118 protein-coding genes and 1 riboswitch (2 of these 119 running past the window's edge) are annotated in these 114,079 nt (G+C 54.1%); of the genes, 22 read left to right on the top strand and 96 right to left on the bottom strand.

The genetic code is table 11. From position 1 onward, the window contains the following. Positions 1-305 carry the 5' portion of a stage V sporulation protein AB gene (locus NSU18_RS31160; protein WP_339249408.1) on the bottom strand. It extends 121 nt beyond the left edge of the window, so 305 of the gene's 426 nt are visible here — the first part of the coding sequence; it begins with the start codon at positions 303-305; its stop codon lies beyond the left edge, outside the window. Beyond that, on the bottom strand, positions 302-967 hold the full coding sequence (locus NSU18_RS31155; RefSeq protein ID WP_341150903.1) for a stage V sporulation protein AA: 666 nt from the start codon (positions 965-967) through the stop codon (positions 302-304). Before NSU18_RS31155 ends, NSU18_RS31160 begins: the two co-directional genes overlap by 4 nt. Before the next feature lie 189 nt (positions 968-1,156). Here NSU18_RS31155 and NSU18_RS31150 point away from each other — a divergent pair, with 189 nt between their 5' ends. Beyond that, complete coding sequence (locus NSU18_RS31150) at positions 1,157-2,314, top strand: hypothetical protein (protein WP_341150902.1); 1,158 nt, start codon at positions 1,157-1,159, stop codon at positions 2,312-2,314. A 148-nt stretch (positions 2,315-2,462) separates the two neighbouring features. On the opposite strand, the gene NSU18_RS31145 is transcribed toward NSU18_RS31150, so the two are convergent. Beyond that, positions 2,463-3,425, bottom strand: a complete 963-nt coding sequence (locus NSU18_RS31145) for a DMT family transporter (protein ID WP_341018243.1) — start codon at positions 3,423-3,425, stop codon at positions 2,463-2,465. Between the two features lie 126 nt (positions 3,426-3,551). Then, a riboswitch (FMN riboswitch) is annotated at positions 3,552-3,699 on the bottom strand. Positions 3,700-3,932: 233 nt separating this feature from the next. Here NSU18_RS31145 and NSU18_RS31140 point away from each other — a divergent pair. Beyond that, complete coding sequence (locus NSU18_RS31140) at positions 3,933-5,111, top strand: substrate-binding domain-containing protein (RefSeq protein WP_341150901.1); 1,179 nt, start codon at positions 3,933-3,935, stop codon at positions 5,109-5,111. Between the two features lie 645 nt (positions 5,112-5,756). Here the strand turns inward: NSU18_RS31140 and NSU18_RS31135 are convergent. From NSU18_RS31135 to NSU18_RS31115, 5 genes are all read right to left on the bottom strand, one after another. Then, positions 5,757-7,238: a carboxylesterase/lipase family protein gene (locus NSU18_RS31135; RefSeq protein WP_341150900.1), complete on the bottom strand. Its 1,482-nt coding sequence runs from the start codon at positions 7,236-7,238 to the stop codon at positions 5,757-5,759. 20 nt (positions 7,239-7,258) lie between these two features. Beyond that, positions 7,259-8,416 carry an AI-2E family transporter gene (locus NSU18_RS31130; RefSeq protein WP_341018240.1) on the bottom strand — a complete coding sequence of 386 codons (1,158 nt, stop codon included), beginning with the start codon at positions 8,414-8,416 and terminating at the stop codon, positions 7,259-7,261. Between the two features lie 101 nt (positions 8,417-8,517). Then, positions 8,518-9,249, bottom strand: coding sequence for an SDR family NAD(P)-dependent oxidoreductase (locus NSU18_RS31125; protein WP_341150899.1), 732 nt, complete (start codon positions 9,247-9,249; stop codon positions 8,518-8,520). Between the two features lie 42 nt (positions 9,250-9,291). Continuing rightward, entirely contained in the window at positions 9,292-10,101 is an 810-nt protein-coding gene (locus tag NSU18_RS31120; protein WP_341150898.1) for a GNAT family N-acetyltransferase, read from the bottom strand. Between the two features lie 111 nt (positions 10,102-10,212). Then, positions 10,213-10,572 (bottom strand): (2Fe-2S) ferredoxin domain-containing protein, encoded by a 360-nt coding sequence (locus NSU18_RS31115; protein ID WP_341150897.1) that lies wholly within the window; start codon positions 10,570-10,572, stop codon positions 10,213-10,215. Positions 10,573-10,720: 148 nt separating this feature from the next. On the opposite strand from NSU18_RS31115, the gene NSU18_RS31110 reads away from it, so the two are divergent. The 3 genes from NSU18_RS31110 to NSU18_RS31100 all read left to right on the top strand — a co-directional run bounded on the left by NSU18_RS31110 (position 10,721) and on the right by NSU18_RS31100 (position 13,816). Beyond that, a complete protein-coding gene (locus tag NSU18_RS31110) occupies positions 10,721-12,310 on the top strand; it encodes an AraC family transcriptional regulator (protein WP_341150896.1) in 1,590 nt (529 codons plus the stop codon). A 109-nt stretch (positions 12,311-12,419) separates the two neighbouring features. After that, the gene (locus tag NSU18_RS31105) at positions 12,420-13,439 is read left to right on the top strand and encodes an ABC transporter substrate-binding protein (RefSeq protein ID WP_445321881.1); all 1,020 of its coding nucleotides are present in this window, start codon (positions 12,420-12,422) and stop codon (positions 13,437-13,439) included. Positions 13,440-13,582: 143 nt separating this feature from the next. Next, the gene (locus NSU18_RS31100) at positions 13,583-13,816 is read left to right on the top strand and encodes a hypothetical protein (RefSeq protein WP_341018233.1); all 234 of its coding nucleotides are present in this window, start codon (positions 13,583-13,585) and stop codon (positions 13,814-13,816) included. Here NSU18_RS31100 and NSU18_RS31095 read toward each other — a convergent pair. From NSU18_RS31095 to NSU18_RS31000, 20 genes are all read right to left on the bottom strand, one after another. Continuing rightward, entirely contained in the window at positions 13,813-14,919 is a 1,107-nt protein-coding gene (locus tag NSU18_RS31095) for a GerAB/ArcD/ProY family transporter (RefSeq protein WP_341150895.1), read from the bottom strand. The two genes, NSU18_RS31100 and NSU18_RS31095, sit on opposite strands and share 4 nt — an antisense overlap. A gap of 34 nt (positions 14,920-14,953) precedes the next feature. Then, the gene (locus tag NSU18_RS31090; protein WP_341018230.1) at positions 14,954-16,159 is read right to left on the bottom strand and encodes a Ger(x)C family spore germination protein; all 1,206 of its coding nucleotides are present in this window, start codon (positions 16,157-16,159) and stop codon (positions 14,954-14,956) included. Continuing rightward, positions 16,149-17,681: a spore germination protein gene (locus NSU18_RS31085; RefSeq protein ID WP_341018229.1), complete on the bottom strand. Its 1,533-nt coding sequence runs from the start codon at positions 17,679-17,681 to the stop codon at positions 16,149-16,151. Before NSU18_RS31085 ends, NSU18_RS31090 begins: the two co-directional genes overlap by 11 nt. A 180-nt stretch (positions 17,682-17,861) precedes the next feature. Next, the gene (locus NSU18_RS31080; RefSeq protein WP_341018228.1) at positions 17,862-18,902 is read right to left on the bottom strand and encodes an NAD(P)/FAD-dependent oxidoreductase; all 1,041 of its coding nucleotides are present in this window, start codon (positions 18,900-18,902) and stop codon (positions 17,862-17,864) included. Between the two features lie 27 nt (positions 18,903-18,929). Next, entirely contained in the window at positions 18,930-19,946 is a 1,017-nt protein-coding gene (locus tag NSU18_RS31075; protein ID WP_445321836.1) for a FecCD family ABC transporter permease, read from the bottom strand. A gap of 20 nt (positions 19,947-19,966) precedes the next feature. Beyond that, positions 19,967-21,025, bottom strand: a complete 1,059-nt coding sequence (locus NSU18_RS31070; RefSeq protein WP_341150893.1) for a FecCD family ABC transporter permease — start codon at positions 21,023-21,025, stop codon at positions 19,967-19,969. Positions 21,026-21,199: 174 nt separating this feature from the next. Further along, the gene (locus NSU18_RS31065) at positions 21,200-21,511 is read right to left on the bottom strand and encodes a hypothetical protein (RefSeq protein ID WP_341150892.1); all 312 of its coding nucleotides are present in this window, start codon (positions 21,509-21,511) and stop codon (positions 21,200-21,202) included. Between the two features lie 95 nt (positions 21,512-21,606). Beyond that, entirely contained in the window at positions 21,607-21,828 is a 222-nt protein-coding gene (locus NSU18_RS31060; protein ID WP_341018221.1) for a hypothetical protein, read from the bottom strand. Positions 21,829-21,900: 72 nt separating this feature from the next. Then, entirely contained in the window at positions 21,901-23,595 is a 1,695-nt protein-coding gene (locus NSU18_RS31055) for an oleate hydratase (protein WP_341018219.1), read from the bottom strand. Positions 23,596-23,728: 133 nt separating this feature from the next. Next, positions 23,729-24,334 carry a TetR/AcrR family transcriptional regulator C-terminal domain-containing protein gene (locus tag NSU18_RS31050; protein ID WP_341150891.1) on the bottom strand — a complete coding sequence of 202 codons (606 nt, stop codon included), beginning with the start codon at positions 24,332-24,334 and terminating at the stop codon, positions 23,729-23,731. 85 nt (positions 24,335-24,419) lie between these two features. Further along, on the bottom strand, positions 24,420-25,160 hold the full coding sequence (locus tag NSU18_RS31045; protein WP_341150890.1) for a metallophosphoesterase family protein: 741 nt from the start codon (positions 25,158-25,160) through the stop codon (positions 24,420-24,422). Between the two features lie 241 nt (positions 25,161-25,401). Further along, positions 25,402-26,997: a sigma-70 family RNA polymerase sigma factor gene (locus NSU18_RS31040; RefSeq protein WP_341151124.1), complete on the bottom strand. Its 1,596-nt coding sequence runs from the start codon at positions 26,995-26,997 to the stop codon at positions 25,402-25,404. A 94-nt stretch (positions 26,998-27,091) separates the two neighbouring features. Continuing rightward, positions 27,092-27,631 carry an RNA 2'-phosphotransferase gene (locus tag NSU18_RS31035; protein ID WP_341018214.1) on the bottom strand — a complete coding sequence of 180 codons (540 nt, stop codon included), beginning with the start codon at positions 27,629-27,631 and terminating at the stop codon, positions 27,092-27,094. A gap of 749 nt (positions 27,632-28,380) precedes the next feature. Then, a complete protein-coding gene (gene sigF, locus NSU18_RS31030; protein WP_076084301.1) occupies positions 28,381-29,136 on the bottom strand; it encodes an RNA polymerase sporulation sigma factor SigF in 756 nt (251 codons plus the stop codon). Positions 29,137-29,147: 11 nt separating this feature from the next. Further along, the gene (gene spoIIAB / locus NSU18_RS31025; RefSeq protein ID WP_341018213.1) at positions 29,148-29,603 is read right to left on the bottom strand and encodes an anti-sigma F factor; all 456 of its coding nucleotides are present in this window, start codon (positions 29,601-29,603) and stop codon (positions 29,148-29,150) included. Then, a complete protein-coding gene (gene spoIIAA / locus NSU18_RS31020; protein WP_036727462.1) occupies positions 29,600-29,953 on the bottom strand; it encodes an anti-sigma F factor antagonist in 354 nt (117 codons plus the stop codon). The genes spoIIAB and spoIIAA overlap by 4 nt, the downstream gene beginning before the upstream one ends. A gap of 194 nt (positions 29,954-30,147) precedes the next feature. Continuing rightward, positions 30,148-31,386 carry a D-alanyl-D-alanine carboxypeptidase family protein gene (locus NSU18_RS31015; protein ID WP_445321835.1) on the bottom strand — a complete coding sequence of 413 codons (1,239 nt, stop codon included), beginning with the start codon at positions 31,384-31,386 and terminating at the stop codon, positions 30,148-30,150. Between the two features lie 189 nt (positions 31,387-31,575). Then, positions 31,576-32,001: a hypothetical protein gene (locus NSU18_RS31010; RefSeq protein WP_341018211.1), complete on the bottom strand. Its 426-nt coding sequence runs from the start codon at positions 31,999-32,001 to the stop codon at positions 31,576-31,578. Between the two features lie 75 nt (positions 32,002-32,076). Further along, on the bottom strand, positions 32,077-33,087 hold the full coding sequence (locus NSU18_RS31005; RefSeq protein WP_341018210.1) for an acyltransferase family protein: 1,011 nt from the start codon (positions 33,085-33,087) through the stop codon (positions 32,077-32,079). Between the two features lie 196 nt (positions 33,088-33,283). Continuing rightward, the gene (locus NSU18_RS31000; protein WP_341150888.1) at positions 33,284-33,580 is read right to left on the bottom strand and encodes a hypothetical protein; all 297 of its coding nucleotides are present in this window, start codon (positions 33,578-33,580) and stop codon (positions 33,284-33,286) included. Between the two features lie 69 nt (positions 33,581-33,649). On the opposite strand from NSU18_RS31000, the gene NSU18_RS30995 reads away from it, so the two are divergent. Both NSU18_RS30995 and NSU18_RS30990 read left to right on the top strand, forming a co-directional pair. After that, the gene (locus NSU18_RS30995) at positions 33,650-33,964 is read left to right on the top strand and encodes a helix-turn-helix domain-containing protein (RefSeq protein WP_341147862.1); all 315 of its coding nucleotides are present in this window, start codon (positions 33,650-33,652) and stop codon (positions 33,962-33,964) included. A 5-nt stretch (positions 33,965-33,969) separates the two neighbouring features. Beyond that, complete coding sequence (locus tag NSU18_RS30990) at positions 33,970-34,902, top strand: IS3 family transposase (RefSeq protein ID WP_341150887.1); 933 nt, start codon at positions 33,970-33,972, stop codon at positions 34,900-34,902. A gap of 329 nt (positions 34,903-35,231) precedes the next feature. Here the strand turns inward: NSU18_RS30990 and NSU18_RS30985 are convergent, their stop codons facing one another. The 12 genes from NSU18_RS30985 to NSU18_RS30930 all read right to left on the bottom strand — a co-directional run bounded on the left by NSU18_RS30985 (position 35,232) and on the right by NSU18_RS30930 (position 50,531). Beyond that, positions 35,232-36,425, bottom strand: a complete 1,194-nt coding sequence (locus NSU18_RS30985) for an IS256 family transposase (RefSeq protein WP_341149456.1) — start codon at positions 36,423-36,425, stop codon at positions 35,232-35,234. 608 nt (positions 36,426-37,033) lie between these two features. After that, positions 37,034-37,996 carry an ABC transporter ATP-binding protein gene (locus tag NSU18_RS30980; protein WP_341150886.1) on the bottom strand — a complete coding sequence of 321 codons (963 nt, stop codon included), beginning with the start codon at positions 37,994-37,996 and terminating at the stop codon, positions 37,034-37,036. Further along, entirely contained in the window at positions 37,993-38,970 is a 978-nt protein-coding gene (locus NSU18_RS30975) for an ABC transporter ATP-binding protein (protein ID WP_341150885.1), read from the bottom strand. The genes NSU18_RS30980 and NSU18_RS30975 overlap by 4 nt, the downstream gene beginning before the upstream one ends. A 110-nt stretch (positions 38,971-39,080) precedes the next feature. Next, positions 39,081-40,361 carry a M20 family metallopeptidase gene (locus tag NSU18_RS30970; RefSeq protein ID WP_341150884.1) on the bottom strand — a complete coding sequence of 427 codons (1,281 nt, stop codon included), beginning with the start codon at positions 40,359-40,361 and terminating at the stop codon, positions 39,081-39,083. Between the two features lie 107 nt (positions 40,362-40,468). After that, the gene (locus NSU18_RS30965; RefSeq protein ID WP_341018203.1) at positions 40,469-42,070 is read right to left on the bottom strand and encodes an ABC transporter substrate-binding protein; all 1,602 of its coding nucleotides are present in this window, start codon (positions 42,068-42,070) and stop codon (positions 40,469-40,471) included. 145 nt (positions 42,071-42,215) lie between these two features. Continuing rightward, on the bottom strand, positions 42,216-43,112 hold the full coding sequence (locus NSU18_RS30960) for an ABC transporter permease (protein WP_445321834.1): 897 nt from the start codon (positions 43,110-43,112) through the stop codon (positions 42,216-42,218). 30 nt (positions 43,113-43,142) lie between these two features. Continuing rightward, positions 43,143-44,153, bottom strand: a complete 1,011-nt coding sequence (locus NSU18_RS30955) for an ABC transporter permease (RefSeq protein ID WP_341018202.1) — start codon at positions 44,151-44,153, stop codon at positions 43,143-43,145. A gap of 241 nt (positions 44,154-44,394) precedes the next feature. Next, positions 44,395-45,921: a PucR family transcriptional regulator gene (locus NSU18_RS30950; protein WP_341150883.1), complete on the bottom strand. Its 1,527-nt coding sequence runs from the start codon at positions 45,919-45,921 to the stop codon at positions 44,395-44,397. 1,060 nt (positions 45,922-46,981) lie between these two features. Then, positions 46,982-47,653, bottom strand: a complete 672-nt coding sequence (locus NSU18_RS30945) for an aspartate/glutamate racemase family protein (RefSeq protein WP_341150882.1) — start codon at positions 47,651-47,653, stop codon at positions 46,982-46,984. Between the two features lie 181 nt (positions 47,654-47,834). Next, positions 47,835-48,779: an aminopeptidase gene (locus NSU18_RS30940; RefSeq protein ID WP_341150881.1), complete on the bottom strand. Its 945-nt coding sequence runs from the start codon at positions 48,777-48,779 to the stop codon at positions 47,835-47,837. Between the two features lie 17 nt (positions 48,780-48,796). Next, the gene (locus NSU18_RS30935; RefSeq protein ID WP_341150880.1) at positions 48,797-49,465 is read right to left on the bottom strand and encodes an AroM family protein; all 669 of its coding nucleotides are present in this window, start codon (positions 49,463-49,465) and stop codon (positions 48,797-48,799) included. A gap of 115 nt (positions 49,466-49,580) precedes the next feature. Then, positions 49,581-50,531, bottom strand: coding sequence for a DUF1177 domain-containing protein (locus tag NSU18_RS30930; protein ID WP_341150879.1), 951 nt, complete (start codon positions 50,529-50,531; stop codon positions 49,581-49,583). Between the two features lie 246 nt (positions 50,532-50,777). On the opposite strand from NSU18_RS30930, the gene NSU18_RS30925 reads away from it, so the two are divergent. Continuing rightward, the gene (locus NSU18_RS30925; protein ID WP_341150878.1) at positions 50,778-51,827 is read left to right on the top strand and encodes a serine hydrolase domain-containing protein; all 1,050 of its coding nucleotides are present in this window, start codon (positions 50,778-50,780) and stop codon (positions 51,825-51,827) included. A gap of 118 nt (positions 51,828-51,945) precedes the next feature. On the opposite strand, the gene NSU18_RS30920 is transcribed toward NSU18_RS30925, so the two are convergent. The 7 genes from NSU18_RS30920 to NSU18_RS30890 all read right to left on the bottom strand — a co-directional run bounded on the left by NSU18_RS30920 (position 51,946) and on the right by NSU18_RS30890 (position 60,559). Beyond that, a complete protein-coding gene (locus NSU18_RS30920) occupies positions 51,946-54,531 on the bottom strand; it encodes a hypothetical protein (RefSeq protein ID WP_341150877.1) in 2,586 nt (861 codons plus the stop codon). 256 nt (positions 54,532-54,787) lie between these two features. After that, on the bottom strand, positions 54,788-56,119 hold the full coding sequence (locus NSU18_RS30915) for a pyrimidine-nucleoside phosphorylase (RefSeq protein WP_341018193.1): 1,332 nt from the start codon (positions 56,117-56,119) through the stop codon (positions 54,788-54,790). After that, positions 56,119-56,982 (bottom strand): purine-nucleoside phosphorylase, encoded by an 864-nt coding sequence (locus NSU18_RS30910; protein ID WP_341150876.1) that lies wholly within the window; start codon positions 56,980-56,982, stop codon positions 56,119-56,121. The genes NSU18_RS30915 and NSU18_RS30910 overlap by 1 nt, the downstream gene beginning before the upstream one ends. 57 nt (positions 56,983-57,039) lie before the next feature. Then, positions 57,040-57,864: a purine-nucleoside phosphorylase gene (locus NSU18_RS30905; protein ID WP_209984262.1), complete on the bottom strand. Its 825-nt coding sequence runs from the start codon at positions 57,862-57,864 to the stop codon at positions 57,040-57,042. Positions 57,865-57,913: 49 nt separating this feature from the next. Further along, complete coding sequence (gene deoB / locus NSU18_RS30900; RefSeq protein WP_341150875.1) at positions 57,914-59,092, bottom strand: phosphopentomutase; 1,179 nt, start codon at positions 59,090-59,092, stop codon at positions 57,914-57,916. 200 nt (positions 59,093-59,292) lie between these two features. Then, the gene (gene xerD, locus NSU18_RS30895; RefSeq protein WP_341018187.1) at positions 59,293-60,186 is read right to left on the bottom strand and encodes a site-specific tyrosine recombinase XerD; all 894 of its coding nucleotides are present in this window, start codon (positions 60,184-60,186) and stop codon (positions 59,293-59,295) included. Between the two features lie 139 nt (positions 60,187-60,325). Further along, entirely contained in the window at positions 60,326-60,559 is a 234-nt protein-coding gene (locus tag NSU18_RS30890) for a DUF4227 family protein (protein ID WP_341018185.1), read from the bottom strand. A gap of 609 nt (positions 60,560-61,168) precedes the next feature. On the opposite strand from NSU18_RS30890, the gene NSU18_RS30885 reads away from it, so the two are divergent. Both NSU18_RS30885 and NSU18_RS30880 read left to right on the top strand, forming a co-directional pair. Next, positions 61,169-61,465 (top strand): transposase, encoded by a 297-nt coding sequence (locus tag NSU18_RS30885; RefSeq protein WP_341016938.1) that lies wholly within the window; start codon positions 61,169-61,171, stop codon positions 61,463-61,465. Further along, positions 61,351-62,334, top strand: a complete 984-nt coding sequence (locus NSU18_RS30880; RefSeq protein ID WP_341151061.1) for an IS3 family transposase — start codon at positions 61,351-61,353, stop codon at positions 62,332-62,334. The genes NSU18_RS30885 and NSU18_RS30880 overlap by 115 nt, the downstream gene beginning before the upstream one ends. 7 nt (positions 62,335-62,341) lie before the next feature. Here the strand turns inward: NSU18_RS30880 and NSU18_RS30875 are convergent, their stop codons facing one another. The 5 genes from NSU18_RS30875 to NSU18_RS30855 form a co-directional block, all read right to left on the bottom strand. Next, positions 62,342-62,689 (bottom strand): hypothetical protein, encoded by a 348-nt coding sequence (locus NSU18_RS30875; protein ID WP_341150874.1) that lies wholly within the window; start codon positions 62,687-62,689, stop codon positions 62,342-62,344. A gap of 90 nt (positions 62,690-62,779) precedes the next feature. Beyond that, positions 62,780-63,247 (bottom strand): ferric iron uptake transcriptional regulator, encoded by a 468-nt coding sequence (fur, locus tag NSU18_RS30870; RefSeq protein WP_341018183.1) that lies wholly within the window; start codon positions 63,245-63,247, stop codon positions 62,780-62,782. Between the two features lie 204 nt (positions 63,248-63,451). Then, positions 63,452-64,087, bottom strand: a complete 636-nt coding sequence (gene spoIIM, locus NSU18_RS30865) for a stage II sporulation protein M (RefSeq protein WP_341018182.1) — start codon at positions 64,085-64,087, stop codon at positions 63,452-63,454. A gap of 67 nt (positions 64,088-64,154) precedes the next feature. Continuing rightward, a complete protein-coding gene (locus NSU18_RS30860; protein ID WP_341018180.1) occupies positions 64,155-65,348 on the bottom strand; it encodes an endonuclease Q family protein in 1,194 nt (397 codons plus the stop codon). After that, on the bottom strand, positions 65,339-65,911 hold the full coding sequence (locus NSU18_RS30855) for an NUDIX hydrolase (RefSeq protein WP_341018178.1): 573 nt from the start codon (positions 65,909-65,911) through the stop codon (positions 65,339-65,341). Before NSU18_RS30855 ends, NSU18_RS30860 begins: the two co-directional genes overlap by 10 nt. Before the next feature lie 77 nt (positions 65,912-65,988). Here NSU18_RS30855 and NSU18_RS30850 point away from each other — a divergent pair, with 77 nt between their 5' ends. Further along, positions 65,989-66,162 (top strand): hypothetical protein, encoded by a 174-nt coding sequence (locus NSU18_RS30850; protein WP_341018176.1) that lies wholly within the window; start codon positions 65,989-65,991, stop codon positions 66,160-66,162. A 164-nt stretch (positions 66,163-66,326) separates the two neighbouring features. Here NSU18_RS30850 and NSU18_RS30845 read toward each other — a convergent pair whose 3' ends face one another. Continuing rightward, positions 66,327-67,454, bottom strand: coding sequence for a M20/M25/M40 family metallo-hydrolase (locus NSU18_RS30845; RefSeq protein WP_341018175.1), 1,128 nt, complete (start codon positions 67,452-67,454; stop codon positions 66,327-66,329). A gap of 99 nt (positions 67,455-67,553) precedes the next feature. On the opposite strand from NSU18_RS30845, the gene prli42 reads away from it, so the two are divergent. Next, entirely contained in the window at positions 67,554-67,655 is a 102-nt protein-coding gene (gene prli42 / locus NSU18_RS30840; RefSeq protein WP_155991680.1) for a stressosome-associated protein Prli42, read from the top strand. Here prli42 and lipB read toward each other — a convergent pair. The 5 genes from lipB to lpdA all read right to left on the bottom strand — a co-directional run bounded on the left by lipB (position 67,652) and on the right by lpdA (position 74,150). Next, positions 67,652-68,410: a lipoyl(octanoyl) transferase LipB gene (gene lipB, locus NSU18_RS30835; protein WP_445321833.1), complete on the bottom strand. Its 759-nt coding sequence runs from the start codon at positions 68,408-68,410 to the stop codon at positions 67,652-67,654. The two genes, prli42 and lipB, sit on opposite strands and share 4 nt — an antisense overlap. Positions 68,411-68,443: 33 nt before the next feature. Beyond that, entirely contained in the window at positions 68,444-69,877 is a 1,434-nt protein-coding gene (locus NSU18_RS30830) for a dihydrolipoamide acetyltransferase family protein (RefSeq protein ID WP_341150873.1), read from the bottom strand. Positions 69,878-70,313: 436 nt separating this feature from the next. Beyond that, entirely contained in the window at positions 70,314-71,300 is a 987-nt protein-coding gene (locus NSU18_RS30825; RefSeq protein ID WP_341018171.1) for an alpha-ketoacid dehydrogenase subunit beta, read from the bottom strand. A 3-nt stretch (positions 71,301-71,303) separates the two neighbouring features. After that, positions 71,304-72,335 carry a thiamine pyrophosphate-dependent dehydrogenase E1 component subunit alpha gene (locus tag NSU18_RS30820; RefSeq protein ID WP_341150872.1) on the bottom strand — a complete coding sequence of 344 codons (1,032 nt, stop codon included), beginning with the start codon at positions 72,333-72,335 and terminating at the stop codon, positions 71,304-71,306. Positions 72,336-72,728: 393 nt separating this feature from the next. Further along, positions 72,729-74,150: a dihydrolipoyl dehydrogenase gene (gene lpdA / locus NSU18_RS30815; protein WP_341150871.1), complete on the bottom strand. Its 1,422-nt coding sequence runs from the start codon at positions 74,148-74,150 to the stop codon at positions 72,729-72,731. 167 nt (positions 74,151-74,317) lie between these two features. On the opposite strand from lpdA, the gene NSU18_RS30810 reads away from it, so the two are divergent. Further along, positions 74,318-74,623: a DUF2627 domain-containing protein gene (locus NSU18_RS30810; RefSeq protein ID WP_341018166.1), complete on the top strand. Its 306-nt coding sequence runs from the start codon at positions 74,318-74,320 to the stop codon at positions 74,621-74,623. Positions 74,624-75,114: 491 nt separating this feature from the next. Here the strand turns inward: NSU18_RS30810 and NSU18_RS30805 are convergent, their stop codons facing one another. From NSU18_RS30805 to NSU18_RS30795, 3 genes are read right to left on the bottom strand one after another with little or no spacing between them, the layout of a single operon-like run. Continuing rightward, positions 75,115-76,962, bottom strand: a complete 1,848-nt coding sequence (locus NSU18_RS30805; RefSeq protein WP_341150870.1) for an ABC transporter ATP-binding protein — start codon at positions 76,960-76,962, stop codon at positions 75,115-75,117. Beyond that, a complete protein-coding gene (locus NSU18_RS30800) occupies positions 76,943-78,685 on the bottom strand; it encodes an ABC transporter ATP-binding protein (RefSeq protein ID WP_341150869.1) in 1,743 nt (580 codons plus the stop codon). Before NSU18_RS30800 ends, NSU18_RS30805 begins: the two co-directional genes overlap by 20 nt. An 18-nt stretch (positions 78,686-78,703) precedes the next feature. After that, positions 78,704-78,913 (bottom strand): hypothetical protein, encoded by a 210-nt coding sequence (locus NSU18_RS30795; RefSeq protein ID WP_341150868.1) that lies wholly within the window; start codon positions 78,911-78,913, stop codon positions 78,704-78,706. A 182-nt stretch (positions 78,914-79,095) separates the two neighbouring features. On the opposite strand from NSU18_RS30795, the gene NSU18_RS30790 reads away from it, so the two are divergent. Continuing rightward, positions 79,096-79,665: a thymidine kinase gene (locus NSU18_RS30790; protein ID WP_341151122.1), complete on the top strand. Its 570-nt coding sequence runs from the start codon at positions 79,096-79,098 to the stop codon at positions 79,663-79,665. 73 nt (positions 79,666-79,738) lie between these two features. On the opposite strand, the gene NSU18_RS30785 is transcribed toward NSU18_RS30790, so the two are convergent. After that, complete coding sequence (locus NSU18_RS30785; protein ID WP_341150867.1) at positions 79,739-79,993, bottom strand: hypothetical protein; 255 nt, start codon at positions 79,991-79,993, stop codon at positions 79,739-79,741. 15 nt (positions 79,994-80,008) lie between these two features. Next, on the bottom strand, positions 80,009-80,527 hold the full coding sequence (locus tag NSU18_RS30780; protein ID WP_341150866.1) for a DinB family protein: 519 nt from the start codon (positions 80,525-80,527) through the stop codon (positions 80,009-80,011). A gap of 137 nt (positions 80,528-80,664) precedes the next feature. Here NSU18_RS30780 and NSU18_RS30775 point away from each other — a divergent pair, with 137 nt between their 5' ends. From NSU18_RS30775 to NSU18_RS30760, 5 genes are all read left to right on the top strand, one after another. Further along, the gene (locus NSU18_RS30775; protein ID WP_341150865.1) at positions 80,665-81,333 is read left to right on the top strand and encodes a hypothetical protein; all 669 of its coding nucleotides are present in this window, start codon (positions 80,665-80,667) and stop codon (positions 81,331-81,333) included. After that, complete coding sequence (locus NSU18_RS32470) at positions 81,257-81,838, top strand: accessory gene regulator ArgB-like protein (protein WP_445321832.1); 582 nt, start codon at positions 81,257-81,259, stop codon at positions 81,836-81,838. The genes NSU18_RS30775 and NSU18_RS32470 overlap by 77 nt, the downstream gene beginning before the upstream one ends. Next, entirely contained in the window at positions 81,835-81,954 is a 120-nt protein-coding gene (locus NSU18_RS30770; RefSeq protein ID WP_341018152.1) for a cyclic lactone autoinducer peptide, read from the top strand. The genes NSU18_RS32470 and NSU18_RS30770 overlap by 4 nt, the downstream gene beginning before the upstream one ends. Before the next feature lie 21 nt (positions 81,955-81,975). Beyond that, positions 81,976-82,311 (top strand): LytTR family DNA-binding domain-containing protein, encoded by a 336-nt coding sequence (locus tag NSU18_RS30765; RefSeq protein WP_341018150.1) that lies wholly within the window; start codon positions 81,976-81,978, stop codon positions 82,309-82,311. 241 nt (positions 82,312-82,552) lie between these two features. Beyond that, positions 82,553-82,726, top strand: coding sequence for a sporulation histidine kinase inhibitor Sda (locus NSU18_RS30760; protein ID WP_341018149.1), 174 nt, complete (start codon positions 82,553-82,555; stop codon positions 82,724-82,726). 100 nt (positions 82,727-82,826) lie between these two features. On the opposite strand, the gene NSU18_RS30755 is transcribed toward NSU18_RS30760, so the two are convergent. Together NSU18_RS30755 and NSU18_RS30750 are read right to left on the bottom strand one after the other, a co-directional pair. After that, the gene (locus NSU18_RS30755) at positions 82,827-83,135 is read right to left on the bottom strand and encodes a hypothetical protein (RefSeq protein WP_341018148.1); all 309 of its coding nucleotides are present in this window, start codon (positions 83,133-83,135) and stop codon (positions 82,827-82,829) included. 119 nt (positions 83,136-83,254) lie between these two features. After that, complete coding sequence (locus NSU18_RS30750; RefSeq protein WP_341150864.1) at positions 83,255-83,914, bottom strand: helix-turn-helix domain-containing protein; 660 nt, start codon at positions 83,912-83,914, stop codon at positions 83,255-83,257. Positions 83,915-84,153: 239 nt separating this feature from the next. Between NSU18_RS30750 and NSU18_RS30745 the strand changes: the two genes are divergently transcribed. Further along, on the top strand, positions 84,154-84,525 hold the full coding sequence (locus NSU18_RS30745; protein WP_341018145.1) for a hypothetical protein: 372 nt from the start codon (positions 84,154-84,156) through the stop codon (positions 84,523-84,525). A gap of 1,339 nt (positions 84,526-85,864) precedes the next feature. Here the strand turns inward: NSU18_RS30745 and NSU18_RS30740 are convergent. From NSU18_RS30740 to NSU18_RS30610, 27 genes are all read right to left on the bottom strand, one after another. Further along, positions 85,865-86,200, bottom strand: a complete 336-nt coding sequence (locus NSU18_RS30740; protein WP_341150863.1) for a hypothetical protein — start codon at positions 86,198-86,200, stop codon at positions 85,865-85,867. A gap of 45 nt (positions 86,201-86,245) precedes the next feature. Next, positions 86,246-87,064: a sporulation transcription factor Spo0A gene (spo0A, locus tag NSU18_RS30735; RefSeq protein ID WP_036731960.1), complete on the bottom strand. Its 819-nt coding sequence runs from the start codon at positions 87,062-87,064 to the stop codon at positions 86,246-86,248. 197 nt (positions 87,065-87,261) lie between these two features. Continuing rightward, positions 87,262-88,371 carry a SpoIVB peptidase gene (gene spoIVB / locus NSU18_RS30730; protein WP_341018143.1) on the bottom strand — a complete coding sequence of 370 codons (1,110 nt, stop codon included), beginning with the start codon at positions 88,369-88,371 and terminating at the stop codon, positions 87,262-87,264. 138 nt (positions 88,372-88,509) lie between these two features. Next, complete coding sequence (gene recN, locus NSU18_RS30725; protein WP_341018142.1) at positions 88,510-90,237, bottom strand: DNA repair protein RecN; 1,728 nt, start codon at positions 90,235-90,237, stop codon at positions 88,510-88,512. A gap of 50 nt (positions 90,238-90,287) precedes the next feature. Beyond that, positions 90,288-90,737 (bottom strand): transcriptional regulator AhrC/ArgR, encoded by a 450-nt coding sequence (gene ahrC / locus NSU18_RS30720; protein ID WP_341018141.1) that lies wholly within the window; start codon positions 90,735-90,737, stop codon positions 90,288-90,290. A gap of 26 nt (positions 90,738-90,763) precedes the next feature. Further along, on the bottom strand, positions 90,764-91,240 hold the full coding sequence (locus tag NSU18_RS30715) for a hypothetical protein (protein WP_341150862.1): 477 nt from the start codon (positions 91,238-91,240) through the stop codon (positions 90,764-90,766). A gap of 116 nt (positions 91,241-91,356) precedes the next feature. Next, positions 91,357-92,247 carry a TlyA family RNA methyltransferase gene (locus NSU18_RS30710; protein ID WP_341151121.1) on the bottom strand — a complete coding sequence of 297 codons (891 nt, stop codon included), beginning with the start codon at positions 92,245-92,247 and terminating at the stop codon, positions 91,357-91,359. A 42-nt stretch (positions 92,248-92,289) separates the two neighbouring features. After that, on the bottom strand, positions 92,290-94,194 hold the full coding sequence (gene dxs / locus NSU18_RS30705) for a 1-deoxy-D-xylulose-5-phosphate synthase (RefSeq protein WP_341150861.1): 1,905 nt from the start codon (positions 94,192-94,194) through the stop codon (positions 92,290-92,292). A gap of 97 nt (positions 94,195-94,291) precedes the next feature. Continuing rightward, a complete protein-coding gene (locus tag NSU18_RS30700) occupies positions 94,292-95,239 on the bottom strand; it encodes a polyprenyl synthetase family protein (protein ID WP_341150860.1) in 948 nt (315 codons plus the stop codon). Then, on the bottom strand, positions 95,226-95,483 hold the full coding sequence (gene xseB, locus NSU18_RS30695; protein WP_341150859.1) for an exodeoxyribonuclease VII small subunit: 258 nt from the start codon (positions 95,481-95,483) through the stop codon (positions 95,226-95,228). The genes NSU18_RS30700 and xseB overlap by 14 nt, the downstream gene beginning before the upstream one ends. After that, positions 95,467-96,840 (bottom strand): exodeoxyribonuclease VII large subunit, encoded by a 1,374-nt coding sequence (xseA, locus tag NSU18_RS30690; RefSeq protein WP_341150858.1) that lies wholly within the window; start codon positions 96,838-96,840, stop codon positions 95,467-95,469. The genes xseB and xseA overlap by 17 nt, the downstream gene beginning before the upstream one ends. Before the next feature lie 9 nt (positions 96,841-96,849). Then, the gene (gene folD / locus NSU18_RS30685) at positions 96,850-97,707 is read right to left on the bottom strand and encodes a bifunctional methylenetetrahydrofolate dehydrogenase/methenyltetrahydrofolate cyclohydrolase FolD (RefSeq protein ID WP_341150857.1); all 858 of its coding nucleotides are present in this window, start codon (positions 97,705-97,707) and stop codon (positions 96,850-96,852) included. Between the two features lie 88 nt (positions 97,708-97,795). Continuing rightward, positions 97,796-98,245, bottom strand: coding sequence for a transcription antitermination factor NusB (gene nusB / locus NSU18_RS30680; protein WP_341018131.1), 450 nt, complete (start codon positions 98,243-98,245; stop codon positions 97,796-97,798). Between the two features lie 132 nt (positions 98,246-98,377). After that, on the bottom strand, positions 98,378-98,611 hold the full coding sequence (locus NSU18_RS30675; protein ID WP_341018129.1) for a DUF2273 domain-containing protein: 234 nt from the start codon (positions 98,609-98,611) through the stop codon (positions 98,378-98,380). 15 nt (positions 98,612-98,626) lie between these two features. Then, the gene (gene amaP, locus NSU18_RS30670; protein ID WP_341018127.1) at positions 98,627-99,166 is read right to left on the bottom strand and encodes an alkaline shock response membrane anchor protein AmaP; all 540 of its coding nucleotides are present in this window, start codon (positions 99,164-99,166) and stop codon (positions 98,627-98,629) included. Positions 99,167-99,238: 72 nt separating this feature from the next. Continuing rightward, positions 99,239-99,655: an Asp23/Gls24 family envelope stress response protein gene (locus NSU18_RS30665; protein ID WP_036698392.1), complete on the bottom strand. Its 417-nt coding sequence runs from the start codon at positions 99,653-99,655 to the stop codon at positions 99,239-99,241. A gap of 119 nt (positions 99,656-99,774) precedes the next feature. Beyond that, entirely contained in the window at positions 99,775-101,118 is a 1,344-nt protein-coding gene (accC, locus tag NSU18_RS30660) for an acetyl-CoA carboxylase biotin carboxylase subunit (protein ID WP_341018126.1), read from the bottom strand. Between the two features lie 56 nt (positions 101,119-101,174). After that, the gene (gene accB / locus NSU18_RS30655; RefSeq protein ID WP_341018124.1) at positions 101,175-101,684 is read right to left on the bottom strand and encodes an acetyl-CoA carboxylase biotin carboxyl carrier protein; all 510 of its coding nucleotides are present in this window, start codon (positions 101,682-101,684) and stop codon (positions 101,175-101,177) included. 279 nt (positions 101,685-101,963) lie between these two features. Then, complete coding sequence (locus NSU18_RS30650; RefSeq protein ID WP_341150856.1) at positions 101,964-102,893, bottom strand: SpoIIIAH-like family protein; 930 nt, start codon at positions 102,891-102,893, stop codon at positions 101,964-101,966. 109 nt (positions 102,894-103,002) lie between these two features. Next, the gene (gene spoIIIAG / locus NSU18_RS30645; protein ID WP_341018121.1) at positions 103,003-103,641 is read right to left on the bottom strand and encodes a stage III sporulation protein AG; all 639 of its coding nucleotides are present in this window, start codon (positions 103,639-103,641) and stop codon (positions 103,003-103,005) included. A gap of 18 nt (positions 103,642-103,659) precedes the next feature. After that, complete coding sequence (gene spoIIIAF, locus NSU18_RS30640; RefSeq protein WP_341018119.1) at positions 103,660-104,460, bottom strand: stage III sporulation protein AF; 801 nt, start codon at positions 104,458-104,460, stop codon at positions 103,660-103,662. Positions 104,461-104,484: 24 nt separating this feature from the next. Further along, positions 104,485-105,780 (bottom strand): stage III sporulation protein AE, encoded by a 1,296-nt coding sequence (gene spoIIIAE, locus NSU18_RS30635; RefSeq protein ID WP_341018117.1) that lies wholly within the window; start codon positions 105,778-105,780, stop codon positions 104,485-104,487. Between the two features lie 47 nt (positions 105,781-105,827). Further along, positions 105,828-106,217 (bottom strand): stage III sporulation protein AD, encoded by a 390-nt coding sequence (gene spoIIIAD / locus NSU18_RS30630; RefSeq protein ID WP_036698407.1) that lies wholly within the window; start codon positions 106,215-106,217, stop codon positions 105,828-105,830. Between the two features lie 9 nt (positions 106,218-106,226). Then, the gene (gene spoIIIAC, locus NSU18_RS30625) at positions 106,227-106,430 is read right to left on the bottom strand and encodes a stage III sporulation protein AC (protein ID WP_020426549.1); all 204 of its coding nucleotides are present in this window, start codon (positions 106,428-106,430) and stop codon (positions 106,227-106,229) included. 13 nt (positions 106,431-106,443) lie between these two features. After that, positions 106,444-106,962, bottom strand: coding sequence for a stage III sporulation protein SpoIIIAB (gene spoIIIAB, locus NSU18_RS30620; RefSeq protein WP_341018116.1), 519 nt, complete (start codon positions 106,960-106,962; stop codon positions 106,444-106,446). Then, a complete protein-coding gene (gene spoIIIAA, locus NSU18_RS30615) occupies positions 106,955-107,962 on the bottom strand; it encodes a stage III sporulation protein AA (RefSeq protein ID WP_341150855.1) in 1,008 nt (335 codons plus the stop codon). The genes spoIIIAB and spoIIIAA overlap by 8 nt, the downstream gene beginning before the upstream one ends. Positions 107,963-108,045: 83 nt before the next feature. Further along, a complete protein-coding gene (locus NSU18_RS30610; RefSeq protein WP_341018113.1) occupies positions 108,046-108,318 on the bottom strand; it encodes a YqhV family protein in 273 nt (90 codons plus the stop codon). A gap of 230 nt (positions 108,319-108,548) precedes the next feature. Here NSU18_RS30610 and NSU18_RS30605 point away from each other — a divergent pair, with 230 nt between their 5' ends. Continuing rightward, the gene (locus NSU18_RS30605; protein ID WP_341018112.1) at positions 108,549-109,415 is read left to right on the top strand and encodes a YitT family protein; all 867 of its coding nucleotides are present in this window, start codon (positions 108,549-108,551) and stop codon (positions 109,413-109,415) included. A gap of 79 nt (positions 109,416-109,494) precedes the next feature. Here the strand turns inward: NSU18_RS30605 and NSU18_RS30600 are convergent, their stop codons facing one another. From NSU18_RS30600 to NSU18_RS30585, 4 genes are all read right to left on the bottom strand, one after another. Continuing rightward, positions 109,495-110,748, bottom strand: a complete 1,254-nt coding sequence (locus NSU18_RS30600) for an aspartate kinase (RefSeq protein ID WP_341018110.1) — start codon at positions 110,746-110,748, stop codon at positions 109,495-109,497. Positions 110,749-111,450: 702 nt separating this feature from the next. Then, entirely contained in the window at positions 111,451-112,008 is a 558-nt protein-coding gene (gene efp / locus NSU18_RS30595; protein ID WP_036731916.1) for an elongation factor P, read from the bottom strand. Between the two features lie 45 nt (positions 112,009-112,053). After that, a complete protein-coding gene (locus tag NSU18_RS30590) occupies positions 112,054-113,124 on the bottom strand; it encodes a M24 family metallopeptidase (RefSeq protein WP_036731914.1) in 1,071 nt (356 codons plus the stop codon). A 76-nt stretch (positions 113,125-113,200) separates the two neighbouring features. Continuing rightward, positions 113,201-113,692 (bottom strand): YqhR family membrane protein, encoded by a 492-nt coding sequence (locus NSU18_RS30585; protein ID WP_341150854.1) that lies wholly within the window; start codon positions 113,690-113,692, stop codon positions 113,201-113,203. A gap of 206 nt (positions 113,693-113,898) precedes the next feature. On the opposite strand from NSU18_RS30585, the gene NSU18_RS30580 reads away from it, so the two are divergent. Further along, a protein-coding gene (locus NSU18_RS30580; RefSeq protein WP_445321880.1) for a DUF1385 domain-containing protein crosses the window boundary here: on the top strand, positions 113,899-114,079 show its start. Its footprint extends 773 nt past the window's final position; the window shows 181 of its 954 coding nt (coding positions 1-181); its start codon is at positions 113,899-113,901; the stop codon falls past the right edge of the window.

Below are 114,079 nucleotides of genomic sequence, written 5' to 3'. Positions count from 1 at the left end.
TTGAGCACCTCAGTCAGAGCCGCAGCCAGCATGCCGATGAATATGCCGTTGAACAGGCCGACCCCAAGCTCAATCAGAGGGCCAGCCGCCATTTTCCAGTTCCAGAAGTCACTCACCGTCCCCAATAGGGAACCGCCGACCATCGCTCCCTCATACCAGTGAACCTTGTCATAGGAGGAGGTGAGCTGAGCCAGCCGGGGAATGATATCCAGCACTACGAATAGCGCAATCACCCCGCCGCCCACTGCGATTCCACCGGCAATCCCGAGCAGCAGATGAAGTCCAAGCGACAGCGGTGCCGTCATGCGCCCCCCTCCCGGCTGCCGGGTGCTTCGTCACTGCGGCGTTTCATTTTGCGGTACTCCTCATTGATTACATATTGATCGATATTCTTCTGATACAGGAACATTTCCACCTCAAGGGGGGTCGGCTCCTCGTTCCATTTCTTTTTGAACAGATGATTGAAAAAAATGACCATCCCAAGCCCGATGCCCAGCGAATAGGCAATCTGAAACAGGTAAGGATGCTCGTCCCTGCGGCCGGTCAGCATCTCAACAATCCGGATCTGTACCTCCAGCATGCTGACATCGGCATGGAAATTCATAATCGTCAGCGCCGAGCCGAAGAACAGCAGCAGCCAGACCAGCACGAACAGGGCTATAGAAGGTTTAGCAGCCGTAGACGGACCTTCAATCTGTACAATGGTGCGGCCTTCGCCGATCGGCTGAATGTCCGCATCGGGGTGCATATCCTGAATCCGGGGAATGACAGTCAGCAGATCAATCAGAATCAGATTTCCGTCACTCTCCTTCGGCTGAAGCACAAGCAGTGTATACAGCGGCTCCCGCCACTGCGGGTCAGTGATGAGATAAGCGACATCGCGCAGCAGCACCCCCTTGCCCTTGGGCACCGTCACCCGGTTCTTAAGCTGGATATATACGACTGGAGCCTGGGATTCACTGTTCATCTGCGGGGCCTCCTTAAGCTCAGGTGTGATGCAGTCCTTCGGCAAGAATAAGGGTAGTATGGGAAAAAAGGCTTATTTTTACTCTTCCTCTCCGCAATTCATCGTGACTTATGCAGGACCAGCGAAACTTTTCCTGCCTTAGGGCCGTCTATAGTTACAGTTATTTACACAGAAGGGATGGAAATTCATATGAGAAAAGCATTGCACCAATCCTTACGGATGGTTCTCTCTGCATCAATGCTACTGGCATTCGCTGCGCCCCTCACAGCACATGCAGCCGAGAAGATCGAGGTATACGATTCCTATACCAGCAAAAGCAGCAACATACAGCTGTATTCGGTAAGTCAATTGGACGGGAACCAGTTCATCAATGCCGTCATTGCCCGGCAGCCGGATGGGACATTTGCCAAATGGCCGGACGCTTTTCAACATTTCCGGGAGAATAACAGCGGGAACTTGCAGTTAACGGGGATGGACGATCCGGAGCAAGCCTATGTCTACGATACACAGAGCCAGTCCATTGTGCGCAAAAGCGAATACGACCTCTCCCCTGACGGCCGCTGGGGTGTTCTGGAGCGTTCCCGTTATGAACGGCAGCCTGAAGGCTATATCGCAAAATATGGCGATCAGTATCTGAGAAATTCGGCGACCGGTAAGGTATCCGTCTATCATTCTACTCAGCGGTATTACAATGCCCGGTGGATCAACCAGCATACGCTGCTTGAGAGCGGATATAATGAGGCTGCCAAGCAGAATGTGATCAGTACCTACGATCCGTCCACCGGGAAGCGGCAGGAGCTGCTGAAGGGGACCTTGCACAACCTGAACCTGTCGAAGGGACTGCTGCAATATGTCAAAAACGAGCCTAAGCGCCTCCCGTGGATCTATAATCTGAAGGACGGATCGTCAAGGCTGGTCAAGGACACCCGCGAGCTTGAAGTCTTGTTCCCTGCTCCTGCATTCTCCAGACCGGAAGTTACTTTTCCTAAGGATATGCTGCTAAAAGACCTGCCGGTGACGGAGATGCCGATCACCTTAGCCTATGAACACAACCTGAATCTGGACGGCAAAAGTGTGGATGTATCCACCGTTTTCACTAAGGGCGGACAAGAGTGGATACCGGTGAAGCCCCTTGCTGCAGCACTCGGCTGGAAGGTTGAAGTCATGAACCTTAGCGCAACCGGCGACCCTTCCGCGGCTTATATCTACAAAATCACAAACGGCAGCAATCACGCGGTCCTTACGCCTGTGAACAGCTTCAATTCGGCAAGCCGGCTGTATATCGCACCAGCGCAGCTTAAGGAGCTTGGGTACAAGAGCATCAAGGTCACTCCATATCTGAAATAAAATCACTCATGCGGCGCCTCCCTTGCCCCGTGTCTGATATACAACAAAGAGGATGTTCCCGGACGGCGCGGCCGTATTAGGAACATCCTCTTTGACTATGATGCGCTGGGTCCTGGGGTATGTCCCCTCAGACTGGAGCGCTATGAAGTTAATTCTGCTTGGCCGGCTGCAGCTGATCCCGCTGCTGACTGGAGATGAAGAAGAGTGCTGTCCAGATCAGCGCGAAGCCGACAAGCTGCGGCAGGGTTACAAGCTGCTGGTACACTACCCAGTTAATCAGAATCCCGGTCATCGGGAAGCTGAGTTCGGCCAGGGTCGCTACCGAAGCTTTGGTCGTATTCAGCCCCTTGTAATAGAGCAGCATGCTGAGCAGTCCGGGCAGCAACGCCTGCAGCAGCAGGTTAACAGCAACTGCCGCTGAGCCGCTGATTCCGCCGCTCATCTGCCACGGGGCGCCTTCCATGCTTGTAATTACGAACAGCAGCGGGAGCGCCAGAATGAAGCGCAGTGAGGTTACTGTCTCATATTTCATCGAGCCCAGCAGATAGCGGCCCATAACTGTAGAGCCGCCCCACAAAGCCGCAGCGCCCAGCGCCATCAGGCTTCCTACACCCATGAAGCTGTTCACATGGCCGAAGGGAATCGTCCAGCCGAAGGTCAGCAGGTACGTCCCGGCCAGGGCAACGATAAGCAGCGGTGCGAAATTGCGCGGCAGGCGTTCTTTTAGAATAACAGCGGCAAGACCAATGGCGAACAAGGGCTGAAGCTTCTGAAGCAGCAGCACGGCATTGAAGTCTCCGCTGGATAAGGCTTTCGTGAACAGAATGGTCGCTACGGCTGAGCCGCCCCACGATACCACGAGCAGCGCTGCGGCTTGGCGCAGACGGACACCCTTCAGCTCTGCACGATTGCGCCACATTACCGGAGCGGCAACCAGGAAGAGCACGACATGCTCAAGCAGCACAATCTGGGACGACGTCAGGGATTTCAGCAGGATAATGCGGAACAGCGGGTCAACTCCCCATAAGGCCGCCCCCAGAACCACCAGCCAGAATCCGCTGCGCACCGGTGCGGTACGCAAGCCTTGGGATGAAGCAGATACATTACTCATCTTTCATTCTCCTTGTCGATACAAACCCTCGATAGAGATCAAAAACCCCCGTGAGCCCTGTGAACAGGACAAAAATCGGGGGTTGTTATCAATAAAGACATACGGAATAGACCCGCGCCTTTATCTTATGATCCTCTCCCATCCGGACTTTACCGTCGGCTCTGGATTGTCACCAGATCAGTCGCTTCCTCTTGTGATAGAGTAACGAGTCGCGGGCTTAGCTCTCACGAACATCACCGCCGGTCAGGAATTTCACCTTACCCCGAGAATCTTGTATTCTGTTATTATTTTCACAATCTCAGAATACCTCTGATTTTTGATTTCGTCCAGCTTTTTATGAAAATAATCATGATATTTCATTCAATAATCATTCGAACCATCACTCTGCTAACCCAATCTGCTTGCCGCATCCAGGTTCTGGTTCGTTTGGCAGAAACGGCAGTGTGCGCTACACTATAGTATGAACATTAATCATCCCTAAATATAGAGATCTATTTGGAGGTCATCATGAAAAGAAGTTTTTCGATCAATCTGCTGTATTCCTTCTTTGCGCTGGCTGGGCTCACAGTTGCCGCCTTTATAGCTTATTTCATTACCGCTTTCACCAAAGGATATCTGTTCTATGGTCCGCTTGTCCTGGTAATCGCTGCGGGCTTGGCACTGCTCTCCGTAATCTCCATCTTCGGCCTGTTCAGAAGACGGCTGCGCCAGATCCTGCTGGGAAGCTTCGTGGGTCTCTGTCTGCTTACAGCCGCTGGCTATGAGATCAGACAAGCTTATATCAACAGCTTAGCTGAGGTTAGTGAGCAGGAGGTCAATCTCAATCAGTATGCCCCTTTTGCGACAAATACCAAAGCCGCATCCCTGAACCATAAAGCTTCCTACCAGCTTATGATGAACCTGCCGCGCCTGGATGGAGCAACAGCGCTGTACCCGCTGTATTCGGCTTTTGCCCAAGCGGTCTACCCGCAGGATAACTATTCCCCCTTCGTCCAGAAGGAAGGGACCGATTTCGTGGTATGCACCAGCACCTCTGAGGCCTACAAACGGCTGATCACAGGAGAGGCCGATATCATCTTCGCTGCTGCCCCTTCGCTGGCCCAGACGAAGCAGGCGAAGCTAGTAGGCCGTGAACTGAAGCTCACTCCAATCGGCCGCGAAGCCTTCGTCTTCTTCGTCAACAAGCGCAATCCGGTGGACAGCCTGACCACGGATCAGATTAAGGATATCTATTCCGGCACCCTCACCAATTGGAAGCAGGTCGGCGGCAAGGATGACCCGATCCGCGCTTTCCAGCGGTCTGAAGACAGCGGCAGCCAGACCCGGCTCCAGAAAATCATGGAGGACCGCCAGCTGATGACCCCACCAAAGGAGAATGTGGCAAACGTCATGAGCGGCATTATCAGCCAGACCGCCAACTACCGCAATTACAAGAATGCACTGGGCTTCAGCTTCATGTTCTATGCCACGCAAATGAACGCCAGTGATGAGATCAAGCTGCTGGCTATCGATGATGTGCCGCCGTCCACAGAGAGCATCCGCAGCGGAGAATACCCGTTCACGACTGAATTCTATGCCGTAACCGCCGGCAGCACCAATCCGAACATCGAACCGTTCCTGAACTGGATTCTGTCCGCTGAGGGCCAGGAGCTGGTTGAGAAGACCGGGTATACGCCGGTTAAATAAGCAGAGCGCCAGCATCCTAGGGGGTAAAAGGATGCTGGTGCCTGCACTTGCCAAACGTGTTCGGTTTTTCGATTACATTCGGCCCGCATACCACCGCACTAACTCATTGTATTTGGTTTTTCACATACATTCTGAAGCGATCTCCTACTCATTCCGGCGGTCCGCCTAACTCTGGCCAATCTGAGAGTTTTCTCTCTCACCGACCGCTTGTATAAAGCAGCATTGTTGCACTTTTTGCAGGACTTCTCTATTACAGTTACTGGCTGGGGTACATTGTTGCATCATTTGCAGGAATTATGGTGTTTAGAGTCAGTTAGCGCTGGATTAGTTGCAATTCGTGCAAGATTTCAACATAAACCGCTCCTATCGAACAGTATTGCTGCAATTCGTACAGGATTTCTCAATTAATGTTACTGGCTGTGGAGCAATAGGCCCTTCCCTTATCGCAGCACCCATTGCATTATGCTTTTACGCATACATTCGCCCGCATATCTCCTCACTTGCTCAATTTATTCGCTTTTACGCATACATCCAGCCGCACACTGCTAAGCCCGTCCTCTGTATTCGGTTTCCCGCCTACATCCGGCCGCACACAGCAGCAGCCCTCCCGGAGGCCTTCCTCCGGCGAGGGCTGCTGCTGTGAACTTATCCCATATAATGCTCAAAAATCCGTTTGCGCTTCTCCCCGTCCGGGTCGTTAACCACACGCGAGGATTGGTCAAAGATCATCGTAGCCCGCGTGTTCGGCGTGTACTGCGGCCAAGCCAGTCCCGGCGCTGCCGGATCTCCACTATGGGCGAAGGCAGTCCAGGCGGTCTGCATTGCCTCAGCCACTGCCTCCATCTCCGGCGTCACGCTCAGGCCATACTGCTTCAGCACCGGGAGGTTGTTGAAGACATACAGAATCTCCGCGCCGTGAATGGCCTTCTCCAGCAGAGGATGCCCGGCCACCGTCCAGTCGAAGCGGTACATCCAGACGGGCGCATGCCCTTGCTGCTTCTCCGCGAACGAAATGGAGCTGGCCCAGAAGAACAGGTCGGTCAGCACCTCAGCCTGTCCTTCCCAGCTCTGGCTGTAATCCGAGGTCAGCTCGGAGAGGTCACCCACTCCCATCAGCTGCTCCAGCGCTTTGAGCGATTGCTCGAAGTTGTCCGCCTTCTGCCCCTCGCGGAAGAACAGATTGCCTTCATGCAGATTCGTTCCGATCAACACGGGAATGCCGCTGGCAGCTCCCGCTGCGATGGCCTGTACCGGCTCAACCGGCAAGGTGCCCGGCTCAATAACCGGCTGGAAAAACATATTCATCGAGTCTCCGGACAGCTTGTACGCCATCCGGCCTGCGGCTTCCATGATCTCTCCAGCCGGCAGCGTATGCAGAAGCTGCGTATCACCGCCAGGCTGAAGGCCCAGCTCTGCCAGGAAAGCGGCGGCAATCTGCCCGCCGAGCTCTTCATTCAATGTCTGTGCCGCCCCGCTCTCCATTATGGCCCGGGCGAACAGTCCCTTCGCCGCAGGCATCGCCAGCAGTGCAGCAATACTCATGCTCCCTGCCGACTCCCCGAAGACCGTGACACGCGCCGGATCCCCGCCGAATGCAGCGATATTCTGCTGCACCCATTCCAGGGCAGCAATCTGATCCAGGAGGCCCAGGTTGCTGCCCAGTCCTGCGCCCAGCGGAGACAGATGCAGGAACCCGAGCGGACCCAGCCGGTAATTCACGGTAACCACCACGACCTTCCCGGAGACGGCCAGCTTGCTGCCCTCGAACATCGGCTGGCTGCCTGCGCCGGTAACGAAGGTGCCGCCGTGAATCCACACCATCACCGGCAGAGCTTCGGTCTCCTCCGCAACCGCCGGGGACCAGACATTCAGATATAGACAGTCTTCATCATAAATAGGGGTGGTGCCGCCAAACCGCGTCCCGCTGGTGCTGACCGGCTGCAGGCTGACTGGTCCGAACTTGACAGCCTCCCGCACGCCGCTCCAGGACTCCGGCGGCTGCGGTGCCCGGAAGCGCAGCTCTCCAAGCGGCGGGGCAGCGAACGGGATGCCGCGCCACACGTTCACGCCGTTTCCCGCTTCTCCCTCCAGTTGCCCGTAAGCTGTATTCACCAGTTGTCCTGTCATTGCAATCATTCCTTTTCGCTTTATTCCTCAGTCTTTTCTTCGATGACTCTGTAGAGCCCGGAGCGGAAGCGGAACCACTGGAAGATATGGGTCATTACCACCTTAAGCACGGCGTAGCCCGGCACCGCAAGTATGATACCTAGTACACCGAACATTTTTCCGGCAAAAATAATCACAAAAATAATTGTAATCGGGTGAATCTTCAGCGATTTCCCCATAATCTGCGGCGAGATAAACTTCCCTTCGATCAACTGGACGGCGGTCCAGACAATGACCATCTTCAGCAGCATAAATGGTGAGGTCACCATCGCCACAATCAGCGCAGGGGTAATCGCAATAGCCGGCCCCAGATAAGGAACTACAGCCGTACAAGCAGCCACGATCGCCAGAACCAGCGAATACTCCAGCCCGATAATCAGATACCCGATATAGAGCAGTGCTCCGATACAGCAGCTGACAATAATCTGGCCGCGGATATACGATGCGATCTGATTGTTCATTTCCTGCATCACCATCCGGGACTGCGGCCGCAGCGCGGTAGGGATGAGTCTCATGAGGTAGTCGGGCAATCTTTTGCCGTCACGCAGGAGATAGAAGAGAATGAACGGTGTAGTCACCACAGCCAGTACAATTTCGGTCAGTGTTCCCACGAAGCTGCCCACGCCGCTGACGGCATTATTCAGGAAGGCTGTGGCCCAGGTCGTTACCTTGCTGGTAATATCACTAAGGTCCGTGCCCACGCTCGACTGAATCTTGTTGAACAATTCACTGCCCGTAAGCTGGAGGAACTCCTCCTGAATCTGCTCACTGTAGACGGGGAAGTTGTCAATCAGGCCCATGAGTTGGGTGCGGATGATCGGGATGACCATCAGCAGCACCAGAGTAATGATTCCGATAATAATCAGATACAGAATGACAATGCCATACGCCCGCTTCACCCGGCTTCTCTTCTCCAGACGGTCCACCAGCGGATTCAGCAGATAATAGGCGATCCCTGAGAGCAGCAGCGGCGCTGCCACCGTATGCAGAAGCACAGACAGCGGCTTGAACACAAACGGAATCTTTGAGAATACGAGTATCGTTAAGCCCACCAGCAACGCAATCAGCAGACCTACCACAAACTTGTTGTTCAGAAAAAACTTTTTGAATTTATCCGGCCATACCTGCCGTCTATCCATATCCTGCCGCCCCCTAGCTGCAACTCTTGCCTGTTAAGTGTGATTATTTGCACTATGTATAAGCATAGTAACCCTGTGGCTGCAAGTCAAATCAGGGATCATCAACGCAAATAACAGCCATTGTTGATATCAAAGGTGGCTCCGGTATAAGCTCTGGCTCTGCTGCTCAGCATAAAAATCACCGTATCGGCAACATCCTCCGCCAGCAGCGGTTCGGGATTTAACTGGTGTTCCCGGTATTCCTGCTGCCTCCAGGCCGGGATATCTCCCATCATCGGGGTGGCCGCCATGGTCGGAGCCACCGCATTCACGCGGATCGAAGGGGCAAAATTCATTGCGCAGCTCTTGGTCAAGCCAAGAATAGCAGCCTTCGTTAGACCGTATATTGCGTCGGAGCTGCCCTCCTGGCCGGAGACTGATGACATGTTAACGATGACGCCCTTCTGCTTCCGCTCCAGCAGCATCCGCCCGAAGGCCTGGGAGAAGTAGACATACCCTTTGATGTTGATATCCATCACGCGGCTGATCTCCTCCGGAGTATACTCCAGCAGGCTGCGGCCCAGATAGATCCCTGCATTGTTAACCAGCCCGCTCACATGAGCATGCTCTTGCTGAAGGGCTGAGAAGAAGTGCTCCACCTCGCTGTAATCGGCGACATCCAGGCGGTAAGTATAGAGCTTATCCGTAGCGGCTTCATGCTTCAGCTCCTCCAGACGCGGTCCATCCAGGTCACAGGCAATAACCTCTGCTCCCGCCTCCAGACTATGTCTGACAATAGCCTTACCAATACCTGAAGCCGCACCGGTCACTATTACTTTCATTCCTTGCAGCATCCTTTGACGTTCCTCCCTTTATTAGGCTGAATAATCACTGTCTTACTGAAAGCGCAAATCGACAATACTTCCGGTCCGCCTGAAGCCCACCGACTGATAGACTTTATTAGAATCCGGGTTCGCCGCATCGGCGTATAGCATGGGGGTCAGACCCTTGCTGAGCAGTTCAGCACACAGGGCAGCTACAGCCGCACTCGCGTACCCATGCTTGCGGAACCCACGCGGAGTGTAGACCTCATTAATCCGTGCATGCCTGGCAGACTGATGGGCCAGATGAACCATGGACACCGGCTGTTCCCGGTCGATCCACAGACGGAGCCTGCCGGACTCCGTGACCGCCCCGGCATAGTCCAGATGATCCTCCGGTGCACTCTCCATACCGAAGCAATCCTGCACGAATCCGGCTAAATACCCCGCGATGAGCGGAATATCGTCCGGCTCCGCCTGCTGCAGCTTCCCGCCGACACCATGCGGCAGCTGCACCTGCGGGCAGTGATAGGCCTCCATCATCATCCGTACATGATGAGAATTGCCGGTAAGCTTGCTGTAGGCATCGGCGAACAGCTTCCCCGTCTCCGACGTTCCGGTAATTCCCGGCAACTTCCGGTCCGCCAACATTTCCGCCAGCTGGCTTACAAGGGAAAGGCGCCTCTCTTCAGTCAGCTCCGGTGATAACCACAACCACAAGTTACGCCCGGCGGCATGGGCGGCAATCAGGTCATTCTCCTCCGTCTTCAGCCGCAGGGACTCCTGATTCCCCGCGATCAGATGAATCAGGTTATATTCTACTTCTTCCTGCATGAACAGCCTGCTGTGCAGCACATCATCCTCCAGCCCAAAGCTTACAAACATCCCGCTTCCCCCCTCTTAGACTTTTCTATCTATTGTAAAGCCCCCATTGGAAAAAATAAACAACCCGCAGCCGGAATTATTCCGTCAACGGGCTGTACTAAGCCTCTTAGGTTATTTCTTCTTCTTCCCTTTGGCACCCTTCGGGGTCGCGGCCTTGAGGCCTTCTTCGTAGGTGTAGAGCAAATGCTCCTCGAGCTGTTCTCCCTTTAGCAGCTTACGCACCAGACTTTTGGCCGACTTAGGGGTGACATCCCTGTACCATACGCCTTCGGGGTATGAGATCACTACACAGGCATCCGAGCATCTTCCATTGCAGCGGGTTACCGTTGTATGGATCAGCGCGTCTGCTCCTTGCTTCGTAATCTCATCCTCAATCGCTTCGGCTACCTCTTCACCCTTGTGCTTCTTGCAGTCACTTCCGTTACAGATCAGCAAATGGCTGACCGTTCCTTGCAGATTCCAGGTTGTCATGGCAGTTCCGCTCCCTTCAATACAACAATACCCTGCTAGTCCTATAACCTTAAACTCTACTGCCCTTTTCGGGGATCGTCAATAGAAGGAAAGACTGTTATACTGACATTGAGAATGATTATCATCTAAGAAAAGAGTGACCTGAAACATGCAGACGCGAAATGCCGGCAGTTCATGGCCTAATCCTCACAGCTTTTATATTCCGGTACGTGTAGCGGCACTGGATCAAGCCTCCATTAACCGTGACAATCCCATTCAGCCCTTCACCTCATTCCTGGCGGTAATCACCGGAGGAAGCGGAGTCATTGAGCTGAACGGCGAACACATCCGTCTATCCGGCGGTCATATTCTGTGCAGTGACAGTTCGGCAGATAACAGGCTGCCTCGCGGCCATAAGCTGCAGGGCGTGTGGATCGAATATGCTGTGATCTCCGGCAACATCCGGACGTTCAGCCCGCTGAACCATGGTCAGCCGGTCCGAAGCTGTCCGCCCCACTTAAGCACGCTCGCTGTGCAGCTTCTTAACGGCTGGAACCAGCCGGAGCAGCATACGCCGTTTGCCTTACAAGCCCTGTTCACGGAGCTGCTCAGTGAGCTGTACGACAATTCTGCGGAGTGCGCAGAGCGGCCAACTCAGTGGATTGACCATGTACTGCATCATATAGAGTCCCATTATAATGAAGATTTGACGAGAGAACAGGCTGCCGGGCTTGCCGGAATCACCCCGGAGCATTTCTCCCGCAGCTTCCGCAAGTTCACCGGACAGACCTTCAACGAATACATAACGCTGCTGCGCATCCGCAAGGCCCAGCAGCGTATCCTTACAGGAGCTCCGAATCTGAGTACGCTGGCGCTTGAGGTAGGATATAGCGAAGGGACCTATTTAAGCCGCAAATTCAAGCAGGTCGTAGGCATTTCCCCTTCAGCCTTTCACCGTAAGAGCAAATCCGTAGTCTCGCTGAACTTCAATCATACCGCCAGCCTCCATGCGCTCGAAGTCATTCCCCGCCTGGGAGTCTACTCGGCCTGGATGGAGAGCATGCAGCCCGTTCCCTCCAGGAAAAAGCTGCTGGATGAAGGAATCGGCTCTGAAGGTCTATACGAACGTCTATCTTCAGCCCGGCCGGATGTCATTATCAGCTATTCCTTGCCTGACAAGAGCAAGCAGCTCCTGTCCGTAGCGCCGGTGATCGAGATTCCCTTCATGCAGATGGATTGGCGGGAGCAGTTCCGCCTGATTGCCGAGGTGACCGGGCGTCAGCCACAGGCAGAGGCCTGGCTAAGCCACTATGACTGGCATTGTTATCAAGCTAATCAGCTGCTCGACCGGCAGATCGGTGACCGGGGGACCGCCATGGTCCTGGAGCTTGGCGCAGAGACAGCCTACTGCTTCAGCAGCAGCTATGGCCGCGGGACGCAGATTCTGTATCATGATCTTGGCTTCCGCCCGCCGCTTGGCCTTGTTGCCGAAGGACTGCTGGATAAGGGTTATCTGGAGATTGCCTTCCATAACATTGCCCGCTACTCCGCTGACCATATCTTTATTACCTCAAGCAGGAAGGCTGCTGAAGCGCTGGAGCCGCTGCAGAGCTTTCTTCACCCTGTACAGCAACAGCCCATCAACGGCTCAGTAGGCGGAAGAATCTACTTCCTGAATCAGTCAGGGATGTTCTACGGCTTCGATCCGCTCTCCTCCAAGGCCCAGCTGAAGGTGCTGGTGCAGGCGCTGACATCATAAATTTACATAGCCGGACATCACATTCAGCCATAGTCTAATCCGGGGAAACTCTGTAAAGTGTTACCTGAGAATGATAATCGTTCTACATTAAGGAGGCGACATCTTGAAAATCCCATATTTACAATCACGCCGCATTCACCGGAAAGCTTGGATCGTCCTGTCTTTGCTTCTGGCATTGACTCTTATCGCCTCTGCTTGTGGAAATAACACTTCTAATAACAGCAGTGGTGCCGCTTCAGCTAAGGCTACCGGGACACCCGCTTCCTCCACCCAGGCAGAGAAGGCTGCTGCAACCACAGCTCCCGCCTTCCATACCGTGACCACTGTGAACGGAGATATTGAAGTGCCGGCAGCACCGCAGCGGATTGTTGCCGAGGAATATCTGGGCAGCTTGATTGCCCTGGATACGATTCCTGTCGGTGCTCCGGGGCTTACACTGGAGAATATGTATTTCAAGGAATTCCTAACAGGAGTAGCCGATACCGGCACTTACGGCAAAATGTCACCGGAGAATATCCTCGCGCTGAATCCCGACTTGATTATCTCCGGCAATGCAGACAGCTATGCCGCGCTCAGCAAAATTGCCCCAACGGTTATTGTGCCGTACGGTGATTTGAAGAATGCGCATGAAGAGCTGACCTATTTCGGCAAGCTGCTGGGCAAGGAGCAGGAGGCAGCAGCATGGCTGGCTGATTACGATAAGCGTATTGCGGACGCCAAGGCCCGCGTGGATGCAGCGATTCCTGCCGGGGCCACCTTCAGTATTCTCGAGCATGCAGACAAGTCCACCTGGGTCTATGGGGACAACTTCGGACGGGGAGGACAGCCTATCTATCAGGCACTGGGGCGCAAGCCTCCGGCTGGAGTGGCTGATGAAATTATGGAGAAGCAGTGGGCAGAATTATCCGCTGAGACCCTGGGTAAGTATGCGGGTGATTATCTGGTCATCACTGACAATACCCGAACTGCTCAAGACTTCCAGGCAGACCCGATCTGGGGCAGCCTGCCAGCGGTCAAGAACGGGAAGATTTACGTATGGAAAGAAGAGCGCTCCTGGTATTATGATCCGATTGCCGTTCTGGCCCAGACGGAGGAGCTGGCCGATTGGCTGACCGGGGCACAACAATAATGGTGTCATGAATACGCTGCCTGTGGCCTTGAACGGCTTCCGGCAGCTTTTGGCGTTTACCCTATCCATAACTCGGAGATAATATCTGTAGCCCGCCGCGCCGGAACCGGCAAATTATTCTTGCGGTGCACAAGGAGACCTCCATGAAGATTATCAGTATCTATGTCCTGTTCGCTGTTCTTACGCTCACGTTAATAGTCATCATTGATGTGATGTCCGGGATCAGTCTGCCTGCCTCCATTCATTCGCTCGGGACCATCTTTGCCACAACTACACTGCAGGAAGGGGTATGTATCACAATCTTCCTGCTCCTCCCGTTCATCCAGGTTGCCATTCATGCCTCTAAGAAGCGTCAATCCCGCCGGAAACCCTCTTAATTCTGCTGACGGTACAAGCCGAACCTCCGCCGGACACGATGAATCAGCAGCAGCAGTATGGGAATTACCGCACAGAATACCGGCAGAAGCGTCTGCAGAAAAGTCTTCCCGTCATTCATATGCTCCGTGTAATTCTGCGCGCTGACAAAAGAGCTGAACAGCATAATCACAGCTGCCGGGATAACCAGCCTGCTGGTATCGTTTACCTTGAACAGATCGTTAGCAATCGCAACAGCAGCATAACAATAGACGCTCAGCTTAAAGAACGCCCCGATAATCAGCGTCAGCATCACCAGGGCATCCAGCCGTTGAATGAAATTGGCCATATTTACAAGAGTAATGGTCGTAAACATGGGAAAGGCGGTCCGGCTGTACAGATTTTCTCCCAACACAGCCATCTCAATGGCATGGGTGAAGCTCAGCAGGCAGGCACTGACAATAATCGCTGCGATCCCTGTTTTCTTGATTTTCCGGGAGTTGTTGAAATGGGGCAGAATGGTGGTGAAGCACATCAGCTCGCCGAACGGAAAGATCAGGATGTTGGGATAGGCTGATTTCAAGGCTTGCTTATAATCGCCCATATGAAGCGGAAACAGATTTCTATACTCCACCAGCCCGGCCGAGATTACAGCGACAATACAGATGCACCCCATAATGATCACAATCCACAAAACAATCTCGGCGGTCCTGGCAAATACCTCTATCCCTTTGCTAAGGATGTACATCACTGCAATAATCATAATTGAATTAATGATCAGAATCGGGGTTTTGTCATAGGAGGCCGAGATCAGCAAATCCCCCGCTTCCCGCAGATTTCTAGACCCGTTATAGAGAATTACCGGCAGGAACAGCAGACTTACCGGCCAGCCCAGCCATGGCCCTAGAATAGAACGCGTATATCCGCTTATGATCTGGTTCGGGAACTGGAGAGAGAGGTGTGCGAACACCAGATACAGCAAAATGCCTCCCGGGAGGGCAAACAGAATGGCGAGCCAGACTGCATGTCCGCTCTCCAGGCCGATAGGGACGAGGACGGCAGTCCCCAGCTCAAACAGAATAATCAATGCCAGCAGCTGGTTCGGGCCGATCACTTCTTTTTTCATAACAACAATCACCTGATTTCTGCGGTTAAGCCGATTATTTACCTTCGGGGATATAGGGTTTCAGACCCATGCCGGTACTGCGGATGTAAGCCTTGATCTTAAGGTCCAGCCTTCCCTTCGCAAAGACTCGGCCCCAGTCCCCGTCCAGTGCCGCCCATTCCTGCGGATTCGTCCGTTTCAGCTCATTGCCGAAATTGAATATATCACTCTCCAGCTGCTGCCCCTTCTGAAAAGCCTGCATGACCTCAATCCTCGTCTTCTTCTCCAGCCCCTGTTCAATCTTCATGATTTCCTCCCGCTTGCTGAGGTCTACGAAGCTGTCTGTTTCGTTAACGCTTCCCTCCTCCGCAATCGTCACATGAAAGACCGGAAGACCCTCCTCCATCGTGGTCTTTACCTCCGTTCTGGAATAGATGATATTGACGGCAACGGACTCTTTTTTATCATCTGCATCAATATTGAGTACTGTTTCTTCTATCTGGTTAAGCAGCCACTCGGTTCCTCTTGCTTCGGAGTCCTTCATCCAGTAGAGCAGCTTCCCCTGCCTGAACACCCCAAGCCCGTTCATCATCGTCTCAGTCAAGGTTTCAGACCCTTCCAGATTACTGCTCTTCTCCCCCTCCTCGGCATTTCCCTTAATCTTCACCGCATTGATCGTCAGATCGCCTTCTCCTGTAATGGCGTGAATGACATCGAAGACGCTGATTGGCCGGTTCTCGCCCCAGACTCTGGAGGTATTCTGCGCCTTTTTGACCAGCCCCAGGGCCGGCAGACTCTCTACAGGGGTCAGCAGCTTCAAGACTGAAGCGGCATCACTGTCACGGGCGACTAATATTTCTGAATTGAGCCGCAGCTCATGGGACCGCTCGAAGATGTCGAAGATATCGTTAATCCCGTCCCGCGCCAGGCGCTCCCCGAGTACAATTAGCTGGGTATGGGCAAAAAAAAGCTGGCGGGTCACATGCTTCGACGCCCGCCGCAACGCGCCGAACATCGTTTTGTCTGTGGCTGACACCACCACTACAGCAGGCTTGCCGCTTCCGGGAGAGGTACTTGTTGATGTGGAAGACGGATTGACCAATTGAAAGGTGACCCGGTATTCATCGGTCTCCGGAACGAGATCCATCCCGATCCCGCTGACAACGGCCAGCTCATTCAATTCCCGGCTGTTCCAGCAGCCGCCCAGCGGCAGGACCAGCACCGCTACGGCAATCAGACGCAGCAGCCCCTTACCGTTCATCAGATTTCCTCCCGGCGGCCCTTTTCCCTGCGGGAGAGGCTGAAGAGCGCTTGCTGTTGTTGACAAGCCGCTTTCTGAGCCTCGTGAAGCTCTGCGGGGAGCGGATGAAGGTATCCTTCAGATTCCCCGGAACAAAGGGACCAATAGGCGTCATGTAAGGAACACCGAGCGAACGCAGGCTGCACAAATGGGCAATCAGCATAATAGTGAATATGGCGATGCCATACAGCCCCATAAATGCGGCGATTCCCATGATGATAAACCGCAGCATGCGGATGGAGAGGGCCATGTTGAAGGCCGGGGTAGCGAAGCTGGATATTCCTGTTAGGGAGACCACGATTACCATCGCCGGCGAGACGATCCCTGCCTGAACCGCTGCTGTCCCGAGCACCAGACCGCCGATGATGGAGACGGTCTGGCCGATGGGCGAAGGCATACGTACCCCTGCTTCCCGGATAATCTCGAAGGTAACCTCCATGAGAACCGCTTCAACAAAGGCAGGGAACGGCACCCCTTCCCGCTGTGACGCCAGATTGATCAGCAGCGGGGTTGGAATCATCTCCTGATGGAAGTTCAGCGCAGCGACAAAGATCGCCGGGCCATACAGGGAAATAATAAGGCATACGAACCGGAGCATCCGGATCAGCGAGGAGATATCATACCGCTGGTAGTAATCCTCCACCGTATGAAAGAACATGAAGAAGGTGGTAGGAGCGATGAGGACAAACGGGGTACCGTCCACGAAGATAGCGATCCGTCCATCCAGCAGATTGGCTGCCACGCTATCCGGGCGCTCCGTATTGAACATGGTGGGGAACGGCGAATATTTATTGTCTTCCACAATCTGCTCGATATATCCCGACTCCAGAACCATATCGACCTTAATCTCCAGGAGCTTATCCTTGAACGCCTGAATCGTCTCTTCATCTGCAATGCCGCGGATATACATAATCGTAATATCAGTGTGGGTGACATCGCCCAGCTTCATCGTTTCAGTCCAGAGGTCCGGGTTCTTGATGATTTTGCGGACCAGGGCAATATTCGTGCTGATGGTCTCGGTGAAGCTTTCTTTGGAGCCGCGGATGGCGACCTGGGTACCTGCCTCCGTAACCGCGCGGGACTCCCCGCCGCAGGTGCTTCCGCTGATACCTCCCCCCACTCCGTTCACCAGAATAACCGTATCGCCCGAGAGCAGCGCCTCCAGCAGCCCGTTAATATCTGTAACGAGCTTCTCCTTGCCGATGCTAAGGGCATTCTCTTTAATATAGCTGTAGACTTCCTCCGGGGTTACCGCAAGCCGCGCACGGTCATTCAGAGCTTGAAAGGACATCACATGCGAGATATAATCATCAACCATCACTCTGTCTGTTATGCCAGCGACATAAATTGCAGCCACACGGGCTGTTCTATTAATTAGTTCATAGGTGCGTATAACCAGATCGGGGCTGTTGCCGAGCCTTGCTTGAATGGTACTGATGTTGTCTTCCAGCTTAGGGGAGACCGGCGAATTTAAATTATCCATATCCGCACCTCCTGGCTCTTACTATTCGCCCGCTATTCATTTTTTATACAGCATATGGAATGTGTACCAAGTGGAAACAAGCTGTCCCCCTACGGAATAATCCGTGTAAGGGACAGCTTGTGCAGATATTGCTTATAATGTAATGCAGGTACACCGGCTGGTATCTCTGAAGGAGGAATGCTAGTGATTATCTACTACGCCAAGCGCCTTATTTTTCTCCTTGAACCGGTCATTATGCGAGGAGACGTAGGCTACCTTCTCAGCGGTAGGGTCCATGTACAGCTTCGCGCTGTTCAGGGCAAGCACCGCATCGGTGAATGTTCCGGCAATGAGCCGTACCTTGCTCTCATGATCCACGAAATCTCCGGCAGCGAAGATGCCCGGCAGATTGGTCTCCAGCTTCCCGCTGACGTTCGCACACCATTCCCCCATATCCAGCCCCCAGTCCTTCAACGGACCGAAGTCGCTTCTCAGCCCGTGGTTGACAATGACGGCATCGACCTCAAGCTGCTCGTGCTCTCCGGTCTGGATATGGCAGACGGTCACCTGATCAATCTGCTCTCCGTCGCTGCTGTGCAGCTGGCTTACCGCGCAAGGCACACGCACATCCACCGAGGAGGCCTTCATCCGGGCAATATTCTTCTCATGCCCGCCGAACTGCTCCCGCCGGTGTACCACGGTTACACTGGCCGCAATCCCCTCCAGCTCATTCGCCCAGTCCACTGCGGAATCTCCGCCGCCCGAGATCAGCACCCGCTTGCCGCGGAAGGGCTCCAGCTCCTGAACCGTGTAGTGCAGGTTCGTCACCTCATAGCGGTCCGCCCCTTCAATCTCCAGCTTCGCCATCTGCAGAATACCGTATCCGATGGTGAGAATAACGGTACGGGTCCAGTGCTGCTCGCCGGTGGCCGAGGTCAGGATATACGTTCCGTCCTCCTGGCGGGCTTGATGAACAATCTGCTGTCCGAATACGAGGGTAGGATCGAAGGTGCGTGCCTGCTCTGCCAGCTGATCGATTAACTGGCGGCAGAGAATAGGTGTTACTCCTCCGACATCCCAGATCATTTTCTCGGGATAGATCAGCATTCTGCCGCCCAGCTCATCCTTCGCTTCAATCAGCTTGGTCTTCAAATCCCTCATTCCGCTATAGAACGCTGTATACATGCCTGCGGGGCCGCCGCCAATAATCGTCACATCGTATAATTCCATTGGTTCATTCATTGATATCCCTCCAAGGTCTGGTTGTATTTAAGATTTGGTACGGGCCAGAAGATACAGAAAGTATGGAGCGCCGATGACAGCTACCACTATGCCGGTAGGAATCTCGGATGGCTGCAATATCCGCCGTCCTATTGTATCGGCCGTAATGACAAGCAGCGCGCCGATCAGCGCGGAGGCGGGCAGCATCAGCTGATGCTTCGGCCCGACCAGCCGCCGTGCCAGATGCGGACCAACCAGCCCGACGAAGCCGATGCCGCCGCTGACCGCTACGCTGGAGGCCGCAAGGCCGACCGCTGCTGCCAGCAGGCGGAACTGCTCTCTGCTAACGTTAGCTCCGAGTCCTGTCGCTGTCTGCTCGCCCAGATTAAGTACATTCATCACCCGGGCCTTGTAGATGACATAAGGCAGCAGAATCACGATCCAGGGCAGCAGGGACAAGACAAACTTCCAGCTTGTACCCCAGATGCTGCCCGCCAGCCAGGTAGCCACGAACTGATACTTGTCCGGGTCGAGGCGAAGCGTCAGCACGATCATCGCCGCGCTCATGCCTGCCGCCACTGCGACCCCGGTTAGCAGCAGCCGGATCGGCGAAATACCCTGATGCCGCTTGAAGGCGAGGCTATAGATCAGAGCGGCAGTGCAGGCCGCTCCGGCAAAGGCAACCACAGGCAACAGATAGACCGGAGCCGCCGAGGTCGTCGGGTAGAAGGAAATCAGCAGCATGACCATCAGTCCGGCCCCGGCATTAATGCCGAGAATGCCCGGGTCAGCCAGATCATTGCGGAAGACCCCCTGCATCACTGCGCCGGATACGGCAAGTGCGATACCAATTAACAGAGAAATGACAATCCGCGGCAGGCGGAACTGGAACAGAATCAGCTCCTGCTTGTCCGTCCCCTTGCCGACCAGCGTATCCAGCAGCTCAAAGGGAGTAAGTCTTATGTATCCTGTATTCACACTTATAATGAACATGATCACAATCAGAACGGCCAGCACGCCAATCACCCTCAGGCCATGCTTACGCCTTGTATCTTCTGAAGACATTATCTTATGGCTCTGCATCTTTACAGCTCCCTTCTTTCTTTTCGGGCCAGATACAGGAAGAACGGTACCCCAATCAGCGCTATAATCGCACCTACCGGCGTTTCATGCGGCGGATTGATCATCCGGGCCGTCAGATCGCCCCCGACCACCAGCAGTGCACCCAGCACCGCAGAGCAGGGAATAATCCAGCGGTAATCCACACCGACCAGATATCGGGTCAGATGGGGGATGATCAGGCCGACAAACCCTACAGCTCCCACTACAGCTACCGAGGCTCCGGCCAGAATCAGGACAATTAGCGTACCCGCCAACTTCACCAGCCCTGTACGCTGCCCAAGCCCCTTGGCAATATCCTCACCCAGGCTGAGCATCGTAATCGAACGGGACAGCACAATGGCTCCGAGGATAGCCGCTATCACCCATGGAGACATGATCTGCAGCTGGAACCACTTCGTTCCGGCCAGACCGCCGGCATACCAGAAGGCGAGATCTTGTCCGATCCGGAAATACAGGGCGATGCCTTCACTTAGCGCCGAGAGCAGCGCACTGAGGGCAGCACCTGCCAATACAAGCCTGGCCGGGGTTAGCCCGCCCTTCGCCAGCGAGCCTACTCCATAGACAATTCCCGCTCCCGCTCCGGCGCCAACGAAGGAATAGAGAATGAGATACATGAACGGCAATCCCGGAAAAAAGGCAAAGCAGACCGCCAGCGCAAAACCCGCGCCGGAGTTAATACCCATCAGTCCCGAATCCGCCAGCGGATTGCGGGTCATCCCTTGCATAATAGCCCCTGCCACAGCGAGGCTGGCTCCCACCATTACGCCGCCCAGCACACGCGGCAGCCTAAGCTCGCGGATGATCTGATGGTCGGTAATCTCGGGATTGAAATGAAAGACTGCGGTCCATACCACCGACAGCTTAATATCTGCGGCACCGAACGATACAGATATAGCGATACCAAGCGCCAGCACAATGAGGCCGCCAATAAGAATTAGTGTTGCCGCCCAAGGACGGGACCGCAGCTTCAGCGGCTTGGCTTTCTCATCCAGCCCGCTCCCGGACACTGCCTGTTGATTCATGAATGTCACCTGTTTCTTTGAAATTGATTCTCATTATCATTATAATATTGTAATGGAACAGGTCAAGGTTTGGCAATGGACAAAAAAATAAAATAAAACAGCCTATCCTCCCGGTTCCATCCTGTTAGAGATGTAGCTGGAGCTTAGGCTGTCAGATTGGCTGTTCGTTGAGTTCTATACATTCTGAAGCGTACCGCCGAATATTTTGCGGATGTACCCTTGCAGCTTACCGATATGCGGCACGAAGAGGCTTTTGTCATACACATAATTAGATTGGGTTACCAGCTGTGAATAGAGCAGGAAAAGGATGGCCGCAAGCTCCCGGTCAATCCGCCGCTCATGCTCCATCAGAGCATACGTCTCATCCAGCGCCTCATAGAGCTGAAGCATGGCCGCCTCATTAATGATCTTACGGCGCAGAGGTACAAGAATATCTGTAGCAATAGCGTCAATCCGCAAAATAACGGCCGCCAGTCTCTCGTTCACTCGATTCTCCTCCTGCAGTGACTGAATGGTAAAGCGCTTGCTTATTACCATCCTATGTCTGCCGGACCCTTAGCATGCCTGAGCTGCGGAATCAGCTACCTCGTGTAATCCTCGTATTCGTCTCTCCTGTTCAGCTTGGAGTACATATATTCATCATTCTTCAGCTTATAGAGCTGGCCCATGGCACCAAAGATCAACAGCAGCACTACAATCAGACCATAGGCATAGCTAAACTGGTTGAAATAGAAGCACAATACAATGGCTGCAAAGGTCATAAGCAGCAATGCAAATGCGATCCGGCTCAAAATTCTCTTCATCAGGTTCCTCCGCAGAAATTTTTAGTCTAAATGTATCATAATCTACGGACGAATCCTGTCGAAAGCTGGCAGCTAGATCAATTTCGAGAGTACCGTTCCCGCCAGCAGCTCACCGAGCGTCTTATCGAGCGGCAGCGGCTTGTTGCCCAGACAGGTGCGGAGCGCAGTCAGCAGCACACGGACATCATATTTGCTCGGATGGACGGGAATGACCTCTTTGTCCAGCGCCAGTAAATTGTAGACGGCCATCATTGCGGAGCGGACCGAATACTCCACAGTGAACACGCAGTCGTCCGGCACTTCGGCGAACTGGCCAAGGAAGGCCAGATTCAAGCTGCCCTGCGGCACGACCTGCGGACGGTCACCAAGCACGCGCGGCATGAACTGTGCAGTGATATAAGGCATCATACAAGGGATGACATTCGTGGTATGCTCCAGAATCTCGGGAATGCGGTCCGCAAGCCCCATATGGTAGCACAGTTCCTCCAGCAGCTCGCGTCCGGTGCAGTCGCTCATTTTTTTCTTAATATAGTCGCCTTCGGCATCCGGGAACAGGCCATACGCCCACAGCACCTTCACATTGTCCGGCTGGTTAATGAAATGCGGCTGCTTCGGTGCGGTCCAGGACATCATCCAGCTGGAGTCTTTGATCGTCACCACGCCGCCCATGCCGGGAGCATCTCCCGTCAGTTCAAGCAGATAAGGGAATACAATCTCATCATCGGTAAAAGTCATCGTGAACGACAGCCATTTGGACTTGTCGATATCCCCGCAGAACACCTCAGGACGGCCGAAATCCGGAGATTTGGCGGCAAGCTTCTCCCATAGGCTCCAGCAGCCGCGCTCAGTCAGAGAGCGGTTCAGCACCGCCGGATGGTCCAGATCGCCAAGGGTAGAATTCTCTGTCATTGAGCCGTTCGTGACCATGACCAGATCCCCGCGTGTCACCGGAATGGTCTTCGGCGAACCGTTCACCAGCACCTGAATTGCGGTTACAACCTTCTCATCATCGTTGATATCAAGCTCCAGATCTGTGACCTCATGCCCTTTGTCAAAATGAACGCCCTCACGCTCCAGCCACTTCATCAGCGGCAGGATCAGCGAGTCGAACTGGTTGTATTCGGTGTGCAGAATCCCCTTCAGCTGGTTCATCCCGGAGATCAGGTGCATGAACCGTTCCATGTAACGCTTGACTTCAACCACACTATGCCAGTTCTCGAAGGCGAACATGGAGCGCCAGAAATACCAGAAATTCGTCTCCAGGAAGCTCGGATCAAAAAACTGCTCAATCGTCACCGCGCCCAGTCTCTCTTCGGTAGCCAGCGTCAGCTTGCCTAATTGCAGGGCGTGTGCGGTCGAGAGTCCAAGTGAGGAGAAGTCGGCGGGGGTGCCTTGCTTTTCGACCAGACGGCAATGCGATTCAATCGGTTCTGCCAGGTTCAGCTCCCGGAATTCATCCAGTACCGTCCGGTCCGGATTGGTCAGGGAAGGGATGAAGCCGAACAGCTCCATGAAGCATTCGAAGTGCTCTTCAATCTCGCGTCCGCCCCGGGCGCTGTAGCCGTCCTTGGCATTCCCCGCCCCGTCCATGGAACCGCCGTATATCGATGATTGCTCCAGAATATGAATATTCCGGCCGGGCATGTGCCCGTCACGGATCAGGAATGCCGCCGCCGACAGGGAGCCGATTCCTCCTCCGACGAGATAAGCCTTGCGTGAGGCGATGCCTTCCTGTACCTGCGGATGAATTCTTTGATATGTACCCATATGTCCTCTTCCTTCCTTGATCAGGGGATAAGTGCCTGCTAACTGCCTTCACTATACCCGCCGTGAACCAGGGATTCTATGGACAGCCGGACGCAACTGTCTAGGGATTACACATCCGCCGGATATTGTGTCATTACTTCGCCGGGTGCACCGCAGTCTGATAATGCTCTAGCCCCCGGGCAATGCATCCGTCCATAATCCGCGATACCTTGTCCACCACTCCGGCCGGATCTGTGTTCGCGCCTGCTCTGAGCCAGTGGATCACCTGTTCAAGGATGGCCAGCGTGTAGAAATCGGTTATATCGAGTCTGGCCTGCATTCTCACTGGCTCTGGGATCTGCTCCTGTCCCGGCCACGCCTGCCCGTCCAGCTCCTCCACTACGCTGATCATGACGCGGTAAATCACCCCGTACAGGAACTCTTCCAGATGCTCGCGTCCCAGCGAATGGAAGGTATTCAAACAGATGGTTTTGTTATTTACGGTATAGCGCAGCACGCTTAAGAACCCTTGCTTCCAGCCCGCCCAGCAGCAATATTGGTCCAGTCCTTCAATCACTTCTGACTTGTAGATCCAGCCGAGCAGCTCATAGATATCCTGAAAATGATTATAAAACGTATGGCGGGTCACCCCACAATCCGCCGTGAGCTGCTGGATCGTTATTTTATTCAGCGGCCTTGTGAGCATCAGCTTCTTCAGGGACCGGGCTAACGCGTTCTTCGTTACAAGTGAATTGGACATTTCTTCCTCCTGAACATTCGGATTTATTATTCCAATTATAACCAATTACGAGTTTATTTTCACCCCGCCGCCTCCGCAGCTCTTGTTACTCCCGCTCCCCAAGCCGAACCGCATAGGTCTTATATCCGGCTTCGCTAATCTCCAGGCAATTCAATTGCTCCCCGTACACACAGCCGCCGTCGATGCCTATTTTATCGCCCAGCGGACAGAACCAGATTCCCGCCCCGTCCTGCAGATCTGCCGTAGAGGTATGACCGAATACAACCGTCTTCTCCGTAGAAGTAACAGGATGATTGTAGAAAGGCTCCCGAATCCAGATAAAATCATACTCCCGTTGGGTCCGCCAGTCGGCAAGGGATGGATCAATGCCCGCATGAACGAACAGATGGGTCTCCGTCTCATAGTAATAGGGCAGCGAACCCAGGAAATCCAGGTGCTCCTTATGTTCCGTGCGCATGAACCGCTTCATCTCCGTATAATCCCTCCACCCTGAATCCGGGTGCAGGAGCACCGAATCCCGGCCTCCGCAATAGCTCAGCAGGGTGTGGAATCCCCCATTCGTAATCCAGTGGGTATCCCGCTTATCATCCTCTCCCGCCAGCGCATCGCAGGCCATTTGATCATGGTTGCCCCGTAGCACAATAACCCCCTCGGCCTCGGCAAGCCGCTTCACCTGTTCCACAACCGCTCTGCTGTCCGGCCCCCTGTCCACATAATCGCCCAGCAGGATCAATTGATCCTTGGAGGGGTTATACTCCGCCCGGCGGAGCAGCAGGTTGAATTCCTCTATACAGCCGTGGATGTCACTGATTACTAATGTTCTCATGCCGCTCTCCTCCTTTTTTAGACGAAACTATTATACTATAAAGAGCATATGAGGTACTCCATAAGGCATAAGGCGCACTTCAGAGCTTAACTTGAAGCATGGCCGGCGCTGCGGTTAACATTTGGCCCTCCGGCCGCTGCCGCTCCTCCACAACAGACTAAAGCTATAATTTGCTAAATAGCACAAAAAAGAGGCTCACCCGCAAGCATTCAGCTTAGCAGGAAAACCTCCTGGTTACATTCTATTCCGTCCGCTCGGATAACGGGGTCTGTACAGGCCTTCCCGCAGTGCGGTCCCAGCGCCAAGGGGCGCCATGACCCTCCAGATGCAGGCCGCCGTACCATTCATCGATATTTTGCAGCTGTAGCCGGTCGGCTGCTCCGGCCATCACCTGCTCTCCCCATCCAGTCAGCGTAACGCTGCGGTGCAGAAATTCCGGTACCTCCCTGTAATCTCTCAGCTCTGTTGCACCATCAATCTCAAGCAGCGGCTGCGTGCCCGCCGTAAGTGTGCGCAGGACCTTCCAGTATTCCGTATCGCCCATGCCAAGCCGGTGGAGCTGATCCGTAACCTGGCGGAACAGCTTAAGCGGCGTATCCATACCGTTAGCTACAGCTTGGAGAGTGGTCTGTTCGACAATGCCGAGTCCATTCTCTACGGAAGGCAGGCGGGAGAGATGGGCCATGAAGGCATCATAGGCAAAAGCAAGCGCACCTCCCGCCAGCTCCTCCCGCTTCGCTGCAAGCAGATCCGCCAGTTCGCGGGGATTGGGATCGGCATAGGCTTCCCACAGCAGGCTCCCCAGCTGCAGCTCCTTGCGGCCAATCTTCCGCCAGGTTCCCGGCAGGGTGCTAAGCTGGGCTTCCGTCAGCTGTCCCAGACCATGGAACCGCTCAATCCCGGGGTAATCTCCGATGCAGAGCAGGCTCAGCTTGGTGTTGCCCAGCTTTTGCCCATTGAACCAGTGTAATAGGTAGGCAAGCATACTCTGGTCGAACAGATCATGCTCGAACCACAGCACCACCTCATCATACTGGCGGAATCCGCTAATCCTCCGCTCCTGCTCCGCACAGCCGGCCAGATATTCAGCCGCCGGAATACCCAGCGTGGCCTGTAGCACCTCAGCCCGCAGCAGCCGGTTTTGCTCTGCCGCCGGATCGGTGAAGATCGGCCCCGCCGAATAGATCTCTCTCCACACCAGCACCTCCCCCTGGACAATTCCCCGTTTCAGCTTATCTCCCACCGTGTCACCATTGACAATATGCAGCATACGTGCTCCCCCTTCATGTAACAGATGAAATGCGGCAGCCAGATCGGCAACAGGTAAAGCGCCCTTCAGCTTGCGTCTGCCGTCATACAGCCTTTTCTTCAGCGTAGCGACGGGAAGGCTCAGATATACGGAAATCTCCTGAAGCGAGTAGCCGTAGAAATAGAACAATTGCAGCGGTACCCGCAGCTTGGCGGACAATTCCGCCACTGACTTGTGCAGCACCTGTGTCCATTCCCTGTATTCAACTATCTCGGCTGCGCCGGGGGATGCCCCGGGCACCTGCTCCGCTGCCTCCAGAGGCAGGATCGTCTCTGTCTTGCGCCGCAGCAGCCGGTGGCACTGCCTGACCACGATCGTTTTGAACCATCCCGGGAACGCGGCCGGCTCCTGAAGGCTGCCAAGATTCATATACGCCTCCAGCAAAGCTTCCTGCACCGCGTCTTCCGCGAGCTGTACATCACTGAGCATATCGTAGGCCACTACGTAAGCCATCCCCCGCACATGCCCGCTAAGCTCCCGGAAGGCTTCGGCATCGCCCTGCTGCGCTTGTTCAATCCACTGTTGCATCACTCTACCGAACCTCATTTCTGTAAGTCTTGATCACGTTACACTACTAAGTGCCAATAAGGGGGAGAAAGGTTACAAAAGAGCTCTATCCTATTCAGTTCAATGTAATGAATCCGGGAGGAATAGAGTCCGCGAGCCAAATATTATGATTTCCGTGGTAGAACTTGATTCCTTCCTGTGCGGCCCGCCCGGCATCGATGGTTAAGATTACAGGACTTGAATCCTTGCGCCCTCCCACCAGCTTGGCTGTAGCCGTATCCACCGAGAAATGAACATACTGCCTCTTCATTGGTTTCAGTCCTTCGTGCAGAATCGTCTCTACCCATTGCCTGGCTGTTCCGTGGTACAAAATAGGGGGCGGCGTTTCAGCCTGCTTGATTATTTTTTGCGGGACCGAGTGACCATACAGCGCCCTTATTCTGCCCTCCGCAAGCTCATGCCGCTGCTTATCCGATGCCGCGATCATTTTGTCCAGATCCTCTGCACCGACTGCTTCCCACTTCTTGTCCTGATGCAGTGAGTGGAGCAGCTGTTCAATATCCACCCACCCCTGTTCATCCAATTCCAGTTCATATTCCCACGGAGCGTGACGCAGAGCGTAGGAGACCTCCTTGCTGAGTTTTGCATAATCCATTGGCTTTAGTCCTCCATAGTCATTTGGGATCATTAGTTAGTTGCTGCAATCATCAATTGTTGAGTTTAGCCTAGTTTAGCATATGTGAAGCTTCCGGGATAACCATGCGCAAAGCTATAGGTGTGCTGCTTCTTTCGGGGCGCTCCATCGGGGGGCTACAACAGGAGTCCACTGGGAGGCTCCATCTGGGGCTCCATCCGCTATGTAGGCGGACTGGCATTCCGCTATTTCTGCTTATCCGTCGGATATGCGAAGTGCGCGGACTCAGTGGAGCTATGTGGCTGGATTTCGCTTGATTAGGGGCCAAAAAAACAAGATAACGTAATCTGAGTCCACCTCACACTTCTCAGCTATGCATTATGGAGCATTCTAGCTAAACAGCTCTCTCAACACTGGCCTTAGACTAATCTGGTCTCTGTATAGCTCAGGTATGCGTGGCGTGGTAGCACAATGATCGTGGTAAAAGAGGGCCGTGAACGCACGCAAAAAGCCGCCCCTCAAAGGGGCGGCCCGCCTTGCACCCGTCACTGAACATTACTTACCTAACCATGCTCCACACGGTCCCTGCCGCTTAGCGGCCGGGCTTCTTGCCTGCTGCACTGCTGCGTGCTGTACCGGGCCTTACCGAGCTGCTGCCGATCCAATGTTGCAGCATACCCGCTGCGGCCAATGCCACTCCACTGTGATACGCTGCTCGCTACTGTTTATCAGCGGCGGCTGCACGAGGCGGGCTGCGCACAGCCTTAATTCTACTGCGCAATCTGCTCGCGGATGTTCGCGAGGATCTTCTTCTCCAGCCTCGACACCTGCACCTGCGAGATGCCGAGGCGGCTGGCGACTTCCGACTGGGTCTGATCGCGGTAATAGCGCAGATACACGATCAGACGCTCGCGCTCGGTTAACGCACCGATGGCCTCGTTCAAGGCCAGCTTGTCGAACCAGCGCTCCTGCGACTCGTCAGCGATCTGGTCGATCAGTGTGATCGGATCGCCGTCATTCTCGAAGACGGTCTCGTGGATCGAAGTCGGCGGCTTGTTGGCCTCCTGGGCGAAGACGATTTCTTCGGGCGTGACGCCCAGCGCTTCGGCCACTTCACCGATGGTCGGGAGGCGGTCGAGCGTTTTGGACATCTCATCCTTCATCTTGCGCACCTTGTTGGCCATCTCCTTCAGCGAGCGGCTGACCTTAAGTGTGCCGTCATCGCGCAGGAACCGCTGGATCTCGCCGATAATCATCGGCACCGCATAGGTGGAGAACTTGACCTCATAGCTGAGATCGAATTTATCAACGGACTTCAGCAGTCCGATACAGCCGATCTGGAACAAATCATCCGGTTCATATCCGCGGTTCATAAACCGCTGCACCACCGACCAGACGAGGCGGATATTGCAGTTGACCAGCGTGTCGCGGGCCGTATGGTCTCCGGCTTGACTGAGCGCGATTAGACGTTTGACCTCCGCATCGTCCAAATAGGTCGGCGGAGCTTTTTTTGCTTCTGCATCCATGGCTCCAACCCCTAATTGTATAAAGCTTTTTTCGAGACGATGGTTTTCTTCATGGAGATTGAGGTTCCGCGTCCCGGTTCGCTGATAACCTCGAATTCGTCCATGAAATTCTCCATAATGGTGAAGCCCATACCCGACCGCTCCAGCTCCGGCTTCGAGGTATACAGCGGCTGCTGGGCCAGCTCCAGATCCTCAATGCCCCGGCCCTTATCCTCAATCTTCAGATGCACGGTCTCATTGTCGAGCGAAGCGGATATGCTGACAATGCCAGCGGGATCACTGTCATAACCGTGAATAATACAATTGGTAACGGCCTCCGAGACTACCGTCTTCAGGTCATTCAGCTCCTCCATCGTCGGATCGAGCCGGGAGACAAAGGCAGCCACTACGACACGTGCGAACGATTCATTCTCCGACAGCGCAGCAAACTGGACACTCATGAAGTTACGGGCTTCGCTACTAGTCATAACGCGACCTCCAAATCCGAGAGTGCAGCGCTCTCGTCGTCATATAAGGGCATGATTTTGAACAGGCCCGACATTTCCAGCAGGCGCTTCACAGGCGCTGTGGCATCGCAGACTGCCATTTTGCCGCCCTTACTGCGGATCAGCTTGTACCGCCCCAGAATCACTCCAAGACCCGAGCTGTCCATGAACTGCAGCTCCTTCAGACTCAGGATCAGATGCTCCACCTGGCCCCGCATAATTGCTTCATCCATATCCATACGTACATAATCGGCTGCGTGATGATCCAGTTCCCCGGACAACCGGACAATCAGCACACCCCGGTGATGCTCCATCTCCACATGAGAATTCATGCTTGCCACTCTCCTCTTCGTTGCTTGGACAACCTTCCTGTAACCATTTCTTTCCCCTACAGGGACAAGGTTTCTACACCGCAACTTAGGATTCCTGCCTCACGACAAAACTAGAAGAAAACCCCTAAGAACTTACACAAAGCCCCTAGTTCAATCTACAAAAAGGAACAAACAAGCTTGAAGCGGCTGCGGCCTTAATCCTTCGTGAACATAGCGCCCGTTGCCCGCTTGAACAGCTTCCACCAGCCTGCCTTCGGGACAGCCTCGCCTGCCTTCAGCTCGTATTCCTTCAATACATCGTTCCCCTGATAGACCACCAGCTTGCCGACCGTCTGGCCTTCAGCGACCGGAGCCTTGACATGCTCATCCAATACCAGCTTATTACGGATACCCTCCTGGGTTACTCCTTTGCGGAGCAGGACACTATAGTCTTCCTTCGCCACCAGCGGCAGCTGCGACTTGACGCCCTTCTCAATCCTTACCGTGCCGATGGTGTCGCCTTCCTTGTGAATCGTATGCAGTTTATATTGGGAAAAGAGGTAGTCGAACATCGCCGAGACCTCGCTGTTGCGGGTCTTGGTGTTCGGTTCGCCCAGCACCACCGCTACAGCGCGCAGACCGTCTCTGGCCGCCGTCGCCGACAGGCAGAACTTCGCTTCGGACGTATATCCCGTCTTCAGTCCGTCAGCTCCCGTGTAGAACCGCACCAGCTTGTTAGTGTTGACCAGCCAGAACGGCTTGGTGGAATCCTTGCGCAGGTAATCCTGATAAGAGCCGGTGTATTTGATAATCTGCTCATGCTTCAGCAGCTCCCGGCTAATGACGGCAATATCATGCGCGGAGGAATAATGATTCGCAGCAGGCAGACCGTTACAGTTGGCGAAATGAGTATCCTTCAGGCCCAGGTCCTGCGCCTTCTGGTTCATGAGATCGACGAAGGCGCTCTCCGAGCCGGCGATCTTCTCCGCCATAGCTACGGAAGCATCATTGCCGGAGGCCATCGCAATACCCTTCAGCATATCGTCTACCGTCATTTCCTCACCCGGCTCTAAGAAAATCTGCGAACCGCCCATCGATGCCGCATATTCGCTGGTCCGCACCTTGTCGGTCAGCTGAAGTTTGCCCTCGTCCAGCGCCTCCACGGTCAGCAGCATGGTCATAATCTTGGTAATACTGGCTGGCGGAAGTTTATCATGGCTGTTCTTCTCATAGATGACCGTGCCTGTACTGGCATCCATCAGAATGGCAGAACGTGCCCCCGGCGCAAGCGTAGCAGCCGCCCCTCCGGCATTGCCGGAATTTGCGGTGCCTTTGGCTTTTTCCTCGGCCCAGGCTCCTGTAGCGCCTCCCAGAACCGATACAGCAATGCACAGCACAAGCGTAACATAACGAATTTTCCTCACAATGGTTCCCCTCCTGAACTTAACCTTCATTTCACAGGTACTGTGTTCCAGTTTCGTCAGAATGGCAGGAAATTATTCCATTTCAGCGAGAAATAGAAGGATTAGCTATCTTGTGAAACAGATACATTCTGTATTTCAAACTATATTTCAAAAAAAGGCTTCCCCAGGTATCTTCACAGATACTTGAGAAAGCCTCTTTTCCATGGCGCTAAGAATGGCCTATCCGCCGATAGCCAATGCGCTGAAAATAACAGGTCCCACCACTGTAGCAATGGCGTCAACATCCTGATTCTCCACAATCAGCTGATAGTTCTGCACACCGGCCGGGACGTTGATATCTACCATATGCAGCGAAATAATACCGTCGTCATTGTAATTCTCTTCAAGCTCTACCCGAGCATAGAATATTTCGGTGCCTGCCCGCCAGATGCGGACCAGCACATTAGGAGTATCCAGAGTAACATCCACGCCGATGGTGGCTTTCAGTTCAACCTTATTGGGAAAATGTCCTGGAACTGCGGGATCGATATGAACCGATGTTCCTGCAATCTGTATACCTGCCGGAGAAACAGGGACGGGTATGGAAACCCCGTTAGTAATAGGTGTAACTACGGATGCGTTATAATCCAACAGTATTTTGGCCAAAGGGTATCACTCCTTTTCATATTCTACTAAAGTATATGTAAAATATGAAAAAGAGCTTGTGCACCCGTCCGCGCGTTAGCGTGCGTTGCTAGAGTTCACTGCCGGACGGCTCCCGCCCTTATGCCCGAGATAGAGTCTGGAGAGCACCGGAGAGCGCACAGCCCACATGGCCACGAGCAGCGGCACACCTACCCCGATCAGCGTAAAGGGGATTAGCCCGTAATCCGCGCCAAGCAGATATTTCAGGCTGTAATTCAGCGGCAGATGCAAGTACATGATCGCAATAGAGTTGCGCCCCAGGCTGCCCATCCAATCCAGCGGAACAAGCTGCACCAGCCGGTACACCCCGGCGCAAATGGTCAAAGAGACCAGCAGCGGAACCGCGAGATCCAGCACGAGTGAGGTATATTCCTTGTACTTCATATTCAAGCTGTATTGAATAACCCCCCTCCGTTCCAGCAGCAGCACAAGGCCGCATAACGGGAGCAGCACCGGGAGCGCCCAATAGCGGCGGATCAGCGCAGGGATCACCTTTTTACCGTAGAAGCCAATGGCATAGTAAGTGATGGCAAGCAGCGACACATCTATATTCCAGGGAAGGTTGAAGTTCTTGAGCGAGGTCAGCGAGATTACATGAGAGAGGAGGTAAGCAGAGGCGATTATTAGTAATTGGATACTGCGGGAATAACGGACGATATATCCGAACAGCAGCTGGGTGAACAGCAGGCAGGTGATGAACCAGAACACCCCGTAAGGACCGGTAAGCGACAATCCCCCGTACAGCAGCCTCGCCACATTCTCTGCGAACCCCTTAAGATTCAGGTTGAACAGCAGCAGCACTGCGGCAATCAGGAGCCCGTAGGCAAAATAAGGAGTCATCAGCCCCCGTGTCCGCTTCACTGCCCAGCGCAGATAACGTCCGGATTCGATCGGCTTAAACAGCAGCCCGCTAAGCATGAAGAACAAAGGCATCCGGAACCAGGACAAATAATGATTCGCTGCCGCATCGCCCGAGTGGCCCATAACGACAAAAATAATACTGAATCCCTTGGCGGCATCAATCCATAATTCGCGTGGTTTATTCACTGTCTTCTCCCATCTCCTCCCATAACAGTTGTAATTTAAAGTAATTATAAAAGGGTTTGTTTTTATTTTCAAACTTCTGTGAAATATTTCAGTGTTATTTCTGAAAGGTTATTCCCTTAACAACGGAGCAGACTCTGTAAAAATAAGTCATTCTGCCTAGACGGGGGATGCTGTCCCAAACTAGCTTATCATAGGGCTAAAGTCTACGGTGTTGCCAGTGACGTAGCGGGCAGAAAAGGCGGCTGGTAGGGTGAGGGGAAGATGGAGGCGGGCTGCCGAATGTAATCGGTTTTTCGATTACATTTGGACCGCGCGCCTCCGCAGGGGCGAATGTAATCGGTTTTTCGATTACATTTGGACCATGCGCCTCCGCAGGGGCGAATGTAATCGGTTTTTCGATTACATTTGGACCGCACGCCTCCACAGGGCCGAATGTAATCGGTTTTTCGATTACATTTGGACCATGCGCCTCCGCAGGGCCGAATGTCTCCACAGCCCCCTAAAGAAGTTGGAGTCCTCCCCCACAAAAATGTAGACTAGAAACAGGAGGAGGATGAACGGTATGGGACACTTAACAGGAACAAGAGAGAAAGCCGCGCAAGAGGTGTTGTCTGGCATTAAGGCAGCGGTGGTTGCCCGAAAGTATGGGGTGACCCCATCGACGGTGAATCAGTGGGTGAGAGATTACCGCGAAGCCCATGGGGAACAAGAGCATCCGTATCCCCAGGAGCAGGTGGAGGAATTGAAGCGCCTCCTGGACGTGGAGCAGAAATACGAGAAGGCGGTCAGGATCCTCGGCGAAAAGGAGCTAGAGATCGAAATTCTGCGTGAACTGCTAAAAAAGCCAACCCCTGCTTATCCGAAAAAATCGAGGTAGCCGACATGTTCATTAAGCAGGGGAATACCGCAGCGTTGGTACTCCGTCTCGTGGGGCTCGCAGAGTCTACGTATTACGACCGTAAGAAACGCAAGAAGCAGGAGGCACAGGCCGTACCTCAGGGACGCGGAAGACCCGTACCCGGCTACTCCCTGACCGAGTCTGGAGAGAAGATTAGCGACGAGGAAATCCAGGAATGGCTGCTGGAATTAATCGCTGGAGAAGAGCATGTGTACGGATACAAACTGCTGGCCAAGTGCTTGTGGAACCAGCGCGGGCTGAGGCTCAATCACAAGAAAAGCTACCGGCTGTGCCAGGCGCTGGATATCCTGCAGCCGCAGCGCCACAAACGCTTTAAGCATCCCCGGAAGCTGCCGGAGAACCGGGTCATTACCGGAGCAGGCCAGCTCTGGCAGATGGACATTAAGTATGGGTACGTGGCGGGCCGGGACCGGCATTTCTTTGTCCTGAGCATTATCGATGTGTTTACCCGTGTCATCGTCGGCTACCACCGCGGAGCGTCATGTGAGGCCAAGCACGCCTGCCAGACGCTGGGACGCCCCATGGAGCAACACTGCGCCCCTGGCAGCGCACGCCCGGTGATCCGCACCGACAACGGCCCACAGTTCGTCAGCCACCTGTTTGGCGACATGTGTGAAAGCTGGGAAATGACCCATGAACGCATTCCGCCTCGAACGCCAGATTTAAATGCTTTTATTGAATCGTTCCACAGCAATATCGACCGGGATTTGTTCCGAAAAGAGGCCTTCGACACCTTCGAAGAGGCCTATGAAGCCGTGGACCGGTACATGGACTTTTACAACAATCGCAGAATGCATACGAGCCTTCGGAACATGCCGCCAGCTACCTTTGCGGAGTGGGTCCTGACTCTAGAAGACCGCTCCCGCTTCTTCTGGCCGAGAGAAAAAGCGAAATAAAGAGCATAGCTACGACAAGTACCGATTTGATACGGAGGACTCCGGGATAAGGGGGTCGCACCGATGTAATCGGTTTTTCGATTACATTTGGACCGCGCGCCTCCGCAGGGCCGAATGTAATCGGTTTTTCGATTACATTTGGACCGCACGCCTCCGCAGGGGCGAATGTAATCGGTTTTTCGATTACATTTGGACCGCACGCCTCCGCAGGGCGGTAGCGTCAAGAAGTTTGTGTAAGAGAGTAGAAGTACCTCCCCGGGGTTACGGGTTGGGGTGTAGTGTTTCTGGGGGGAGGGGGAACCCCGACCCCCAGAAACTGGATTTCTCTGCTATGTCTCTTCCGGTGTGGGCAAAGAGGGATAGCGTGTTTCGAATAGCTCTTTTAGCTTCTTTTTAACGGCATCCATGCCAAAGCCTTGGGCGACCCGCCCTGCATGACGTTCATTGTATTCCAGCATCTCCAGGTACACGATTTTCTCTGCCGCATCCATGTTCGTCAGACTGTTCATCGGTTTCAGACGCTTGCGGATTTCCTTGTTCATCCGTTCGATGGGGTTCGACGTGTAGATCGCTTTACGGATCGATTCCGGATACTTGTAGAACGTCAGGAGTGTGGATAACTGTTCCTCCCAGGACCTCATTTCCTTCGGATATAGCTTGTTCCACTTCGCTTTGACCGTATCAAAGTTAGCCCGGGCTACCACTTCATCCGGTGCGGTATATACGGTTTTCAACGCTTCAAGGACATCAGTTTTGTGCTCCATCCGGATTTTAGGGAACGTGGCCCGCACTTTGTGCACTACGCAATGCTGTACATCTGCCTGAGGATAGGTCTCTTTAAACGCCGCATCCAGCCCCGGTAGTCCGTCAAACACACCCAGCAGGACTTCCTGCGCTCCGCGGTCGTACAGGTCTTTGAGTACCTCCCGCCAGCCATTCGAACTCTCTTGGCCGCCCACGTAAAACCCGAGAATTTGACGCTGTCCCTCCTCGTCAATCCCCATCGCAAAGTAGACCACTTCGCCACGAACCGTGCCCCGTTTCAGCTTCACGTACAGCCCATCCAAGTAGATTACGGAGTACCGTTTGCTCAGGGGCCGTTTCTGCCACTGGTGGATATCGTCTAGCACCGTAGCCGTAATATTGCTGACCGTGGTGGGGGAGTAGTGGCTGCCAAACATACTTTCAATGAACCGGGCCACATCCCGCGTACCCATGCCCGATTTGTACATTTGGATGACGGCCTCTTCTAACCATCCGTCCCGCCGCTGGTACGGCTCAAACATCTGCGTCTGGAAAAGGCTTTGGCGGTCCCGGGGCACCTGAAGATCCTCGATATGGCCGTATTTCGTGTGTAAGTCTCGCGTATAGTAGCCATTGCGACTATTGCTGGCACCGGCTTCTTCACTCTCCATAAACCCCTGGATTTCGGCGCGCAACAGGCGTTCCATGTTGTCTTTCACAAAATCTTTAACAAGTTTTTCAAATAGATTATTCAGAGAACTTTCGGGTAAAATATTCATTGGTAGGGTTCCTCCTTGGTGGTTTCGCAATCCCGAGGATACCCTACTTTTTTGGTGTCTGACTAGACTCCAAATCTTGGTACACAACTTACTTTACGCCATCCGCAGGGCCGAATGTAATCGGTTTTTCGATTACATTTGGACCATGCGCCTCCGCAGGGCCGAATGTAATCGGTTTTTCGATTACATTTGGACCACGCGTCTCCGCAGGGCCGAATGTAATCGGTTTTTCGATTACATTTGGACCACGCGCCTCCGCAGGGGCGAATGTAATCGGTTTTTCGATTACATTTGGACCATGCGCCTCCGCAGGGCCGAATGTAATCGGTTTTTCGATTACATTTGGACCGCGCGCCTCCGCAGGGGCGAATGTAATCGGTTTTTCGAATGTATGCTGTTTTCCGCATACATTCGGCCCACATGGCTGCGTCGAGCCTAATGTATGCTGTTTTCCGCATACATTCGGCCCACATGGCTGCGTCGAGCCTAATGTATGCTGTTTTCCGCATACATTCGGCCCACATGGCTGCGTCGAGCCTAATGTATACTGTTTTCCGCATCCAGCAAAAGCAAAGGGCCACCCGCTGCCGGATGGCCCATAATATTACTTAATACAAATGACAGGCCACCTGATGGCCCGAATCCAGCTCCCGCAGCACGGGCGCTTCCGACTTGCAGCGGTCCATCGCATGCGGACAGCGGGGGTGGAAGGCACAACCCGTGGGCGGTGTCTCCGGGTTCGGAACATCCCCGGTCAGGACGATGCGCTGCTTCTTCAAGCCCGGATCCGGCACCGGAACGGCAGACATCAGCGCCTGCGTATACGGATGCAGCGGCTTCGCGAAGAGTGCCTTTGTCGGCGCCAGCTCGACAACCCGTCCCAGGTACATGACGGCCACCCGGTCGCTGATGAACTTCACAACCGACAGGTCATGCGAAATGAACATATAAGTAAGGCCGTATTGCTCCTGCAGATCCTGCATCAGATTCAGCACCTGGGCCTGGATCGAGACATCCAGTGCCGACACCGGCTCATCACAGACAATGAACTTCGGATTCAGCGCAAGCGCGCGGGCAATCCCGATCCGCTGCCGCTGGCCGCCGGAGAATTCATGGGGAAAACGATGGGCCTGATAGGGGGACAGGCCCACCACCTCCATCAGTTGCTCGACCCTGCCTCGCAGCTCGCCGGCGGGAGCCGAGCCGTCGGTACGGAGCGGTTCCTCCAGAATGCGCTGGACAGTCCAGCGGGGGTCGAGCGAAGCATAAGGGTCCTGGAACACCATTTGCATATCGGTACGGAACTTGCGGAGCTGCTCCGTATTCAGGCTGCGCACATCGGTGCCGGCGAACATAATCTCGCCTTCTGTCGGCTCAATCAGCCGCAGAATGGCCCGTCCGGTGGTCGACTTCCCGCAGCCGGATTCTCCGACCACCGCCAGCGTCTCTCCCTGCTCAACGGATAAGGTAATGCCGTCAACGGCTTTGACCGCACCGACCTGCTTGGAGAAGAAGCCTTTGCGGATCGGATAATGCTTCTTCAGATTGCGTACTTCCAGTAATGTGGTCATAGAACCCCCTCCTGCTGCAGGATACAGCGGCATGTATGACCCGGCTGCACTTCAAGCAGCTCCGGGAGCTGCTCCCGGCAGCGGTCCACCGCTACAGGACAACGCGGCGCGAACCGGCAGCCGGGCGGCAGGCTGGCCGGATTCGGCACCTGGCCCGGAATCGAGCTGAGGCGGTCCTCATCCCCCGCCAGCTGGGGCAGGGAAGCCAGCAGCCCTTGCGTATACGGATGCAGCGGCTGGCTGTACAGGGTAGCCACGTCCGTCTCCTCGACAATCTGACCCGCGTACATGATAACGACCCGGTCACACATCTCGGCAACGACTCCCAGATCATGCGTGATCATCAGGATCGACATGCCCTCATTCTTTTGCAGATCCCGCATCAGATCAAGGATCTGGGCCTGAATGGTCACATCCAGCGCTGTCGTGGGCTCATCGGCTATGAGCAATTGTGGATTACAGACCATCGCCATGGCAATCATCACCCGCTGCCGCATCCCGCCGGAGAGCTGATGGGCATACTGCTGGGCAATCTTCTCCGGGCGGGGAATCCCCACCTTGCGCAGCATCTCCACCGCCCGGGCATCCGCCTCCTTCTTGCTTAGCTTCAAATGATACCGGGCAGATTCGGAGATCTGGCGCCCGATCTTGAACACCGGATTCAGCGAGGTCATCGGCTCCTGAAAAATCATCGCAATCCGGTTCCCCCGGATGCTCCGTACCTCTTTTACCGACATCTCCAGCATATCCTTACCTTCAAAGCGGATGTGGCCGGAAGCAATCCGGCTGATCCGCTTAGGCAGCAGCTGCATGATGGAGAGTGAGGTGATGCTTTTGCCGCAGCCGGATTCTCCGACAATGCCCAGCGTCTCTCCCTTGCGCACTGACAGACTGATACCGTCCACCGCACGGATTGTGCCCGCCGCTGTCTGGAACTCGGTGCATAGCCCTGATACCTCCAGCAGTTCTGTCATGATTGCATCTCCCCCCCAAAAAACTCCCCACAAAGTGATGTTTTGCTTCGATGATTACTCAGGTACTTTGCGGGGGCCCCAACTAATTATTCCTCATCTTATTCCTCTTCTTATTGCTCTTCTTCCACTCCCAGATATTTAAGCGCCGTCAAGGCATACACCTTCGCACATTGGATAATCTGCCAGACGGGCGCCTTTTCGTTGAAATTATGAATGGTTGACAGCTCAGCCGGGCCGTATTGCAGCACCGGAATATTATGAGTACGGAAATGGCGCGCATCGCTGGAGGCCCATTGCAGCACGCCGTAGGCTTCTTCCCCGCTCACCTCACAGATACTCTCCACCAGATCCTTGACCACCGGCTCCTCACTCGGGGTCCAGTTCGCATTGCCCTGGAAGCCGAAGCCCTTGACCTCGGATTCAATGCCGGCTTCTAGCAGCAGGGAGCGGGCACGGTCCAGCACATCCCGGTAGTCTACCCCGAACGGTACACGGGAATCGACCTGAATCGTGCAGCGGTCTGCCACTACGTTCACCTTGGTTCCGCCCTGAATCGTTCCGATGTTGACCGTCACATGGTCGAATACCTGATAGGCAAGGGAATCTCTTTCTTCGCTGCCCTTCACATACTCCTGCGAGATGCGGATAATCTCCCGGACTTCCTCAGGCACCTCGACCTTAATGTCCCACAGGCGCTGTAAGGCTTCAATCCCTTTGGCGGCCTTCACAATGGCGCTGTCTCCAACCACTGGCGACAGGCTGCCGTGACCCGGTGTGCCTTCGACGGTGAATTCGAACCAGCAGCTGCCCTTTTGCCCGATGGTCGGGTTCAGCGGGCCGGAAGGCTCGGCAATCACCGCAGCGGTTCCGGTAATCAGGCCGCGCTCCAGCACCCAGGGAACTCCGAGATGACCGCCCGTTTCTTCATCGGGCACGATCAGAAGGGACAGATCCCCTTGCAGCGGGACGCCCAGCTTCGACAGCAGTGCAGTGACGTAGATTAACCCGGCCAGCCCCGCTTTCATATCCGAAGCGCCTCTGCCCAGCAGATAGCCGTCCACAATATCGCCGCAGAAGGGATCAAAGTCCCAGCGCGAACGGTCCCCGGCCGGAACGACATCGGTATGTCCGCAGTAGATCAGCTTTTTGCCGGTGCGCTCCTCTGCTCCTGCGCCCAGGGTGGACACCAGATTGAACATGGTTTCAGTCGCCGGATAGATCGAAGTATCGATCCCGGCTTCCTTCAGATAACTAATAATATAAGCGCTGATCTCCCGCGAATCTCCCGGCGGATTCTCCGAAGGGAATCGGATCAGCTCAGAGCACAGCGCAAGCAGCTCCTCCTGCCCGGCATCAATGGCCTCCAGTACCTTGCTTTTCCAGTCCGTCATGGGTTACGAATTCTCCTTTGTGCTCCCCTCTCCGGGGACCGCTTGAATTTGTGACAAGAAGAGGGACGAAGCCCAGGGCTTGTCCGCTCTCTTTTAGCCAAACCTGCTTATTCTGTAATCGACAGCGGATAGAAACGGATCACTTCATCCGGGTAGAAGGCGTAGCCGCTGATCTTGTTGCTCATACCGACAATGCGGTTATATTCGTAGAGATACGCCCAAGGTGCTTCTGTCGTGATGATCTCCTGAGCCTGCTTGTAGAGCTCTGTACGCTTCGCCGTATCTGTCTCCAGGTTCGCCTGCTCCCACAGCTTGTCTACTTCAGCATTCTGGTAGTTGATATAGTTGGAAGAGCCCTTGCCGTACAGCAGGAAGCCAAGATGGTAGCCAGGATCATTGACGAATGAAGTCCATTTAGAGATATAAGAGGTCAGATTATTGGTCTTCTGCTGCTCTAGGAACTGGGCACGGGCCAGCTTGTTGATCTTCATGTTGACTCCGATTTTGGCCAACTCAGCCTGGATCAGGACTGCATCATCTTCCCAGTCATCGAAGCCGGAGCCCAGCGTGAAGTCGAAGTCAAAGCCTTTCTCGTAGCCTGCTTCCTTCAGCAGCGCCTTAGCCTTGTCCAGGTTGTACTCATACACATAGCCTGCATCAGTGAAGCCTGGGGTGTTGCTCGCTACCGCACTCTTCATCTGCTTGGCCTGGCCGTACATGACCCCGCTCAGCAGCTGATCGTAAGGAATCGCATAGTTGATCGCCTGACGGACTTTTACATTATCGAACGGCTTGATCTTGTTGTTCATGGCGAAGAACAGAATCCGGTTACTCGCATTGGAAGCGACCGTCAGCGCCGAATTGCTCTCCAGCGTGGATACATCCTTCGGAGGAATCTCAATCGCCATGTCTACATCGCCCTTACCCAGCAGCAGCACGCGGTTCGAGGCTTCCTTGGTGAACTTCAGAGTTACCTTGCCGAGGCTTGGCGCACCCTGCCAGTAGCTATCATTAGCGGTGAATACAGCTTCAGTAGCCGGGTCCCACTTCGTAAGCTTGAACGGGCCGGAACCGGCGGCATTCGTCTTCAGGTAATCTGCACCCTGTGCTTCTACCGTCTTCTGGTCCACGATGGAGAAGGTGTACATCGCCAGAATCTGCAGGAAGTTATGGTTGGCATTCGTCAGGGTCACTTCAACGGTCGAAGGATCTTTTACTGTCACCGTCTTGATGGAGGCCATGCCGTAGAGGAAGCTGCCAGAGCTAGACTTCGCCACACGTTCAAAAGAATACGCCACCGCCTCGGCATCCACCGGATTGCCGCTCTGGAAGCTCACGCCGGATTTCAGCTTGAACGTATACACCGTGTTGTCAGCATTCACTTCCCAGCTCTCTGCGAGCATGGGCTTGATATCTTCGGTATTGGCGATGCTGGCGCCATTCTCGGTCTTGATGCCGTAGGTGACCAGCTGATCATAAGCGGCCAGCACAAGCGTATCGGAGGTCAGATCGTTGGCTTCCGCCGGGTCGAGCGTGGTGCCGCCCTCGGAATAGGCTACCGTCAGGTTCTTTTTGACCGGCGCTGCGGTTGCTGCCGTATCTGTTCCTGCCGAAGTGGCAGCAGGGGTCTGCGGATTGGCACTGCTGGCGCAGCCGGCAAGCATGATTGAAAAAGCGACGAGTGTGGACAACAGTTTAACTTTTTTCATCGGTAATTCCTCCCTTTTCTATATCCTGCCTGCAAAACAACTACTTGTGCTGCTGATGATTGTCTGCCACCCTACGTTCCAGCTGACATTAATCTATCTATCTTTATCGGGGATGGGGCAGCCTTGGGGGATTCCCTGCTACGCCTCATTTCCCCGAACGCAACCGCGGGTCTAGCACATCCCGGAAGCCGTCTCCGAGTAAGTTGAAGCCTAAGATGGAAGTAGCAATGCCGAGGCCTGGAAAAGTAACCAGCCACCACTGCCCGGAAATGATATATTCCCGGCCTTCGGAGATCATCGCGCCCCATTCGGCAACCGGGGGTCTGACCCCCAGCCCCAGGAAGCTGAGACTGGACGCGGTCAGGATGGCGAAGCCCATCCCGAGCGTAGCCTGTACCATTAGCGGAGCCAAGGCATTCGGCAGAATGTGGCGGTACAGAATGACTCTATCTTTCACTCCAATGGCCCTGCTGGCTTCGATATACTCCTTCTCCCGCAGCGAGACCGTCTGGCCGAACATCAGCCGGGCGAATTCGGGAATGCCGACAATGCCGACAGCGATCATTGCGCTGCTGAGTCCGGCGCCGATCGAGGCGGCAATCGCCATTGACAAGACCAGAGACGGGAAGGACAGCAATACATCCATGACCCGCATGATGATGGTTCCGGTCCGGCCGCCATAGTAAGCGGCAATCCCGCCCAGCGGCATCCCGATCAGGAAGGAGATCGAGACCGCGATCAGGCCGGTCCAGATGCTGATCCGCGCGCCGTACAGCACCCGGCTGAGAATATCCCGGCCGAAGTTGTCGGTTCCGAACCAGTGACTACCGGAGGGCGGCTGCAGCTTGTTCGCCATGTCCGTGACGAACGGATCATGCGGAGCCAGCCAGGGGGCGAAGATGGCTACCATAGTCCAGATCAGGATGAAGGTCAGCCCTATGGCCGCCAGGCGGTTGTGCAGCAGCAGAGATAATAGGGTCCGGGGCTTAGCCTGTGCGGGCTTCGCCGGGCTGCCCTGTGCTGAATGTGCTGCAGTGCTCACAAGCAATCTCCTCCTCTCACACAAGCTGTTCTATTCATAGCGGATTCTCGGATCAATGAACCCGTAGATCAGGTCGACCGCCAGGTTAATTCCGCAGTAGAGCACGGCACTGACCAGGGTGAACGCCTGGATCGGCGCGTAATCCGCCGCCAGGATGGAGTCGGTGACATAGCCGCCGATTCCCGGCCAGGAGAAGATGGTCTCCGTGATGACCGCGCCGCCCATCAGGAAGCCGAACTGGAGTCCGAGCACCGTTAGCGTAGGGATCAGCGCATTGACCAGCGCGTGCTTGTAGATGACGGCCGATTCCCGCAGCCCCTTGGCCCGGGCGGTGCGGACGAAGTCCTGATCGACCACCTCCAGCATGCTGGAGCGGGTCATCCGGGCGATGATCGCCATCGTGCCGGTACTGAGGCAGATGGCCGGAAGCAGCAGATGCGCGAGACTGCTTTTGAGTGCGGCGGTATCTGCGGAGAGCAGACTGTCCAGTACGTACAGCCCGGTGATATGCACCGGCGGGTTGAGATCCCCGCTGATCCGGCCCATCGGCGCCGGTGCCCAGCCCAGAATGGAGTAGAAGATATAGATGAACATCAATCCGAGCCAGAAGATTGGCACACAAGCACCTATCAGGGAGAACACGCGGGAGATATGATCCAGAATCGACTCCTTGCGAGTCGCGGCGATAATGCCTACCGGAATGGCGATTAGAACGGCAATCAGGATGCTGGCCAGGGTCAGCTCAATCGTAGCCGGGAAGCGTGAGGCCAGATCACTTGCGACCGAATGTCCGGTGTGATAGGCATAGCCGATATCGCCTTGCAGCAGCTGCCCGATGTAAGCGAAGAACTGGATATACAGCGGCTTGTCCAGCCCCATATCCTGGCGGATCTTGTTCACAATCTCCTCTGGAGCCTGCTCTCCGGCCAGCATAATCGCAGGATCGCCCGGCAGCACTCTCGATAGAATGAAGGTGATGACGATAATGCCGAGCAAGGCTGGAATCATCTGCAGAAGTCTTTTTAATGTATAAGCAAACAATGAATCAACCCCCTTACGACTTCGACTGCTGTGCCTCTGTTACGGAATTCTTCTCTCATGTCAGGTAATGCGTGTATGCTTTGTCTTATTAAAGTGTTGAGCTAATTCTACATAGATTTTCACAGTCACTCTACGTCCCGTTCAGCTAAAAAAATGCACAACCGTTTGTCGGTTGTGCACTATCAAGGACCATGAATGTTAGATTTACTCACACAACATTCCAGAAATCTTCCAAAGCGCCCTATTTTTCCTGGAGGTAGTAGTAAATCAGGCATAAATGACAGACGAACTGCTCGCGCGGATCATTCAGATCGAAGCCGGTGATATCCCGAATCCGCTCCAGCCGGTACTTGACGGAGTTACGGTGGATATAGAGGCTGTTCGCCGTCTCAATCAGACTGCCCCGGCACTCCAGATAATGATAGAAGGTCAGCAGCATATTGCTGTCATGCTCCTGGTCGTATTGCAGCAGCTTGCCCAGCTTGCGCTCGAACAGCCGCTCGAATCCCGGACCGCCAAGCCCCTCCAGCAGATGATAGACCTCCATCTCTTCATAGCGGGTGATCCCGCCGGGGCCTTGTCCCAGCCTTCTGGAGATGGACAGCGCTTTGCGCGCCTCGTTATAGCTGGTGTGGATGTCCCACAAATATTCCGAGGTGCCGATACCGCAGCGGTAGCTGCTTAAGCCTTCGTTCTTATCCTGCAGCCAGCCGCCCAGCGTCTTCTCCCACGGCTCCTCTGCGTCACCGCCCGGCGTGAACCTGCGCCCCTCCTGTGTAGGCAGGAACAGCACCGCCCGGCTCGAACGGTACTCTGCGTGCGGCATGACGCCGCGCTTCTTCGCCTCCCGCTCCAGCAGCCGGTTCACTGTATCCTCGCTCGGCGCCGTCTCCCCTTCAATGACGGCCACCTCCCACTTGTGCTCCGGGTTCATCCCAAGCTGGCGGGCCCGCCGCTGGACTTCATGTCTAGACGGCAGCGGCGGGGTCAGCAGCTCATCGATGAAGTTGCCGCGCAGCCGGAATTCCGTATCTTCAGCTACCTTACGGCGCATCAGTTCAAGGGCAAAAACAAGCCGGGCCTGCTCTATGCCCACCTCTTCCATATCATCGAGCCGCTCCTTGTGGACGAGCAGCCGGGCAACCGTCCTGCGGTCCACATGGATGTTCCAGCTCAGCGGTGCGGCGCTCTGCACCCAGTCATAGTCTGCCGGTGAGGATACAATAATCTTCCGCTCCGTATCCACGAGTGCTACCGGAGCCTTCAGGAACTCCGCCACACTGTCGCTGACCGCCTGAATGCCGCTGTTCTCCAGCACCATGGTGGTCAGCGTGCGGTAGACCTCCTCCGCCCGGCGCAGCAGCATTGCCTGCCGCCCCAGCAGCAGCTCCATCACCGGCTGCGTGATATCCGTGTACGGAATCTCGGGCGGGATCTCCACAATCGGCAGACCGCAGGCATTGCTGGCCTCGATGGCTCCCTGTGGGATCTCCTTCAGGAAGCGGGCCGGCTTAATCGCCAGCGCCGCTGCACCCAGATTGTCGAGCGTGTAGATCACCTCGGTCAGCAGCGAAGGATCATGCCGGATCGAATAGGCCGTTGTCAGCAGCATCACCCCTTCGCTGATCCAGCCTTTCAGATCCGGGACCTCCATAATATCCACGAACCGGACCACCCGGTCCAGCCCCTGCTCCCCGCTGATGACCTTCGCTTTCCCTAGCACCGAGAGCTCCATTAGCTCCCGCAGCGTAATTCCTCGTGTATTCACCCTTCCGCCTCCCTCTCCTGTCTTCAGTATTTCATGATTTTTCCTAAAATATGCCACATCTCTGCCGCCAGCCACTTTTTGCGTTCCCGCTAGTTTATCAGAGATTCCCGCCGAGCCACAGGAAAATCATATCCAGTTGGCGATATTTTCGGTGTGAACACGCATTAGGAATAAATTGGAGGGGGGGTGAATACGACGAGAGCGGTTTCAGGGGGAAGGGGTTAGTAGCGCTAGGGACAGAGATAGGGGCGGCAAATGGGAAGAGGGTGAGAGAGGGAGGTAGGGAGGTAGGGAGGTAGGGAGGTAGGGAGGCGGGTCAGAGGGATTTATCCCTTTAATTATGCGCAGCGGGCGCGTTTCGCCGGATTCGGAGGGATTTATCCCTTTGATTACCAGCAGCGGGCGTGTTTCGCCGGATTCAGAGGGATTTATCCCTTTGATTGCAAGCGGCAGATGTATGCAGATATGTTACCTATGGCTAAGTGCTCTAACCAATTTAGTACTCTACACCTTCTGGCTATTTCCCATTCTATAGCGCTGCATCATACTCCCTATGTACCTGACCAACTATAATTCACCTCGTTACTCTCCTCACTAACTGTTCTATTCAGCACAGCAACCACAACGATTCAACAGATCTTTAACTAACTGTTCCCTAATTTGTTTCCCCTCCCATTCACTGAACACATGAAATGCCAAATGTTACTCAAAAGTTACTCTTCCACGCCGCCCCACTCTCCTCCTTCCCCAAAGCTCTCCCCCGCCAATACTCCCCTCATAGTCAATCTGCCCAATTCAGGGGCACTTGTGCTCCTCATTCGCTCCCATTGCCCGCATACGCCGAATTCAGGTGCACTTCTGCTCCTCCAACCCCCTAACCATAAATAAGCGCCCCCCTGGCCTGAGCCAGGAGGAACGCTTGGAAGAGATCAGCTATTAATTTGCCACACATTGATTTTCACGCATTATTTGCCGCACATCGCCTACACACTTAGTCTGCCCCACACTTAGAGCAACAGCGAGTTTCAGCAAATTGCGAAACCGTCCAACACAAGGCCAACTACGAGCGACGCACATCTCCCGCAGCAGAAGCTCCTGCACCAGAGGCTGATGCAGCGGCAGCCGCACCGAGGCAGAGAATCGGATCGAACGCGCGGATGCCCAGCCGTTCTTCCAGCTCCGACGCCAGCCCGATGGTGGCGAAGCCGGTGCACGCCAGCACCAGGACTTCGGCGCCGCGCTCCACGAGCCGGGCGGCACCGGCCATCGCACCAGCCCGTCCGGCAGGCGTGCCCAGATCCAGCGTAGTTGTTACGCCGTCGGGGCGATCCATGCCGATGTAGGCATCGCCGAGAATGCTGCGGATGTGCGGCGGCACCTCTTCCAGAATCGTCAGCACGCCCACCCGGTTGCTGTACGCCATAGCCATATGAGCTGCGCAGGAGCCTGCTCCCAGCACAGGAACATTCACCACTGCCCTGGCTTCTGCCAAGGCCGGATCAGCAGCACAGCTGATGCCGATTGCCGTGCAACCCTGCTGCTCCAGCTCCTGGGCAAGCGTGATAATCTTCGGAATGGATTCCGCCTCTGTCTGCGCATCATACACACCCTGAGGCTGATCCGGGATACAGCGGCTTATCACCGGCAGACCGTACCGCCGCTCAATTAGAGCCCCATGTAACTGAATTGCAGAGTTCTCCTGCAATGTAATAACACGTATGATTCCAAGCATCCTGTCTCCTCCTCATCCGCTCTGATTTAGATGCTGCAAAAACATAACCAGCCACCCTATTTCAGCCGTAAACAGCAATAGCAACCGGAAATCCAAAGGTTCACTACAGCAGCGATTGCACCACCCGTCCAAATCTGTGATGCAGCCTGCTCAATCTTGCGTTCAGCAGGTTCCATTCCGCTTACAGCAATTCCCCAGCCTGCATAATCAGCTTATCATCAATATACACATCCGGCTTCATGACTACAGCATCAATATGTACGCCAGCCGCCACAACTCCGCCGAATGTATTATTGCTGCCAAAAGCCACATGGATCGTCCCGTATACCTTCTCATCCTCCAGCACCACACCAGTAATCCGGGCCTTGTTGTTGGTCCCGATGCCGAATTCGCCGAGCAGCCGGCCATCGCCATTGCCAAGCATGTCCAGCAGCTTGCCGCCATGCTCCCCATCTGCATGGATCAGCCGTCCATCTTCCACTGTCAGCACCATCGGGCCGTCCAAGGCACCGATCCCTGCAACTGAACCATCCACCTTAATCTGGCCGCTGGCTGTGCCTTCCAGCGGCGCAATATAAGCTTCACCGGAGGGCAGGTTGCCTGATTCTCCCGGATTAAGATATAATCCGGTGCTGAGAATACCATCCCGGCCGTCAATAGAGAAACTAAGAACCAGACCTTCCTTCTCTACACGCACCCGGCTGCCCGCAGACAACAGCGCAGCAACCTGCTCAGTCAGTGCCTTCACCTGCCCATAATCCGCAGTGATCGCCCCGTTGCTGAACATATCATCGGTGATTCCCGGCATGGTCGCTACCCGGGTTCCCGCTGCGGCTGCCTGCTTGCGCGCCGCTGTATGTGTCATCGAATGGGTTGTGATGCATACGGCTACATCCGCCTTAGCCATAGCTTCGGCAACCGGAGCCGGAGGTTCTTCCCCCGATCTGCTCCGCGGCTGCATGACCAGCAGCATCGATTCCGCTCCCAGCCGCTTGCCTGCCTCATAGACCGACTCAGCCAGATCACGCTTATCATCATCAGCTACTACGGCCAGCAGTTCTCCGCTGGCAACCCCGAGACAATCCTTAAGAACGTTCATACTAATTGCTATTCTTGCTTCACTCATCTTCATTTCCTCCCGAATTACACCATTTCTGCTATTAGCTTGCCCATCAGGGCATTGGACAGCACGGCAGGCACTCCTGCGGAGGCTGCCCACTGTCTATGCTGCTCCACATATCCCATACAGTCAAGCACTATCACATCCGCATGATCCCGCAGACGCTCTGCTGCGGCACGAAAATCCGCTTCCGTCCCCGTATAAGGTGAAGCCGCTGTGAACGGCAGCCGTGCTCCGGCTCCTGCGAATTTCTCAATCATTGCGCCCTCCTGCTCGGGCAAAGGGCCAATCAATCCCAGACGGCGCCCGTCCAGCATCGCCTGCACGACCGGTGGAATAATCCGGTCCGGCTCAATCAGATGGGCAGCAGATGTATGCAGCCCCGGAAAAACTCCCGTGCAAGCCAGCAGGATCGTCCGAATCCCAGCAGCTTCCATAGCATCAATCTTCCCTTGCAGAACGGTCTGTATCCGCTCCCGGGAGATTACCGCAGCAGACCCGTCTGTCATACGGGTGGTCAGCACATACTCCCCCGGGGCCGGACTGTAATATTCCTTAACCTGTTCAGCCGTGAAGCCGTCCAAGACCCCGGATTGTACCAGTCCCGCCTTGCATTCAAGATATTTCTCAATGATAGGCGCGACATCCTGCCTGGGCGCTTGCCCAATTGTAATCAGCCCGATATTCTTCATCCTTATCCCTCCAGACGCTATTGGTTACAGCAGCCACGCTGTGCTAACCTGTGCTAACAGAGCAGGCGCTGAAGAAAGCTCAGCGCCTGACTGTACATGTACATCTGTTATCCTGTTAGTGAGAGGTGACTGCAGGTTTACCAAGTGTCTGCAGCACGTTCATGGAGCCGTACAGCTCAGTGATTTTGGCAAACTCCGCTTTGTTGTAGAAAGAGCATGTCCCCTGTGTTACTTCCTTGGCCGTCTCGATGGCGAACCGCACCGCCTGGGCAATATCCACCTCATGACTGGCACCAGTACCGCAGCCCGGAACCATAGACTGGGCAGTAATCGCGAGGCCCACCACCGGAGCAGAGGTAGCCACCGCAGGCTGAAGAATGGAATTGATATGATACAGCCCGTTGCCGTAAGGGGTAATATCCTGAGTCGTCACCGGAAAAGTAACCGGATATTGCCCTGTCGTCATCTCCTTGATCCGCAGCAAATCCTCGCTGACCCGCAGAATATAGCCTTCCTTGACCGTCGGCGAGATGGCAATCCCTTTGTGATTAACCACACGGTTGCCTTTGGTCGTATCAATCGATAGAACCGCTTCCATCTCCGGCAGCACTTCATGCTCATTCATCTGCAGAATATCCACAGGAGAATCCATGAAATCCACCGGCTCGTGCGGCAGGGTCGGAGCATCCGGGCAAATATGAGTGGTCACCAGCACATCCCCCAGCAGCACATCCCCTTTGGCCTGCATGTCTGCCAGCTTCAGCGCAGAAGCAATCGCTGCTACCGCTCCATCTGCATCTGAGACCAGGCCAATCCGGCTCGGGCGTGCCCCGATACCACCCAGTCTGCCGACAATACCGAACGTTGGGGCAGATCCGCCGCCAAACTTTCCTTCGCTGCCCGGGATCGTAATTTTGACGAATTCTGTGCTGCCCTTTTCCCCGTCCACCTTCTGAATCTCAACCTTAACCGCAGGATATTCTGCAAATAACTGCTTGACCTGCTTACCATTAACATAAGCGCTGTCCAGTGCGTTCAAGACTGTAATCGTTTGATGAAGTGCCATTCTAATTCCTCCCCGGATGCATGCTCATGTTTGTCATGTTTGAATTTATACTATCCCATCTTCCAAAATGTCCACAATGTACCGCCCTGCCAAACTGGAACAGCATTTCTTGTCCTTTGCAGATAAACCTTACGCGCGGAGTACACTCTTACAGCTTAATGCCATATAAATAAAGGTGAATTCTCCCAAGCAGCGAATTGTAACAGGGTAATGATGCATATTTTCAGACAGGAGGTGCTTCATAGGGTGAAGCCTGCACATCAGATTAACACGGACAAGCTGGCCCAAATCATCAGTGAAGAGGCTCGGCTGAGAGCGTTCTCAGGGGTCGCACAAGTGGCGGAACGGGAGCAAGTCCTTGCAGCCGCAGCTTTTGGATTGGCTAATATGGGGGACGTACGGCTCAATCAGATCCATACCCGCTTCGCCATCGCTTCCGGCAGCAAGCTATTTACCGCCATTGCCGTCTGTCAGCTCGCAGAGCAGGGACTATTTTCTTATGACGATAAAATACTGGACATCCTGCCGAAGCAGGAATTCCCATTGTTCGACCCAGTGGTCACGGTGCATCAGCTATTGACTCACAGCTCAGGCATACCGGATTATTTCGATGAAGAGGAGATGGAGGATTTCGCGGAACTGTGGAAGGATACCCCGATGTACATGCTGAGGCGGCCCGGAGATTTCCTCCCTCTGTTCGCCAGGCTTCCTATGAAATTCGCCCCAGGCGGGCGTTTTCACTATAACAATGCAGGATATATCATGCTTGCTCTGCTTGTAGAAGCCGTTAGCGGACAGCCGTTCACGGAATATGTAGAACAGCATATTTTTCGCACTTGCGGGATGAAGGATTCCGGTTATTTCGCGCTAGATGCGCTTCCGGCCAACACTGCTCAGGGATACATCGACAGCGCCAACGGGAAAAAGACCAGCAACATCTACTCCATTCCGGTGGTCGGGGGCGGGGACGGAGGGGCATTTGTTACGGCGGCGGATATGCATAAGCTGTGGAGCGGCTTGCTTGAACACAAGCTGTTGCAGGCAGAGACCACGGCTCTATTGCTGACACCGCATATGCATGAGCAGAAGGATAGCTATTACGGTTATGGCGTGTGGATACAGATCGGCCGCAGCGAAAAGATCCTGAAGTACCATATCATGGGCTACGATCCCGGGATCAGCTTCCATTCCGCCTACTATCCCGAACGTGGCCTAACGATTACTGCACTCTGCAACAAGAGCAACGGGGCTTACGCGATGATGTCTGTTATGGAGGACTATCTGCCGGTGGGGTAGCGGTATTTTCCCGTTTAGCAGGTAAGGAGCAAGATTTAACTATCCTCAGATGCACTTATAGCCTTAGCTCAATTTCTGGGCTAAGGCTCTTTACTTTTAATCTGCTGAATGGTGTAGATTAGGGTGTGAACGTAATAATATTCAGATTTCGATTGATAACTGTTACTGAGGTTATATTGGTATCCGTGGTAACAATTGCACGAACTTGATAGGTTACAGAAGCTGTAGCCGGAGCTGTATCAACATAAGTGTCCGCAATAGGAAAACGTTGAGTTCCCGACGCATTTCCGCTACGGTTAAGGGTTCTTGTAGAAATCAATGTAGCACCGCGGTAGATTCGCAGCTCAGCAACAATTGACCAGTTGGAAGATGTAACAGCTTCCACCGATATAGCATAATCAATTTTCAGCTGCTGGGAGAGGACTTCAGCCTGATTCACCGTAACGGCAACGACTTCTGTATTCAGTGGCGGATAGACTGCTATCGAACCAGGTGTATTGGAAAATGCCAGAGTAGGCGCACCTGTGGCTCCGGTTGCTCCAGTTGTTCCTGTGACCCCGGTTGCTCCTGTTGCTCCTGTTGTACCTGTGATCCCCGTTGCCCCGGTGGTTCCTGTAGTCCCCGTTGTACCTGTGACACCTGTTGTCCCGGTGGTTCCCGTCACTCCTGTTGCCCCGGTTGTCCCCGTTATCCCGGTTGCTCCCGTCACTCCGGTCACTCCTGTTGCTCCGGTTGTTCCCGTAACTCCAGTGACTCCTGTTGTTCCCGTTACACCAGTAGCTCCGGTCTCTCCCGTTGCTCCTGTAACTCCAGTTGCCCCCGTAGTCCCCGTTGTTCCTGTGACCCCTGTTGCCCCAGTGGCTCCCGTGGCTCCGGTTGCACCTGTTATTCCTGTCGTACCCGTAATCCCGGTCTCGCCTGTTACTCCCGTAACTCCTGTTCCCCCGGTTCCTCCCGTTATTCCTGTAACCCCGGTTGCACCGGTTCCTCCCGTTATTCCCGTCGTTCCTGTGCCCCCTGTCGCCCCGGTTGTTCCCGTAGCTCCTGTCGCTCCTGTTGTCCCTGTCATACCCGTGATTCCGGTCTCGCCCGTTGCTCCCGTAACTCCAGTTGCCCCGGTGGCTCCCGTTGTTCCTGTTGTTCCCGTGGTCCCGGTCTCGCCCGTTGTTCCCGTAACTCCTGTTGCCCCAGTGGCTCCCGTATTCCCCGTTGTTCCTGTGATCCCTGTTGTCCCTGTCGTACCCGTAATCCCGGTCTCGCCTGTTACTCCCGTAACTCCTGTTCCTCCGGTTCCTCCCGTTATTCCTGTAACCCCGGTTGCACCGGTTCCTCCCGTTATTCCCGTCGTTCCTGTGACCCCTGTTGCCCCGGTCTCGCCTGTTACTCCCGTGACTCCAGTTACCCCGGTGGTTCCCGTAATCCCCGTTGCACCTGTGACCCCTGTCGCCCCGGTTGTTCCCGTAGCTCCTGTCGCTCCTGTTGTCCCTGTCATACCCGTGATTCCGGTCTCGCCCGTGGCTCCCGTAACTCCAGTTGCCCCGGTGGCTCCCGTTGTTCCTGTTGTTCCCGTGGTCCCTGTTGTCCCTGTCGTACCCGTGGTCCCAGTCTCGCCCGTGGCACCTGTGCCCCCTGTCGCCCCGGTTGTTCCCGTAGCTCCTGTCGCTCCTGTTGTCCCTGTCGTACCCGAGGTCCCAGTCTCGCCCGTTGTTCCCGTAACTCCTGTTGCCCCAGTGGCTCCCGTATTCCCCGTTGTTCCTGTGATCCCAGTTGTCCCTGTCGTACCCGTGGTCCCAGTCTCGCCCGTGGCACCTGTGTCCCCTGTCGCCCCGGTTGTTCCCGTAGCTCCTGTCGCTCCTGTTGTCCCTGTCATACCCGTGATTCCGGTCTCGCCCGTTGCTCCCGTAACTCCTGTTGCCCCGGTTGTTCCCGTAATCCCCGTTGCACCTGTGCCCCCTGTAGCACCCGTGGTCCCGTTCTCGCCCGTTGCTCCTGTTGCCCCAGTAGCTCCCGTATTCCCCGTTGTTCCTGTGACCCCTGTTGTCCCAGTTGACCCCGTGGCTCCCGTCGTACCCGTGGTCCCAGTCTCACCTGTTGCTCCCGTGACTCCAGTGATACCGGTTGCCCCTGTTGCACCCGTGGTACCCGTAACTCCAGTTAGCCCAATTAGCCCAGTGACTCCAGTCGCTCCGATTGTTCCCGTATTCCCCGTTGCTCCGGTTGCTCTCGTTACCCCGGTTACCCCGGTAGCTCCAGTTACTCCCGTAACTCCAGTTGCCCCGGTTCCTCCTGCTACACCCGTAACTCCAGTTACACCAGTCGCTCCCGTAGCCCCTGTAGCACCAACTGCTCCAGTTGAGCCTAATAATTCTGCAGAGACTAAACGATGAGGTGTGGTTAACTGTCCTGTACTTCCTTTGCCCCATACAGAAATATCTGTATGATCTACTGCTCCGCCAGTGACTGTAAATACAAACTCAAAGGAATTAAGATTACTATAATAATTCTTCGACAACACCGTACCCGGCAGAATCTCATCCTGGCTCAAGACAAATAATGCTCTGGTTCCACTGAGATTGTACCCCTGAGTTAAGACTACAACGCTTTGAGTGGCACTTTCATTCACGATGATTACAGTTGTTGATACCGTGGGTCTTGAGCCGCTAACAGCATTATTCTCAATAGGCCCCGTATTCCATACCGCCATTATCCGCCCTCCTACTCTAGATACTAGCTGCTCAATTCCTCTAGAATCTATCTCTTCCTTTCTATATGAATCCGCTAATAAAATAGTATGTGGTCTATCATATTCATAACAAACTCAACTGCGTATGCTGTTGACCCCAATAATCAGTTGGTTAGCCGGATTGTTACAAAAATAAAACAAGCCGTACGCCAGCAATCTGCTGATTCGTACGGCTTGTTTATATTAATGCAGTTTTCCAGAGTGTACTCCGTTCCGGCTAGTAACGCGTTACCCCATCCTTGGTCACCAGCGCAAAAACCAGCGGCTGCGGCGGAACCGGCTGGGCGGAGATGCGATAAGCCTCAAGGACCTTGGCTTCGGCTTCCTGCACCTTGCTCTCGCTGGCATCGTTCACGTGCAGCACAGCCAGCGTATCGCCTGCGGCCACGGCGTCGCCGACCTTCAGCGAGAGCTGAATGCCGACCGCCAGATCGATCACGGACTCCTTCGTCTCGCGTCCGGCACCAAGCAGCATCGCGGCCACCCCAATCTCTTCAGCCTGGATGCTCTCCACATAGCCTGCGGCCGCAGCCTTGACTTCGATGAATCTGCGGGCAGCGGGCAAGGTGTCAGGAGAATCAATCTGCGAAGCATCGCCGCCCTGAGCCGACACCATCTGCTTGAACTTATTCAGCGCACTGCCGTCCTTGATATGGGACAGCAGCATGGAGCGTGCTTCTTCTTCATCCTTCGCCTTGCCGCCAAGTACGAGCATCTGGCTGCCCAGGATCAGGCAGACCTCCTGCAGATCCTTCGGCCCGTGGCCGTTCAAGGTCTCGATGCCCTCCTTGATCTCCAGAGCATTGCCGATGCCGAAGCCCAGCGGCTGATCCATGTCGCTGATGACCGCTACCGTGTTGCGGCCAAGGTGAGTGCCGATATCTACCATCGCCTGGGCGAGTGCAATGGAATCGTCAAGCGTCTTCATGAACGCCCCGCTGCCGGTCTTCACATCCAGCACGATGGCGTCCGCACCTGCGGCAATCTTCTTGCTCATAACGGAGCTGGCGATCAGCGGAATGGATTCCACTGTGGCCGTTACATCACGCAGAGCGTACAGCTTCTTGTCTGCCGGCGTGATGTTGCCGGATTGGCCGATCACAGCTGCGCCGATCTCGCCCACCTGGGCGAAAAACCGTTCCCGGTCCATCTCCACCGAGAAGCCTGTAATCGACTCCAGCTTATCCAGTGTGCCTCCGGTGTGGCCCAGGCCGCGCCCGGACATTTTGGCTACCGGAACTCCGGCCGCTGCGACCAGCGGTGCAAGCACAACCGTCGTCTTGTCGCCCACGCCTCCGGTAGAATGCTTGTCCACCTTGATACCTGCAATCGGGCTAAGGTCTACCTGGTCGCCGGACATCGCCATCTCCAGGGTCAGGTCGCCGGTCTCCCGCGCGTTCATTCCGCGGAAATACACAGCCATTGCCCAAGCGGAAATCTGATAATCCGGGATCTCTCCCTTGCTGTAGCCCTGAATAAGGAACGCTATTTCTTCGCGGCTGAGTTCACCGCCGTCTCTCTTTTTCTGAATGAGATCAACGGCACGCATCAGACCTGTACCTCACGGACGAAGGCACGCACCAGTCCAATGAATTTAGGCTTGGTCAGGTTCGCCACTTTTACCACCTGCTCATGGGTGAGCGGCTCCAGCTCATCGCCGATAGCCATGTCTGTGATACAGGTAATGCCGAGCACGCGCAGCTTGCTGTGGCTGGCTACGATAACCTCCGGCACAGTGGACATACCCACGGCATCGCCGCCGAGATAAGCCAGCATTTTCAGCTCAGCCGGGGTCTCATAAGTCGGGCCGCTGATGCCGGCATATACGCCTTCCTGCAGAACAAGCGCTTCACCGTCCACACCTGTAACTCCGCCTGCAAGCTTTTTCGCAAGCTGAATATATTCAGGGTCATAAGCACTGGACATATCAGGGAATCTTACGCCGAGCTCCGGATCATTTGGTCCGATCAGCGGATTGTCGCCGGTCATATTGAGGTGGTCGGTAATCAGCATCAGGTCGCCTGCCTTGAACGCTCTGTTCATTCCGCCGCCAGCGTTGGTAATGACAAGGGTGCCGATGCCCAGCTTAGCCATTACATAGACCGGAAGAACTACCTTGCGCATCTCATAACCTTCATAGTAGTGAAAACGGCCCTGCATAATCATAACATCCTTGCCTTCCAGCTTACCGATTACGAACCGTCCGGCATGACCTTCCACCGTTGAATGGGGGAAATGCGGAATTTCTTCATATGGCAGGTAGACGGCATCTTCAATCTGATCGCCCAGGTCGCCAAGACCTGAACCCAGAATAAGGCCGATAGCCGGTGTATAACCGCCGAATTTGGACTGAATATAAGCAGCTGCTTCATTCACTTGAGTGCCGTATGGGACTGTTGTTGGTGTTGTCATAGGTTGATCCTCCCGGATATGAGTTGTGTATAGAATAACGCGTATGTGAAGCAGTACCTACATTTTGGGAATAAAAGCAAGCACAAGCTTCAGGAACTGCTCGCGCACACGTTCAGCGGTCTCCATCACCTCTGCATGATTCAGCGGCTGCGGCAGAATACCGGCGGCCATGTTGGTGATACAGGAAATGCCCAGCACTTCAATCCCGGCATGACGGGCAACGATGGTCTCAGATACAGTCGACATACCTACGGCATCTGCTCCCTGGCGGCGCAGCATGACGATCTCGGCAGGGGTCTCATAGTTCGGTCCGAGCAGACCGGCGTATACGCCTTCCTTGAACTCGAAGTTCAGAGCTGCGGCAGCTTCCTTGGCAGCGGCAATCAGACGCGGGCTGTACGCCGAGGACATATCCGGGAACCGTACGCCCAGCGCATTATCATTCGGTCCGCTCAGCGGGTTGCGTCCGGTCAGGTTCAGATGGTCCGTGATCAGCATGAGATCGCCCGGTGTGTATTCAGTGTTAACGCCACCGGCAGCGTTGGTGACCAGCAGGCTGGTTACGCCCAGCTCCTTCATCACCCGTACCGGGAAGGCTGTAACCTCCGGGCCGTAGCCTTCATACATGTGGAAGCGGCCCTTCATCATGACCACGCGGCGGCCTTCGATCATGCCGATCAGCAGCTCGCCTTCATGTCCTTCTACCGTGGACACCGGGAAATGAGGAATCTCATGATAAGGAATAACAACTTCATCTGTGATCAGATCGGCCAGAACGCCGAGGCCGGAGCCCAGGATCAGCCCGATTTCGGGGGCGACGGTGCATTTATCTTTGATATATACGGCTGCTTCTTGAATTTTGCTTGAGGTTACGGTGGTCATGGGTTACACTCCTTCTTTTTTTAAAAATCCAGTTCGATCTGTGGTGTGATTACTGCAATTCAGACAGGAAGCTTGTCCCGTACTGCGGAGCCTTCGCCCCGAAGTTATCGGCGATTGTGGCGGCCACATCCGAGAAGGTCTGGCGGATGCCGAGGCTGCCGGGAGTCTTGAATCTCGGGCTGTAGACCAGGAGCGGCACGTACTCGCGCGTGTGGTCCGTTCCGGCATGGATCGGGTCGTTCCCGTGATCTGCGGAGATGATCAGGAGATCATCCTCACCGAGCGTACTGAGCAGCTCAGGCAGCGCCTGATCGAATACCTCCAGCGCACGGCCGTAGCCTTCCGGATCACGGCGGTGGCCGTAGAGGGAATCGAAGTCCACCAGATTAGTGAACAGGAATCCGTCAAATGGCTTGCGCAGCTCGTCGATGGTAATCTGGATGCCGTGTTCATTGCTTTTGGTCGGGTAGGAAGCTGTCACTCCTTCGCCGGTAAAAATATCATTGATCTTGCCGACAGCAATCACATCCTTGCCGATATCCTCCAGAGCGTTCATCACCGTAGGCTCCGGCGGCTTCACCGCATAATCATGGCGGTTCGGCGTACGTACGAAGTTCCCCGGCTCGCCTACATAAGGGCGGGCGATCACGCGGCCTACGGAGAACTCGGGAGCCATCGTCAGCTCACGGGCGATTTTACAGGCGCTGTACAGCTCCTCCAGAGGGATAATATCTTCGTGCGCTGCAAGCTGGAACACGCTGTCCGCCGAGGTATAGACAATCCATGCCCCCGTCTTCATCTGCTCCTCGCCGTATTCCACGAGAATCTCGGTGCCGGAAGCTGGCTTGTTGCCGATAACCTTGCGTCCGGTAGCCGCTTCGAATTTCTCGATCAGCTCCGCCGGGAAGCCGTCAAAGTAGGTGTTAAAAGGAACCTCGATCTTCAGCCCCATCAGTTCCCAGTGGCCGGTCATTGTGTCCTTGCCTACAGATACCTCCTGCATTTTACCGTAGTAGCCTGTAGGAGCCGTTACCGGTTCAAGCGGCGGCAGCGGCGCAATATTCGCCAGCCCGAGCTGCTGCAGATTCGGAAGCTTAAGACCCGGAACCCGCTGCAGAATATGTCCGAGCGTATGGGAGCCTGTATCTCCGAAATTAGCGGCATCCGGCGCTTCACCGATACCTACACTGTCCAGAACAATAAATCCGATGCGTTTAAATGAGGACATTGCCGTCTTCACTCCTTTTATAGTTTGCATAATTCTGCCCTGTGCGCTAAGCATGAAGAAACTCCGGGAGAACCTCTCCCGGGAGCGATTTCTTCAGTATGATTCCATCATAACTTTCTTACTCACAAAAAGCATCTTTTAGGCCCAATCCAAGTCCATCTGCCCGTTATTTCTAAGGTCCCTCATCCCTGTAGAGCGGGCTATTTCGCCCGGGGATGATGATTCTCGTAGACCTCCTTCATATTCTTGCGGGCAATTCCGCTGTAAATCTGAGTGGTCGATATATCGGAATGGCCCAGCATCTGCTGCACAGAACGCAGGTCCGCCCCGCCTTCCAGCAGATGCGCAGCGAAGGAGTGGCGCAGGGTATGCGGCGTGATGTCCTGCTCAATCTGAGCTTCACGCGCGTATTTTTTGATAATTTTCCAAAAGCCCTGACGGGTCAGCCGTCCGCCCAGACTGTTCAGGAACAGCGCAGGCTCGTCCTGATTGACGCGCAGCAGCTTGTCCCGCATCCCCGAGGTATAACGGGCAACGCAGTCCGCAGCAATCACGCCGATCGGGACTACACGCTCCTTACCGGAAGCGCCGCTGCAGCGAGCGAACCGCAAGGAGGTGTTCACATCGTCCACATTCAGTGAGATCAGCTCCGTCACACGGATACCCGTCGCATAGAGCAGCTCCAGCATAGCCTTATCGCGCATCCCCTGGGGAGCAGCTTCGTCCGGAGCCGCCAGCAGACGTTCGATCTCCTCAATGCTAAGAATCATCGGCGGCTTCTGGCTCGGCTTGATGGCTTCCATATCCAGCGTAGGATCTTGGACAATCAGCCGTTCCTTCAGCAAATAATGAAAATAAGCACGCAGCGATACCGTATTCCGGTTCACAGTGGCCGCTGCCTTCCCTGCTCCGCGCAGGGCGCCCAAATAAAGCATAATATGTGTTCTTCTAATCTCTTCCGCCGCGTCCAGGCCGCGCTCTTCCGCGAACTCCAGAAACTGCGATATATCCCGTCCATAGGATTCCAGCGTACTAGGAGACAATCCTTTGTCCCCGGACAAATACTGCATAAACGGCTGTAAGTATGACTTCATCAATTCACGCTCCTGTCAGACTCAGGCTGCTTCATGCAGCTTCACAGCGGATGGGGTCCAGCAGCCGGAACAGCGTTGTTCCATGACATGCTATAGATTGATTCGACATACTTCTCCCTTAATCCTGCAATCCGTGCCGTTACTCCCCGTACCAGTAAAATAGGCGCAGGCGATCCCCCGCACTTATCCCCTGTTCCCCATACTGGACATCCTGAAATGCCCGGACGGCGGTGCCTTCCGGAATCTCAGCATTGCGGGCCGGACTGATCCAAGCGCTAACCCAGCTCAAAACATAATACAGCACACAGCTTACCGCCACAAGCATCGTCATGAAATACAGCCGGCGCACCGTGCGGGGCAGAGAAATAATCATCCAGGCAGCCTCCTCAAAATGATACTAGCGTCTGCGTCAGCCTCCTGTATAACACGTATACAGTGCACATGCTCCCCTTCTGCTGCCTGAGTATGCGCGCGGCCGGACGGCGAGTAAAAGATAGCGGGCAAAAGGGTTGTGAGCAGAAGGAATGTGAGCAGAACTCGTCCTTCACTTTATGCGCCGGAGAGTAGTATTATGTATGTGGAGTAATATTCGGCTCCCTGGCCGCTCTCAATGAGACGGCTCTGCCGAGATCAGGTGTACTTTTACACCTTATTCCCCCTGTCTGGTACACGTTTGCCAACATCAGGTGCACTAATGCTCTTCATTTCCCCATTTAGCCGACTTTGGCTGAATTCAGGTGCACTTATGCTCTTAATTACTCTCTTACAGCTACCAGTCCAGCCTATGTTCAGCCGAATCCAAAGGGATTTATCCCCTTCATTCCCTCATCCAGCCCACTTTCAGCAAAATCAAAGGGATTTATCCCCTTCATTCCCTCATCCAGCCCACTTCCAGCGAATTCAAAGGGATTTTGCTGTTAGTGTTAACCGTGGACACCCGTTAAGAGAATAGAGATAATGAGTTTAACGAGGAGGTGTCCGCATGAGTGGAACACGGAGAAGCTACAATGAAGAATACAAAAGACAGGCCGTAAAGTACATCCAGGAGCAGACGAAAACGGTGGCGGAATTGGCCCTGGAGCTGGATGTCCCCGCCAAAACGTTGCATAAATGGCTAGGTCAGTACCGGCAGTTTGAGAATGAGCCCATCATTACTCCAGACAAATACAGAGAGCTGGAACGTCAACTGAAGGAGCGGGAGCAAGAACTCGCAGACCTGACAGAGGAGATGGCTATCCTAAAAAAAGCCGTGCACATCTTCAGCAATCCAAAGAACTGAGATTTCGGTTTATTGAAGATCATCGCTCCGAGTTCCGCGTGGAGAAGATGTGCAGTGTCTTTCAGGTGTCCCGGAGCGGGTATTACAAATGGAGAACAGCGAAGCCCAGCCCTCAAGCCACTCGTAAAGCCTTGTTGCTAAAGCGGATTGCCTATCATTTTCACGACTCTAAGGGTCGCTATGGCAGCCCCAAAATCAAGGTTCTCCTAGTGCGTGAAGGGCACCAGGTCAGTGAACGCACGGTAGGCAAGTACATGAAAGAACTGGGGCTGCGCTCTTGTGTCGCAAAGAGATTTCGCGTATGCACCACCGACTCCAACCATCCGCTACCCATTGCCCCCAACTTGTTAAACCAGCAATTTCACACGGAAAAGCCGAACCAGACGTGGGTAGCGGATATCACCTACATTCCCTGCCGGGAAGGACGAATGTACTTGGCGAGCGTGCTGGACCTGTGTACCCGGGAGATTGTCGGCTGGCGGCTTAGCGACCGGATGACCACTGACCTCGTACAGGGCGCTCTGGACGCTGCCTACCAGGCCAAACGCCCCGGAAAGGGCTTGATTCACCATTCGGATCGAGGCTCCCAGTACGCCTCTGCAGACTACCGGGAACGCCTAAAGACGTACCAGATGACCGCAAGCATGAGCCGCAAAGGAAACTGTTATGATAACGCCTGTATCGAATCTTTTCACAGCCTCTTAAAAAAAGAGTTGGTGTACTGGAATCGATTTAAAACGAAGCAACAGGCGTATGATGCCATTTTCCAGTACATTGAATTTTTCTACAACCGTAAACGAATCCATGGGGCACTGGGGTACGTTTCTCCGGTTCAGTTTGCAGCCACATTTAAGCGAAAAACGTTGTAGGTTTTGTCTACTTTCTTGACAGGAGTCCATTTATCCCCTTCATTCCCTCATCCAGCCCACTTTCGGCGAATTCAAAGGGATTTATCCCCTTCATCCCCTCATCCAGCCCACTTTCGGCGAATTCAAAGGGATTTATCCCCTTCATTCCCTCATCCAGCCCACTTCCAGCGAATTCAAAGGGATTTATCCCCTTCATTCCCTCATCCAGCCCTCTTTCGGCGAATTCAAAGGGATTTATCCCCTTCATTCCCTCATCCAGCCCACTTTCAGCGAAATCAAAGGGATTTATCCCCTTCATCCCCGCTGCAGCCCAATAACCTGCTCTCCAGGCATCAAAAAGCTCCCCTCCAGCCATTCAGCCGGGGAGAGCTTGCGCGGTCGTTCCTCAAAGATGAACCCAGAAATTTCGCAATGAAGCATTCATAAGTCCACATTCTATATAAGCTTATTCGGGAGTATCGCCCTCTGCCGGATTCTTCTCCTTGCAGCGGTAGCATATTCCGTGAAAATCAAGTCTATGATCAACCACCGTGAAGTTGTATTCCTGCTCCAGCCGCTCTTCCAGCGGTCCCAGCCAATCCTCACGAATCTCATCCATCGTTCCGCACTGCACACAAATCAGATGATGGTGATGATGCTTCGCCGTATCCGTACGCAGATCATAGCGGGCCACACCGTCTCCGAAATTGATCTTCTCCACGACATGAAGCTCGCTAAGCAGTTCCAGGGTACGATATACGGTGGCAAGACCGATCTCGGGCGCCTTTTCTTTCACAAGCATGAATACATCTTCCGCACTTAAATGATCATCCTCGTTCTCCAGGAGAACTCTTAAGGTCGCTTCCCGTTGAGGTGTAAGCTTGTATCCTTGGGATTGTAGTTGTTGCTTAATCTTGTCTATTCGGGCTTCCATTGTCTGCCTCCCCCTTGGAAAATTACCACACCGGGCTTCAAGCCACTTCTTCCATTATAGGGGGATTTCCTTTGAGAAGTCAAACGGTTTTAGCAGCTGGAGGGAGCTGACCCGCACGTTCACAAATACTCCATATTAGTAAAATATCCCACTCTCTCTCCGCAGCACCGGCGCCGCTTCCCTGCCCCTGTCTGCTTCTCACTTTCATCCGGCCGCCACCAGAAGCGGCGTCACCCAGCGCATCATCACCGGCGTCAGATAGGCCTCGAAACCCGAGATCCCCATCACCAGCAGCGCCATCCCCAGGGAGAGAAGTGTATACATCATGAACGGATGAGTAATTTGCGTGCGGCGCTGCTGTCCCAGCACACGGCTGCGGATCATCAGCAGGGAGAACCCGAGGGCAGCCGCGCTGCACACCAGCAGCACCGGAATCAGCACCAGATTATGCGGAGCGACGGAGACCAGGGCGAACAGCATGCCGTGCCAGGAATATTGGCTGACCAGTGTACCGACGGTGAAGCCGATCAGCACGCCTTTGAGGAAATCCAGAATCAGAATGCCCGGGAGCCCGATTACAGACAAGCCAAGCACCCAGATCAGGCCGACCCACTTCAGATGAAAAGCGGCGATGCTCCAGTATGAATCCTGCGCGTCAGGCAGTCCCTGCTGATCGACCGTCACGAAGAAGTTGCTTAAGTAATCGCCCAGCTCCTGCTGCTGATCCAGCGTAAGCGCAGTGACGATAAGCGCCCCGAATACCACCCCGACCAGAAATAATACCGCGACAAAAATATAAAGAGGCGTCTGTTCCTTCACCATCAGCTTTAGACTGCGCACCCTGACATTCCCCTTTCCGGTCACATGTTACACCATATGAGGGAATGTCCTGAACTATGACTTGTCCTTAGCTCTTGACCACCTTGCCGTAGGTCCCGCCGCCTCCCGAGGAGAGGACGAGCTGCCCGCTGCGGGCCAGCACGATCAGCCCCGCCAGCTCTGCTCCCGCTACAGCGGCAAGCTCGGCTTCCGCAGCACGGTGCAGAATATTCATCTCTGTGCCAAAAGCCTCCAGCAGCAGGTTCAGCTTACGCTTGCCAAGGCCGGGAATGAACTCCAGCGGTACCTGGTAGTGATACGGGGGCCGGTAATCCGGAACCTGCGGCTGCGAACGGTCGGCAATGTGCAGAATCCGGTCCAGTACACCCTGGACCAGCTTCGGACTGCCGCAATACGGGCAGCGCTCCGAGGTGCTGTAGGCTTCGTCAATGATGCTGCCGCAGCCGCTGCAGTAGGTCCGGTGATATTTGCCCAGCCGGGGATTCAGCCCGAAGTTGGCGCTGACCCTGCGTCCTTCCGAGCGCTGGAGCGCAAGCTCCAGCTCCTCGAAGGAGGGCTCCTGCATCTCGATGACATTGTACTCGCGGCCGATTTTGCCAAGGGAATGGGCATCGGAATTGGTCAGGAAGCTGTAACGGTCAAGCTCCGAGATATACCCCGCCATCTCTGAATCCGCACTGAGCCCCAGCTCCACCGCCGCGATGCGGTCCAGATCGAATAACTCAGACATCCGCTCGGCCGCACAGCCATAGAGTCCCTTGTGGGGCGTGAAAATATGGGCCGGGATCAGCAGCCCGCCCCGCCCGGTAATCTCGTCCTGAAGCACCCTGGAAGGGGCGTACAGACGCTGGGAGCTGAGATTCACATTACGCATATGGGCGCTCATCCAGGTGCTGAAATCCTCCATCGTCCCGAGGTCCGGCATGAAGGCCAGGACATGGCACTCTTTTCGCCCGGGCTCACGGATCTCAATCTCGGTTCCCAGCAGGATCGTCGTCCCCCGGTAAGCAATTCCGCCGCCTGCGGCTATCGTCATCTCACCGGAATCCAGCGCCGCAGCAATATCCCGCAACACGCCAGGAGAGTGGCTGTCGATAATGCCGATCAGGCCAATCCCCTTGCGTTCCGCTGCCTCCCTGGCAATCCCGGCGAAGGTCAGATCACGGCTGCCGCTGATTTTGACCGCCTGGCCCTCCGAAGTCCGTCCGATATGCACATGCAGATCACAGTAGACGCTGCTGAGCTCCGCCGCTAGTGCCATTGGCCTGTCAGCGTATAGAGATGCCAGGCATAGACCGCCATCATCGTCTTGGCATCGGCAATACGTCCGTCTGCAATATACTGGTAGGCTTCCTCCAGCGTCAGCTCGGAGACCTCCAGGAACTCATCCTCATCCAGCGCCATCTCACCCGGTTGGGCATCCTCGGTCACATAGAGGTGAATAATCTCGTCGGCGAAGCCGGGAGAGGTATAGAACGACTTCAGCAGCGTAAGCCCCCCGCTATGAAATCCGGTCTCCTCCTGAAGCTCACGGCCCGCAGCCGCCAGCGGATCTTCACCCGGGTCCAGCTTCCCTGCCGGAATCTCCACCTCGGTACGGTGCATCGGCTGACGGTACTGCTCCACGACCAGCATTTTACCTTGATTCAAGGCCAGCACGGCTACAGCTCCAGGGTGCTTCACAACCTCACGGGTTGCAGTGTTGCCATCCGGCAGTCTCACAGTATCCACCTGAAGCGAAATAATGTGGCCTGCAAAAATCGGCTTCGTCGACAATGTTTCTTCATCCAATGCGGGGTTGCGGTTTATTTCATCTTTTTTCATAGATTAGTGGTCTCCTTTGGCATCGTTATGCATAGGGTGTATTATAGCAAACTTAAGCAGAAAGAAGGAATGCAGGCATGAAAGACATCCTTGTCCAAGCAAGCTCATCCGCAGTAACAATGGTAGGTAAACCGGAACAGATTATGGCCGTAATGGCCGGGTGGATGAAGCAATACGGGCGCGATATGCCCCTCTCTTACATCCTGCTGCTCCAGGCAGATTCGCGGATCAAAGCTTCCAAGGCTGGATAATGCCGCTTCGTTCTTCCGGTCAGCGTCTATGATATTCCAGGGTATAAGAAGGAGCTGTCTCCCGAATCCCGGAAGCAGCTCCTTTAATGTTATTTTTAAGCGGCAGCAGACCGCCTGAGCACAAGCTTTGCCCTGTCCGGGTCCCTGCATAGCCTCTTATCAGCTTAGCCCTTCTGGCTCTCGGCCACAATGGCAACTACCAGACTGGCCACCTTGACGATGTCTGCGGCCTTGATCCGCTCCTTCGTGGTATGGATATCCTCGTAGCCAACTGCCAGGTTCACAACCGGAACGTTCAGGCCATTGAACACATTGGCATCACTGCCGCCGCCGGAGGCGAACAGGCGGGGTGTCAGGCCCTCCGAAGTGACCGCACGGGCCGCCAGTTGAACGACCGGATCACCCGCACCAAAGCTGAATGCCGGATAAATAGTCTCGCTGCGGAATTCACTCTGCGCCCCGTGTTCGCGTGCAGTAGTCTCCAGTGCCTCCCGCATGGAGGCCACCTGAAGGTCTACCTTCTCCTGCACAATACTGCGGGCTTCCGCATCCAGCTGCACATGGTCACAGACCACATTCGTTGGACCGCCGCCGGCGAACTTGCCGATATTCGCTGTAGTTTCGTTGTCGATCCGTCCCAGCTTCATCGCCGAAATGGCTTTGCTCGCTACCTGGATGGCGCTGATGCCGTCCTCCGGGTTCACGCCGGCATGTGCGGATTTGCCGAAGATCTGCATGGAGATCCGGGCCACGCCCGGTGCCGCAGTAGCAATGGCTCCCACCTCTCCGTTGGAATCCAGCGCAAAGCCCATATCTGCATCCAGCTGCGCCGGGTCCATGGCGCGTGCGCCCATCAGCCCCGACTCTTCGCCTGCCGTAATGACGAACTGAATCTGGCCGTGCGGCAGCTTCTGCTCCTGAATCACCCGGATCGCTTCGAACAGGGCAGCTAGTCCCGCTTTGTCATCCGCTCCGAGAATGGTGCTGCCATCGCTTCGGATCCAACCGTCTTCCCCAAGGGTTGGCTTGATCTTCTGGCCGGGCACCACGGTATCCATATGGCAGGTGAACAGCAGCTTCGGCGCGCTCACTCCGCTGTCCGCAGGCCAGGTCACGAACAGGTTGCCTGCTCCGTGTCCCGTTCTCTCCTGCGAATCATCTTCCACCGCGCTCAGCCCCAGGCTGCTGAATTTCTCCTTAAGCACATCGGCAATCTGCCGTTCATTCCGGGTCTCACTGTCAATCTGGACAAGCTCCATGAATTCATGGATCAATCGGTCTTCTGATATCATATGGACTTCCCTCTCTTTCTCAGATACGTTACAATGGTTGTACTGCGTTCAATTGTGGGCTTATGCTCATAACTTACACTAATCCCAAAGGAGTCACTCATGCAACGACAAAAATGGTTCCGTATTATCATCTACATCATGCTGTTCGCTATGATCGCCTCTACGGTGCTGTTCGTCATCGAACCGTTTATGGCCGGTTAATCACGCTTAGCGCTTAAGTAACAGCGTCCGGGTTCCCCGGGCGCTGTTTGGCTATAGGGAAACTGCTCCAGGAAGTAAGGCACCAGCTCTTCAGCAACCGTCCCGATGTCAAAAGCCCGCCCTGTGCATTCCTCAAGCGAAGTCACTCCGTATTCCGCAATACCGCAGGGGATAATGCCGGTGAAGCCGCTTTGGCCGATCCCGGCCGATACGTTGAAGGCGAAGCCATGGCTGGTGACAAAACCCCGGCGGAATTTACACTTGTTGAACTTGACGCCGATTGCACAGATTTTCTCATCTCCGACCCACACCCCGGTATACCCCTGCTTGCGGGCTCCCATAATTCCATAGGCCTCCAAGTAAGCAATAATCACCGACTCCAGCCTGCGCAGATAGCCGTGCAGATCAACCTTGCCGTGCTCGCCCAGCTTCAAAAGCGGGTACCCGACCAGCTGGCCGGGCCCGTGATATGTAATATCTCCCCCGCGGTCAATCTCAAACAGCGCAATGCCCTGCTGCCTGAGCTGTTCCCTGCTGAGGAGCAGATGCTCCGGATGATTCTGAGAACCGATGGTATACGTGGGTGGATGCTGCAGCAGAATCAGCTGCTCGGAAGACGTGCCAGCGTCAATTTCATGCACTGCTTCCTTTTGCAGCTCCCAGGCCGCTCCGTATTCCATCAGCGGAAGAATGGTAACTGTAAGTTTGCTTAGGTTCTGGTTCTCCATGATCGTAAGTTCCCCTTTGCTTCTCATTCTCCCTGTCCCAGGGGTCCGCAGCCGCCTTACTTAGTAGAGCTTCGTCTCCGGAGTGTAGCCTTCCACATTATCCTTCACGCGCTGCAGGAAGCGTCCGCTGATGACTCCGTCCAGAATCCGGTGATCCAGCGACAGGCAGATATTTGCCATCGAGCGTACGGCAATCATATCATTGATGACGACAGGCTTTTTGACAATGGATTCAAAAGTGAGAATCGCCGCCTGCGGATAGTTGATAATCGGATAAGACAGAATCGAGCCGAACGAGCCGGTGTTGTTCACCGTGAACGTGCCGCCCTGCATATCATCCAGGCGCAGCTTGCCCTCCCGTGTCTTCAGCGCCAGTTCGTCGATCTCCCGGGCCAGCCCGGCGACATTCTTCTGATCGGCCTTCTTGATGACCGGCGTCATGACGGAATCCTCTGTACCTACGGCCAGCGAGATGTTGATGTCGCGTTTGACGATGATTTTGTCAACAGCCCAGACGGAGTTCATGATCGGGTAATCCTTGATCGCACTGACCACAGCCTTCATCAGAAAAGCGAGATAGGTCAGGTTGATCCCTTCCTTGCGCTTGAACTCATCCTTCAGCTTGTTGCGCAGCACCACCAGATTGGTCACATCGACCTCGATCATCGTCCAGGCATGCGGAATCTCTGAGACACTCTGCCGCATCCGAGTTGCAATCGTATTACGGATCGGCGTAACGTCGATCAGATATTCCGAGCTGCTGCCCCCTCCGCCTTCGATCTCAATCGTCGGAATCTTCGGCGATTCGCTGAGGTGCAGGCCGGAGTTGCGGACCGGCTGCAGCTCTTCCCGCAGGTCCGGCTGGGCAACCTGGACGGGCGGTGCCAGAGGTGCGGCTGCCGGAGCGGGCGCAGCCGCCGGTGCTGAAGCTGCAGGCTGCGCTGCTGCGCCGCTCTCAAGGAACGTGAGCACATCCTTGCGTGTGATGCGTCCGCCCAGGCCGGTGCCCGGCACGGCCGCCAGGTTGATGCCGTGCTCGGCGGCCAGCGACTGCACAGCCGGAGAGTAACGGGCGCGCATTGGCGCTGCGGCGTCATACGCAGCAGCGGGCACGGGCGGCCGCGCGGCGGCGTGAGCCGCCTGCGGGGCGGTGCCGGATGCCGCAGCCGGGGCAGCGGCAGGGGCTGGGGCGTCACCGGAAGCTGCCGGTGACGGGGCCGCTGTGGCTGGCGCGGCGGAGCCGGCCACAGCGATGCGGGCGATGATCTCGCCGACGCTGACCGTCTGGCCCTCCTCGGCCAGCAGCTCGGCCATGGTGCCGTCTACCGTTGCAGGCAGCTCCGCGTTCACCTTATCCGTGATCAGCTCGCAGATCGGCTCATATTGCTCTATTGAATCGCCCGGCTGCTTCAGCCATTTCCCGATGGTCGCCGATACCAGCGATTCAGCCAGCTGCGGCATAATTACATCCGTCAGCGTTGTATTGTCAGACATAATGTCACTCCTTAAAGTTTTGTAAGCATAAGCTTCCTGATAGACTCCGTACAAAAGTGGCTTCGGAAGCATACGCTTAGTTTTGTAAGCGTGGATTTCTCGAATTTGCTTCGTACACAACTGGCTTCGGAAGCATAGGCTTAAAGTGTTCTAAACGGAATTTTCCGTTTTCCTCTCCCAGGTGGCCAGTCAGCCACGAAATCCTGCACTTCATGCAACATTCGCCCATACCAATCTGCCCAAACTCAAAAATGTTGCACAAAAAGCAGCAATTCTCTTCATTCAGGCGGCTAAGCGGACAATTTGTTGCATTTCCTGCAGCATTCTGCCAAATCCACTGTCTATTTCATATCCAAGTTGCACATTCTGCAACATTATCGCTCAATGTTGACACAGGCAGTTTCAACTTACTCATCCCGCCTGTTCCACTTATATATTAATACTCCGCCAGACGCAGCATCTCAGCCTTAACCTTATCCTTGCTGAGCAGGAAGAATTTCTCCATCGGCGGTGAGATCGGCATCGCCGGAACATCGGGTCCGCACAGGCGGAAGATTGGGGCATCGAGGTCAAACAGACAATGCTCGGCGATAATCGCCGCCACTTCAGCGCCGATACCTCCGGTCTTGTTGTCCTCATGGACAATCAGCACCTTGCCGGTCTGACGTACCGCAGCGATGATCGCCTCACGGTCCAGCGGCTGCAGGGTGCGCAGATCGAGGATATGTGCGGTAACGCCATGCTCCTTCTCCAGCTCCTCCGCTGCCTGCATCGCAAAATGCAGCGGCAGGCTATACCCGATCACCGTAATATCGCTGCCTTCACGCAGCAGATTCGCTTCACCAATCGGCACGGTGTAGTCGCCTTCCGGCACATCGCCCTTGATCAGCTTGTAGCATTTCTTGTTCTCGAAGAACAGCACCGGATCTGGATCACGGACAGCCGCCTTGAGCAGTCCCTTCGCATCTGCAGCCGAATAAGGGGCCACAATCTTAAGTCCCGGCGTGCCGAAGAAGATCGACTCCGGGCACTGCGAATGGTACAGCCCGCCGAAGATGCCGCCGCCGATCGGCGCGCGGATAACAACCGGACAGTTCCAGTCATTATTGGAACGGTAGCGGATTTTGGCTGCTTCGCTGATAATCTGGTTCGTTGCGGGCAGCATGAAATCCGAGTACTGCATCTCGGCAATCGGCTTCATACCGTACATCGCAGCACCGATAGCCACCCCTGCAATGGCAGATTCCGCAAGCGGTGTGTCCAGCACCCGTTCTGCGCCGAACTGCTCCTGCAAGCCTTTGGTCGTTGTGAAGACGCCTCCCTTCACGCCGACATCCTCACCAAGCACGAACACCGACTCGTCACGTTCCATCTCTTCCTTCATCGCCAGCCGGATTGCATCGATATATTCCATCATCGCCATGGCTTAAGCGCCCCCCTTCAGGCCGGATTCATCGTAGACATGCAGCAGCGTATCTTCCGGTTTCGGGAACGGCGCATTCTCCGCGTAGGTTATAGCTTCTTTCAGTTCAAGATTATATTCGGCAGCCAGATCACGCTCCTGCTCGTCACTCCATAGACCGAGTCCGGTCAGATAGGTGCGGAACGCGGCGATGCCGTCTTTTTTCCAGTTCTCATCGACTTCCTCCTGCGTCCGGTACGCCAGATCGTTATCCGAAGTGGAGTGCGGCGACAGACGGTACATCATCGCTTCAATCAGGGTCGGGCCTTCTCCGGCCAGCGCGCGTTCGCGGGCTTCCTTCACCACGCGGTACACCTCAAGCGGATCATTGCCGTCCACCCGGATGCCGGGGAAGCCGTAGCCGAGCGCACGGTCACTGACCTTGCCGCCAAGCTGCTTGTGAGCAGGAATCGAGATCGCATACTGATTGTTCTGGCAAAAAATAATCATAGGCAGCTTATTCACACCGGCAAAGTTACACGCTTCATGGAAATCCCCCTGGTTGCTGGAGCCTTCCCCGAAGGTGACGAAGGAGACGAACCTCTTCTTCTGCATCTTCGCCGCCAGCGCGAAGCCCGCAGCATGCGGAACCTGGGTCGTGACCGGGCTTGAGCCCGTTACAATCCGCAGGCGCTTGTGCCCGAAGTGGCCCGGCATCTGCCGGCCGCCGCTGTTCGGATCTTCCGCCTTGGCAAAGACGGACAGCATCAGCTCGCGCGTGGTCATTCCGACAGAGAGAACAAAAGCATAATCCCGGTAATAAGGAAGGAAATAGTCGTTCTCCCGGTCCAGTGCAAATGCCGCCGCGACCTGTGCCGCCTCCTGCCCGATGCCGGATACATGGAAATTGATCTTGCCCGCACGCTGTAACAACAGACTGCGTTCATCATATTTTCGTCCGAGCTGCATGAATCTGTACATATCGATAACCTGGCCGTCTGTGAGTCCAAGCTGCTTATGTCTGTTAACGGTGTCTACAGTACCTTGGGATTCCATATAAGAGGTACCTCCTTAAAAGTATTGCCGGCCAGCTTCCAGCCCCCGCTATCTCTAACCGGTTCAGGACGCGTCCGCCAGGCGGATTGACTTTAATATTAATATATGTGCCCTGATCCTATCACCAGGTACTAAATTCATTATAATCGTTTTTCCGGCAAAAAGAAAAGCCAAAATCCCTCCGCCAAGCGGAGATTCTGAAACCCTAGTGGAAACGGCTTTGCCGTCCTATTAAAGGACGGTACCGTTTCAGCGAGAAATAGAAGGATACGATATTGTATGCAATTTACAAAATTCTTATATTTGAACAAATATAGCCGGTATGGAGCGATACCCAGCGCAGTACGCGCCTTCCGCTCCCTCCGGCCTTCTTGTTAAGCTCTCTATCGCACGCTAGAATCCGATTGCTCTTCCATCCACTGCCAGCATCGCCTCGCCCAGAACCTCCGACAGTGTCGGATGAGCATGTACAGCCTCCCCGACCTCCCAAGGTGTGGCATCCAGAATCTGCGCCAGCGCCGCTTCGCCGATCAGATCAGTAACATGCGGGCCGATCATCTGCACGCCGAGGATATCCCCGTTCTTCGCGTCAGCCACCACCTTCACGAAACCGTCCTTCATGCCGTAGACAATAGCTTTGCCGATGGCGGAGAACGGGAACTTCCCGGTCACCGTATCACGGCCGAGCTGCTTCGCTTCCTTCTCCGTGTATCCGACACTTGCCACTTCCGGCCGTGTATAGACACAGCGCGGAACCTGATGGGCTTCATACGGATGGAGCGCTTCACCGGCCAGATGGTTGACGGCACGAATGCCTTCATGGCTGGCAGCATGAGCCAGCTGCAGTCCGCCGATACAATCGCCAATCGCATAGATATGCGGTTCACCCGTCTGCATATTGGTATTTACCGCAATGACACCTGTGTCGAAGCGGATATCTGTATTTTCAAGTCCAAGATTCTCAATATTCGCTACACGTCCTACGGATACGAGCAGCTTGTCAGCCGACAGGCTCTGGCTCTGCTCCCCCTTGCGGGCTTCAATCGTAATTCCTGTCTCCGACACTGTGCAGGTCTCGGCATCCACCGTTGTTCCGGTGAGCACCCGGACTCCGCGTTTCTTCAGCAGGCGCAGCAGCTCGCGGGCCACCTCTTCATCCTCCTGCGGCAGCAGTTGTCCGGCAGCCTCGACTACAGTCACCTGTACGCCAAAATCAGCCAGCATCGACGCCCACTCCACTCCGATTACTCCGCCGCCCACAATAATTATTGAGGCCGGCAGCTCCTCAAGCGTCAGTGCTTCTTCGCTGCTCAGAATCACCTTACCGTCAGGCACCAGGCCCGGCAGAACGCGCGGACGCGAGCCGGTAGCGATGATGAGATTCGTAGAGACCACGGTCTCCATCTCGCCATCCTCCAGCTCCACGGCCACAGCGCCGCTGCGCGGGGAGAAGATCGACGGGCCGATGATCCGGCCTTTGCCCTTTACCACCTGAATCTTATGCTTGCGCATCAGATACTGTACCCCCTGATGAAGCTGCTCCACTACCGCTTCCTTGCGCTGCTGCACTTTGGGGAATACCAGCTTAGTGCCTGTAGTCTCTATACCGTAGCTTTCGCTCTCGTTGATTTCAGCCAATACCTCTGCACTGCGCAGCAGTGATTTGCTGGGAATACAGCCGCGGTGCAGGCAGGTTCCGCCCAGCTTGTCCATTTCAATAACGATAACAGACTTGCCCAGCTGTGCAGCGCGGATCGCTGCTACATAACCGCCGGTGCCACCGCCAAGTATCGCTACATCACAGGTCATTGTCATGATATGTATCCTCCAGTCATTCCTCGTGAATTCAGTTCAATCTATTATATTGTACTCTCTTTCGGGAGTAATACAAAACCTACAAACGTCATGTATTCATGGACTTTTGCAGGTTAAAGCGTTATCATATGGGTGAATTCAAACGGCTGCGAAGAGGAGCGACTGTGATGAAACTGCTGATTTCACGCTTCATTGCCATTCTTATTCTGGTGATCCCCGGCCTCCTGGCGATGACGGGCTTCCTGATGATGAAAGATGATCTGTTCAACTATTTCGCCATGCATGGCGATGAGACTGCTATTCCCGAATTTGCGTGGCTGCATTTCGGCGGCGGGCTGCTTTTATTCCTGGCAGGAATGACCTTCCTCGGCGGCTGGATTCTGACCCGTGACCGCAAGAAGAACTACGTAGGACCCCGTTTCCGGGAGAAGCAGCAAGCGCAGCAGCCCCCGTCCTCCGAAGCACGCTCGTAATCCTATACTTGAAACAGGGGATGCCTCAAGCCATGAACGAACCGGCTGCTGAGGCATCCCCTTGTTGGTTACAGATCCTACCCAATATTAGTTACCTGCTGTACACGTTACGCATAGAGCAATTGCACAATGTACAGCAGAATAGAGCCATATCCGGCAGAAATCAGAAGCTATTGTACTTTGTACAACAGAATTTCGCTCAAACCCGCTATTAGCCCCAAGCTGACAAAATCTAATGTACCAAATACAACAGACTGAGCTTTTCCGCTGCGAATCCGGTTTTCTGTTGCACAAACTACAATCAGCTTACTCGAATGGCAATTGAATCCCATCTACAGCGCATTTTAACCGCCAGCGTACCTTCCTCATCAGCCTATATATGAACCGCCTTCCTTCATCGGACTCCACACGTGCTTTCATCCTTCATCCGGTCCGTCAAACATTCCTGCAAAAGCTCCAGCACACGCCCGCTCTCTCTACTCAGCGCTCATTCACTCCCCAGCCTCTTCCTTACTCCCCCGCACCAGCTCGCGGTAGAGGCCGCCCTGCTTCAGCAGCTCCTCATGCGAGCCCTGCTGCAGCAGGCGGCCGCCCTCAAGCACCAGAATTCGGTCGGCTGCGCGGATCGTGCCCAGCCGGTGGGCGATGACGAAGCTGGTCCGGCCGCGCATCAGCGCCTGGAGCCCCTCCTGAATCTTGATCTCGGTCACCGTATCGATGCTGCTCGTCGCCTCATCCAGCACCAGCATGGACGGATTCGCCAAAATTGCCCGGGCAATAGCCAAGAGTTGCTTCTGCCCCTGGCTGATACCGCTGCCGTCCACAGACAGCATCCGGTCGTAGCCGTCCTGAAGTCTCATGATGAAGGCGTGGGCATTGGCCAGCTTCGCGGCCTCCTCCACCTCTTCATCGGTTGCATCCAGCCGGCCGTAGCGGATATTATCGCGGATCGTACCTTTGAACAGGAAGGAGTCCTGGAGGACGAAGGCCATGTGGCTACGCAGACTTTCACGGGTGACCGTTGACAGCTCCCGCCCGTCCAGCGTAATGCTGCCACGGCTTGGGTCGTAGAAGCGGGACAGCAGGCCGATTAGCGTCGTTTTGCCGGCACCGGTAGGTCCGACCAGCGCAATCATCTCCCCGGGCTTCGCCTCAAACGTAATTCCCTGGAGCGTATCGGCGCCACCTTCATAGGAGAAGGCCACATCTGTGAATTTTACAGCTCCCTCCACATGTTCAAGCTTCACTGCCGCGCCTTCATCCCGGGCCTCCGTCTCCTCATCCAGTACCTCGAAGACACGCTCCGCCCCGGCAATAGCCGACAGCAGGGTGTTCCACTGGTTCGCCAGATCATTCAGCGGCCGGGTGAACTGGCGGGCATATTCGGCAAAAGCGATAATAATCCCCACCGTCACCAGTCCGCGGATCGCCAGCAGCCCCCCGACTCCGGCCACGATGGCAAAGCTCAGATTGTTCAGACCATTCATCAGCTTGGGAATAAAGCCCGAAATCGATTGCGCCCAATACCCTGACAGCATAATCCGTCTATTACGCTCTCTGAAGCCGGTAATTACCCGCTCCTCCTGCGAGAAGGCTTTGATAATCCGCTGCCCGGACAACGTCTCTTCGATGAACCCGTTCAGTTCCCCCATGTTCCGCTGCCGCTCCTTGAACAGCGGGCCGGTCCGCCGGGTAATCCAGCGCATGCCCAGCATCATCAGCGGCACCACAATGAAGGTCAGCAGCGTCAGCAACGGGCTGAGCCACAGCATCACACCCACCGTTCCCACCAGCGTCAGAATACTGGAAAAGATCTGAATCGCCGAGCTGTTCAGCGTCGAGCTAATATTCTCAATATCATTGGTCAGACGGCTCATAATCTCCCCCTGCTGCCTGCGGTTGAAGAAGGAGATCGGCAAGCGGTGGAGGTGCGAGAACAGATCCGTCCGCATCCGGTAGACCGTCTCCTGGGCCACTTCGATCATCCAGACATTTTGCAGCCAGGAGACCAGGGAATTCAGCAGGTAGACGAGCGCCAGCACCAGCAGGAAGATGCCCCACGTTCTGCCGCCCTCCCCGCCCAGGTAATCGTCCACTGCCCGGCTGATCAGGTAGGGTCCAAGGAGCGACAGGGCTGAGCTTAGCAGAACCATGAACAGCACTAAGATCAGCTTGGTCCGGCGTTCAGCGAGATAAGTCCATATGCGTCCTAATGTGCCTGACCAGTTCTTGGCCTTTGCCTTCGGCTTCCGGCTGCCCATCGCCCCGAAGATCTTGGCTTCGCCATGACCTACCTCCAGCTTCGGATAGCGGAACGGCTCAATGAGTGCTTTGAACATGCTGCGCCTCCCCTGTCTGCGATTGATAGATTTTTCGGTACAGCGCGGACTTATCCATAAGCTCGGAATGGGTCCCCTGCGCAATCAGCCGGCCTTCGTCCAGCAGCAGAATCAGATCCGCCGAAGCGGTTGAGCTGATTTTCTGCGTGATCAGGAAGGTCGTGCAGGACAACTTCTTCAGCTCTGCCAGCAAAAGCCCCTCCGTCACCGCATCAAGCGCACTGGTGCTGTCGTCGAGAATCAGAATCGCCGGTCTGCGCACCAGCGCCCGCGCAATGCTCAGACGCTGCTTCTGCCCGCCCGACAGATTGACTCCGCGTTGCCCGAGGGCAGTATCGTAGCCCTGCGGCAGCGCTGCAACCGTGTCATGAATCTGCGCTGCCGCCGCTGCCTGCTCAATCTCCGCCTGACTCGCCGCTGCATTTCCCCAGGCTATATTCTCCCGGATCGAGCCGGTGAACAGGAGCACCTCCTGCGGTACATAGCCAATCGAGCCCCGCAAGGTCTGCATATCCATCTCCGTATGCTTCTGTCCGTCCACCAGGATGCTCCCGCTGCCGCATTCATACAGCCGGGGAATTAGCGTTACCAGAGAGGATTTGCCTGAGCCGGTCGCGCCCATAATCGCCACACGTTCTCCCGGCTGCACCGTGAAGGAGATGTCCTCCAGCACCTTAATGTCACTGCCGGGATAGCTGAAGCTGACCTGCTGAAATTCCACCATGCCCTGAACCGCAGACACTAGTCCTTCTCCAGAAGTCATGCCCAGCTCGCCCGGACCTTCGCTTGCCGCCATAACTTCAGCAACCCGTCCCGAAGACGCCCGTGCACGGGAGAAGCTGACCATGATCCAGGATAACGCTGACAGCGCTCCCATCGTCCTCAGCGAGTAGTTAATGACAGCAACCGTCTGCCCCAGTGTCGCATCCCCTGTAGAGATCTCTATCCGCCCAAACCAAAGCACAGCCAGAATCCCGGCATTGACAATAATCATAATGAACGGCGTTGAGGTCTCAGTAAGCCGCAGCGCCGCAACCGTCGATCTCATCAGCTCTCCGCTGAACGTTGCGAACCGCCCGATCTCATGGCCCATCCGTACAAAGACACGAATCAGCCGGATTCCGGTCAGATTCTCCTGAATCACACCATTCACGCCGTCAAGCCGGCTCTGCACATTGCGGAACAGCTCGGACGCCCTGCGCATCAGCCAGATCATGAAAATTACCAAAAACGGCAGCGTCACGGTCAGCAGCAGCCCCAGCTTGATATGTACAACAAGCGCCATAATCACGCTTCCGATCACAACCAGCGGAATACGGGTCATGAACCGCAGCCCCATGAATATCGTATCCTGAATTTGTGTTACATCGCCGGTAAGGCGGGTGATCAGGGACGAAGTGGGAAAGCGGCTAAAAATATTGTAAGAGAACGACTGTACCTTTTCATACAGCTTGTCACGCAGATCGAACGCGAACCCCTGACTGACATGCGACGCAAAAAAGGAGCTGAGTATTCCCGCCAAAAACGCCACAGCGGCACTCCCCACCAGCACACCGCCCCACAGCCAGACCACAGCCGTGTCCTGTTGCCGGATACCGTCATCAATGATTTTGGAGATCAGCAGCGGCTGTGACAGCTCCACGGCCAGCTCAATCAGCATCATGACCAGCGCGGCAATGGCGGCGACCCGGTATTTTTTTAGAAAAGTCAACATTAGCTTCATCGAAAATACCCCATTTGCTTATTCGTAGAGCGCATCCCGCAAGCGGGTAGACATGGCAGAGCCCTGTCCCGACTTCAGAATGACCCGGCGCAGTGCCTTGTTGCTGCGGTTCAGCTCAGTGAGCTCGGCCAGCATGTCTTCCAGTAAATGCTCCGTACCCGGCATAAGCTCCCCCTTCTCCCGCAGCGCATGGATCCGTTCCTTGTATTGCTCCAATTTCTCTGTCACCTGACTAACTTCCCTTCTGTTCACTATATTCTCCAACTGAAGACACAATTGCGTTCATTATAGCACATCCCGGTCGGAAACAATGTTTGCACTGGCTACTCCGGCCCCGAGTATGATACTCTAGTAAGGTCGATTTTTGGGTCGTGTAGCAGATTAGCTGAACAGTGAAAGGATAGATGGACGTGGCACAGTTATTTTTCAGGTATGGGGCAATGAACAGCGGCAAATCCATTGAGATTCTCAAGGTGGCCCATAATTATGAAGAGCAGGGCAAATCCGTGCTTCTCTTCACACCTTCCATTGATAACCGGGATGAAGTGGGCTACATCTCCTCCCGGATCGGACTGCGCAAGCAGGCCATTCCGATTGATGAGCATACAGATATGTACACCATCGTCAAAAATAGTCTGCCAAAGCCCCACTGTGTGCTGATTGACGAGTGCCAGTTCCTGAGCAAGGACTGCATCCTGCAGCTGGTGCGCATTGTGGATGAGCTGGACATTCCGGTGATGGCCTTCGGCCTCAAAAATGATTTCCAGAACAATCTGTTCGAAGGCAGCAAATATATGCTGATCTACGCCGACAAGATTGAAGAAATGAAGACCATCTGCTGGTTCTGCGCACGGAAAGCCACCATGGCACTGCGGGTCGAGAACGGCAAGCCGGTATACAGCGGCAAACAGATCCAGATCGGCGGCAATGAAGCCTATTACCCGGTCTGCCGGAAATGCCACAAGAATCCCCCATTGTAAAATACCCTTATATACAACATTAAAACGCACTCCAGCCCTGAACCGGCCGGAATGCGTTTTTTCGTTCTCCAGTCTATTGAACCGCTTGAAGCGCCTTGTGCTCATCCTCCTTGCGGACGAACAGATCATGCTGCACCGCAGCCTTCCCGCCAAAGTTAGCACGCCGTGTGGTCTCTCTCATCCCGCCGTTAATCCGCGAACGGTGCGCGATGCCTGCTGCCGCTAGGCGGCTTTTGACCCGCAAATATTGTCCCTGATCAAAAGTAGTGTACACTAATGTGCGCTCACGAGGGACGAAGAAATGCCAGATGCCTCTAAGTACGCCCATAGGTGTCACCTCCCTTTACTTCAGATAACGTTCACGGAGAATCCGCAGATGGTGCTGTTCATGTCCGATGATCAGACAGAGCTGCGCACGCACAGACATGGCAGTCCCGCCAAAATTCCCTGTACGGGCATAGAAATCCTCCGCCAGACTGTCTACCAGCGCCAAGGTGGACTCCCGGACGATCCGGTAGTGCGCAATCAGCTCTTGCAGGGTGAAGCGGTCGAACGCCCCGGCAGCTGCATAATCATTCTCCTCATAACCAGGCAACGGCGCTTGTTCCCCCCTCGCAAAACAAAGCAGGCGGTAAGACATTATGCGGTCATTATCCGTCAGATGCCCTAGCATTTCCTTGATACTCCACTTCCCGGGGGCATAGCGGGAGGCCCCTTGCTCCTCTGTCAGCCCGCCAAGCAAAGTCAGCACCTCATGAGTCTGCTCCCTAAGAATGACACTCAGTTCTCCTTCTGGCGGCACCAATGTAATATATCTGGACTGAAATTCGGTATACTCTCCTTGCGCAGGACGCTGATTCATGGTAAAAACCCCTCTCCAATCCAATTTTTAAGAAATATTTGCCGGATTGTGTCAAAACCTGTTGTTGTATCCTAGCCTATTATGTATAATATCACCAGGATTACAGATTTGTTAATCTATTTCCCGGGAGTGTAAGCATGCTGGATTTTGTGCTTTATATGGTGTTTTCTATTTTAGAAACATCTGCAATGTTTTATTTGGCTTTTAAAGTGTTTAAGATTGATGTTTTTCCTGTGGAAATAGTGTTCGCTGGCACGATTATGGCGTTTGTATCTTACGCCCTTCGTATTGATTATCAAATGGTGCTCACTGATGTCTTCATCCAATATCTGTTAACCTTCTGCTTTTTTTGGCTTTTATTCAGGATTCATGTATTCTATGCTGCCGTAATGACTGGCTTGGCCTATTTATCGTATATGCTCATTCAATCCACGTGTTATTTTATTATAAATTCAACATTTTTATATTCGGTTAAACCTCCATTTACGGCAATAAGCGTTTATGTTCTACAATCTATTTCTGTTCTAATAACAAGTGTAATCGGTTTTTATATTGGTAAATATAGAAAAGGTTTTGATTTTGTTCCTGATAAACAAAACGTTAAAGTCACGATAGCAAATCGTGAAATTAAAATTTTCTTTTTAAGTGCACCTTCCATATTCTTAGTATTACTAATGATGATTCTAACACAAAAATATTCTCAATTTTTCTTCTTAATACCTGTAATAAATGCTATTCTTCTGTATGCTTACCTATATCTTTCATACAAAAAGGATCGAACCCAAGATGAATTCATTAGCTCATAGAATTGCTGTTAGCATTAAGAATGCTAATCCTGAGGAGACCCATTCCGTTGAGATTATGCAATACTCGCTGGGCATTATTCTTAATACACTACTTATTATAGTTGGCACAGCAATCATAAGTTTTTCTTTTGGACATTTTTCAGAGTGTATAACATTCCTCTTATGTTTTTGTATACTTCGTCTCAGCTCTGGCGGTTTTCATCTCAAGACAGCCTTGAAGTGTAATATTGTCACAATATTTTTAAGTACTGTTTTGCCCTCATTTATTACTGTGTCTAATTCCACACTATGGATAGCAAATGTACTTAGTTTGATCATAATCGTTACTTTCGCTCCGAACCCGGACAAGAATGCGAGAATCCCTGCTTCGATATATCCTTTATTGAAGTTGGTTTCTATAGCAATTGTGTTATCCAATTTCTTTCTGCACTCAACTGTAATCGGATTAGCGTTTCTGATCCAATCATTAACAATCATCCCTTGGATAAGGAGGAGAACACAGTGAAAAAAGCACTAGCTAAACAGGCTTCAGCCGTTCTTGCCGGATCTGCCCGTTTCTTTGTTTCAATTATGAAGCCGATGATTCACAGCCCGGAAGCACCAAAAGAATTACGCAAGTAATTACATAAGGATGGGGAGTACATGCGTGTCTTACTAAACGACGGCTCTTCCCGCAGTATCCGGGAGGAGGAGATATTGTATTTCTCTAACCACAAGAATACGATATTCGTCCATACGAAAGAAGGCGAATTTGTTCTCCCTACCACTCTTTCCGATTTGTATGCAGCTTACGGAGGCATGGGCTTTGAACGTCTTGACCGCAGCAATGTAGTCAACATTGGCAATATTGACGGTTATGATCCGGAACGGAAGATTGTTCTGTTCAATCAAGGGGAACAATTTGCAACGGTATCTGAATCCAATGAACCACGTGTCCGCAGATTTCTGGCTTCGCAGAAGAACGAATCACCGTCATAGAATGTAAAGAAAGCAGCGATCCTCCAAAAAGAGGGTCGCTGCTTTTTTTGTAATCATCTACGGCTAATAAAATCAAATTCAATCATTATCACATATTATCCAACTTATGTAAAGAAAAATTCAGAGGGCGAATGCCAGCAGACGGATTATATTCCAGATGGTACCATTTACCTAGAAGTCTAACATTAATATCGTGATTATCTTTCTTTCCCACCACTCTCAATCATGATGGAGGAATACAATGGAAACTTACTTTCATCCTTCTCCGCGCCCCTCATCACTTGAGCTATTGTCTGACGAACAATTAATAAACATCTACGATTTGGCGCTGGAAGCCAAGGCTTCACCGGATTTTATTCAGATTATCAGGAATGTTCTCATCACAAGGAACCTCTCAGGTGCCCAACATCATTAGAGTGCGATGCTCCATCCATAAGATATACCTGGCAGAGACGCCAAAAAACCATCCTCCACATGATGCGGGGATGGTTTTTGGTGTGTAAACAAACTTTTGTCTACTCGATAATTTCGGTCTTGAACACGTTCTCCAGCTTACCGCCGAGCCGCTTCTTAAGGGGAACCTTGATATCGCGTCCCAGCTCCTTGAAGAAAGTCTCGGCATCACATTTGACGTTCTGGGCCACAGCAATGACGGTTCCATCGGCAACGATATTCTGGTTCACTTCAAGCGGCACATCTACTTCGATATCGTATTTTTTGGTCAGTGTCTTGATGTATCTTGCAAAAATCTCCAACAGCTCTTCGTTGTTGAAATTCTCGATAGCCGCTTTCCCTTTGCTGGTGAACTTCATATTGATTCTCATGTTTCTTATCCCCTTTTCTGTCTAACCATTTGTAGTTTGTTTATGGATCAAGATGAATAGATGGCTGCAAGAAAGGGCAACATTATTCATTTTGGAAGCAAGCTAAGCCGGGCCCTTCGTTACTTGTACACGCCCTTGATCTGTTGCACTTTGAACTGGGTGAATTCCTTCAAGGCCTGGATAACCTGGTCCTGTTCCTCTTCCTTCAGCTCATAGATGCCTTCACGCAGCCATTCTCCGAATAAGTAGGCCTGACGCCCCTGGCGCGGCTGCCTGCGGAGACTGTCCAGACTTCCCTCGAATATATCGTTCAGCACATCGGTCAGGTTGTACTTCTCGATCTTCTCTATAACCATTCCTGTCCCATATTCCGTCTCATAAACGATGACCTCGTCAGAATCAAAGGAAACATATGACGTTTCTTTGTCTTCCTTCGCCCGGAATTCCTTCAGCTTGTTGAACGCCGTCTCGTAAATATAATCTTGGGACTGATTATGCTTAGGCAGCTTGTAGCCCTGCTTCAGCGTCTTGATGTACTCAATATCAGGCATATAGTCGGCCAAATGATACATCCGGTTCTTGAGATCGCCTCCGAGTGCTTCAATGATCTTGTCCAGGTTATCCTTAAGCGGGATACTCTCTCCCCGTTCAATCTTGCTGAGCTGTGAATAGCTGATGCCGCTCTTCTCTTCCAGCCCCCTGAGGGTTAACCCCCGGGCCTTCCTGAAGTGCCGGATGAAATTCCCCAGCTCATCGGGGTAATTATCGAAATCGTTCATAAGAGCCACCTCTACCTATATCATAACACAAGACAACAATTTGTGTTTCATAATAACAATTGTTTGTGTAAAATCTTTGTTTCTGAACCGTAAAAATCAACACATCCATTTAATATATATGGACTTAATTCCCATAAATGCAAGCTCACGCGATCCGATTTCCTTATTCTCTCAAAAACATCCCGATTTTATCCGATATACTCTAATGTAAACTTAATCCCACAACTGGAGGAATGTTCATGTCTTACACAATGGAAGTCAATATTGCAAAAAACCAGGTGATCGTCAAAGCCTACGGCCTGACTGAGAGTGACGTGCCCGCCTACATAGCAGATTTCGAGAACGCTCTGAAGCAGCTGAAGCCGGGCTTTACCGGAGTAACCGATGTGACGGGCTCCCCAACCGTTCTATCCCCAGAAGTAGCCGCAATGCTCGCTCCCACTGGTGACCGCGCGATAGAAGCAGGGGTAGGCGGCTGGGTATACGTTGCGGACTCTCCGGTCTGGAAAATGCAAATGAAACGGCTGTTCGGCAAATTTGCCGTGCATTATCCTACATATCAAGAAGCCGATGCTTATCTGAGCAGTCTGGGCAACCAGTCCGTTAATTAAGGTATATGAAATATAGGCATATATTTATAACAAAACCGACCAAGCAATGGCTTGGCCGGTTTCTTTTATATAACAGTAGCAGCCAATCCGATAACTAGCTGCTATACATTTACCACATATAATGACCCAGGTATTTTTTGTTATTCCATAATACCCCGGCCAAGGACGCCGCACACAATATAATATAGAGTCCCAGGAAAAGCGGCATGGACAGGACCGCCTTACGCTCAATAATTCCCATTCCAATAAAAGTCATCCCTAATATGAGATAGGGCAGGACCATCCCTCTTTGAAAAGAGGCCCGCTTCTCCTTACTCAAACTATTCCTAACAGATTGCCGAAGGAACATATCAAGTCCAAAAAAGTGACAAGCCGCTTGCGTGAGCATCCAGATCCCTAAAAAAATCTGCGCTATGATTTCTCCCACCTCCTTTGCTTATCCCTTCATTATAAACAAAAAAGGCCACTCAATGAAGGAGTGACTTGATTTGTTATTTATTCACTTGACGCAGCTTCACTATCTTTTATATATAATACTTTCCAGCTGATACTGTTTAAAGTATGATTATAGATGTAAGGGAGGACTTAGACTTTTTATTAAAGACATCATTGAACTTGTAAATCACATTAAAAATTCTAAGAAAAAGAAGAGCAAAAAGAAAAGCGCTAAAACCTCTCGCAAAGGTTATAAGCGCTAAAGCATCCAAGGTTCCTCAACCTCATGACTATGCACGGAACGGACACAACACCGTTCCCCTTTTTCCCTTACATTGTAATCAATTCATTGCTTATAGTCAACACCAATACGTCTATCCATTACTACAATCATTTTAGAACGGAGGAGGACATTTAATGTCTAAATCTAAACGTGAAGGTGCCTTGCGATTGTCAATATTCATCATCTTCGTTCCACTCATATTTGTCGTACAGTCTAATAATTGGCTAAGTATCTTTATTGCATTCGTTGCCTTGTATGCGCTTGTTACTGGCGTTTACAGACTCACACGCAAGTCATGACCATGACCGCCAGACGAGTCTGCTACTCAATCGGGACTGTCTCAGGATCATCCTAGATAGCCATTTCTGAGAGTTTTTCTCACCGACCACTGTATGGAGCCACATTGTTGCATTTGTTGCAGGATTCCTCTATAAAATGTTACTGGCTACGGTACATTGTTGCATCATTTGCAGGAATTCTGGCATTTTAGTGCAAGTTAGCGGTGGCTTTGTTGCATTTCCTGCAGGATTTCAGCATCGGCCGCCTCTATCGGGCAGCATTGTTGCACTTCTTGCAGGATTTCCCTATAATCTTACGGGCTGTAGAGCAATAGTTAGGCCCCTACATCATCGCAGCAGCACCGAATATAATCGGTTTTTCGATTACATTTAGGCCACATGCCTCTGGCGCGCGAAATATGATCGGTTTTTCGATTACATTTAGGCCACATGCCTCTGCCGCGCGAAATGTGATCGGTTTTTCGATTACATTTGGGCCACGTGCCTCTGACGCGCGAAATGTAATCGGTTTTTCGATTACATTTGGACCATGCGCCTCTGCCGCGCTCAATATAATCGGTTTTTCGATTACATTCCCATTGTGTTCGGCTTTTCGTGTACATCCGACCTGTGTCCGGTGAAACAAAATACCACTTGCTATCAGGAATACGATTTCCATTAGCCAGTGGTATTTATTATTATGCTATTCCTGCCCCTAACCCTTTCAAGACACCTTATGCTCAATGCGCAGCTTGTCAGCGACCATGGCAATAAACTCCGAATTCGTTGGCTTGGATTTGGAGATATTAATCGTATAGCCGAACAGGTGGGAGATGCTGTCGATATTGCCACGGGTCCAGGCGACTTCAATCGCATGGCGGATGGCGCGTTCTACGCGGGAAGGCGTGGTCTTGAACTTCTCGGCTATAGCCGGATACAGCGTTTTGGTGATGGCACCCAGAATCTCAATGTTGTTATAGACCATGGTGATGGCTTCACGCAGGTACTGGTAGCCTTTGATATGCGCAGGGACGCCAATTTCATGAATGATTGAGGTAATATTCGCATCCAGGTTCTTGCCCTTAGACAGCGGAACCACATTACTGGAAGATCTGGAAGAAGAATAGCCGGACATGCTTCCGGAGGTGCTCATGCTGCCCTGCGTGCCGACCAGCTGGCGTACACGGTTCGCAAGAACCTCCATGTCAAACGGTTTCAGAATATAATATGAGGCGCCAAGCTGAACCGCTCTCTGCGTAATATTCTCCTGGCCAAAAGCGGTCAGCATTATGATCTTTGGCTGAGGGTTCAGATCCATATCACGCAGGCGTTCAAGCACGCCGAGGCCGTCCAGATGCGGCATAATGATATCAAGAATAAGGACATCGGGGATCTTGCGTGCTCCGCTGAGCATCTGCAGTACCTCTTCCCCATTATAGGCAATGCCTGTCACGGTCATATCTTCTTGTTCAGTAATGTACTCGGCGAGCAAGTTCGTGAACTCCCTGTTATCATCGGCCAACAACACTTCAATATTCTGCACTGGCTGCTTCCTCCTTATATATCTGCTATTCAGAAAATAATAATCATCTTCTCTCCCTATAACTTTCGACATCTGGTTTGAATATCCTTCTGTCGAAAATTATTTTTCTTTATTTTTTTTCGGTGTTGATTTATAATTAAATATTTTGTTTCACGTTTCGAGTAAACCTGCTGCCCTTCGACAAAAAAATCTTAAGGCTAAACCGCCTTAAGATTGTATTGAAGCTCCTGATCCTGTTGAACCACACCGGAGTCCCTAAGCATCCACTCAATGAAGCAGCCATACCCTGACTTGGGATCATTGACGAACACATGGGTCACTGCTCCGATTAGACGGCCGTTCTGAACAATCGGGCTGCCGCTCATGCCCTGGACAATCCCTCCGGTCTTATCGAGCAGACGGGGGTCGGTGATGCGCAGTACCATGCCCTTAGTAGCAGGGGTCTGCTGACGGGCCACATGGATGATCTCCACGTTGAAGCGTTCGACCTGCTGACCGTCGACGACAGTTAGAATCTGTGCGGGACCTTCCTTCACTTCCGAACTCATGGCTACCGGAATCGGCTCCTGATACAGGCTGTGCTCGGGATTACGGGTCATTTTACCGAATATTCCGAAATCCGTGTTGCTCTCCACATTCCCGAGAACCTGGCTTTCCTTCAAAAAATGGGCCCGTTTCTCACCAGGATCACCATCCTGGCTCTTGGAGATCGAAGTGACGCTGGACTGCACGATATGGCCGCTGCCGACCACAATCGGCGTACCTGTGTTCATGTCAGTAATGACATGTCCTAGGGCCCCGTACACACCCTGCTTCGGGGCATAGAAAGTGAGGGTCCCTACACCGGCTGCGGAATCACGGATGTAGAGCCCAAGCCGCCACACCTTGTCTGTGCGGTCATACGCGGGCTTCAGCTGAGCTGTATGCTCTTTACCGCCGCGTTTGTAGACAATGCTTAAGGAATCATTGCTTTTGCCGGCCTGCTCGACCAGCCTTGCTACCTTCGATACCTCGTCCAGCTTCACCCCGTTGATGGAGATCATCAGATCGCCGGGCAGGATGCCGCTGTTCTCGCCGGGTGAAATCCTGGACTGCCCCGATACTTCAACCAGATGATGGCCAACAACCAGCACGCCTGCCGACTTCACCTTCACGCCAATTGTCTGACCTCCGGGGATGACCTTAAGTTCATTCCCGGTTCCCTGTACCGCCCTAAGCGGCTGATGTTCAAGCGGTGCTGCGTGGATCTGTGAGGGTCCCGTTATGCCTGATAAACTGAGAAAGAAGGCAAATAAAAGGCCGGGCATTAACTTCCTGAGGTTAGGCTTCAATGGCTGTCACACTCCCTTTTGCTTCTTTCGCTTGACGAAAAAGGTGGTCGCCAATTGCGTACCTATAAGATAACCTTGCCCCCAGGCTTTTATTACTGTCAATCATTGTCCCGCTTAGCTTGCAGCTGCCTTGCTGGCCTCGGCCAGACCCAGCATCTCCTGTGCGTGATGCAATGTTTTTTCGGTAATTTCCACACCGCCCAGCATCCGGGCCAGCTCCATTACGCGGCCTTCGGCCGAGAGGGAGTCCACCTCGGTCATCGTGCGTCCGTCTTCGACTTTTTTGGCAATCAGGTACTGATGATCCGCCATACAGGCCACCTGCGGCAGGTGGGTAATGGAGAACACCTGGCAAGTGGACGACAGCTTATACAGCTTGTCCGCAATAGACTGGGCCGCCCGCCCGCTGACCCCGGTATCCACCTCATCGAAGATAAGGACAGGAATCGCATCATGCCGCGCAAAAATACTCTTCATCGCCAGCATGATCCGCGACAGCTCTCCGCCTGAGGCAATCTTGCCCAGCGGACGCAGCGGCTCGCCGGGATTCGGGGAGATCATGAATTCAGCGCTGTCGATCCCCTGCCGGGTCAGACGGTACCGCCGTCCCTGATACTCCATGCCGCGCGGATCTTCGAGCGTTTCCATTTTCACCTGGAGGGAGGTCCGCTCCATCTGCAGATCCTTCAGCTCTCCCTCGACCTGTGAAGCAAGCTCCGTCGCACACTGCCGCCGCGCTCTGCTCAGCGCTTCGGCTGACTCCATTAAGATGTGAAGCAGGCCATCGCGTTTGGCCGTTAACTTCTCGATATATTCGTCCTTATTCTCCAGAAGATCCGTCTCCCGCTCAATCTGCTGATAATACTCCAGAATCTGCTCCACGCTATCCCCGTATTTGCGCTGCAGTCCGGTGATCAGATCCAGCCGGTTCTCAATATCCTCCAGCCGCGCCGGATTGAACTCGATCTCTTCACGGTAGTCGCGCAGCTGAAATGCCGCATCCTCCAGCTGGTAATAAGCCGACTGCAATTGCTCGTAGACTGCCCGCAGACCCTTCTCGTCATACCGCACCGCATCTTCAAGCCTGGAGATTACATTGCCAATGGACTCCAGCCCTTGCCTGTCATACAGCAGCTCGTATGCGCCGGATACTGAATCCATCATTTTCTCACTGTGGGATAGTTTTACCCGTTCTTCGGCAAGTAATTCATCTTCTCCCGGTTTTAGTCCCGCAGCAGAAATTTCCTCCAGCTGAAAACGGTACAAATCCAGCATCTGATACGCCTTTTGGCTGGACTCCTGAAGTTCCCGGAGTTCTTTTTCCACTTTGGCAAAAGCCGTATATTTCTCCTGATAATCTGCTTTGAGCGGTCCAATCACCGCTTCCCCATAGGTATCCAGCAACCCTAAGTGACGTTCAGCCTTCAACAAATTCTGATGCTCATGCTGCCCATGAATATTGACTAACTGCTCCCCGATTTCGCGCAGCATGCTCAGATTGACCATCTGGCCGTTCACGCGCGAGGTACTCTTGCCCTGGGAGGTAATCTCCCGGCGGATCACCAGATGCTCCTCACGCTCTGCACCGATGCCCAGCCGTTCCAGCGTATCCCAGACCGGATGACTTCCCGGCAGACTGAAAAGCGCTTCCATTTCGGCCTTCTCACACCCATACCGGATGGAGTCAGCGGAACCGCGTCCCCCGGCAATGAGTGCGAGCGCATCGATAATAATTGATTTCCCGGCACCGGTCTCCCCTGTAAGGACATGAAAACCCGGATAAAAATGCACATCCACCGCCTCAACCACGGCCAGATTGCGTATAGACAATGTCTCTAACACGAATACAGCACCTCCGACATGATGATTGCCTGCCAAGCCTATAAGCAGAACTACGAAATATAGCCCATAATTTGTGAAATGACGTCCTTGCTGTCCTCCGGCTGGCGGCAGATAATCAGGATGGTGTCGTCTCCGGAGATTGTACCCATAATTTGCGGCCAGTCGATATTGTCGATTAGCGCAGCCACGGAATTGGCCGTTCCCGGCAGACATTTCATGACCACCAGATTCGCGGAAAAGTCGATTTGTACAAAGTTGTCCACCAGCACCCGCTTCAGCTTCTGAGTAGGGTTGTAACGCTGGTCGGTAGGCAGGGAATACTTGTAACGCCCGTCATCCATTGGTACCTTGATTAGCAACAGTTCCTTAATATCGCGGGATACGGTAGCCTGTGTTACTTGAAAGCCTGCTTCCCGTAGCGCCTCGACCAGATCATCCTGGGTTTCAATTTCCTTTTGCGAGATAATTTCTCTAATCTTGATATGCCTGTGTCCCTTCATTGTTGCCTCCCGTATTTATATAGTGCTTAACTGGATTCTCCGTCGTCCTTGCCGAAATTAATTACATGAATATTGGAATTCACCGTATCCACATAGAGTACCCCGCTGCAATCCGGGTAGATCAGCAGATAGGGGAGGATGTAGTCCCGTAGTCCGCTGCCGGTGAATTCAAGCTCCTTGCGGGGGCGGGAGAGGATGACCAGATAATAATGCTCCTCATTCTTGGTGGCTACATAATCAATGAACAGCCTGCTGAAAATCGGTGCCCCATTTACCTGAAAAGACAGCGGAATCTTCAGCTTCCCGCCGATGACCTCATACCCCGCATCCTCCAGCAGACCGATGGACGGGTGGGACTGAATGACCTTGTTGATCGGCACCCGGTCCTTCATGAAGGAACCAGGAGACCCCTGCAGCCAGATATAGATTCTATAAAGGATAAAGATTGCCGCCGCCAGTCCTATAAGTGCCACCACAGCCTTGTCCGAGCTCGCCACTCCCATCACCTCGGTGAATCTATTCGCGTGCGGGCGGCTGAAATCCTGCTTCCGGCTGACAATCTGCCGCTAATTTCGGTTCTGGAAGACCTGTAAATTGTTATCTTGGCAGCAAAAGAAACTCATCTCTTGGATGAGTTTCCATGGCCCGCAGCGCTGAAGGTTGCATTCGCTTCCTTAATGACGGAGTCGGCAAGCGCGGCGAAATTATTCGGCTGTGCTTCAGCCGCAGAAGTCTGCTGCACGGAAGGCTGCTCAGCAGCTTCATCAGGCAGCAGCTTCCAGTGTGCCAGAAATTCGATATTCCCTTCCCCGCCGGTAATGGGGGAATAAGTCAGTCCTGCAAGCGCGTAGCCCAATTCGGCTGCCATGGTCAGTACGTTTACCAGCACCTCACGGTGAACAGCCGGTTCGCGTACGACTCCAGACTTGCCCACCTTCTCGCGGCCGGCTTCGAACTGCGGCTTAATCAGTGCAGCGATATCAGCAGGACGGTTCAGCAGCGCCATAAGCGGCGGCAGGATGATCTTCAGGGAAATGAAGGAGACATCGATACTGGCAAAGTCAGGTACCGGTCCCTTCAAATCAGGTGGGGTCATGTAACGAAAGTTGGTCTGCTCCATTACGGTTACCCGTTCATCATTACGCAGGCTCCAATCAAGCTGGTTATGTCCCACGTCAATCGCGTACACATGGGCTGCACCGTTCTGAAGCGCACAATCTGTGAAGCCTCCTGTAGAGGAGCCGATATCCAGCATGTTGCGGCCGGTCAGCCCGATGCCGAACTGCCGAAGGGCCTTCTCCAGCTTCAAGCCGCCCCGGCTGACATAGGGGTGCAGCGCTCCCTTGACTCTGAGGACAGAGCTGCGGAGCACCTTCATCCCAGGCTTTTCAATCCGTTCTTCATTCGCCAGCACCAGGCCCGCCATAATGGCAGCCTTGGCCTTCTCCCGGCTGTCGTAGAAGCCTTGCTCCACCAACAGCACATCAATTCGTTCCTTAGGGTGTTCCATGTTCATCTCCCGATCACTTCGGTCCGCCCTCCGTCCCTGCCCTTAGGAGGTGGAGGTTGACTTATAGGTATAAGTGCTGAGCCCTTTCATTGACTTAATACGTGCGCACACGGCTTCTACGGTAAGCCCCGTCTCCTGGCGCTGCTCCTTGATCGACCCGTGCTCGACGAAAATATCCGGCACGCCCATCAGGTGAACATGCGCATCATATATCTCATGCTCCGCAAAGAACTCCAGCACCGCACTGCCAAGGCTGCCAGCCTGGCTCGCTTCTTCCAGCACCACCATGCCCGTTCCGGCATGTGCCAGATCAAGCAGCATGGTGTTATCCAGCGGCTTCAGGAAGCGCGCGTTGACTACACCGATCTGAATACCTTCACGCTTCAGCACTTCCGCCGCCTCTTCTGCCACCTGAACCATCGGGCCGCAGGCAAGCACGGCATAATCCTCTCCGGGACGCAGACGTTCCCAGGTGCCGATAGGCAGAGTGTGCAGCTCAGCATCCAGAGCCACACCCGTGCCGTTAATGCGCGGATAACGGTAAGCAATCGGTCCTTCATTATAATCCAGCGCCGTCTTCATCATATGGCGCAGCTCATTCTCATCCTTCGGCATCATAAGCACCATGTTCGGGATATGACGCATAAACGCGATATCGTACACACCCTGATGAGTCTCCCCGTCAGCACCCACGAAGCCCGCACGGTCGATGGCGAACATGACATTGGCATTATGGCGGCAAATGTCGTGAACGATCTGATCATAGGCGCGCTGCATGAAGGTGGAATAGACGGCAAATACCGGCTTCATGCCTTCCATAGCCAAGGCCGCACATAAGGTGGCGGCATGCTGCTCCGCAATACCGACATCAATCATCCGGTCAGGGAATTCCTTGGCGAACGGGAATAGTCCCGAGCCGCCCGGCATCGCCGGTGTTACCGCAACCAGCCGCTTATCCTGATGCCCCAGCTCAATTAGCGTCTGTCCGAAGACTTCCGTGTACATCGGATTGCCGACTGCTTTAAGAACCTGGCCGGATTCGATTTTGTAAGGAGAAATGCCGTGCCATTTATAGGAATCGACTTCCGCCGGTTTGTAGCCCTTGCCTTTGGTGGTAAGGACATGCACCAGAACAGGCCCGGATACATTATCCGCCTGATGGAAGGTGTCAATCATCTTCTCCAGATCATGACCGTCCACGGGTCCAAGATAGGTAAATCCCAGTTCTTCAAACAGAACACCTGGCACCAGCATGTTCTTCAGACCGTCCTTCACATTCTGTGCAGTCTTCGCCAGACGTCCGCCGATGGCCGGAATCTTCTTCAGCAGCCCTTCGACCTCGTCCTTGGCCCGCAGATAATGGCGGTCCGAACGGATCTTGCTTAAGTAGTTATGCATCGCCCCTACATTCGGTGCAATGGACATTTCATTATCGTTCAGAATCACCATGAGCTTGCGGCGCTCATGTCCAATGTGGTTCAGCGCTTCAAAGGCCATTCCGCCGGTAAGGGCGCCATCGCCGATTACGGCAATCACCTTATTGTCTTCACCCTTGAGGTCACGGGCCATCGCCATGCCCATTGCCGCCGACAGAGAAGTGCTGCTGTGACCGGCCTCCCAGACATCATGCTCACTCTCCGAACGTTTGACGAAGCCGCAGAGTCCGCCCTGCTTCCGCAGGGAGTCGAACCTGTCCTGACGGCCGGTCAATATCTTGTGGACATACGCCTGATGCCCTACATCATAGATCATCTTATCCCGGGGACTGTCATAACAGTAATGCAGGGCCAGCGTGAGCTCCACGACTCCCAGATTGGATGCGAGATGTCCCCCTGTGACTGACAGCTTCTCGATCAGAAACTGGCGGATTTCCTCCGCAAGGGCAGCCAGTTCTCCGGCTGATAAAGATTTTAGCTCCTGAGGATCATTTATTTGTGGAAGCAGCACGAGTATTCCCCGCTTTCCTAGATGTTGTTAAAATATAAACCCCATTATAACACAAACGAAACGGCTGCCGAAACACAGCCGTTTGCCGAATCTTCATTTAGTGGTCACGTGACATCAAATAATCTGCAATTTCCAGCAGCCGGGACGGGTCCTGGAACCCTCCTTTTAGAATCGCCAGATGCGCAGCAGCCGTAAGCTGCTTCACCTCTTCGCGCGAAGCTTCAAGGCCGATGAAATACGGATAGGTCACCTTCTGCTGCTTGATATCACTGCCGGTTTTTTTGCCCAGCTTACTCTCATCGCCGACGAGGTCCAGAATATCATCCTGAATCTGGAAGGCCAGGCCAATCTGTGTGCCGAACCGGCGCAGGGCCTCCAGCTGTCCCTCATCCGCACCGGCGATTCTGCCGCCTGCAAGCAAGGAGAAGATCATCAGATCGCCAGTCTTGTGCAGATGAATGTACTGGAGCTGCTGCAGGTCGGTCATTCCCTGCTCGCCTTCCATATCGGCTACCTGACCGCCGACCATACCGCGCGGGCCTGCCATCTCGGCCAGATCCTCCACGATGGACAGCACGCGCTCTGCCGGAACCCCATACTTACGGGAGGCTTGTACCACACTGTAGAATGCATGGGTCAGCAGCGAATCTCCGGCCAGAATGGCCATCGCTTCCCCGAAGACCTTATGGTTCGTCAGCTTGCCGCGCCGGTAGTCATCATTATCCATCGCCGGAAGATCATCATGAATCAGAGAATAAGTGTGCACCATTTCAATCGCTGCTGCTACAGGAAGCGCAGCTTCACGGCTGCCGCCCAGCGCTTCGCAGGCAGCGGTGACCAGCAGCGGCCGCAGGCGCTTACCCCCAGCTTGCAGCGAGTATTCCATCGATTCTCTTAGGACCCGGGGCACGTCCCACTGCTCAGGTACGACCCCGCTTAGGGCTGCAGCAACCCAGCGGCTAACGTCTGCTATATACTGCTCCAGCGGTTCGCGGCCCTGCTGCCCCGCCGCCCCGCCGGATGGCTCAAGCTCAGAATGACTCATCGTTATCGCCTTCAAGCCGGGTGCCGAATGGCTTCTTGCGCAGTTCGCCATCCTCTACGGTGATCATCTCAATCTTGCGCTCCACTTGCTCCAGCTTGCTGCCGCATAGCTGCGAGAGCTTCATTCCCTGCTGGAATAAATCAATCGCCTTCTCCAGGGGAACGTCACCGTGTTCCAGCTCACGCACGATACCCTCCAGGCGCTCCATGGCTCCCTCAAAATCCAGTTCAGCTTCCTTCGCCATTCGCTTTGCCATCCTCCTTCATTCCCCATACGTGGCAGTTTAGTTGTCCGTCATTAAGCTTTATGTTAACCACATCGCCAAGCTCTACTTCCTTCAGCGATTTGATTAGATGCTGTTCCTTCTCGTCATACACGAGGCTGTAGCCTCGTGACATGACCTTAAGCGGGCTGAGCGCATCCAGATGGCGCAGCTCAGCCCCGAACCGCGCGCGCTTCTCTGCAAGGCGCGCCTGCATGGCCGCCGTCAGCTCACGGGTGAGGCCATCCGTGCGCCGGCGGGCAGCGCTGACGCTGCTAAGCGGATGGAAGCGCTGCAGGCTCTGGTGCAGCAGCGCGCTGCGCCCCTGTGCGCGGCTGTGCCTTGCCTCTGCTGCGCGGAGCAGGGCCGCGCGCAGCATGTCCAGCCGCTGCGCGTGCTGGGCCAGCTGCCGGCGGGGGCCGGCCAGCGCCAGCGAGCGCTGCAGGGCAGCGAGGCGTTCGCCGCCGCGCTGCGAGCGGCGCAGCAGCGCTTGGCGCAGCCGCTGCCGGGCCATGCGCAGTTGCCCGGCCAGCTCGGCTGCGCTCGGCACAGCGAGCTCCGCCGCTGCCGTAGGGGTGGCCGCCCGGAGATCGGCGGCGAAATCGGCGATCGTGAAGTCGGTCTCGTGGCCCACAGCCGAGATGACCGGAATCCCGGAGGCCGCAATCGCCCGGGCGACGGCCTCTTCATTGAAGGCCCACAGCTCCTCCAGGGAGCCGCCGCCGCGCCCGACAATCAGCACATCGGCCTCTCCCATGGCATTGAGGTTCTGGATGGCCTGTACAATGGACGGGCCTGCCCCCTTACCCTGCACTAGTACAGGGTAGAGCACAATCGCCACCTGCGGGTAGCGCCGCTGCAGGGTGATGATAATGTCCCTCACAGCTGCTCCTGTCGGGGAGGTCACAACCCCGATACAACGCGGGAATTGCGGCAGCGGACGCTTGCGCTCCGCTGCGAACAGGCCTTCCTTCTCCAGCTTGCTTTTCAGCTGCTCGTAAGCCAGATACAGGCTGCCGATTCCGTCAGGCTGCATATGTGTCGCATAGAACTGGTATTGCCCGTCCCGTTCATAAACGGTCACATTCCCCCTGGCAATTACCTTCGTGCCTTCCTTCGGCACGAACGGCAGCCGCGAGTTATGCGAGGCGAACATGATGGCTTTAATCCGGCTGCTCTCATCCTTCAGCGTGAAGTACATATGCCCGCTTCCGTGATGGGTGAAATTCGAGATTTCACCGCGAATCCATACATCGGACAGCAGCGCATCCGAATCCAGCTTCATGCGGATATATTTGTTAAGCTCCTTGATGGAGTAGATCTGCCGCTCTGCCGCCATAAGTCCGGCCTACTTCAGGCCGCGCAGGCGTTTGGCCGCGATCAGCGTGTTGCTCATCAGCATAGTGATCGTCATCGGTCCCACTCCGCCCGGCACCGGCGTAATGAACCCGGCTACTTCCCGGGCACTCTCATAATCGACATCCCCGGCAAGCTTGCCGGTATCCAGACGGTTCATGCCGACATCAATGACAATCGCCCCCGGCTTCACGAACGAGGCATCGATGAAGTTGGCCCGGCCAATTGCTACCACCAGGATATCAGCCTGACGGCTAAGCTCAGCCATATTCGCTGTGCGCGAGTGGCACATAGTTACTGTGGCATTCTCCCGCTGCAACAGCAGGGATACCGGCTTGCCGACAATATTACTGCGGCCGATCACAACAGCATGCTTACCGGAGATGTCCGTACCGGTCCGCTTGATCAGTTCAATGACTCCGGCAGGCGTGCAGGGAAGCAGACTGTCGTCACCGATGACGAGGTTCCCCACATTGACCGGGTGGAAGCCATCCACATCCTTCTCCACAGAGATGGCGTCAATCACAGCCTTCTCTTCAATATGCTTCGGAAGCGGCAGCTGAACGAGGATGCCGTCAATATCGCTGCGGCCGTTCAGGTCTGCCACCAGTGCCAGCAGCTCCTGCTGGGTGGTAGCGGCATCCAGCCGGTGCACCTCGGAATGGAAGCCCAGCTCAATACAGGACTTCTCCTTATTGCGCACATAGACCTGGGAAGCCGGATCTTCACCGACCAGAACGACAGCCAGACCCGGCTTCACGCCGCGCTCCGCTAAGTCTGCAACCTCCCGGGCAATCCCGATCCGAATGTCGTCCGATACCTGTTTACCGCTGATAATCGCTGCTGTCATGTAAAGTCTCTCCCCTATATGTCTATTGAAGGCTTATAAGCCTGTTACTGCCGCTTACTGCTCAATTTGAACCGATTCTGAAGCAGAACTACAGCTCAGCTCTCAGCGTGTCCACATCCTGAATCATTTTGCCGAGGACACCATTCACGAATTTACCGGAATCCTCCGTGCCGAAATGCTTGGCCAGATCAATTGCCTCATTGACGGACACCTTGGCCGGCACATCGCTGGCGAAGATCATCTCGAAGGTAGCCAGACGCAGAATCTGACGGTCTACGCGTGACAGGCGGCTCATCTGCCAGCCCTTAAGGTAATGCTCCAGCATATCGTCAATCGCCATTTTGTGCTCCCACACGCCGTTGACATGTGTAATTACATAAGTCTTCAGTTCGCTCTCATCCGTAATGACGCGCTCGGTCTCGTTCTCATCCGCCGCTTCTTCAATCAGCATCTCAACCGCTTCAGTTACCTCAACATCATTCATTTCCATCTGGTACAGGCTTTGTACAATAATCTCTCTCGCTAAACGTCTCTTCATGTGTTCCTCCTACGAACTAACTTTCATTCTTGTTTTGATTTTATATTTCAAAAAAACCGCGCAGCCTTTCTTCCGCAGGTCAGCAACTCAAAGTAACGGGTTCCAGGCTTCCGGGAGAAAGACTATCGCGGTTCATTTGAAGGGACGCCAGCGTCCGGACAGCCGCTGTGCGATCTCCTGCCATTGAAAGAGGGGACCCTGCGCGGTATCCTTTCGTTTGCCGAACGTATATCCGATGAACACTACCAGTGCAAAGAACAGCATATCCCAAAAACCGCTAATCAGATAAATCAATCCGAGAAAGACACCGAAGGCAACTCCGGTAATTCTACCCCCGTGACTTTCCCATACTTCTCTCCAGGACATAAGGGAAACTCACCTCTATTCCACTCGACTTTTGAAGCTTGGTGCCTGTGTGAGGTTAGCAATGTATACAGACACATCTGCAACCGGAATTCCGGTTGTCTCCTGTACGAAATCATGCACCTGACGCTGTACATCCGTAGTAAGCAGCGGAAGTGAATGCTCGCCATCAACAACCGCCCGGATCATAATCTCAAGGCCCGCCTGTGAGACACGGATGCGCGATTTCAGGTCACGGATGCCCTTCACTTTGCCTGCGGCCTTCAGACTCAGGTTCTCAATGGTCTCCATCGAGATCTGAATATCCCCGTACTCCGTGCGCTGATCCACAGACGGCAGGGATGCGCGGTCGCGGCGCAGAGAGATGTAGAAGAAGCGGATACTCAGCAGGAACAGAATGACCGCCACCGAGATCGCAGCGATATAGACCGCTGGTTCGTCCGAAATCTCATACTTGTCCGGGATGACGCCGCTTAAGAGGAGGATGGCAGTTACAGATAGTATTCCAATGCTTAAGCTGTACAGAAACAGCAGAAGCCTGTCCAGAATTTTGGCCACGAGTCTCACAACCTCCTTAAATTAAGGTAAACCCTCGACGCACTGTCGGGGGTTTATGGAAGAACTGAACCCTTACTTCACGCGGATAACCGCATCCGTGTCCTCGCTCTTGTCAATGCTTGTATTGCTTTTGAACTGCACATCATGAATATGCACGTTCACTTCCACAACGGTAAGACCGGTCATGGTTTCGATGGAGCGCTTAACATTGCGCTGAATTTCAGCAGCCACTTCCGGAAGACGGTACCCGTATTCGATAATTACGGACACATCCACCGCAGCCTCGCGTTGTCCAACCTCAACCTTAACCCCTTTGGACAGGTTCTTGCGTCCGAGAAGCTCCACGATTCCGCCGGCGAAACCGCCGCTCATTCCGGCCACACCTTTCACCTCAACGGTTGCCAAACCGGCGATAACCTCGATCACCTCTGGAGCGATCTGGATTTCACCGATTTCCGTACGTTCAAATTCTGTCGGCAATGTACTCATTTGGACTTCACACCTTTCCAGCAAAAAAGTTGTAGGGGGCACTTCAAGCGCTCAGTACGCCTCTTATTAAACATACTATATCATTTGACGAACTTTATGACAAACCATGAGAAGCCGTCCTAAACTTCATACTCCTCAAGAAACTTGATATCGAAGTTCCCGTCCAAAAACACCGGATGCTCCAGCAGTCTCTGGTGGAATGAAATGGTGGTATGTATGCCCTCCACCGCAAATTCAGCCAGTGCACGCTTCATCTTGGCAACCGCCTCATCCCGGGTAGGTGCCCAGACGATCAGCTTGGCAATCATGGAGTCATAAAAAGGTGAAATGGTATAGCCCGGGTACGCTGCGCTGTCCACCCGTACGCCGAGTCCGCCCGGAGGCAGATAGAAGCCGATTTTGCCGGGAGACGGCATGAAATTACGTTCAGGGTCCTCCGCATTGATCCGGCACTCGATCGACCACCCGTTGATGACAATATCCTGTTGGGTGAAGGAGAGCGCGTTACCTTCTGCCACAGAGATCATTTCCTTGATCAGATCTACTCCGGTAACCATTTCGGTCACGGGATGCTCCACCTGGATACGGGTATTCATCTCCATGAAATAGAACTGGCCGTCAGGTCCCAGCAGGAATTCCAGGGTGCCCGCCCCTGAATAATTAACTGCAAGCGCGGCACGTACAGCCGCTTGGCCCATCGCCTCACGGGTCTCCGGTGTCAGGATGGAGCAAGGCGCTTCCTCCACCAGCTTCTGGCGGCGGCGCTGCACAGAGCAGTCACGTTCACCCAGATGGACTACGTTGCCGTGATTGTCGGCGATGATCTGAATCTCCACATGCTTCATGCCGGTCAGGAATTTCTCCAGGTAGACCCCGGCATTGCCGAAGGCCTTCTGCGCTTCCTGCTGGGCTGCGGTAATCTGCTTCACCAGCGATTCTTCATCCTCGGCAATGCGGATGCCCTTGCCTCCGCCGCCTGCGGTAGCCTTGACGATGATCGGATACCCGATATCCCGGCCCAGCATCACCGCTTCTTCTATGTCGCCGACAAGCCCGTCGGAGCCCGGAATAATCGGAACCCCCGCCTGCTTCATCGTCTCCTTGGCTACGGCCTTGTCGCCCATCCGCGTAATCGCATCCGGTGACGGGCCGATGAAGGTAATGTTACAGGATTCACAGATCTCGGCGAAATCCGCATTCTCGGCCAGGAAGCCATAGCCGGGATGAATAGCATCGCATTCCGTCAGCGTGGCAACGCTCATAATATTGGTAAAGTTCAAATAGCTGTCCTTGGCGGGCATCGGTCCGATGCAGTACGCCTCATCTGCAAGCCGGACATGCAAAGAATCGCGGTCCGGCTCCGAATAGACAGCCACGGTGGCAATACCCAGCTCGCGGCAGGCCCGGATAATGCGGACCGCAATCTCGCCGCGGTTGGCAATCAACACTTTTTGAATGTTCATGCGTTTCCTCCCAAAGTTTAGCGAAGCTTGCAAGCTCCTCCTCATTCTCGCGGCAATTATTCCGCTCTCACCAGAAACAGCGGCTGGCCGTACTCCACCAGTTGGCCGTTCTCAACCAGGACAGAGACAATCTCGCCCTTCACTTCGGCCTCCAGCTCATTCATCAGCTTCATCGCTTCAATGATGCAGACCGTGGATTTCTCATTCACCCGGTCTCCGACATTGACAAAGGCAGGCGTCTCCGGTGAAGCCGCACTGTAGAAGGTTCCGACCATCGGCGAGACGATTTTATGTAATGCGCCTTCAGCGGAGGTTGCGGGCTGCTGCGCCGCAGCAGGAACTTCACTAACAGCCGGAGGGGCAATAATCTGCGGACTTTGCGGCTGCGGGGCTGGCGTAAAGGGGTAGGTATAAGGAGCCGCCTGAATTACTGTTCCTTCAGCTTCAGAGCGATCCGGTTTACGGATAGCCAGCTTCATACCTTCGCTTTCAATCTCCAGCTCGTGCACGGAGGAAGTCTGGTCCAGCAATTGAATCAATTCCTTAATCTCGCTTAACTTGAACATTGGGTAGTTCACTCCTTCAGCTTTCTCTCGAAGCCATTTTGGGGACGCTGGCTGAGACGGGTACGATATCCGTTCTGACAAGCATACCCGTAAGGCGGGTCTGCTCTGTAATTCTCTTGAATCGCTACCTTGTGTAACCGCTGCCTGCGTAATCTTCTTTTTTCTATACATCGATAACTTTATGTATTATATCACAAACGCTAGAAATGGAAAGAGCCTGGGACGCGCCCGGGCTCTTTCGGCATTTTATTCTATTTTCCCTAATTATATTCAGCCGGCTTACTGCTCCGAGACGTATTGGACCTTAATCTTGTCCTGGGTAACGCTCAATTCCTTCATTACAAAGTCTACGATGCCTACCGCCTGCTTCACATCCAGCTTATCGCTGAGCACCACGATCGTGTAGGCGTCACCGGCTTCTTCCTTCACAATGGCTTCGCCATATTTTTGTTGGAGCTTCTCTTCAATCCCGGTGATTTTGGATTCCTTCTCTTCCAGCTTGCTGAGCTGCTCCTGGGCTGCCGCATTCTCGGCAGGTGTCTTATCCATATTGTTAATCAGCGCCAGCAAATCATTATGATCCTTCAGGTTCTTCTGCTCGCGTTCGTACAGGTAGTTCGTGAACAGGCTAGTGGCCGATACGCTCTGCGAAGCCACTTCATCCAGAATTGCCTCGTCGTCCTTCGCCGGAGTCTTGTCTGCAGCGGCTGACGTATCTTTGCTGTCTTTGGTGTCTTTGCTGTCCTTGGTGTCCTTAGCATCCTTATTTTCCTTGGTATCCTTGCTGCCAGCCGTATCCTTGCCTTTATCAGCCGTAGTCGTAACCGCCTTATCTGTTGCAGCAGTTGTATCCTTGGCAGTGTTGCTGCTGTCAGCAACCACACTGCTGTCATCTATCACGGACGGAGTCGTGCTGTCCTCAGTTGCTACTGTGGATGCCGCTTCATCCTTAGCGGTCTTGCTGCTGTCATCCACGGTTCCTACTGCAACCCCTTTATCCGTGCTGACCTCTTTGATGACAAGTCCGCTGTTCAGCGTAGTGGCGGTTCCGCCGCCCGTGCCGTCTTTTATAGTGTCCACCTGGATGCTGCCTGCGGTTTCTTTGGGGATGGGAGCCCCCGTGTCTTCCGTGAACAGATAATATGCAGAGAGCACTACCATCAAACTGAGCATAGAAACCAGCCAAATCGTTTGTCTTTTGCCCTTCATTGTCTATACCTCCTATAATTTTGTTGCCAGCCTTCTTGTCGTCTCTGAGTCGTGTGTATCGTACAAGCCTCTTCTGTTAAAGCATATGCCGGGGTTGCCGGAGACATGCCTATTCCTGCTTGCGCGGGACAACAGAAATCCGGTAGACCGGTACGTTAAGCCCCTTTTCAACCGCCTGCTCAATCAGACTGCGCACGACCTTGTTCTCTGCCCCTTTGGCGACCACCAGCACTCCCCGTACCTGGGGTTTCACCCGTTTGGTGATAATTGGAGCCTCGTTCCCTGACTGGCTGTAAGTGACGATCTGGCCGTCCCTGGTGTACTGGGTGGTATGGCGTTTACCTCCGCTGGCATCCGTTTCTTCACTTTGCTGCTGCGAGTCGTTCATATTGCGCTGCACGATAATCTCCTCTGTGGAATCTACAGTGACCATGATATCCACAGTGCCGACCCCCACAATTTTCTCCAGAATCTCCTTGGTGCGGTTCTCCATCGCCAGTTCGATGCTGTCAAAAGAATTCGTGCTCCCGGCCTCCTGCTGCAGCACTGTCTGCGAGTTCCCGCTGTCCGGCGGTTCACGGCCCGTGTTCTCGTTGTCCAGCTTCTTCACATTCACGAAGGAGTTGAACAGCATGATCGCAACACCCAGCAGGCCGATAATGATCAGCCAGCGGAAGGTGTGGCTGCGCTTCGGGCTGCCGCTGCCGCCTCCGGCCCACTGTTCCAGCTTTTTCAGCCAATTGCCCATTGATTTCCCTCCTTCAACCTATGATTTCACGGTACCGCCCCCGCTGCTCTGCACCTTGATCAGAGCGGGGTCCAGGTTCCAGTTCTGCTCCAGCAGCTTGATAATGGTGCCGGCTTCCTCCGTCACTGTCTCCTGTGGTCCATCCGTTCCGCTCCCGGAAGAGGAGGATGACGCCGGAGCCGAATCCCCCGAGGAGGACGCTTGTGATTCCCCCTCCCCGCCGCTATCCTCCAGGCTGACCTGAACCGGCTCCACAGGGGTAATCTGTATCGGCCCGGCTGACGGTGGGGCTGCAGTACCCCTGCCCGGGACAGCGCCTCCAGAGGCACTCTGCTCCGGCGGAAGAGCTACCGTGACCGAGGAAATCTGCGGCACCTCCTCGCCCAGCGGCGCATTTGGATTCGGGCCCATGGCCAGGGCCACCGTCACCTTCACCCCGCCGAGCCCCGTGCTCCCGGCAATCTGGTCGCGCATCTGGCCGGCGATTTCCCCGGCAGCCAGCTTCAGGCTCTGGTCCTGCGCTCCGGCGGCGAGCATCCGCCCGTCCGCCAGAATCTTGTCCAGTGAATCCGGTGCGCCGCCCGTTCCGCCCTTCAGCCCCCCGCTTCTCTCCTGCTGCTGCATCGCCACGGTCAGCTCTTTGCTGGCATCGCCCTTCAGCAGAGAGATGATCGGGCTGAGCATTGTCAGCAGGACCAGCAGGCTGAGGACCAGCCTCGCATAGCGTTCCATGGATTTGCTGGGCAGCAGCATCTCCACGAATGCAGCCATCAGCACGACGAGAATCAGCTCATGGAGCCAACTGCTGAGCCAGGACATGGCGCACCTCCTTATCATTTCGTTCTAACGCATCATCACGGTCACATTGCCCGCAGTCAGCATAATAGTTACCGCCAGGAAGAACATCAGCGAGACGGCGGCCAGTGCTGCGAAGACATAAATCATACTTTTGCCGATCGTCTGCAGGCAGGTCACGATCGGTGTCTCGCCCAGCGGCTGCATAACGGCGGCGGCCAGATTATAGATCAGGGCGAGAATCAGAATTTTGATTGCCGGGAACGCACACAGGAAGAGGATAATGATCACTCCCGACAGCCCGATGGCGTTCTTCACCAGCAGCGAGGCCGAGATGACCGTGTCCGTGGCATCCGCGAACATTTTGCCGATCACCGGCACGAAATTCCCTGTGATATATTTGGCCGCGCGTATGGTCACTCCGTCTGTAACCGAGCTGGTAATCCCCCTGACGGAGATCACGCCGAGAAACACCGTCAGCAGCACCCCGAGCAGCCCGGCCCCGATATTGCGCAGCAGGTTGGCCAGATGGGTCAGCTTGTATTTCTCCGACATGGCGCTCACCAGATGCAGCACCGCCGAGAAGAACAGCAGCGGGAAGACCAGCGTATGAATCAACGTGCCTACGGTATGGATCATGAATACAATCAGCGGATGGGTCACCGACACCGTGACGATATTGCCCATCGAGGCCAGCAGCGCGAACAGCAGCGGAATCATGGCCATCATGAAGTCGATCATCCGGTCGATGGCATCCTTGGCATAGCCGATAGCGACATTGAAGCTGTTAACGGCGATGACCAGCACCACCATGTAGCAGAGCATATAAGCGATTTTACTGACGGATTTCCGTTCAAAAGCAGTCTGCAGCGTCTCCAAAATCATGCTCAGCACACTGATCATCACAATCGTGACCAGCAGCTTGCCGTTGTAAAGCACCTCATGCCACATGAAGTTCATCAGGCCGGACAATACGCTTTTGAAGCTTAAGCCCTTATCTCCCGGCAGCAGCATATCCATTAAGGAAGGCGTCCGGCCTTCCGGGAAAAATCCCCCGTAATCCTTCATTAACTGATCCCAGTAAGACTCCACTTTGTCCTTCGGCAGATGCTCTACCTGCCCCTTCACCCACTGGTCAACGGGAGACGTAGGGCCTCCGCTGCCGGCTGCAGCCGGGGATGAAGGAACCGGAGCCGTACTTGGAGCATCTGCAACACTTGCAGAACTTGCGGCGCTTGCCGTGCTTCCACACAGCAGAAGCAGCTGGAGGACCAGCAGCAGTGCTGGCAGAAGCAGGAGCGCTTTTACCCCTTTTGGCGGCCGAAAAAACCTATGCTCCTGCATTCCCCTCACCTCCGCTTTACTCCAACTTGTCCGGCATGTCCGCTGTATCAGGCTGGCAGCAGCTTCATGACCGTTTCAATAATAATGCTGATAATCGGGACAGCCAGCACCATGATCAGCACCTTGCCGGCCAGCTCAATCTTGGAAGCAATCGATTCCTGCCCGGCATCCCTTACAATCTGCGCCCCAAATTCCGCGATATAGGAGATGCCGATGATTTTGAACACGGTTTTGATATGGATCATTTCCATCCCGGAGGATTCCGCGACCCGCTCCAGCGTACCGAGAATTGTTCCGATCTTGCCGATCAGGAACAGGAAAATCAGAATGCCGGCCGCCGTAGTCAGCAGGAAGGCGAATACCGGCTTTTGCTCCTTCAGGACGAGGATCAGGACCGTCGCCAAGATGCCAATTCCCACAATCTGAATGATTTCCATAACTTCAGCCTACTGAAAAAGAAAAATCGTTTTGATTTCCTGCAGCAGCCCATCCAGCATCCGGATGACCATGAAGAGGACGATGATAAAGCCGACAATCGTTACCCAGTGGGCGATATCCTCTTTACCCATCTGCTTAAGCACCGTGTGGATCATGGCGATAATGATGCCGATGCCGGCAATCTGAAAGATCGCGTTGACTTCAATATTCATTCCTGGCACCTCGCTAAAAGATCAAAATGACGATCAATGCTCCAAGCAGCAGACCCAGGCTTTTGCTCACCTTCTCATACTTGCCCTGATCTTCTCTGGCCGCTGTCTCCTCTTGCTTCAATTGCTGTAAAGCCAGCGCAATATGCGTGCTCTGATTCGGCCGGTCACTGGTTCCAAGCGTGCAGCTGAGCTGCCGGATGATCTCCTTCTCCGTGCCCCGCAGCGATGCGCTGCTCCAGTGGGCTTCCATCGCCCGCCGGATGGCCTCTTCCGCACTGTAGTTATGCGGCGGATTCATCTCATCCGCCGCCGTAAGGAAGAAGGCCCGCAGCGGCTCCTTCGTCTGCAGCCCGATCCGGCGCAGCGCCTCCGGCAGCGGCGTGTAACCGTACTGGATCTCGGTCTCCAGCCGCTGGAGCGCTGCAATCAAGGCCCGGATATGCCTTGGCCGGTCGGCATACTGGGCCGCCCGCTTGAAGCCGGCCAGTGTTCCGGCCAGCACGATCAGTACCGCGCCAAGCAGCTTAAGCATGGCGGTCACCCCCTGACACCGGCTGCTCCTCCGGCGAGACCAGCAGCAGCCCGCGCTTCTGGGCATCCAGAATGCGGAAGGACAAGCCGGAGGCCCCGCGGTGCAGAATCACATACCGCTCGAACATCCGGTGCTCCAGCAGTCCGCCGAGCCCCGGCCGCCGGGCCAGCTCGGACACTTCCTTGCCGTGCGCGGAGGCGACCACCGAGATCCCGGCGTGCAGCGCCTCGGTCACCGCCTCCGCATCCTCCACGCGTCCAATTTCATCGGCAATCAGCACATCGGGCGACAGCGAGCGGATCATCATCATCATGCCCTCCGCCTTGGGACAGCCGTCCAGAATGTCCGTGCGCGGCCCGACATCGAAGGCGGGAATTCCCCGGCGGCTGCCTGCGATCTCGGAGCGTTCGTCCACGATGCCGACCTTCAGCCCCGGCCGGTTGCCCTCCCGGCCGCCGCTTGTACCCGCCGACAGCTGCCTGGCCAGATCGCGCAGCAGTGTGGTCTTGCCATGCTGCGGCGGTGACAGGATCAGCGTATGCATGACCCGCTGCCGCCCCCGGTCCAGCAGATAAGGCAGCACGCTGTCGGCGATGCCGTGCACCTCACGGGCAATCCGCACGTTGAAGCCGGTAATATCGCGCAGATGCTCCACACCGCCCCCGCTCAGTACCGTCCGGCCGCAGAGGCCGATCCGGTGTCCGCCGGGAATAGTGATGAAGCCCTTGCGCAGCTCCTCTTCCATCGTATAGAGCGAATGATTGCTGATGAGGTCCAGCAGCCGGTGCGTATCCTCCCGGTCCGGCCGGTAAGCCTCGGCGGGAAGCTGGGTCAGAGTGCCGCCGGCGCCGATGAAATGATATTTGCCGGAATAGTTGATCTCCAGCGGCCGTCCCTCACGGACACGAATCTCCTCCACCTTGTCCAGGAGCGCAGCGGGGAGGCCGCCGAGCAGCGCTCTTACTTTTTCGGGAAACAACAGAAGCCAGTCATATGCCATACCAGGTACCCCCAAGCTGTACTCTACTAAATTAGCTTTATTCCATATTTATGCTTGTACTTGTGCATTATGCCTAGCATCTATCATTTCTTCAGAATCCCGAATAAGAGAATAGCCACCCCGCAGCCAATCCAGCCCAGCTTCCCCCAGGACAGTTGCTCTGCCATCCCTGTAAGGCCGACAGCCGTGGTCAGAATGAGGATTGTAGGGCCGACGAGCGCCAATCCCGAATTGACAGCCAGCGCCTTATCCACCTGATTCAGCTTCAGCATAATTATGGCCGCCGCAATCTCCACACTGCCGGACAGCAGCCGCAGGCCGGACATCCAGCTTACATACTTGTCCAAAAATCTCATCTCCTTCGTTCAAATCTATGGATCGTACACATTCCCTGCACACAAACAAGCTGTTATCCATGGATATGCGGAAAGGGGCGACTTTAGACAAGAAGAAATGGGGATACTAGCGGAGATTTCAGAAGGTGTGAAAGAAATCATAGTGCAGCCCTATATAAAAAAATATCATCGGTATGATAAAATTAATTTTGCCATTTAAAAGATAACTAACAAAGAAGGGGATCACAGTCATGCAGGTTCGTAATTTCGTAGTACCGCTTGTATCAGGAACGATAGCCAGACAGGTAAAAGAGGTTGCTATTATTATATTTTCAGCCTTCCTGGTCGCAGCCGGGCTCCGCCTGTTCCTGATTCCGCACCAGCTGCTCAGCGGCGGTGTAGCGGGGACAGCTTCGATCATCGGGTATTTAACCCATCCTAAGTATATTTCGCTGTATTATTTCGCCATCAATCTGCCGATCCTGATCTGGGGCTTCGTAGCCGTGGGCAAAAAATACATCTGCTATAGCATGCTGTCCGTTCTGTCCACCACCTGGTTCCTGACCGTTATCCCTGTAGTGAAGCTTACCAAGGACCCGATTCTGGCCAGTATCTTCGGCGGGGTAATTATTGCGGGAGGGGTGGGCTTCTCGCTGCGGGCGGGCGGTTCTTCCGGGGGCTTCGACATTCTCGGCTCCATTATTACCCGTAAGCGGGATATTCCCATGGGCACCGTGCTGTTCGTCATGGACGGTCTGGTCATCTTAAGTCTCGGCTTCTTCAAAAGCTGGGATTCCGCGCTATACGCCATGCTCTGTATCTTCGTCAAAAGCCGGGTGGTTGATATGATCCACATCCGCCATGTCAAGCTGACCTGCTTCATTGTCACCAAGGAGCGCGAGAAAATGCTGAACCGGCTGACCAGCCTGCCGCACGGCATCACCGTTGTGAACGCGGAGGGCGGGTACAGTCACGAGGGCAATACGATGCTGATGACCGTAACCACCCGTTATGAGCTGGCAGATCTGCGCAAGACGATTCTGGAGACTGATCCGAAATCCTTCGTTAACGTGCTGGAGACCGTAGAAATTATGGGCAGGTTCCGGCGGCTGAGCTAGTGAATGCAAAAGAAGAGTGCTGTTCTCCGCTTCGGCGGGAAACAGCACTCTTCTGTAATTACGATACCTTCCGGCAGGCTTAGCGGCGGTCCTGCGGACCTCCCACGAAGGCTTGCTCTTCTGTATCCAGGTTATAAGCGGTATGCAGCGCCTGAATAATCTGCTGCAGGTTGCCGGATTCAATCACACACGATACCTTGATCTCGGAGGTGCTGACCATCTTGATGCTCACGCCTTCATTCGAGATGACCTCGAACATCTTGGCGGCAACCCCCGGGTGGCTGACCATCCCGGCGCCGACAATCGACACCTTGACCAGACTGTCCTCAGAGGTCACTTCACGGTAAGGCAATACGCTGTGCAGCCCCTCGATGACCTCCTTGGCCTTCACCAGATCGCCAAGCGCTACAGTGAAGGAGAAATCTGCAGTCTCGTTCTGCACCCCGCTCTGCACGATAATATCAACATCCACGCCCTCATCGGCCAGCTTGCCGAATACCTGCGCAAGTACCCCCGGTACATCAGGAACTCCCAGAATACTGATCCGGGCCACATTCTTGTCATAGGCAATTCCGCTTACCACTACACCCTGCTCCATGCTTGCTTCCTCCTTCACCACAGTACCTTCATTATGGTTAAAGCTTGATCTTACGACCAGCTTCACTTGATATCGTTTGGCATATTCCACAGCACGCGGATGCAGCACGGCTGCCCCGAGATTCGCCAGCTCCAGCATCTCGTCATAGGAGATTTCCTTCAGCTTGCGCGCCGTCTTCACAATACGCGGGTCAGTCGAGTAGATCCCGTCGACGTCAGTGTAGATCTCGCAGACATCCGCTTTAATCGCTGCAGCCAGCGCAACCGCCGTCGTATCCGAGCCTCCGCGGCCCAGCGTGGTGATCTCGCCATCCAGCGTCATGCCCTGGAAGCCGGCTACAATTACAATCTGCTCACGCTCCAGCGACTCCAGCACCCGGCGTGGAACAATCTCACTGATCCGTGCCCGGCCGTGGGTCTCATCGGTACGGAACCCGGCCTGCCAGCCTGTATAGGATACGGCATTCCGGCCGATTCCGTGAAGCGCAATCGACAGAAGCGCAACGGAGATCTGCTCTCCGGTAGTCATCAGCATATCCATCTCGCGTGCGGGGGGCTGACCGTTCAGCTGTTTCGCCTGATCGATCAGATCATCTGTGGTATCTCCCATAGCGGAGACCACCACAACGCAGCGATGTCCTTCATCCTGCTTGGCTGCGATCCGCCCGGCGACCCGCTTCATGCGTTCAACATCGCCGACGGAGCTGCCCCCGAATTTCATGACATAAAGTGACAAAGTTCCATTCACTCCCTATTTCGCTCTAAAGTAGCTTGAATTTTGGTTAACGCTTTAACACAGTATAATACGAAAATCATAACATGCGTTAATGGTTTCACAAAATAATATGCCCATTTTTGATGAACCCGGCCTTAATCTCCAGCCCGCCACGGCCTGCTCAGGCTTCATTCTGGTGCACTAATGCTCCTCATTCACTCATCCAGCCCGCTTCGGCCCATTTCTGGTGCACTAGTGCTCCTCATTCACTCATCCAGCCTACTTTGGCCCAATTCTGGTGCACTAGTGCTCCTCATTACTCTCCTTCACTCCACATTCAGCCCCACCTGAGACGTACGTCTGAGGGATTTATCCCTTTAATTCCTAGTGTGCCATCCGCTTCTTACCAATCTGAGGGATTTATCCCTTTGATTTTACCCGTCCTGTCCACTTTTAGCTTAATCTAAGGGATTAATACCTTTAATCCCCCCGTTTAGCTAACCTCCCGCTAAATCAGAGGGATTTATCCCTTTCATCCGCTTTTCCCATCACTTCTTCCCTCTCGGCCAGCCTGCCACACAAGTGGAAACGGCTTTGCCGTTCTTTTGAAGGACGGTTCCGTTTCAGCAGGAAATAGAAGGAGTTCCCTTATATTTGCAAAAAGACCTCCGCCGCATCAAGCGGGGAGGCCCTCAAAGTTACATTTGGAATCCAAAAAGACTCCTACGCGCGGGAGATATATTTACCTTCGCGGGTATCGACCAGGAGAACGTCTCCTTCGTTGATGAACAGCGGTACCTGAACCGTATGACCGGTCTCCAGAACAGCAGCTTTGGTTGCGCCTTGAGCCGTGTTACCCTTCACGCCCGGTTCGGTCTCGGTAACCTTCAGCTCTACGCTGGTCGGCAGGTTGATCCCGAGGATTTCGCCCTGGTAGCTGACGATATTTACGGTCATGTTCTCTCTAAGGAAGTTAAGCTCCCATTCGAGCTGCTTGGCTGTCAATTCGAACTGGTCGTAAGTCTCGTTGTCCATGAACACATGCTCAGAGCCGCTTGCATACAGGTACTGTACGCCACGGTTCTCGATGATGGCGCGGCCAATCGTTTCGCCTGCACGGAAGGTACGCTCAACCGTATTGCCGTTACGCAGGTTCTTCAGCTTGGAGCGGACGAAGGCTGCGCCTTTACCCGGCTTCACGTGCTGGAAATCTAGGACGGTGAAGATGTCCCCTTCTACTTCTACGGTCAGGCCTGTCTTAAAATCGTTAACTGAAATCACAAAAAATCCCTCCTGGAATCCATAAATGAACTGAATGATAGTGTCTTACAGTACCAAATAATCCTTCGATGAATGTGTCAGCAGCGTGATGCCGCTCTCGGTAATGACAATATCATCTTCAATCCGTACGCCGCCAAGGCCCGAGAGATAGATTCCCGGCTCCACAGTAACAACCATCCCCGGCTGGATGACTTCATCCGCCAGCTTGGATAACCGCGGCCATTCATGTACTTCCATCCCGAGACCATGGCCTGTGCTGTGGCCGAAGTATTCACCGTACCCGTAACGGGTGATGATATCCCGGGCCAGGGCATCACATTCACGGCCGGTCATGCCGGGCTTGATATGCGCCAGCGTATGAAGCTGCGCTTCAAGCACAATATCGTAGATCTCCTTCAGCTTAGGGTCCGGTGAACCCAGAGCAATCGTACGGGTCACATCGGAGCAGTAACCGTCCAGGAGCGCGCCGAAATCGAAGGTGACGAATTCGTTGTTCCCGATAACCTTGCTGCTCGCTACTCCATGCGGCATAGCTGAACGCTCACCGGAAGCGACGATCGTATCGAATGAAGACGAAGTTGCACCATGCGTACGCATGTAAAACTCCATTTCCAGATCAACGTCGCGTTCCGTCATGCCCGGCTTGATCACATTCAGGATATGACTGAACGTGGCGTCTGCCAGATCGGCAGCCCGCTGCATAACAGCCAGCTCTTCCTCGTCCTTGAACATACGCAGGTTCTCAACAGCCTTCGACACCGGTACCATAGCTGCCGGGGCAAGAGCCTCCGCATAAGCGGTGTACGCACTGAAGGTCACATCATCCTGCTCGAAGCCGACGCGGACTTGTCCGCCCTTCGGCAGCAGTTCCCGCACGGTGTCAATGAATTTGGAGTCATGCTGTACCACCTTGAGGCCATTCACCTGTTCCGAGGCTTGTGTCATATACCGGAAATCAGTCAGCAGATAACTGTCATCACCGGTAACCAGTACATACCCGGAGGAGCCGGTGAACCCGCTCAAATAGCGGCGGTTATATCCGCTGGTAATTAACATCGCATCCAGTCCCAGTTCCTGCAGAACCTTACGCAGCTTGGAGACGCGCTTGTTGCCCATTTTCATTCTCCTCTCGAAATAGCCACATTGTATTTTACCATAGCGGCAGGCCAACTGAGAAGTTTTTTCGAAGGGCCTAAGCCAGCTTCGTCTGCTGTTCGCGTTTGCGTTCATCCGTATACTCGATTGCCGCCGTATATCCGATGAATAATCCCCAGAGCAGGAACAGGCAGAATTCGCTGATGACCGTGTTCCACGGCAGCTTGAACGGAGGCTGGAGCAGGAATAAGCGCGAGCAGGCAAGGAACAGGACCGACCAACACAGCACCCCGTATATCATCCCAGGCCAAGGGCCGTTAAGCTTCCGGAAAATAAACACGTAGATCAGGGAAGCCAATACGGAGAGTACAATGAAGCATAAATAACCGAGCAGCTGTCCGGCAGGGGTCAACAGAAATTCATGCTTGAAAAAAGGCTCCGCCAAAAAACCCGGAATGACCTTGGTAAAGTGCAGAACATACATCAGCCAGTGCAATCCCCCCCAGATTAAACCGGCGAAATAACCTAGTTCAATGGAGAAATAAAAAGGATTCGTCTGAACGTTTTTGGGCTTGCTGGAAGAACTCATAGAGCCGCCTCTCTTTCGGTATGGGGTTAATCCGGTTTCCACTCCGCTCTCTATGCCTAGTATGTACAACTGACGGCAATCCAACTAGTAATGTGTTTAAAAATTAGTTACAATGTATTATATAAATCATATCAATATACGGGAAGGTGAATTGGTTGTCCCAGGAAACTCCCAGTTACGGCGGCCAAGCCGTCATCGAAGGCGTCATGTTCGGCGGCAAGCATGTCAACGTAACAGCAGTAAGACGAAAGAATCAGGAGATTACATTTTTGGAGGTGCCGAAGAGCGATAAGAGCTGGGTCCTTAAACTGCGCAAGATTCCGCTGCTTCGCGGCATTGTCAGTATTATAGATTCCAGCGCCAAAGGCTCGAAGCATCTGAACTATT

Source organism: Paenibacillus sp. FSL H8-0048, from assembly GCF_038002825.1.
Taxonomy (GTDB): domain Bacteria; phylum Bacillota; class Bacilli; order Paenibacillales; family Paenibacillaceae; genus Paenibacillus_AQ.
The sequence above is the reverse complement of the archived record's forward strand: the minus strand, read 5'-3'. Positions and strand labels throughout refer to the sequence as shown.

What these genes read in the sequence shown, in the direction of transcription:
- NSU18_RS31155 (WP_341150903.1), bottom strand. Translation starts at nt 967, where the DNA reads ATGAACAGTGAATCCCAGGCTCCAGTCGTATATATCCAGCTTAAGAAC.
- NSU18_RS31150 (WP_341150902.1), top strand. Translation starts at nt 1,157, where the DNA reads ATGAGAAAAGCATTGCACCAATCCTTACGGATGGTTCTCTCTGCATCA.
- NSU18_RS31145 (WP_341018243.1), bottom strand. Translation starts at nt 3,425, where the DNA reads ATGAGTAATGTATCTGCTTCATCCCAAGGCTTGCGTACCGCACCGGTG.
- NSU18_RS31140 (WP_341150901.1), top strand. Translation starts at nt 3,933, where the DNA reads ATGAAAAGAAGTTTTTCGATCAATCTGCTGTATTCCTTCTTTGCGCTG.
- NSU18_RS31135 (WP_341150900.1), bottom strand. Translation starts at nt 7,238, where the DNA reads ATGACAGGACAACTGGTGAATACAGCTTACGGGCAACTGGAGGGAGAA.
- NSU18_RS31130 (WP_341018240.1), bottom strand. Translation starts at nt 8,416, where the DNA reads ATGGATAGACGGCAGGTATGGCCGGATAAATTCAAAAAGTTTTTTCTG.
- NSU18_RS31125 (WP_341150899.1), bottom strand. Translation starts at nt 9,249, where the DNA reads ATGCTGCAAGGAATGAAAGTAATAGTGACCGGTGCGGCTTCAGGTATT.
- NSU18_RS31120 (WP_341150898.1), bottom strand. Translation starts at nt 10,101, where the DNA reads ATGTTTGTAAGCTTTGGGCTGGAGGATGATGTGCTGCACAGCAGGCTG.
- NSU18_RS31115 (WP_341150897.1), bottom strand. Translation starts at nt 10,572, where the DNA reads ATGACAACCTGGAATCTGCAAGGAACGGTCAGCCATTTGCTGATCTGT.
- NSU18_RS31110 (WP_341150896.1), top strand. Translation starts at nt 10,721, where the DNA reads ATGCAGACGCGAAATGCCGGCAGTTCATGGCCTAATCCTCACAGCTTT.
- NSU18_RS31100 (WP_341018233.1), top strand. Translation starts at nt 13,583, where the DNA reads ATGAAGATTATCAGTATCTATGTCCTGTTCGCTGTTCTTACGCTCACG.
- NSU18_RS31095 (WP_341150895.1), bottom strand. Translation starts at nt 14,919, where the DNA reads ATGAAAAAAGAAGTGATCGGCCCGAACCAGCTGCTGGCATTGATTATT.
- NSU18_RS31090 (WP_341018230.1), bottom strand. Translation starts at nt 16,159, where the DNA reads ATGAACGGTAAGGGGCTGCTGCGTCTGATTGCCGTAGCGGTGCTGGTC.
- NSU18_RS31085 (WP_341018229.1), bottom strand. Translation starts at nt 17,681, where the DNA reads ATGGATAATTTAAATTCGCCGGTCTCCCCTAAGCTGGAAGACAACATC.
- NSU18_RS31080 (WP_341018228.1), bottom strand. Translation starts at nt 18,902, where the DNA reads ATGAATGAACCAATGGAATTATACGATGTGACGATTATTGGCGGCGGC.
- NSU18_RS31075 (WP_445321836.1), bottom strand. Translation starts at nt 19,946, where the DNA reads ATGTCTTCAGAAGATACAAGGCGTAAGCATGGCCTGAGGGTGATTGGC.
- NSU18_RS31070 (WP_341150893.1), bottom strand. Translation starts at nt 21,025, where the DNA reads ATGAATCAACAGGCAGTGTCCGGGAGCGGGCTGGATGAGAAAGCCAAG.
- NSU18_RS31060 (WP_341018221.1), bottom strand. Translation starts at nt 21,828, where the DNA reads ATGAAGAGAATTTTGAGCCGGATCGCATTTGCATTGCTGCTTATGACC.
- NSU18_RS31055 (WP_341018219.1), bottom strand. Translation starts at nt 23,595, where the DNA reads ATGGGTACATATCAAAGAATTCATCCGCAGGTACAGGAAGGCATCGCC.
- NSU18_RS31050 (WP_341150891.1), bottom strand. Translation starts at nt 24,334, where the DNA reads ATGTCCAATTCACTTGTAACGAAGAACGCGTTAGCCCGGTCCCTGAAG.
- NSU18_RS31045 (WP_341150890.1), bottom strand. Translation starts at nt 25,160, where the DNA reads ATGAGAACATTAGTAATCAGTGACATCCACGGCTGTATAGAGGAATTC.
- NSU18_RS31040 (WP_341151124.1), bottom strand. Translation starts at nt 26,997, where the DNA reads ATGCAACAGTGGATTGAACAAGCGCAGCAGGGCGATGCCGAAGCCTTC.
- NSU18_RS31035 (WP_341018214.1), bottom strand. Translation starts at nt 27,631, where the DNA reads ATGGATTATGCAAAACTCAGCAAGGAGGTCTCCTACGCTCTGCGTCAC.
- sigF (WP_076084301.1), bottom strand. Translation starts at nt 29,136, where the DNA reads ATGGATGCAGAAGCAAAAAAAGCTCCGCCGACCTATTTGGACGATGCG.
- spoIIAB (WP_341018213.1), bottom strand. Translation starts at nt 29,603, where the DNA reads ATGACTAGTAGCGAAGCCCGTAACTTCATGAGTGTCCAGTTTGCTGCG.
- spoIIAA (WP_036727462.1), bottom strand. Translation starts at nt 29,953, where the DNA reads ATGAATTCTCATGTGGAGATGGAGCATCACCGGGGTGTGCTGATTGTC.
- NSU18_RS31015 (WP_445321835.1), bottom strand. Translation starts at nt 31,386, where the DNA reads ATGAAGGTTAAGTTCAGGAGGGGAACCATTGTGAGGAAAATTCGTTAT.
- NSU18_RS30995 (WP_341147862.1), top strand. Translation starts at nt 33,650, where the DNA reads ATGGGACACTTAACAGGAACAAGAGAGAAAGCCGCGCAAGAGGTGTTG.
- NSU18_RS30990 (WP_341150887.1), top strand. Translation starts at nt 33,970, where the DNA reads ATGTTCATTAAGCAGGGGAATACCGCAGCGTTGGTACTCCGTCTCGTG.
- NSU18_RS30985 (WP_341149456.1), bottom strand. Translation starts at nt 36,425, where the DNA reads ATGAATATTTTACCCGAAAGTTCTCTGAATAATCTATTTGAAAAACTT.
- NSU18_RS30980 (WP_341150886.1), bottom strand. Translation starts at nt 37,996, where the DNA reads ATGACCACATTACTGGAAGTACGCAATCTGAAGAAGCATTATCCGATC.
- NSU18_RS30975 (WP_341150885.1), bottom strand. Translation starts at nt 38,970, where the DNA reads ATGACAGAACTGCTGGAGGTATCAGGGCTATGCACCGAGTTCCAGACA.
- NSU18_RS30970 (WP_341150884.1), bottom strand. Translation starts at nt 40,361, where the DNA reads ATGACGGACTGGAAAAGCAAGGTACTGGAGGCCATTGATGCCGGGCAG.
- NSU18_RS30965 (WP_341018203.1), bottom strand. Translation starts at nt 42,070, where the DNA reads ATGAAAAAAGTTAAACTGTTGTCCACACTCGTCGCTTTTTCAATCATG.
- NSU18_RS30945 (WP_341150882.1), bottom strand. Translation starts at nt 47,653, where the DNA reads ATGCTTGGAATCATACGTGTTATTACATTGCAGGAGAACTCTGCAATT.
- NSU18_RS30940 (WP_341150881.1), bottom strand. Translation starts at nt 48,779, where the DNA reads ATGAGTGAAGCAAGAATAGCAATTAGTATGAACGTTCTTAAGGATTGT.
- NSU18_RS30935 (WP_341150880.1), bottom strand. Translation starts at nt 49,465, where the DNA reads ATGAAGAATATCGGGCTGATTACAATTGGGCAAGCGCCCAGGCAGGAT.
- NSU18_RS30930 (WP_341150879.1), bottom strand. Translation starts at nt 50,531, where the DNA reads ATGGCACTTCATCAAACGATTACAGTCTTGAACGCACTGGACAGCGCT.
- NSU18_RS30920 (WP_341150877.1), bottom strand. Translation starts at nt 54,531, where the DNA reads ATGGCGGTATGGAATACGGGGCCTATTGAGAATAATGCTGTTAGCGGC.
- NSU18_RS30915 (WP_341018193.1), bottom strand. Translation starts at nt 56,119, where the DNA reads ATGCGTGCCGTTGATCTCATTCAGAAAAAGAGAGACGGCGGTGAACTC.
- NSU18_RS30910 (WP_341150876.1), bottom strand. Translation starts at nt 56,982, where the DNA reads ATGACAACACCAACAACAGTCCCATACGGCACTCAAGTGAATGAAGCA.
- NSU18_RS30905 (WP_209984262.1), bottom strand. Translation starts at nt 57,864, where the DNA reads ATGACCACCGTAACCTCAAGCAAAATTCAAGAAGCAGCCGTATATATC.
- deoB (WP_341150875.1), bottom strand. Translation starts at nt 59,092, where the DNA reads ATGTCCTCATTTAAACGCATCGGATTTATTGTTCTGGACAGTGTAGGT.
- xerD (WP_341018187.1), bottom strand. Translation starts at nt 60,186, where the DNA reads ATGAAGTCATACTTACAGCCGTTTATGCAGTATTTGTCCGGGGACAAA.
- NSU18_RS30890 (WP_341018185.1), bottom strand. Translation starts at nt 60,559, where the DNA reads ATGATTATTTCTCTGCCCCGCACGGTGCGCCGGCTGTATTTCATGACG.
- NSU18_RS30885 (WP_341016938.1), top strand. Translation starts at nt 61,169, where the DNA reads ATGAGTGGAACACGGAGAAGCTACAATGAAGAATACAAAAGACAGGCC.
- NSU18_RS30875 (WP_341150874.1), bottom strand. Translation starts at nt 62,689, where the DNA reads ATGGCTGGAGGGGAGCTTTTTGATGCCTGGAGAGCAGGTTATTGGGCT.
- fur (WP_341018183.1), bottom strand. Translation starts at nt 63,247, where the DNA reads ATGGAAGCCCGAATAGACAAGATTAAGCAACAACTACAATCCCAAGGA.
- NSU18_RS30860 (WP_341018180.1), bottom strand. Translation starts at nt 65,348, where the DNA reads ATGGCACTAGCGGCGGAGCTCAGCAGCGTCTACTGTGATCTGCATGTG.
- NSU18_RS30855 (WP_341018178.1), bottom strand. Translation starts at nt 65,911, where the DNA reads ATGAAAAAAGATGAAATAAACCGCAACCCCGCATTGGATGAAGAAACA.
- NSU18_RS30850 (WP_341018176.1), top strand. Translation starts at nt 65,989, where the DNA reads ATGAAAGACATCCTTGTCCAAGCAAGCTCATCCGCAGTAACAATGGTA.
- NSU18_RS30845 (WP_341018175.1), bottom strand. Translation starts at nt 67,454, where the DNA reads ATGATATCAGAAGACCGATTGATCCATGAATTCATGGAGCTTGTCCAG.
- prli42 (WP_155991680.1), top strand. Translation starts at nt 67,554, where the DNA reads ATGCAACGACAAAAATGGTTCCGTATTATCATCTACATCATGCTGTTC.
- lipB (WP_445321833.1), bottom strand. Translation starts at nt 68,410, where the DNA reads ATGAGAAGCAAAGGGGAACTTACGATCATGGAGAACCAGAACCTAAGC.
- NSU18_RS30830 (WP_341150873.1), bottom strand. Translation starts at nt 69,877, where the DNA reads ATGTCTGACAATACAACGCTGACGGATGTAATTATGCCGCAGCTGGCT.
- NSU18_RS30825 (WP_341018171.1), bottom strand. Translation starts at nt 71,300, where the DNA reads ATGGCGATGATGGAATATATCGATGCAATCCGGCTGGCGATGAAGGAA.
- NSU18_RS30820 (WP_341150872.1), bottom strand. Translation starts at nt 72,335, where the DNA reads ATGGAATCCCAAGGTACTGTAGACACCGTTAACAGACATAAGCAGCTT.
- lpdA (WP_341150871.1), bottom strand. Translation starts at nt 74,150, where the DNA reads ATGACAATGACCTGTGATGTAGCGATACTTGGCGGTGGCACCGGCGGT.
- NSU18_RS30810 (WP_341018166.1), top strand. Translation starts at nt 74,318, where the DNA reads ATGAAACTGCTGATTTCACGCTTCATTGCCATTCTTATTCTGGTGATC.
- NSU18_RS30805 (WP_341150870.1), bottom strand. Translation starts at nt 76,962, where the DNA reads ATGTTCAAAGCACTCATTGAGCCGTTCCGCTATCCGAAGCTGGAGGTA.
- NSU18_RS30800 (WP_341150869.1), bottom strand. Translation starts at nt 78,685, where the DNA reads ATGAAGCTAATGTTGACTTTTCTAAAAAAATACCGGGTCGCCGCCATT.
- NSU18_RS30785 (WP_341150867.1), bottom strand. Translation starts at nt 79,993, where the DNA reads ATGGGCGTACTTAGAGGCATCTGGCATTTCTTCGTCCCTCGTGAGCGC.
- NSU18_RS30780 (WP_341150866.1), bottom strand. Translation starts at nt 80,527, where the DNA reads ATGAATCAGCGTCCTGCGCAAGGAGAGTATACCGAATTTCAGTCCAGA.
- NSU18_RS30775 (WP_341150865.1), top strand. Translation starts at nt 80,665, where the DNA reads ATGCTGGATTTTGTGCTTTATATGGTGTTTTCTATTTTAGAAACATCT.
- NSU18_RS32470 (WP_445321832.1), top strand. Translation starts at nt 81,257, where the DNA reads ATGCTATTCTTCTGTATGCTTACCTATATCTTTCATACAAAAAGGATC.
- NSU18_RS30765 (WP_341018150.1), top strand. Translation starts at nt 81,976, where the DNA reads ATGCGTGTCTTACTAAACGACGGCTCTTCCCGCAGTATCCGGGAGGAG.
- NSU18_RS30760 (WP_341018149.1), top strand. Translation starts at nt 82,553, where the DNA reads ATGGAAACTTACTTTCATCCTTCTCCGCGCCCCTCATCACTTGAGCTA.
- NSU18_RS30755 (WP_341018148.1), bottom strand. Translation starts at nt 83,135, where the DNA reads ATGAGAATCAATATGAAGTTCACCAGCAAAGGGAAAGCGGCTATCGAG.
- NSU18_RS30750 (WP_341150864.1), bottom strand. Translation starts at nt 83,914, where the DNA reads ATGAACGATTTCGATAATTACCCCGATGAGCTGGGGAATTTCATCCGG.
- NSU18_RS30745 (WP_341018145.1), top strand. Translation starts at nt 84,154, where the DNA reads ATGTCTTACACAATGGAAGTCAATATTGCAAAAAACCAGGTGATCGTC.
- NSU18_RS30740 (WP_341150863.1), bottom strand. Translation starts at nt 86,200, where the DNA reads ATGGAAATCGTATTCCTGATAGCAAGTGGTATTTTGTTTCACCGGACA.
- spoIVB (WP_341018143.1), bottom strand. Translation starts at nt 88,371, where the DNA reads ATGCCCGGCCTTTTATTTGCCTTCTTTCTCAGTTTATCAGGCATAACG.
- ahrC (WP_341018141.1), bottom strand. Translation starts at nt 90,737, where the DNA reads ATGAAGGGACACAGGCATATCAAGATTAGAGAAATTATCTCGCAAAAG.
- NSU18_RS30715 (WP_341150862.1), bottom strand. Translation starts at nt 91,240, where the DNA reads ATGGGAGTGGCGAGCTCGGACAAGGCTGTGGTGGCACTTATAGGACTG.
- NSU18_RS30710 (WP_341151121.1), bottom strand. Translation starts at nt 92,247, where the DNA reads ATGGAACACCCTAAGGAACGAATTGATGTGCTGTTGGTGGAGCAAGGC.
- NSU18_RS30700 (WP_341150860.1), bottom strand. Translation starts at nt 95,239, where the DNA reads ATGAGTCATTCTGAGCTTGAGCCATCCGGCGGGGCGGCGGGGCAGCAG.
- xseB (WP_341150859.1), bottom strand. Translation starts at nt 95,483, where the DNA reads ATGGCGAAGGAAGCTGAACTGGATTTTGAGGGAGCCATGGAGCGCCTG.
- xseA (WP_341150858.1), bottom strand. Translation starts at nt 96,840, where the DNA reads ATGGCGGCAGAGCGGCAGATCTACTCCATCAAGGAGCTTAACAAATAT.
- folD (WP_341150857.1), bottom strand. Translation starts at nt 97,707, where the DNA reads ATGACAGCAGCGATTATCAGCGGTAAACAGGTATCGGACGACATTCGG.
- nusB (WP_341018131.1), bottom strand. Translation starts at nt 98,245, where the DNA reads ATGAAGAGACGTTTAGCGAGAGAGATTATTGTACAAAGCCTGTACCAG.
- NSU18_RS30675 (WP_341018129.1), bottom strand. Translation starts at nt 98,611, where the DNA reads ATGTCCTGGAGAGAAGTATGGGAAAGTCACGGGGGTAGAATTACCGGA.
- NSU18_RS30665 (WP_036698392.1), bottom strand. Translation starts at nt 99,655, where the DNA reads ATGAGTACATTGCCGACAGAATTTGAACGTACGGAAATCGGTGAAATC.
- accC (WP_341018126.1), bottom strand. Translation starts at nt 101,118, where the DNA reads ATGAACATTCAAAAAGTGTTGATTGCCAACCGCGGCGAGATTGCGGTC.
- accB (WP_341018124.1), bottom strand. Translation starts at nt 101,684, where the DNA reads ATGTTCAAGTTAAGCGAGATTAAGGAATTGATTCAATTGCTGGACCAG.
- NSU18_RS30650 (WP_341150856.1), bottom strand. Translation starts at nt 102,893, where the DNA reads ATGAAGGGCAAAAGACAAACGATTTGGCTGGTTTCTATGCTCAGTTTG.
- spoIIIAG (WP_341018121.1), bottom strand. Translation starts at nt 103,641, where the DNA reads ATGGGCAATTGGCTGAAAAAGCTGGAACAGTGGGCCGGAGGCGGCAGC.
- spoIIIAF (WP_341018119.1), bottom strand. Translation starts at nt 104,460, where the DNA reads ATGTCCTGGCTCAGCAGTTGGCTCCATGAGCTGATTCTCGTCGTGCTG.
- spoIIIAE (WP_341018117.1), bottom strand. Translation starts at nt 105,780, where the DNA reads ATGCAGGAGCATAGGTTTTTTCGGCCGCCAAAAGGGGTAAAAGCGCTC.
- spoIIIAD (WP_036698407.1), bottom strand. Translation starts at nt 106,217, where the DNA reads ATGGAAATCATTCAGATTGTGGGAATTGGCATCTTGGCGACGGTCCTG.
- spoIIIAC (WP_020426549.1), bottom strand. Translation starts at nt 106,430, where the DNA reads ATGAATATTGAAGTCAACGCGATCTTTCAGATTGCCGGCATCGGCATC.
- spoIIIAB (WP_341018116.1), bottom strand. Translation starts at nt 106,962, where the DNA reads ATGCTTAAGCTGCTTGGCGCGGTACTGATCGTGCTGGCCGGAACACTG.
- spoIIIAA (WP_341150855.1), bottom strand. Translation starts at nt 107,962, where the DNA reads ATGGCATATGACTGGCTTCTGTTGTTTCCCGAAAAAGTAAGAGCGCTG.
- NSU18_RS30610 (WP_341018113.1), bottom strand. Translation starts at nt 108,318, where the DNA reads ATGAGATTTTTGGACAAGTATGTAAGCTGGATGTCCGGCCTGCGGCTG.
- NSU18_RS30605 (WP_341018112.1), top strand. Translation starts at nt 108,549, where the DNA reads ATGCAGGTTCGTAATTTCGTAGTACCGCTTGTATCAGGAACGATAGCC.
- NSU18_RS30590 (WP_036731914.1), bottom strand. Translation starts at nt 113,124, where the DNA reads ATGGGCAACAAGCGCGTCTCCAAGCTGCGTAAGGTTCTGCAGGAACTG.
- NSU18_RS30585 (WP_341150854.1), bottom strand. Translation starts at nt 113,692, where the DNA reads ATGAGTTCTTCCAGCAAGCCCAAAAACGTTCAGACGAATCCTTTTTAT.